Origin of the sequence: Nocardia sp. CS682, from assembly GCF_004634405.1 — a bacterium.
Classification (GTDB): Bacteria; Actinomycetota; Actinomycetes; order Mycobacteriales; family Mycobacteriaceae; genus Nocardia; species Nocardia ninae.
In genome coordinates this window covers 4348505-4460814 of the sequence record NZ_CP029710.1, presented here as the reverse complement: position 1 = coordinate 4460814, position 112310 = coordinate 4348505, and the positions used below count along the sequence as shown (strand labels likewise).

The following is a 112310-nucleotide window of genomic DNA, read 5'->3' as shown; positions in this document are numbered from 1 at the left end:
CGCAGGCCGGCGAACCGCACGTCGGTGCGTAGATTCCCGGCGAAGGCCAGCAGCTGCTGCGACTCCACCTGCAGTGTCTCGTTGTTCAGGTTGACCACGGTGACGTGCTGGCCGTTCACGGCGAAGAAGACCCGGCCGTTGCCGGAGCACTCCATCAGCGCGAGTTTCTCGCCGGTGGCGCGGCGCTTGAGCCCGGCGAGCACGCCGTCGCCGCCGCCGAAACCGGCCGCCTTGAACTGCACGTTGCCTTCGTAGGCGATCATCGACCCGGATATCGCCCGTAGGCTCGTCCCGGCGAGGTGCGCCTCGATCACCTTCTTGGATTGTTCGAACAGTTGCGCCATGAGGGTGTTTTTGCTCGCTGTCTCGTTACGGGAACATGGAAAAACCCCACATTCCAACTGCGTGTCGACACATTAGCCGATGCCCCGGCAACTGTCGGGGTCAACGAGGGTGTTTACCGGAACCGTTGCCCGCGCCTTTCTCGTAGAGTGGCATTCGAACGCACCGACAAGCGAAGGGTCTAACTTGTCCGCAACACTCGCCAAGGGCCAAAACGGTCCGCTGGCCACGAACGACGTGGTGATCTCCATCCAGCTCACGGCGCCGGCGGATCTTTCCGCACTATTGGTCACCGAGCAGGGCAAGGTCCGCTCCGACGCGGACTTCGTCTTCTTCAACCAGCCGAGCGGACCCGGGGTCAACCTGCAGCCCGCACCCGCCGGGCAGCCCGCCTCGCTTGCCGTGTCGCTGAACTCGGTCCCCGCCGATATCGCGCAGATTCGCGCTGTGATCACGCTGGACGACGCGAACAGCAACTTCGGGCAATTCCCCGCGCCGACCGCGATCGTGTCCGACGCGACGGGTAATCGGTTGTACGAGTACCAGATCGAGGGCTTGAGCACCGAGTCGATCGTCATCGCGCTCGAGCTCTACCGCCGCCAGGGCAGCTGGAAGGTGCGCGCCGTCGGGCAGGGCTACGCGGGCGGTTTCGCCGCGCTGGTCACCGACCACGGCGTGACGGTCGACGATTCGTCGTCCCAGCAGCAGGCCGCGCCCGCACCGCAGGCCGCGCCGCCACCGCCACCGCCGCCGCCCGCCTACCCGACGCAGCCGCCGCCGACCACACCGGCGTACCCGGCCCAGGATCCGCAGTACGCGCCGACCGGTGGTTACCCGCCGCCCGGCCCCGGCTATCCGCCGCCCGGTCCCGGTTACCCGCCGCCGGGCCAGGGTTACCCGCCGCCGCCCGGACCGGGCGCCGCACCCGGCCAAGGCGCGTATCCGCCACCCGGACAGCCGGTTCCGCCGCAGCAGCCGCCCGCCGAGGTGAGCCTGAGCAAGGACCGCCCGGTCAGCCTGGTGAAGGGCCAGCGCGTCACGCTCCGCAAGGAGGGCGGCGCCGCGCTGACCTTCGTCAAGATGGGTCTGGGCTGGGATCCGGTCAAGAGCCGCGGCATGTTCGGCAACCGCACCGTCGATGTGGACCTCGACGCGTCGGTGGTCATGTTCGCCGACACGAACCCGGTGGACGTCGCCTATTACGGCCAGCTGACCTCCAAGGACGGCTCGATCCGGCACCAGGGCGACAACCTCACCGGCGAGGGCGAGGGCGACGACGAGGTGATCCTGGTCGATCTCACCCGCATCCCGGCGCACGTGTCCACGCTGGTGTTCATCGTGACCTCCTACAAGGGGCACACCTTCGAACAGGTGCAGAATGCGTTCTGCCGCTTGGTCGACGGCACCACCAATGCCGAATTGGCCAGGTACACCCTGGCCGGCGGCATGCCCTTCACCGCGATGGCGATGTCGAAGGTCTTCCGGGTCGGCAACGATTGGAAGATGCAGGCGCTCGGCGAAGGCTTCGCGGCCAAGCATCCCGGTGAGGCAGTACCCCATCTCGGCCGGTTCCTGCAGCACGGTTGATCGGGGCCGGCGCGAACAGCAAGGCAGACAAGGTGATTCAACTGAAGGCCGGTCAGAACACGCCACTGACCGGCAATGTCGTCCGATTCCGGGCGAAAGCCGATGCGGCACTGGATGTTTCGGCGCTGGTGGTGGCGGAGAACCTCAAGGTCTTCGCCCCCGAGGATTTCGTGTTCTACAACCAGCCGACCGCCGCGGGGGTGCGGCTGGACGCGGACGAAGTGACCATCACGCTGCCCGAGGTGCGCGGTGACGCCAAGGCGGTGCTGCTGGTGGTCAGCGCCGACCCGGCCGTGCCCGCCAGTCCGGGCGGGCTCGGCACGGTGACCGCGACGCTGTCCGAGAACGACCGAACCACAGCGGAATTCGTGATCACGCCATCGGCAGGGGAGGCGGCACTGATCTGCCTGGAGGTGTACCGCCGCGGCACCGATTGGCGGCTGCGCGCCGTCGGGCAGGGCTACTCCGGTGGCCTCGGTGTGCTGCTGACCGCGCACGGCGTCGAGGTCGAGGACGACCCGGCCGATCCCGCCGCGCAGACCGGCTCAGCGGCACAGGTCGGTGCGGTGCCCCAGCCGACCGCGGCCCACCAGACCGGGCCGGGCGTACACACCATGGCTGGTCCGATGGCCAGCGAAGCCCGCTCCGCGGCGGCGGCGCCACTGGAGGTCGGGCACGGCCTGGAACGCCTGTGGATGATCTTCGAGGATGCCGCTCGTTCGGCCGCCGCGCTGCTGTCCGCGCGTGACTACGCGGCCAAGCGGCTGGACCAGGAACTGTCGGTCGCGGTCGCGGATCCCGAGACCAGGAACACCCCGGTCGCCGACGCCGCGCGCCGGGCGGCACAGCAACGCAACGACGAACTGATCGCCACCGCCGAGAGCAACCATCAGCGCGACAGCGCGCAGCTCGTGCGCGAGCTCGCCGACGCCGATCTGATGCTGCCGCCCGCGCTGGCGTCCTGGGACTCGCCGGTCTGGGAGAAACCGGTCACGCCGAGCGACGGCATCCGGCTCGGCGAGCTGTACGCGCGCGAACGCGGGACGCTGCGGGTGCCGTATTGCGTTCCGGTGCCGTTGAATCGGCCGCTGTGGATCGACACCGAGTCCACCCGCGCGGTCGCGCCGGTGGTGAGCGCGCTGCTCGCGCGGCTGCTCACCGCGGCGCCCGGGCGGCGAACGCTGGTCGACATCATCGATCTGACCGGTGCGTTCAGCGGTTTCACCGACCTGCTCGCGCCGGTGCTCAACGGGCCGTCGATCACCGACCACAGCGAGATCTCGGCGCGGCTGCAGGAGCTGGTCCAGGCCGCCGAGCTGGCCGAGCTGGCGTTCACCAGCGGCATGGGCAGTCCGCCCGAGGAACACCGAATCCTGATCGCGGCCGACTTCCCGCACGGTTACCAGAGTTCGGACGCGCAGCGCATCGGTTCGCTGATGGTGCGCGGCGAGCTGATCGGGCTGTCGATCGTGATCATCGGCAGCGACGAATCCGAGTCGAGCGACACCACCGTGGCGATGCTGTCACAGTCGTGCAGGCACCTGCCGACGATCGCAGGCGCACCGCTGTTCGATCCGTGGACCGGCAGCCCCTGGCAGCTGGACCTGGACACGCTGCCCGAGGATCCGGTGCTGCTGGCGCGTTACCTGCGCACCCACTGAGCCGAGTCGCCGACCTGCGAGTGCCACTCGCGGGTCGGCGCCACCCGGGGCCGCAGCAGCTCGGGCAGCCAGGGCAGCAACGGATCCGGCGCGCGGTCGACGATGCCGCCGATCGGGTCGTCGACATAATCGCGGCGCACCAGGTCCTCTTCGGGCCGGTAGATCTGCCGAACGATCAAGGCGCACAAGCCGAGTACCGCGAGATCGCGCACGACGACCGTGCCGGTGAACCACTGCTCCGGCAGGCCCTTCTTGTCCAGGCCGAGGTAGTAGAACATGCGCGGCGCCCAGACCAGCGCGTCGATCGTCATCCAGGCCAACAGGATTCGCCGATGCGGCAGCGCCAGCACGGCCAGCGGCACCAGCCACAGCGAATACTGCGGGCTCCACACCTTGTTCGTCACCAGGAACGCGGCAACCACCAGGAAGCACAGCTGAGCGAGCCGGGGGCGTTGCGGCGCGGTCAGTGCGATGTAGCCGATCGCCACGCACGCGGCGACGAACGCCAGCAGGGACACCGCGTTCAGGATGACCGGCGGTTCGCCGTGGCTGAGCGTGCCGTCGAAGCCGCTCCAGCCGGTGAACGAGGTGATCACGTTGTAGATCGAGTCCGGGTCGGCGTGCCGGGTGGTGTTGAGCCGGAAGAACTCCCGCCAGCCGTTCGGGTACAGCGCGGCGATGGGCAGGTTCACCACCACCCAGGTGCCGAGCGCGGCGGCGACCGCGACGGCCGCGGCGCCGAGCGGCCGCAGGCTGAACAGGTGGATGCGATACGGGGTTTCGCGCACCCAGTCCTGCGCCGCCGACCAGCTGTCGATATCGCGGAAGCGCAGCCCGAGCTGAGTGCTGGGCAGCCGCTGCATCGGGTCGGCGCGCAGGCACAGCACCACGATCGGGCCGAGCAGCAGCAGCGGATACAGCTTGGCGGCGCCACCGAGACCCAGCAGCAGGCCCGCGAGGGCCGGGCGTCTGCGCGCCCAGGCCAGCAGGCCGGTCGCGGCGAAAGCCGTTGCCAGGGCATCGAAATTGGTGAAGATGTGCACGATCACCAGCGGCGAGCAGGCGATCAGCGCGGCATCCCACACCCGGCGCCCGGCCAGCTGCGCGCTCGCCCACACGGTGATCAGCCAGGCCAGCGCGAGGCCGAAGGCGACGACATTGAAGTAGATGACCACCTGGAGCGCGCCGGGCAGCGGCGCGGCATCCCAGGCCTTGGCGATCCGCATCGAAAGGTATTGGTACAGACCGGACAACACCGGATACTCCATGTACCGGGTTTCCTGGCCGCCGTCCGGGGTCTTCTCGGTCCAGTCCTTCTTGTACGGGAAGGCGCCCTCGTTCAACCGCTCCGCGCCGTACAGCGGGACGGTGTCCGAGTAGCACATCGCCACGTACTGGCGTCCGTTGTTCCAATCGAGGGTCAGCGATCCCTCGCCGGCGCCGGTCTGCTGGATGCAGCCCGCCTTGCTGAACCAGCCGAACGCCAGGAACACCACCGTGAAGGCCAGCAGCACCCGCATCGGCGTCCAGAACCGGGCCCGCCCGATCAGCGCGTGCTCACCGACCGGCCCGCCGACGACGGTCGACAGCTGTGCGGTGAGCGAGTCGTTGCGACTGGGCCGATCCCGGGCGTCCGCGGACCGCAGATCCGGCGCGAGCGGGCCGGGCGCGACGTAGTACGCGCCACCGGAAGGTGCCCCATCGGCCCGCGGCACGCTCCCGTTCGTCCGCTGGTCCACCAATTCCTGATCGGTCACGGCCCCCGACGCTACCTTGAGTTCGACTATTGCTTCGGATCGAGTCGTCCCCACTCAGCAGGCTGGTGGGGCGCCTCGCAGTGTGGAACCTGCGGCACCACGGCGTATTCCGCCGGGTGCCGCAGGTTCGCCACTACCGGCTGCGGGTGGTGGGTGGTGCCCCGGTGCTTTCGTTCTGCCCGTTGCCTGCCCGCGGCGAACCGGTCGCGGTCGGCGACGAGCCGTCGGTGGGTGCCACCGGCTGCCCGGGCAGCGGCCCCGGACCTTCCTCGCGTTGCGGCTGTTGCTGCTGCTGCGGGCGCTGTTGCGGCTGTTGCTGCGGCTGCGCGCCGGGCAGGCCCGGGATGACGATGCCGGGCAGGATCTCGATCGGGCCCGAGGGGATCTGGATCGGCGGCAGGAACGGGACCTCGGTGGTCGGCGGCGGCGTGTACGGCGCCGACCATTCCGGCACGCCCGCTTGACCCTTGATGGGCGCCGGCTTGGGGAAGGTCTCGTTCTTGGTGCCTTCCAGCGCACCGTCCATGGTGGCCTTCCAGATGTCGGACGGCAGGCCGGAACCGTAGATCATGCCGCCCTGGTAGTTGCGCAGCGCCGTGCTGTCGACGGCACCCACCCACACCGCGGTGGACAGCGACGGCGTGTAGCCGACCATCCAGGCGTCCTTGTTCTCGCCGGTGTCACCGAGCTGGGCGGTGCCGGTCTTGCTGGCCGACTCGCGTCCGCCGGCCAGGTTGTGGTTGCGCGACCATGCCGCGATCGGCTTCATCGCCGCCGTCACGTTGTCGGCCACCGCCGCCTCGACCCGCTTCTCGCCGGGCACCTCGCCGCGATCGAGCAGCACGGTGCCGTCGGCGGTGACGACCTTCTGTACGAAGTGCGGCTTGTGGTAGACCCCCGAGGCCGCCAAAGTCGCGTAGGCGGAAGCCATGTCGAGTGCGCGGGCGTCGTACTGGCCGAGCACGATGCCGTTGTTCGGGCCGCTGCCGTCCGGCTCGGTGAGCGAGGGGCCGACGCCGGGAATGGTCTCCGGGATGCCGAGCTTGTGCGCCATGTCGGCGATCTTCCTCGGCCCGTTGCCCATGTCGATCTGCATCCGGTAGAAGCTGGTGTTCAGCGAGCGCTTCAACGCCTCGGCGATGGTGCACATGCCGCAGCCCTCACCCTCGACGTTGGTGATCTTGATGCCGTTGACGGTGATCGGCGAGCTGTCGTACATCTGCGAGAGCGGCACGCCCTGTTCGAGATTCGCCGCGAGGCCGAACACCTTGAACGACGAGCCCGGCTGCAGGCCCGCGTTGGCGTAGTCCCAGCCCTTACCGTCGTCCCCGCCGTAGTAGGCCCGCACCGCACCGGTCTTCGGATCCACCGAGACGACCGCGGCACGCAGCTTCTCCGGCTCGCCCTGCAGCTTCTTCTGCGCCGCGTCCACGGCCGCCTGCTGCGCCTTCGGATCGATCGTGGTGGTGATCGACAGACCCGCGGTGTTGAGCTGCTGCTCGCTGATGCCCTCGGCGGACAACTCCTTGAGCACCTGCTGCTTGATCAGGCCCTCCGGGCCCGAGTCCAGGGTCTTGTCCTCGGTGTTCGACACCGGGGCCACGCGGGGGTACTGCATGCTCTGCCGCTCGGCCGCGGGCAGGTTGCCGCCGGAGACCATCCCGTCGAGCACGTAGTTCCAGCGGGTCTTCGCGCCCTCGGGGTTCTTCTCCGGGTCGAGGCCGGACGGCTGCTGGATGGTGGCGGCGAGCACCGCGCCCTCGGCGGCGGTCAGCTCCGTCACCGGCTTCTCGAAGTACGCCTTGGCGGCGGCGTCGATACCGTAGGCGCCGCGACCGAAGTAGATGGTGTTCAGGTAGGCCGCGAGGATCTCGTCCTTGCTCCACTGCCGCGCCATCTTGGCGGAGATGACCAGCTCACGCATCTTTCGGGTGAGCGAGCGTTCGTCACCGACCAGCGCGTTCTTCACATACTGCTGGGTGATCGTGGAACCACCACCGGCGCTCTCCTTGCCGAGCACGTTGTCCCGGGCGGCGCGCGCGAAGCCGGAGATCGAGAAGCCGGGGTTGGAGTAGAAGTCCCGGTCCTCGGCGGCGATCACCGCGTTGCGGACGTGCGCCGGGATCTGCTCGATCGTCACATCGGTCCGGTTGCCTTCCGGCGGAACACGTCTGCTGATCACCGTTTCGCCGTCGGCGGCGAAGATGGTCGCCACCTGATTGGTTTTGAGGTCGCCGGGCTGGGGTACCGAAACGGTGGTGTAGGCGATCAGGAACACGCCGCTGGGTATCAGGATGGCCATGGCCATCATCACGTAGATGACCCGGCGCACGATCCGCCACGGCGACTTCTTCTTCTGGCCGGGCCTGCGCTTACCCGATCCGCCGGAGCCGTCGCCGCCGCTGCCGCCGTTGCGGCGCGGGGGTGGGCCGGACGGCGGTCCGCCCGCGGTCTGCCTGCGTTCACCGGTGCCGGTGTCGCCGACGCGGCGAGCCCGTTCGGCCGTCGGGCGCGGGCCGGTGGCCGGGCCACCGCGCCTGGTCCGGTCGGCGGCCGCGCCGGGCAGCGAGTCGCGGTCGATCTTCTGGGTCGCCTGTGCGCCGGGCGGCGGGGCCGGGTTCGGCCGTCCCTGCGGCGGCCGCTGCTGCGGCGGGGGCGGGCCGGGACGACGCTGCGGTTGCGGTCCACGCAGTTCCCCGGGGTAGGGGGCGGGACGCTGCCCGGGCGGCGGACCGGGCCGGGCGCCGGGCGGCGGCGGGCCGGGGCGTGGGTTCTGATACGGATTGGGACCTGGGTGTGAACTCCGTGGAGGACGGCCGCCGTGCGGTTCATCGCCGTAAGGGGAAGTCTCGTAGGGCGAATTCACTGACAAGATCTCCATAACTCGTAACGGTGCGGGTGGCTCGGGGCGGTCGCGTCGACCGCGGCGGACACGTGGTGGCTCCGCGAGTCACCCGACGGGCAGATGACCAGGCATTTCATTCGGCTGCGGTGCGCCGGGTCCCGGTGCGACGCCGCGTTGGCGCCGGCGTGGTCCCGAGGACGTAGGACTGCACCAGATGATTCCAGCTGCAGCTGCGGCATACCTCGACGACGTGAACCGAGAACTCCTCACGAGTCTCGGCCAGGCGAGTCAGCTCCTCGGGGGTCCGAGCCGATCCCGCCACCGGTCCGAGACCGTCGCCGTAGACCCAAGATACAAGCGTGAGCTGTTCTTTCCGGCAGATCGGGCATGTGACCTCGCTCCCCCGGCCGTGGAACTTCGCCGCACGCAGCAGGTAGGGATTCGCATCACATACCTCGGCGACATCGACGCGGCCCGCATACACGTCAGCCAGCAACGACCGACGCCGGAGGGCGTAGTCGACCACTTGCCGCTGGATTCGCACGAGAACCAGAGTAGCGGTGTTGCCGAGGGGCCGCCCCGGCTCAGGGGTATGAGAAACCCGGTAGATCCCCGTTTATATCGCCCACGACTGTGCAGCGTTATATCGCTCCGATATAGTTTGGAGTCGCATCCATCGGTTAGGTCTGTACATAGTCAGGGAGGTGAAGCCCGGTGCTCGAGTTGGCAATCCTCGGGCTGCTCCTCGAATCGCCCATGCACGGTTACGAGCTGCGCAAGCGGCTCACCGGCCTGCTCGGCGCGTTTCGGGCCTTCTCCTACGGGTCGCTCTATCCCACGCTGCGCCGTATGCAGTCGGACGGACTGATCGCCGAGGAGATCCCAGCGGGTGTGGTCACGCGTCGTGCCCGCCGCGTCTACCAACTGACTCCGGCGGGCCGCGAGCGGTTCAGCGAACTGCTCGCCGACACCGGACCGCAGAACTACACCGACGACGGCTTCGGCGTTCACCTCGCCTTCTTCAGCCGCACCCCCGCGACAGCGCGGATGCGGATTCTGGAGGGCAGGCGGCGTCAGGTCGAGGAGCGCCGAGAAGGACTCCGGGAGGCGATCAAGAAGGCCAGCGGGTCGCTCGATCGCTACACCCGGCAGCTCCACCAGCTCGGACTCGAATCAAGCGAGCGCGAAGTGCGCTGGCTCAACGAGTTGATTGCGGCGGAGCAATCGACGAAGGCGGCACCACAGAAAGAGGGAAATATCGGCCATGAGTGATGACAAGAAGGCTGACAACGCCACAGAAGTTCGCGTCGCCATCGTAGGTGTGGGCAACTGCGCTTCCTCGCTGGTCCAGGGTGTGCAGTACTACAAGGACGCGGACGAGACCGCGACCGTGCCCGGCCTCATGCACGTCAAATTCGGCAAGTACCACGTCCGCGACGTGAAGTTCGTCGCCGCGTTCGACGTCGACGCGAAGAAGGTCGGTTTCGACCTCGCCGAGGCGATCTTCGCCAGCGAGAACAACACCATCAAGATCTCCGACGTGCCGCCGAGCGACGTTGTCGTGCAACGCGGTCCGACCCTCGACGGCATCGGCAAGTACTACGCCGAGACGATCGACCTCTCCGAGGCCGAGCCGGTCGACGTGGTGAAGGTGCTCAAGGACAACAAGGTCGACGTCTTGGTTTCCTACCTGCCGGTGGGTTCGGAAGAGGCCGACAAGTTCTACGCCCAGTGCGCCATCGACGCGAATGTCGCCTTCGTCAACGCGCTGCCGGTGTTCATCGCCTCCGACCCGGTGTGGGCCGAGAAGTTCACCAAGGCGGGCGTGCCCATCGTCGGTGACGACATCAAGAGCCAGGTCGGCGCGACCATCACCCACCGCGTCATGGCCAAGCTGTTCGAGGACCGCGGCGTGCAGCTGGACCGCACCATGCAGCTCAACGTCGGCGGCAACATGGACTTCAAGAACATGCTGGAGCGTGAGCGGCTGGAGTCGAAGAAGATCTCCAAGACCCAGGCCGTCACCAGCAACCTGAAGAAGGAAATGGGCGCCAAGGACGTGCACATCGGCCCGTCCGATCACGTCGGCTGGCTCGACGACCGCAAGTGGGCCTACGTCCGGCTCGAAGGCCGCGCCTTCGGCGACGTGCCACTGAGCCTGGAGTACAAGCTCGAGGTGTGGGACTCGCCGAACTCGGCGGGCATCATCATCGACGCGGTGCGCGCGGCGAAGATCGCCAAGGACCGCGGCATCGGCGGACCGGTCATCCCGGCGTCGGCCTACCTGATGAAGTCCCCGCCGAAGCAGCTCGCCGACGACGTCGCCCGCGAACAGCTGGAAGCCTTCATCATCGAGGCGTGAGTTATCGGCCGCGCGGAGGTAAAGCTCCGAGCGGCGAGGCACCGTAACGAAACGAGCCGGGCCGCACGAATTTTCGTGGGCCCGGCTCGGTGTGTTCGGTGGCTCAGTCCAGGGAGACGTAGACCTCTACCGAGGTCGGGCCGGTGTAGCGCTCGATCTCGGCGGTGTGTGAGCGGGTGATGGTTCCCGCGCTTTCGGCCTTGCGGACCTGGGCCCAGGCGGTGCGCAGGAGGTCGTAGGGCTTGTCGGAGACGACGAACTTGGCGTAGCGGCCGTGTGGGACACGGGTGAGTACGTCGCCCGCGTCCATCTCGTCCATCGAGGCCACCTCGTAGCCGAGCACGGCGACGGCGTGGTCGTTCTGGCCGATGTAGGCGGCCACCCTCGGCACGCTCTTCTCGCGCGCCAGGTAGCGGTCCCAGGTGAAGTTCACCAGGTCGAGGTCGCGCGCGGTCACCTCACGCCCGGCCAGCGGGACGGTCAGTCCGGCGACCAGGCTCTCGTCCAACGTGACAATCTCGAAGTCCACAGTCCTGTTCCTACCCGTCGACTTGATCGTCTGCCAGCGCTACGAAGACTTCGGCCGTGCGCGCGTCGGGATAGTGCTCCCAATCGCCGGTGTAGGCGCGCACGAAACGGCCCGCGGCCTCGGCGTCCCACACTGAACGCCAGATGTGCACGATGGTGTCGCCGAGGTTGTCACCGCTGGCGATGAATCGGGCGAATCGGCCTGCGGGCACCCTGGCCAGCACGTCACCGGGCAATAAGTCGTCGAGGCTGCGGCAGCGGTAGCCGACGATGTGCGTCAGATACGAATTGATTTCCGGCGCGTGGTCCACGTACGCGGTCGTCGGCGGCCCGGGCAGCTGGCGAGCCAGGTTGCGTTTCCACGCCTCTTCGACTTTCGCGCGGCGCGGTCCTTCGACCGCGAGCGCCGGGCTGCGAAGTACTGTTCCCGCCACCAGCGTCTCGGGTTGGTCAACGACATTGAAATCCACCGGCGTAGCCCCTATGTCTCGTCTGTCTCCAATTGGCGGCGTCGTCGCTCGAGCGCATATCCTTCCGCATCGATCCCGCGGCATCGGCGTCGGCCTTGTCCGACACACTCGCTGTTCGCTCTCACTCTGGCAAACGATGCTGCCATGTCATGCGTTCCCCTGGGTGCAAGAAGGTCACAGCATCATCGCTATCGCGGTACCGGAATGGTCAGACCGGGAAATATCTCTACTTCCTTGGGTCCTTCCGGTGCGGGCGGGATGATCACGATCGGTTCCCGCGGCGGACCCTGCGGCGGATTCAGGATGTCGTAGTTGCCGCCCGACGGTTTGTTCGCGCCCGGCGGCGCGGCCGTCGCCGCGCCGTTGGTGGCCGGGAACTGTTCGATCGGGGTGCCGGCGAGCGCGCCGTCCATCACCTGCTTCCAGATGTCGGCGGGCAGGCCGGAGCCGTAGATGTCGGTGCCGCGCGCGGTGTGGATCGGCTGCGACTGTTCGGTGCCGATCCACACCGCCGTGGACAGCGACGGGGTGAAGCCGATCATCCAGGCGTCCTTGTTCAGCTTGGACTCGCCGAGCTGGGTGGTACCGGTCTTCGCTGCGGACGGGCGGCCACCGGCGAGGGCGTGGCCGTTGGAGTACGCGGCGATCGGCGTCATCGCCTGGGCGGTGTTGTCGGCGATGGTGCGCGGGATGCGTTGCTGACCCTCGGGCAACTGCTTGCCGACCTGTTGTTCGGGCGCGCCGCGGTCGAGCAGCACGCGCCCGTCACCGGTCACCACCCGCTGCACGAAATACGGCTGGTGATACACACCGGACGCGCCGATCGTGCCGTACGCGGAGGCCATGTCGATCGGGCGAACGAGATACTGCCCCAGCACGATTCCGTTCAGCGGCCGACCGCCGTCCTCGGTGAGGGTCTTGCCCGCCACGCCGGGGATCTGTTCCGGAATGCCCGCCGCGTGTGCCGCGTCGGCGATGGCCTTGGGCCCGTCGAACATCGACATGGTCATCCGGTAGAAGCTGGTGTTGAGCGAGCGCTTCAGCGCCTCGGCCATGGTGCAGCGCCCGCAGGTTTCACCGTCCACGTTGGTGATCTTGGTGCCCCGGTCGGTGACCGGTGAGCTGTCCAGCATGCGGTGCAACGGAATGCTCTGCTGCTGGGCGGCGATCACCGCGAACGGCTTGAACGCCGACCCGGTCTGCAACGGCGCCTGGGCGTAGTCGTAGCCGATGCCGTCGTCGCCGCCGAAGTAGGCGCGCACCGCGCCGGAGCGGGGGTCGATCGAGACGACCGCGGCGCGCAGTTCCGGCGGCTGGCCGCTGAGCCGGTTGTGCACCGCGTCCAGCACCGCCTGCTGGGCTTTCATGTCGATGGTCGTGGTGATCTGCAGCGCGCCGGTGTTCAGCTCGTGCTCGCTGATGCCGGAGGAACGCAGCTCGCGCACCACCTGGGTGCGGATCAGGCCCTCGGGCCCGCGGGCCACGTTGTCGTCGGGGATCTCGCTGAGCGGGATGATCGACGGGAAGGTGGTCGCGTCCCGGTCGCCCGGTGCCAGGACGCCCATCTCGACCATGCCGTCGAGCACGTACTTCCACCGCGCCGTCAGATCCGGCAGGTGCGTCTCCGGGTCGAGAATGGACGGGGTGCGGACCAGCGCGGCGAGCACCGCGCCCTCGGCCAGGGTCAGCTGGTTCACCGGTTTGTTGAAGTAGGCCTTGGTCGCCGCGGCGATGCCGTAGGAACCGCGACCGTAGTAGATGGTGTTGAGGTAGGCGGCGAGGATGTCGTCCTTGCTCCACTGCCGCGCCATCTTGGCCGCGATGACCAGCTCGCGCATCTTCCTGGTGAGCGTGCGCTCGGAACCGAGGAAGGCGTTCTTCACGTACTGCTGGGTGATGGTGGAGCCGCCGCCGGCGTTGTCGCGGCCGAGCATGTTGTCCCGGGCGGCGCGCAGGAAGCCGGAGGTCGAGTAGCCGGGGTTGCTGTAGAAGTTGCGGTCCTCGGCGGAGAGCATCGCGTTGCGGACCGGCTCGGGCACCTCGGCCAGCGGGACCGGCGTGCGATTGCCGTTGGGCGGCACCACCTTGGCGATCACCGTGCTGCCGTCGGCGGCGAGCACGGTGGCGATCTGATTGGTCTGCACCGAGCCGGGTTCGGGGATTTCGGCGCTCCAGTAGACGAGCACGAACAGCAGCGTCGGTACCGCGCCGAAGATGATGAACAGCGCGAGCACCAGTCGACGGAAGCGTTCGGCTCGGGTGCGCGGCGGATGGTCCGGGTCGGGCGTGGGTGACGGTCGGGGTGCCTTGGGTTTCGCCGCGCGTCGCTTGTCGCGCTCGGTCGTGCCGCCCAGCTCGTTGAAGCCCGCGATCGAGGCGTAGGGCGCGGGCTCCGGTGCATCTTTTCGCCGTTTGCGAAACGAACTCACGACGCTGCCTCGCCGGCGGACGCGCTGCGTCCCCGGTGCTGGTTCACGACGCTGCCTCGCCGGTGCTCGGCCCCGACGCGCCCGCGGACGCGCGGTGTCCCTGGCTCACTCGCTGGCGCTCGTTCACGATCATCTCCTCCCGGAGCGTCGGCCGAAACTCACCTGCACGAACAACGATCGGAAATGGGCCCCCACGAGCCCGACTTTACTCGCGCCGTGGGTGACCCGCGATGCTATCACCGGGCCGTCGGGGCAAGGCCGGATTCCGGTGATAGCTCGAAAAATGCGCGCCGAGCGGGTGTTCTAGCTCTTGACGCCGCCCGCGGTGAGGCCGGAGATGATGCGGCGCTGGAACAGCAGCACCATGATGACCAGCGGGATCGACACCATGACGCCCGCGGCCATGATCGCGGCGTACGGCTCGACCAGCGGGTTGTTGCCGGAGAAGCGAGCGACCGCGACGGTGACCGGCTCGGTGCTGCCGCTGGAAAGCAGTCGGGCCAGCAGGTATTCGTTCACCGCGGCGATGAAGGCCAGGATTGCGGTGGTGAATACCGCGGGTGCCGCCAGCGGCAGCATGACCAGCCGGAACGCCTGCAGCTTGGTGGCGCCGTCGATCCGTGCCGCCTCTTCGAGTTCCCACGGCAGCTCGGCGAAGAACGACGCCAGGATGTACACGGTCATCGGCAGCACGAACGAGATGTTCGGGATGATCATCGCCTGGTACTTGCCGATCCAGCCGAGGTTGGTGAACAGCTGGAACAGCGGGGTGACCAGCACGACCACCGGGAACATCGAGGCGCTCAAGATCAGCCCGGACACCACGTACTTGCCGCGGAAGGTCAGCCGCGCCAGCGCATAGGCGGCGAGCACGCCGAGGACCAGCGCGATCACCGTGGTGATGGAACCGATGATGACGCTGTTGCCCAGCGCCCTGCCGAAGTTGTTGCCGCGGCTGGTGTCGAACGCGTTGCGGAAGTTCTCCAGCGTGAGGTGCGTCGGCCACGGGGTGCTGTCGAAGGTGTAGGCGGGATCGCGGAACGCGGTGACGGTCATCCAGTAGAACGGCCCGAGTCCCCAGATCAGCACGATCGCCACGCCCGCGTAGAGCCGCACCGACTTGAGCCGCTGCGTCCACGAAACCGAAGGCGCGGCAGGCTTTTCCGCAGTCCGAACCGACATCAGTGCGCCTCCCGCTGTTCTTCCTGGGTCCGGACGGCGTTGGCGCCGAGGACCTTCACCAGCACGAAGGCCACCGCGAAGATCATCAGGAAGGTGATCGTCGACAACGCGGCCGCGCTGTTGGGACCCTGCCGGACCTGATCGACCACCAGGATCGACACCACCTGGGTGGACGGGTTACCGAGGGTCATGATCGCGGGCAGGTCGTACATGCGCAGCGCGTCCATCGTCCGGAACAGCACCGCGACCAGCAGCGCGGGCTTGAGCAGCGGCAGCGTGATCTGGGTGAACCGCTGCCAGGCGGTGGCGCCGTCGACCCTGGCCGCCTCGTAGACGTCGGCCGGGATCACCTGCAGGCCGGCCAGCAGCAGCAGCGCCATGAACGGCGTCGTCTTCCACACGTCGGCGGCGATCACCGCGAACCGCGCGGGCCACGCATCGGAGGTCCACAGGATGTTCGTGCCGAGTACCCGGTTCACCACCCCGTCGTACTGGAACATGAACTCCCACAGCCGCGCGGTGACCGCCGTGGGGATCGCCCACGGAATCAGCACCGCGGCGCGCAGCAGCGCCCGCCCCTTGAACGTCTTGCCCATCACCATGGCGAAGCCGAGCCCGAGCGTGGCCTCCAGCGTCACCGTGACCACGGTGAAGAACAGCGTGACCAGGATGGCCGACCAGAACTGCGAACCGAGGTTGCCGGTCGGGCAGCTGACCATCTCGCCGCCCGCCTGGCATTGCTGCAGCAGCCAGTGCGTGTAGTTCGCGAAGCCTGCGCTGCCGCCCTCGACGAACATGCCCGTCGCCGGGTCGAGACCCGAATCCTTCTGGAACGACATCCACAAAGCCCGGATGACCGGGTAGCCGATGACCACGGCCAGCGCCAGCATCACCGGCGCGACGAACATCCAGGCTTTGCCGGAGCGCCGCATTTCCAATGCCAGGGTCTCGCCGAGGCCACGCTTGCGTGGCAGGAATTCCTCACTCGGCACAGTGCTGGCCGCTCCCGAAGGATCCGACACCGTTTCTCTCTCCTACGGGTCTCGTCGGGTCCGCTGCGCTATCCGCTCTACGATCCCGCGGTCTCGATGCCCTTCTGCATCCCGATGATCGCGTCATCGATGGTCTTGGTCTGCTTCAGCGCAGCATAAGCGTTGTCCTGGATGGCTTTCGACACCGCCGGGTAGAACGGGGTGACCGGCCGCGGCACCGCGCTGGCGATGGAATCCTTGAGCGCGGGCAGGTACGGCATCTTCGCGATCAGCGCCGGGTCGTCGTACATCGAGGCGCGCACCGAGGGCAGCGCGCCCGAGGCGACGATGTGCTGGGCGTCCTCGCTGATCAGGAAGCGCAGGAAGTCCAGCGCCGTGGCCTTGTTCTTGGAGTACGCGCTGATCGCCGCGTTGTAGCCACCGAGGGTGGACGCGCCGACACCGTTCTCGCCGGGCAGCGGGGCGACGCCGAACTTGTCCTTCACCGAGGAGGCGTCGCCGCCGACGTCACCGTAGGTGGACGGCCACGACCGCAGGAACATCAGCTTGCCCTGGGCGAAGGCGTTGCTGCTCTCCGGCTCCTTGAAGGTGATCGCCTCCGGCGGGATGTCGCCGTTCTTGTAGGCGTCGACCAGGACCTTCAGCCCGGCCCGGGACTGCGCGCTGTTCACCGTCGGGGTCTTGCCGTCGGCGCCGACGAAGCTACCGCCGTAGGCGTTGATCACCTCGGCGGTGTTCACCGTCAGGCCCTCGTACGGCGCGAACTGACCGGCGTAGCAGCCGATGTTCTGCTCCTTGGCGATCGGGCACTGGTCCAGCAGTTCTTTCCACGTCTTGGGCGGGTTGGGCACCAGGTCCTTGCGGTAGAACAGCAGGCCGCCGTTGGTGTTCCGGGGCGCCGCGTACAGCGTGTTGTTGTAGGTGGCGCTGGCGACCGGCGGGGAGAGCAGCGCGGAGGTGTCGATGGCGAAGGAATCCTTCAGCGGCTGGATCCAGCCCTTCGCAGCGAACTGGGCGGTCCACGGCACGTCGAGCGCGACCACGTCGTAGTCGGACTGCTTGGAGCGCATGTGCTCGACCAGATCGTCGAACTGCTGCGAGGCGTCGTTCGACTGCTCCTTGAACGTCACCTGCTCGTCCGGGTGCGAAGCGTTCCAGCGCTCGATGAGCTGCTTGACCGCACCGGTCTCGGTGGTGTCCTTGCCCTCGACGTAGGTGATCGGCCCGCGCCCGGTGAGGTTCTGGCTCGTCGGACTGCCCCCGCTGTCACTGGAGCAGGCGCTGGTGAACGTCGCCGTCAGCAGCGCGACCGAGACAGCCGCGAGCGCGGCCTTCGGTACGAGCGACGTACGTAGGGACGACACCTTTTTCACAGCCATCGTGGACACTCCAGATCGATCGTGAGCATTAGCACACCCTGCCGGTTGCACAACGCAAGATACATGGTGTGGCAGTGACTCGCGGGATTGTGGCGGGAAGTGCTCGCTACTCTGGCGTGTGATGACATCGCCGAACCCGGTTCCCGAGCGGATGCTGACACGCATCGGTGGGCTGCTGCGCCAGGCCGAATCCACCGACAACGAGCACGAGGCGGAGGCGTTCCTGGCCGCCGCGCAACGACTGGCGACCCGGTCGTCGATCGATCTGACGGTGGCTCGTGCGCACGTCGCGGGGCGTGAGCGCCGGGCGACGCCGATCCAGCGGATCATTCCGATCGGCGAACCGGGCAAGCGCGGGCTGCGCACCTACGTCCAATTGTTCGTCGCCATCGCCCACGCCAACGATGTGCGCTGTGATGTCGCTCGCACCTCGACTCAGGTGTACGCCTACGGTTTCGACTCCGATATCGATACCTGCGAGGCGTTGTACGCGAGTTTGCTCGTGCAGATGGTGCGGGCGTCCGACCAATACATCAAGTCCGGGCAGTACCGCTCGGCCACGGTGGAGAAGGTGGTCACCGAAAAGCGCTGGGGGCGCAAGGTGCAACGCAAGGTACAGGCGCCGGTTGCGGGGGTGACGGCCCGGCTGAACTTCCAGATGGCGTTCGCGGCGCGGATCGGGCAGCGGCTGGCCGCGGTGAAGGCGGAGGTCGAGGCCGAGGCGGTCCCGGCGGACAATACCGCGACGGGCACGGCGCTCGCGTTGCGCAACAAGGAGATCGAGCTCACCGACTTCTATGCCAGCACCTCGGAGGCGCGCGGGACCTGGCGCGGTCCGCAGGCCTCGGCCGGGCATTCGGCGGCGGCCCGGCGGGCGGGTGATCGCGCGGGTAAGGCGGCTCGGATCGGTACCTCGCCGGAGCTCGGGGCGGCGCGCGGGCAGTTGACGACGCGCCGGTCGCGCGGTTCGACCAATGGATCGGCGTGAGTTTCGGGTACTTCGGGCCCGGTAGGCCGCTTCGCGACGGGGGTGGCGTGAGTTTCGCGTGCTCATTGCTCGGCGCGTGTCTTTGTGCGTTCACCCAGTGGATCGGTGACTCGGGTCGCATCGGCGCGTGCGGGGGACGATGCTGGTGAGCGTGCGAGATACTCAGCGCGCCAAGGTGTACGACGCCGAGCAGCTGGTGCGCGGCATGTTCGATCGGGCCGACGAGCACGGCAGCCGGACCGTCGAGTTGTACGGGTCGCATCTCACGCTGCCGATCGAGCGGCGCTTCGCCTCGGTGGCCTCCGTGCAGAGTTACGCCGACAAGGTTCTCGCCCTCAATTGGGTTCGGGCTCAGTGGGATCGGGCGGGCACGGCGGTGCGGGTCCGGTCTCGTGCCGGTGCGACCGCCGCGCACTACGAGGCCGCTGAGGCCGTGCTCGCCGTACCGCTGCACAGCGGCGGCCGGGCTTGGGCGTTGCGAGAGTTGGTGGTCCTGCACGAATTAGCGCACCATCTCGAATCCGCGCCCGGCTCGGTGGCCCCGCACGGCCCCGAATTCTGCGCCCGCTACCTCGAATTGGTCGACGGCATCATCGGGCCGGAAGCGGCGCTGGTGCTGCGCGCGACCATGCTGGGTTGCGGTGTGCGGCTCGGGTAGTCCCGGCTTGCGCGGACACTTTCGGCAAGTCAGGGCGCTTTTCGCTGCGGCAAACGCGAAAACTGTCCGCTCAGACCGCTTCCGGCGGTGACTCGACCAGTCGCAGCACCCGCTCTAGCCGCTGCTGCCACCATGCGGTGCGGTCCGGGTCTTGCTGCCGGTACTGCTCGACGAGGGCCGGATCGGGCTGGGGCGGGGTCGTCGGCACCGGCAGATAACCGTCGACCCGACGCAGGGAATCGCTGACCACGTCGCCGGTGAGCAGCGACAATGTGCCCAGACCGCAGGCGAATTCGAGTTCGGGGAGGGCACCGGCGAGGGCGAGTTGAGCGGCGAGGCCGACGCTGGTTTCCAGTGCGGAGGAGACCACACAGGGCAGACCGGCGGCTTCGGCCACCCGCAATGCGCGGCGGACCCCGCCCAGCGGTGTGCATTTGAGGACCGCGATGTCGGCGGCGCCCGCGACGGCGACTTTCAGCGGGTCCTCGGCGCGGCGGATGGATTCGTCGGCGGCGATGCGGACGTCCACCCGGCGGCGGACCGCGGCCAGTTCCTCGATGGTCCGGCAGGGCTGTTCGACATACTCCAAACCGCCTGCGGCCTTATCGATTCGGGCGATGTGCGCGACTGCGGTATCGACGTCCCAGACGGCGTTCGCGTCCACCCGGACGGCACCATCCGGACCGAGCGCGTCGCGCACCGCCTCGACCCTGGCCAGGTCTTCGGCGAGCGAATCGGCGTGGTCGGCGACCTTCACCTTCGCCGTGCCGCAGCCCGACCCCGCGACGATCGCGTGCGCGCGCTCCGGATCGACCGCGGGGACCGTGCAGTTGATCGGAATCCGGTCGCGCACCGGTACCGGCCAGCCCACCGTCACCTGCTCGAGCGCGGTGGCCAGCCACCCGGCCGCTTCCCGGTCGTCGTACTCGGTGAACGGGCAGAAGTCGCCCCACCCGAGTGGACCCCGGATCAGCATGCCCTCGCGCACGGTGATGCCACGGAAACGGGTGCGCATCGGGATCGCGTAGACGATGCTGTCGGCGGCGTAGTCGGTCATCGTTGCCAGCTTAACGGGCACCGTTGCGGCAGGACCTGGCTCGTCTGCCGGGCCGTTTCCGCTGTTCGCCGCAGATTTCCCTCATGCGGACTGAGTAGTTTTGCGGTACTCGACGCGCCGGTCGGCCGCGATGCTGAGTGCATGACCTACTACGGCACCACTCCCTACGGGCCGGCTCAGCCGCACACCCGGCCGCAGACGCGGGCCTGGGATCTGGCGCTGGCGCTCACCCTCTACGCCGGTGCGGCAGCGCTGGGTCTCGTCGCCGCCTACTTCACCGTCTTCTTCGCGTTCGTCACCGACTCGTGCGGCCCGAACAATTGCCGCGACGGCTACCTGGGTGCCGCCTTCCTCGTCTCCTGGGGCGGCACCGCGCTCGCCCTGCTCGGCGCGCTGATCATGATCATCGTGGCCGCGGTCAAGCGCTGGTACATGTGGTACTGGCCGGTGCTCGCCGCGCTGCTGATCGTCGCCTCGTTTCTCGGCGGGGTTGCGCTGGCCTCGCAGGTGACCGCCGGCCGCTGAGTGTCCGTCGGAGGTGAATGCAGTCCTGCGCCGCGCACGAATTGTCCCGCTGGGTATGGAATCGCCGATGTCGGCGCACTGAGTGAGCGAATTCGTGCGGTCGCGACCTGCTGTGCACGAGTTGTGGCGCTGCGCGTGGATCTCCTGGCAATTCACGTGGCGGACGAGTTCGTGAGTGGGTGCTAGACCGATCCTGCCGCACGGGGATTGTGCTGCTGGGCACCGAATCGTCGTCAGCGAATTCGGGGCCGGAACATTGCACGCGTCATGATGCGGCGCTCGCCTGCGCGGGTCATCCTGGGACCATGGCGAGGGAACCACGAGACGGGGTGCCGGACCTCGTGCGCGCGGTGGCCGGTTCGCTGGTCGCCGTCGGATCTGCCTGGGTGGTGGCGTCTTTCGTGCCGTTGTACGAGGTGGTTGCCCGCGACGACGAGGACGGGCGGGCGTGGCGATATCTCGCGGTGGCGCAGGTGGTCGGGTGGGGCGGCATTGTGGCGTCGGTGCTGTGGGCGGTCGTGCTGATGGTGCGGAAGGTGCGTGACCGCAGGCCGATCGGCTGGACGCCGCTGATCGCGGTGCCGTTGATCATCGAATCCTGGGTGGCCGGATTCCTGATCGCACTGGTGCTCGTCTCGATCTGACGCGGCGCCCACCGCACGATGGGCGCCGCGTCCGATCGGGTCAGAGGCGTTCGAGAATCATCGCGTTCGACAAACCGCCTGCCTCGCACATGGTTTGCAGCCCGTAGCGGGCACCGCGGTCCTGCATGGCGTGCACCAGGGTGGTGGCCAGCCGCGAGCCCGAGGCGCCGAGCGGGTGACCGATGGCGATGGCGCCACCGTTGACGTTCACCTTGCCGAGGTCGGCGCCGGTCTCCTCGGCCCAGGCGAGCACCACCGGCGAGAAGGCCTCGTTGACCTCGAACAGGTCGATGTCGGCGAGCTGGAGTCCAGCGCGCTGCAACACCTTTCGGGTCGCCGGGATCACCGCGGTGAGCATCAGCAGCGGGTCGTCGCCGACGACGGCGAAGCTGTGCAGCCGAGCCAGCGGCTTCAGTCCGAGCTCCTTCGCGCGCTCGCCGGTCATGATCAGCACCGCGGCGCTGCCATCGCTGACCTGGCTCGCGCTGGCCGCGGTGATCTCCCAGCCGATCTGCGGGAACCGGGCGGCCATCGCCTCGTCGTAGTAGGCGGGGCGCAGCTTGGCGAGGGTGTCCAAGGTGCTGCCGACCCGGATGCCCTCGTCGGTGGTCAGCCCGTTGATCGGCGCGAGTTCGCCGGCGAACAGGCCGTTTTTCGTTGCCAGCGCCGCCTTTTCGTGGCTGCCGAGCGCGAACTCGTCGAGCTGGCTGCGGGTCAAGCCCCACTTCGCGGCGATCAGTTCCGCGCTGATTCCTTGCGGCACCAAGCCTTCCGGATAACGCGCGGCGAAGCCGGCACCGGAGAAGTCCTCTGAGCCGAACAGGTTGGCGCCCATGGGAATTCGGCCCATCGATTCGACCCCGGCGGCCACGACGATGTCGTAGGCTCCCGAGATCACGCCCTGTGCGGCGAAGTGGATCGCCTGCTGGCTGCTGCCGCATTGCCGGTCCACCGTTGTCGCGGGGACGGATTCGGGGTACCCGGCGGCCAACGCCGCGCGCCGGGTCATGTTCGCGCCCTGCTCGCCGACCTGGGTGACGATGCCGGCGATCACGTCGTCGATGAGCGCCGGATCGATGCCGCTGCGCGTCACCACTTCGCGCAGGCTGTGTGCGAGCAGGTCCACCGCGTTGACGTCGTGCAGTGCGCCGTTCGGCTTGCCCTTGCCGATCGGGGTGCGGACCGCTTCGACAATTACCGCGTCTCTCATCGTGTTTCCTCTCGGACCGAGAGCCCGGCGGCCTTGCCTGGCTCTATCAACACATAGTCAGGTTACACCTGGCAATAGTTGAGACAAGTCAGCTGGGCTATGATGTCCGTCATGGCAGCAGTGATGGAAGGACCCCTGGCCGATCTGAGCTCGTGGCAGCCCACGGAGTGCTCGATCGCCAAGGCGATCGAGCTGGTGGGCACCCGCTCGGCCATCCTCATCCTGCGCGAGGCCTACTACGGCACCACCCGCTTCGACGGCTTCGCCCAGCGCGTCGGCATCACCGACGCCGCAGCCGCCACCCAACTCCGCAGGCTCACCGAAGCGGGCCTGCTCGCCAAGCAGCCCTACCAGGAAGAGGGCAAACGCACCCGCCACGAATACGTCCTGACCCCCAAGGGCCGCGATTTGCTTCCGGCCGTCCTCGCCCTCATGCAGTGGGGCGACACCTACCTCCAACCCGGCCCGCCCCCACTCCTGCTGGTCGAAGAAGCCACCGGCGCTCCCGTCCGCGTCCAAGTCCGCAGCGACACCGGCCGGGAAATAGCCCTCGACGATCTGGCCGTCCGCCTCAACCCCGACTACCTCGACACCATTCGCCCCCGCAAACGCGGCAAGCGCTGACCGCACCCTCGCTGCACCGCAACGCCATTCACCTGTTCCTCGCCGATGTCGAGCGCGCGGCGTTGCTGAGCAGTTCGCTTGCCGGAATAGCGCGCCTTTATGCACGGTGACCAGCCCGAACGCCGTGTCAGCGGGCGTGTCAGGTCGGCGTCAGTGCGGTGTCAGCCGGGTTGGCGACAGTAGTCCTCATGAACAGCACAGCAGCTACCACCACCTCGACCGATTCGACCTGGACCGGCATGGTTCCGGTCGACGACACCGCCTTGGCCGTCACCGACACCGGCGGGACCGGCCAGCCGATCGTCTACCTGAACGGCGCCTACGCCGACCAGAAGCACTGGCGGCGGGTCATCGCCGAACTCGGCCCCGGCTTCCGGCACATCACCTTCGACGAGCGCGCCCGCGGCAAATCGCAGCAATCGGCCGACTATTCCTTCGAGGCCTCGTTGCGCGATATCGATGCCGTGCTCGCGGCACGCGGCGTGCACCGGGCGATTCTCGTTGGCTGGTCTTACGGCGGGATCCTCGCGTGGCACTGGGCCGACCGCAATCCCGATCGCGTCGTCGGCGCGGTGATCGTGGATTCCGCGCCGTACGGCTTGACCGGCGAGGCGGGCCGGGAGCGGATCCGAAAGTTGTTCCACCGGATGCGTTTTCTGCTTCCGCTGGCCCGCCCCTTCGGCATGGCCGCCCGCATGAGCGCGGCTCAGCACGCCGAGGTCGGCATTGATGCCAACGAGTACGCCGCCGCCAGCGTCCCGATCCTCAGCCGCCTGACCCGCCCCGTTCGGTTCGTCCTGGCGACCGGTGACAGCCTCGGCAGCGAGAAAGGTGAGATGGAAAAGGTGCGGGCCGCACTGGATCCGGTGCTGGCCGCCAACCCGAATGTCACCGTGAGCGCGAAGGTCCCCAGCAACCATTCGCACATCCTGCGCAAGGACTTCCGCGCCGTCGCCGCTGCGGTCCGCGAGACGGCGGCCGGCTAGGTCGGCGGGGCGGGGCGGAGCTCGCCGGGGTGGCTCTGGACGTGCAGTTCGTGCCAGTGGCCGGGGGCGTAGTAGCGGACGCCGTGCGACGTACTGTCTACCACCAGGACCCCGCCGTGGAACCAGAATCGGTCCTCGTCGCCGTACTCGAGGGCGCGCTGTTCGGTGTCGCGGGTGTACACGGTGAAAGCCATGCGTACCACGCTATCGGTCGGCATCGAACCCGGTGGGCCGAAGCAGTTTTCGCTGGGCGCGCGCTCTGCCGGATGCCGACCGTGTCGGAAGCGGCTCCGCTGCGGGAGCCGCTTCCGGCCTCACTGCCGTTGGTGGAACGCTCAGTTGAGGCGGCGACCGTCCTCGGCGGAGAAGAAGTAGGTGTGCTGCGGGTCGGTGGACAGGCGGACGCGGGTGCCCTTTGCGGGCGGGTTACGCCAATCCGCCCGCGCCACAATGGTTTCCCCGCTGGCATTGCCCTCGGAGGTGGTGCGGCCGTAGATGTAGGCGTCGGAGCCGAGTTCCTCGACCACGTCGACCTCCATCTCGATGCCGGAACCGGCGCCGTTGCCGAGCTCGAAGTGCTCGGGGCGGATGCCGACCGACACCGAGCCCTCGGCCGCGTCGATCACCGAGCGCGGCAGCGGCAGCACGTGGCCGCCGAGCGACACGCGTCCATCGGACACCGGCAGGGTGAACAGGTTCATCGCGGGCGAGCCCATGAAGCCGGCCACGAACACGTTGACCGGGTCCTGGTAGAGATCGCGCGGGGTCGCACACTGTTGCAGCAGACCGTCTTTGAGCACCGCGACGCGATCGCCCATGGTCATCGCCTCGACCTGGTCGTGCGTGACGTACACGGTGGTGGTGCCGAGCCTGCGCTGCAACTGCGCGATCTGGGTGCGGGTCTGCACCCGCAGTTTGGCGTCCAGGTTGGACAGCGGCTCGTCCATCAGGAACACCTGCGGCTGGCGCACGATCGCGCGACCCATCGCGACGCGCTGACGCTGACCGCCCGACAGTGCCTTCGGCTTACGGTCCAGGTACGGCTCCAGGTCGAGCAGCTTGGCCGCCTCCTGTACCCGCTTCTGCGTCTCGGCCTTGGCGACCTTGGCCAGCTTCAGTGCGAAGCCCATGTTCTCGGCGACGGTCATGTGCGGGTAGAGCGCGTAGTTCTGGAACACCATCGCGATATCGCGTTCCTTGGGCTCGGCGTGCGTCACGTCGTTGGCGCCGATCAGGATGCGCCCGTCGCTGACGTCCTCCAGGCCGGCGAGCATGCGCAGCGAGGTCGACTTGCCGCAGCCCGAAGGGCCGACCAGGACAAGGAATTCGCCGTCTTCGATCTCCAGATTCAACTGGTCGACAGCGGGTTTGGTGGATCCCGGGTAGAGCCGGGTAGCGCGGTCGAAGGTCACCGTGGCCATGACAAAATCACATCCCATCACCGGCAGGAACGTGCCGGACGATCCGAGTAAGGGTTGACCGGCGACATTACTATGTCTGCTCGATTTCCGCTCGAAATGCTCGAGTTCGCGCGACACGGGTACGGCGCGCCAGGTCGGTTGCGGATCGTATTGCCAAGTGTCCAGGGCGCTTACCGCAGGCGCCGGTAGCCTCGACAGGGGACCGACCCGAAGCAACGAGGAGGCTTTCATGAGCGAGCGTAGCGAGGTGGCGGCATGACCCGCGCGGTGCGTATCGGTGTCCAGATCCAGCCCCAGCACGCCCCGGACTACGGGCTGATCCGCGACGCAGTCCTGCGCGCCGAGGACGCGGGCGTCGACATCGTCTTCAACTGGGACCACTTCTACCCACTCAGCGGCGACCCCGACGGCGCGCATTTCGAATGCTGGACCATGCTCGGCGCGTGGGCCGAGCAGACCGAGCGGGTGGAGCTCGGCGCCCTGGTCACCGGCGGCGGTTACCGCAACCCGGACCTGCTCGCCGACATGGCGCGCACGGTGGACCACATCAGCGACGGCCGCCTCATCCTCGGCATCGGCGCGGGCTGGTTCGAGAAGGACTACGCCGAGTACGGCTACGAGTTCGGCACCGCGGGCACCCGGCTCGCCCTGCTGAAGGAGCACATGGCCCGGATCAGTGCTCGCCTGAAGAAGCTGAACCCGCAGCCGACCCGCGAGATCCCGATCCTGATCGGCGGTGGTGGCGAGAAGAAGACCCTGCGCCTGGTCGCCGAGTACGCCGACGTGTGGCACAGCTTCGCCGACCTCGACTCGCTCGCGCACAAGAACAAGGTGCTCGCCGACCACTGCGCGGCCGTCGGCACCGACCAGTCGAAGATCGAACGTTCGGTGCAGTGGCCCGGGGCCAAGGAGGCTCAGGCCTTCGTCGACGCGGGCGTTTCGCTGTTCACCATCGGTGTCAGTGGTCCGAAGTACGACCTCAGTGAGGTGGAGCTGGCGATCCGCTGGCGCGACGAGGTGAATCCCGAGCAGGTGAGCGGACTCGCCTGAGGTTCGACTCGCGGTCGACCACGCCGAGCCGACGGCGCTCGGCGTGGTCCCGATCACCGACTCACCAGGTATCCGACGAGGCGGTCGGTGCCCGATCCGGATTGCCCGGCGGCCGGCACCCCTCGAACGCCGAATTCGGATCACAGTGATCCGAACTCTGTCGTTCCTGGTCCGACTTGTCCCAGTCCAGCTGGCACCTCGTCCACGATGGGGTAGCTGCGGGTTAGCACTCGGACGCCGCTAGGGTTCTTCATCATGGCTGGTCTGCCCGCTGTGCGGTCTCGTGCGTTGATCGCCGTGATATTGCTTTCCGTCGGTCTCGCGGCCACGGCGTGCGGTTCCGGCTCCGACGATGTGCCCACCGCACGCAATCTGTGTTCACCGCCGGGGCTGAGTGCGGCCGCGGCCGCGCCGACGAACCTGGCGTCCGCGCAAGCCGCGGGCGCGGACAAATACACCACCGCGACCACCGCGCCGCTGACCTCGATCGATACCTCGAAGCTCGGCCTGATCGCGCCGGGCAAGCTCAGCGTCGGCACGCTCTCGGACGCGCCGCCGAGCATCTGCGTGAACGGCCAGGGCTCGTTCACCGGTTTCGACAATGAACTGCTGAAGGCGATCGGCGCGAAACTCGGTCTGCAGGTGGAGTTCTCGGGCACCGACTTCTCCGGCCTGCTCGCCCAGGTCGCGGGCGGACGTTTCGACGTCGCCTCGTCGAACATCACCACCACCGACGCCCGCCGTCAGCTGGTCGGCTTCACCAACGGCTACGACTTCGGCTACTTCTCCCTCGTCACCCCGGTCGGCAGTGCCGTCAAAGGCTTCTCGGACCTCAACCGCGGCACCCGGATCGCGGTGGTGCAGGGCACGGTGCAGGACGAGTTCGTGGTGAACCAGCTGGGCCTGGACCCGGTGAAGTTCCCGGACTACAACACCGCCTACGCCAACCTGAAGTCCGGCCAGGTCGACGCCTGGGTGGCGCCGTCGGCGCAGGCCGAGGGCGCGATCCGGCCGGGTGACGGAACGACGGTGTCGCAGAACACCTTCAGCCTCGACAACTTCGTCGGCTACGCGGTCGCCAAGACCAACCAGCCGCTGATCGACGCGCTCAACAGCGGCCTCGACGCCGTCATCGCGGACGGCACCTACGCCAAGCTCTACCAGGACTGGGTGCCCAGGCAGCTGCCGCCGGGCTGGAAGCCGGGCTCCAAGGCGGCGCCGCTGCCGCAACTGCCGGACTTCGCCGCCCTTGCCGCGGAACGCGCACCGGATGCGGCCGCGCAGAACGCGCCGAAATCCACGCTGCAGCAGTTGAAGGACACCTTCTTCGATTGGTCGTTGTACCGCCAGGCCTTCCCCGATCTGTTCAAGACCGGCCTGCCGAATACCCTGATCCTCGCCGTGGTTTCGGGTGTGCTCGGCACCGTGCTCGGCATGCTGCTCGCGGTCGCGGGCATCGCCCGGACCCGCTGGCTGCGCTGGCCCGCGCGGATCTACACCGACATCTTCCGCGGCCTGCCCGCGGTGGTGATCATCCTGTTGATCGGCCTCGGCGTCGGCCCGGTGGCGCGCAATCTGACCGGCAACAATCCCTATTGGCTCGGCGCGGTTGCGCTGGCATTGCTGGCCTCGGCGTATATCGGCGAGATCTTCCGGTCGGGTATCCAGTCGGTGGAAGCCGGTCAGCTGGAGGCCGCCCGCGCCATCGGTTTCGGCTACCGGCAGGCAATGACCCTGGTGGTGATCCCGCAGGGCGTCCGGCGCGTGCTGCCCGCGCTGATGAACCAGTTCATCGCGTTGGTCAAGGACTCGTCGCTGATCTACTTCCTCGGACTGCTCGCCACCCAGCGCGAACTGTTCGCGGTCGGGCGCGACCTCAACGCGCAGACCGGAAACCTGTCCCCGCTGGTGGCCGCCGGCCTGGTCTACCTGCTGCTGACCATCCCGCTCACCCACCTGGTGAACTACATCGACCGCCGCATGCGCACCGGACGGCCGGACCGGCCGATCGACCCGGTCCAGGCCGCCACGATCACGGAAGGGCGGGGATAACGATGAGTGCTTCCCTCACCGGCACCGGACTGCACCTCACCCTCGGGCACAACCACGTACTGCGCGGCATCGACATCCACGTCGACGCGGGCAAGACCACCACGGTCATCGGCCCGTCCGGCTCCGGCAAGTCGACGCTGCTGCGCGTGCTGAACCGGCTCTACGAGCCGGACCAGGGCGACGTGCTGCTCGACGGCAAATCCGTGCTCACCGAGGACCCGGACAAGCTGCGCCAGCGCATCGGCATGGTGTTCCAGCACTTCAACCTGTTTCCGCACAAGAGCGTGGCCGACAACGTCTCGCTCGGCCCGCGCAAGCTGCGCGGACTGTCCAAGGACGAGGCGCGCGCGGTCGCGGTGGAGCAGCTGGAGATCGTCGGGCTGTCCGACAAGCTCGACACCCGGCCCGCGAACCTGTCCGGCGGACAGCAGCAGCGGGTCGCCATCGCCCGGGCCCTGGCCATGAAGCCGGAGGTCATGTTCTTCGACGAGGCCACCTCGGCGCTGGACCCGGAGCTGGTCAAGGGCGTCCTCGCCCTCATGGCCGACCTAGCCTCGGGCGGCATGTCGATGATCGTGGTCACCCACGAGATGGGCTTTGCCCGCACGGTGTCCGACAGCGTCGTCTTCATGGACGAAGGGCAGGTCGTGGAGACCGGCACGCCCGACGCGCTGTTCGACAACGCCGAGACTCCGCGCCTGCAAAGGTTCCTGTCCCAGGTGCTGTAGCGCACCCCTGGCTAACTGCATTGATGCGCATCTGCTAATGTGTCTTCGCTCACATATCCATCTGTCCATGTCCGGAAAGAGGGAGATCTGATGACAACGGCACACCTGCAGCACACCGCGCACGACCACGCCCACGGCCCCAACTGCGGGCACACGGTGATCGAGCACGGCGACCACGTCGACTACGCCCACGACGGCCACCTGCACCGTGAACACGACGGCCACTACGACGAGTGCGAGCCGCAGGGCCACACCGAACACGCCGACCACACGCACCAGCACGGCGACGGCTGCGGCCACGACACCGTCCAGCACGGCGACCACGTCGACTACATCCACGACGGCCACCGCCACGCCGCACACGACGGACACTACGACGAGCACTGAGGCTGCCCCGCCTCGCTCATCCGCCTCTCCGCGTATTCAGGCCAGGCTCAGGCGCGGCGATCGGGGCGTTGGCGGCCGGCGGGGGGAGTGGGTGGGCAGGTCAGCCCGTGCCCGGTGAGTTAACTCATGTGCTTGCGAGATCAGTCGGTTCGCCCGGTGACCGGATGGTCGATCACGGGGAAAGACCGGGGGCTCTAGAGTCATCCCCGTGATCGAGGCGATAGAGATTCCCACTGCTGCCGGGACGTTCGATGCGCTGTCGAGTGGGGGAGCCGGTGGGCGGGAAGTGCTGCTGCTGCACGGGTTTCCGGAGGCGGCGATCGAGTGGGAGTTCCAGCTCCATGCGCTCGGTGGCGGTGGGTGCCATGTGGTGGCGCCTGATCAGCGGGGGTACTCACCGGGTGTGCGGCCGGACCAGGTGGCCGACTATCGACTCGAGGAATTGGTCGGCGATGTGATCGCGATCGCCGACGAATTGGGTTGGCAGCGGTTCGATCTGGTCGGGCACGACTGGGGGGCTTATGTCGGGTGGGCGGCAGCGGCGGATATCCCGGAACGGATCCGCAGTTTCACCGCGGTGTCGCTGCCGCATCCCGCCGCCTTCCTGCGGGCAATGACCGAGGACGAGGATCAAGCACAACGGTCGCAATACTTTTCGCTACTCCGGAAACCGCGGGTGGCGGAGCGGGTGCTACTCATGGACGACGGGGCGGGACTGCGGAAGATCTTCGAATGGAAGATCGCCGAGGAACGGATCGACGACTACGTGCACCGGCTCACGCAGCCGGAAGCGCTGACGGCGGCGCTGAATTGGTATCGCGCAATGCATCTGTCCGGACCGACCGGCCCGGTATCGGTGCCGACGCTCTACGTCTGGAGCACCGACGACAGCACCGTCGGCTCCACCGCGGCCCTGGCCACCGAGAAGTACGTGACCGGCCCGTATCGATTCGAAATACTCGAGGAAGTGTCGCACTGGATCCCCGAACAGGCGCCCGAGGAATTGACCCGCCTGATCATGCAACACCTTCTCGCACACCGCACCTGACACCCGGCCGTCACATTTTCCGGACACGCCATTCGTTCCGGTGATCTCGGTATGGCAAACCACCGGAGGCGAACCCATGGACTTCAAGGAAATCAACCGCGCCACCATTGCCCAATTCCGGGCGGGCGGCGAGATCGAGGGCATGCAGCGGGACAAACTCTTGCTGCTCACCACCACCGGTCGTGCCACCGGCCAGGCCCACACCACCCCGATGATGTTTCATCCCGACGGCGACCGGCTGCTCGTCATCGCCTCGAACCTGGGCGCGTTTGAACATCCGGACTGGTACCGGAACCTGGTGGCGGACCCGGAGGTGACGGTCGAAATCGGCGACGAAACCTACACCGCGCTCGCCGCCCCGTTCGAGGGCGAAGAATACGACCGCGTGTGGACGATGCTGAAGCAGGCCTATCCGTTTTTCGCCGAGCACGAAACCAAAACCGACCGCGCCATTCCGGTCGTCGCGCTAACAAGACGGTGACGCCCCGATCCAAAAGGGCGCGCGGCTCCGAATGCGGAGCATGCCCAACACGAACACACGCAATCTGCACGAGTTGTCCGCGGACATCGCCGCCGTCGTCCGGGACGTGGTGGCCACCGGCGCGGACGCGGTGATCACCGACGACGGAACCGAAGTGGCGGTCATCATGTCGATGGCCGATTACGACCGCCTGCACCTGTACGCCGAGCTGGCGGACGCGGCCCGGCCCGGTTACGCGGGCGCGACCGAGTTCCGGGCCATGTCCATCTCGGAGATGCTCGACGTCCTCGGCGTGCACCCGACGGTGGACCGTGGGCTGCGTGGCTGACGCACGTGCACAGCGTCATTCATGTGCACAGCGTCGCGAACGCCGACCACAGCAGCGGCGAGTGCTCGATGGTGCGTTCGGTGCGCCAGGCCTGCAGTCGCTCGCGCTGCCAGTGCGCGAGCGCGGTCACCGGGTCCGGTTGTTCGTGCGCCGCGTCGATGGCGCAGATGGCGTCTTGCAGCGGGCGGGCGTGCGCGGGCGCGCCCGCGATGCGATGGAAGGCGAGATCGGTGGGCAGCGGCCAGCGACTGGCCGTCACCAGCTCGGCACCGTTGTTGATCATGGCGGCGGTCAGCCCGAGCGCCTCGGTGAAGCGCATGTCCCCGCCGCTCTCGCAGGCGATCAACGCCACCCGGCTGGGGATGGGCCAAAGGTCGCGGCCGTCAGTGGGTTCCGCGGCGAGGGCGTGGGTGCCGAGCAGGAAGTCCTTGGCGGACAACGGCCGATGGGTGCGGTTCGGCACGGCGAAGCCGAGAGTGTCGGCGGTGCACGGCAGATGGAGTTCGGCGTCCTCGCTCTGCCCGGATTCCGGCGGTGCGGCGGTGACGTGGCCGACGTAGATCAGGCGGCTCGCGCCGTCGCGTAGGGCTTTGCTCAGCCAGCTGCGGTCGACATCGGTCCGGCGGAAAACCTCCGTCGGGTCGACTACCGCGGGCAGCAAGCGGTCCTGTGCGGCGTACGCGGCAATCCGTTGGGTAAGAGGGGCTTCCGGCGCCATGCGGCCGAGCACCGAGCCGAGCGTCGAATCGGCCCGGAAGCCGGGAATCCGCGGGTCCAGGAGGGCGACTACGGGTGCGTGCCGCGTCTCGGTCCACCTGCGCGACAGGCGTTCCGGCGCGTGCACGATGCTGGCCGGTGCCAGCAGGCTCACGTCGGCGATATCGATCAGCCGGACCTGTGGGCCGGGGGCGATGAGCTCCCACGGCACCTGAGCCACCCGCGGCGACGGTTGCAGGCGAATGTGCGGACGGACCCCGCGCTGATACAACTCGTACAGCTGGGCGGCCAGGCCCTGCGGCAGCAATGCCCGGGAAAGTGCCTGGGCAACAAGGTACTCGGTGTCGTGGGCGGCGAACGCCCCGGTGGTCAGCGAGCGTTCGAGACCGCCCGGCTCGGCGGGGTGCGGTAAGGCATCGGCCAGTCGTCGCACCGCTGCCAGCACCGGCTCGCCCGGCAACATGGCGGCCCCACGTGGCGCGGTGTCCCCGGCCCAGCGCCAGGACATGTACACATCGCCCGCATCCGCCATGCGCACGACGACGGTCGGCTGGTCCGGTGTCATACCGTCAGCACCCGGCTGTCGCGGATCACCCGGCCGTAGCGTTGTTCAGCGGCAGCGATGTAGGGGTCCAGGGCGATCCGGCCCTCCGCAGCCAGCGCGAGCCGCGGCGGCGGCGAAACCGGAAGGCCCGCGCTCGCCGCGACTTCGGCCAGCGCGGCACCCAGCTGTAGTGCGGTCGTACCGGCTTGTCCGGCGGGATCGGCGGGGGGATCGAGCAGTTCGAGCGGCAGCCGGACGGCACGACCGCCCTCGGATCTATCGAGATTCACGGTGGTACCTGCGCATTGTGTTTCGATCAGGTCGGCGAGGAGCAGCCCGTTGCCCGAGAGATAGGCGAAGCGGAAGGCCAATCGCATGGCGGGGTCGGCGATCTGGCGGTTCCACTGGTCGCGCTGGTTGCCGTTGGGCAGGGTGTAGCGCACGGCATCGATGGCCAGCGCGGCCGGAATGGCGAGGTCGACCGCCTGGGCGAGCAACTCGGGTGCGGGCGCGTCCGAGGCGGCGACGGCGCCTTCGAGCAGCGTCGCATGCCAGAAATCCAGCTGGGCGCAGTGCAGGCCGAGACCACGTTCGGCATACGCGCCGAACGCCTCGGCCAGCAAGGCCTCGCACTCGGCGAACCGGCCGGTTTTGAACGCCACGGTGGACAGGCGCATGCGCAGGTCGGCGGCGTCGAGCACCGCGCCGGACTCGACGAAGTAGGCCAGACTGCGGCGGTACAGCTCCTGCGCCTGGTCGAGATCCGCGCGGCCCTCGGCGAGGAAAGCCAAGGTCTTGAGCCCGATTCCGGCGCGGTAGCCGAGCCCGGCCTGTTCGAAGTACCGCTGGCTGGCGCGCAGCGGTGCTTGCGCCTCGTCGAAACGCTCGACACGGACGAGCATGGTGGCGAGGTTCTGCTGGGTCTCGGCGACGGCATTGCGGTCACCCGCCGCCTCGAACGCGGCGAGGGCCTGCTTGGCGAAGTCGACGGCCAGGTCACGACGGCCCGTCTCGAAATATGTTGCGGCCAGGTTCATCAGCGGATGTCCAGCCAGCTGCGGCGCGAAACGCCTGGCCGCGTCCAGGGATTCGGTGGCCAGTTCGGCGGCGTGGGCCCAGTGCTGGCGGTGCAGGGCCACGGCGGTCAGGGACAACAGGCAGGAGACGCGCAGGACGCCCTGATCGGTGGTGTCGGCGAGCAATTCGCGCGCCTGCTCCAATGCCGCTTGGGCTTCGTCGAGTTCGCCTAGATGCTGCAACGCCTGCGACATGTTGACCAAGGCGGTGGGTCGCAACCGTGGCGCGTCCGCAGGCATCGCAGCGAGCGCTTCGCGGTACAGACTCAGCGATCTGGCGTGGTCACCGAGCTCGTCCGCCATGCTCGCCGCGTTGACGATGGCGCCGAGGCGGACGTCGCCGGTGGTGGTCCGCGCGGCGTCCTCGAAAATTCGCAGAGCCCCGGCTGTGTCGCCGCGGCTGTATGCCTCGGCGCCCGCGACCAGGAGCTCGCGGCCGTCGGCGGGTGTTGCTTCGGTCATGTCAGAAATCCGAATCAGATTCGGCCGCGGCGATTTCGGCCAACAGGGGCGTATCGATGGGATTGTCGGCCGGGTCGGTCGCGCGACTCAGCCGCGTCAGGGCGAGGTCGCGCACGCGACGGCGCGTTTCTGGGCTGCCCGGCTCGGCGCCGCCGACACCGGGCACGTATACCTCCACGGTCACAGCGGGTTCCGCGCCTTCCGGTGCTGGCACCTCGGCGGCCCACGTGTCCCCGGCGAGTGTCAGTGGCGCCACGGCGGTGCCCGAGGACGTGTGTACCAGCGCGTGCGGATGCAGGTGTGACGGCACGTCGCCACGCGCTGCGGCGACCACCCGCACCAGGACGGTCGTAGTTCCCGCCCCGCGCAACACTTCCCACGACACGGCTTGCTCCGACGCGTCGAGTAGTCCGGGTGGACAGCGGTGCCAGTCCCACCCGCCGCTCCCTCTGGCGAGTATCAGCGCTCCGCTCGGCACAGTGGCTGCCGGACCTGCCGCGAGAGCGTAATCCTCTGCCCGGCCGCGGGTATCAGCCAATTCGTCGGCCGCTTCGATGTACTCGTCCGCACCGGCGACGATCAGCTCGCATGCCTCCGACAGCGTCGCGATCTCCGCGCGCAGCAACCGCCCGTCCAGCGGGGCGATGCCGTCGATGATCGATGCGGGCCACCACCGCGCCGCCCAGTGCGCGTACCCGAGTCGCCACGCGTCGGTCACCAGCTCCGGTATTCCCGGCGCGGCAACCAGCTCACCGGTCTCTCCGGCGTCGACCGCCAGCGCGACCTGCTCACCGAAGACGGCCCACAGCCACTCTTGCGCGAGCTTCACATCATCGAGCACCGCGGCCGGAAGTGCCTGCCCGGCAAGCAGACTCCAGGTCAGGTGCCCGCCCGCCGCCTCGAGTACCAGCACGTCGATGGCCGCCGCCTCGTCGAGAACGGTCGGCGCCCCTTCGGGTCCGATGATCCACAGCCCGTCGGCCGCCTGCCGAACCTGCACCGTGCCGGTCATCAGCTCGCCCTCGATTCTGTCGAATCCGATTCGGCCGCGATGGCGCTCAGCGCCTGCTTGACGCGCGTCCGATGGTCGAGGATGACCGAGCGTGCCACGCCGTCGAGCAGATCCCACAGCTCGTCCGGGTCGTACACCGCGAACTCGCGGACATCGCGCCCATGCAGGCGAACCCACAGTCGCCGCAGGTACGGACGCTGCGGTGTGCACAACTCGGCGGCGATCGCGGCGAGCGGCCCGGTCGGCGGCGACTCGGTGCCGACCCGCACGACCAGCCGCCGTGCCTGTAGGACGTAGGCCTCACGCTGCCACCGGCCGTTGATGACCCGGTGCGCCGTGGTCTGCATCGAATCCTGCACTGCCACAAGGGCGATGCCGACATGTGAAGGCCGGCTACCGGAAGTGGGCTCGATCGGCGCGAGCCCGTTCGCCAGTGCGACCCCGACCGTAGCGGCCACCCGCAGCGTCTCGTCCAACAGGGCCCATGGCGCACAACTCCTGGCGATCTCGGCGGCCACCAACTCCGGAACGGTCGGCAGCTCGGCGCGTTCGCTGGAAGCCTGTAGTGCCGTGAATACCCGTTCGTAGACGGTGCGATCGAACGGCAGACTCAGGGTGGAGGTCGAGGCGGACGCACCGACCGCCGGGGACTGCGGCACGACATGCACGGTCAGCCCCAATTCGGCTGCTGAGTAGCCGGATTCGTTGCGCCACAGCCGTATTCCGGTATGAGTTCCGGCATGCCCGGCGACCAGCCGTTCCCACGCCGACTGCCCGTTGTCGCGCTGCTGCCCGAGTCGCGCTGCGGCGCAGGCGTCGAGCAATACGGCGCAGGCCGCGGTGTGGTCGCCGCCTGCCGGACCCGCCACCGGCCGTCGGCGCCAAGCGACCTCGATCAGCCCGGCCAGCTCCGGAGTCCGTTCGGCGACATACTCTTTCAACGCCTGGGTGGTGCGTCCCGCCGTGTACTCGTGCACGTCGCGCAGTGTCGCTTCGGCTACCGCTTTGTCCCGCTCCGTATCCGGCATGCCCCGGGTCGTCGCCAACTCGAAACAGCGCTGGAAGTACAGATCCTGCGGGTTGCCCTCGGTGATCCGCAGGGCCCGCCGTACCTGCTTGAGCAGCGTGAACCAGGCCGCCGTCGCGTGCAGCACGTCCGCCGCGGCGTGCACCCTGGCGGCGAGCAGCACCGCGCCGTCGGCCGTGACGATGGGCCCGGCGCAGGCGGGATGCTGCACCGGCCGGATCACCAGCGGATCGAGGATCAGCTTCACCGTGCGGCGCAACGGCCCGCCGTGCGGACCGCTGAGCGGTTCGACGCCGTCGAGCTTGCGCCACACCTCGTCGAGCACCATGGCGCGCGGTCGTCGCATTCGACCAGGTTAACGGACTTATGTCCGATTCGACCCCGGCAAAACCTGGGATCGGTAGGCCGCGAACCGTTCCTACCTTTCTCGTATCGGCCCAGACACCCGGGGCCGAACGAACTCAGGAGAAACCATGAACACCAAGTCCGTCACCGCAGCCCTCGTCGCTTCCGCCGCCGCTGCCGCCCTCTTCGTCACCGGTTGCAGCGACAACGCGAGCAGCACCCCGGCCAAGTCCTCGGCTGCCCCCGCCCCGCAGGCCGCTCCGGCGCCGTCGGGCAAGTCCGTCGCCTCGGTCGACGGCAAGGCGTTCGACGCGACGTTCACCACCACCTGCGCCAAGCAGGGCGACACCCTGGCCCTCGCGCTGACCGACGCCGCCAACGCCGCCTACGGCAACCTTTCGGTCAGCGCCACCGTCACCGGCGCCGACACCGTGCAGGCGGTCGGCATCGCGGGTAGCAAGGGCGGCGACGCGGGCCAGCCGTACGCGATCGGCTACGGCAACGGGATGCCGGGCGGTTCGGCCAAGCTCACCAAGGACGGCAACACCTACAAGGTGACCGGCGAGGGCGTCAGCGCCGATCTGGCCAACCCGCTGGCAGGCCCGAAGACGTCGAAGTTCGACATCACCTTCGCCTGCTCGTCCGTCGTCGGCGGCTGATCACAGCGCTTGTGAGCGCGAATGCCCGAGGCCGCTCAGAGCGCTTGCGAGCGCGAATGTGCGAGGCCGCATCCGTCCCCCGGCCCGCTCGAGTTCTGCTCGAGCGGGCCGACATCGGCACCGAACTTTTCGAATCAGCAAGGAACATCATGAAAAACATCCGCTGGATCACCGTCGCACTCGCCGCCGTGGCCGTCGGCTACTACCTCCTGCACGGACTCACCTACACCAGTTCGTCGGCCTATGAGCCGGCGGGCATGGGATGGCTCGGCTGGCAGATGGTGCTGCCGATCCTGGCCCTGACCTTCGTCCCCATGGTCTTCGCCTTCACCGGCGACGGCATCATGGCGGCCTTCACCGGTCGCAACAGCGCCGAATTCCGCGACGGCCTGGTCGGGCTCGGCACCATCACCTCGTTCGCGCAGACCGGCGTGACCGTCAACGACCAGCCGCAGGTGCGCATCCAGTTCAGCGTCGAGGGCATCGACGGAAAGACCTTCACCGCCACGGCGAAAATGATTGTGCCGCTGACGGAGTTGGCGCTGCTGCAGCCGGGAGTGGTGCTGCCGGTGCGCTACCTGCCTGGCCGGACCGACAAGGTCGAGGTGGATATGTCCGGCGATGCGTCCATGGCGCAGCAGGCGATGAACGAGTCGATGATCCGCAAAGGCATCACCACCCGGCACAAACTCGACATCGCCGAGCGCGGCATCGCCACCCAGGCGGTGGTGCAGTCGCTGTCGGTCACCGGCGAGATCCGGGACGGGCACTCGAAGATCGCGTTGGGACTGGTAGTCACCCGGCCGGACGGGTCGACCTTCGGCACCCGTGTGGAGAAGTTCCTCGCACCGAGCAGTGTCGGGCAGGTGCAGGTGGGCCGCATCCTGCGGGTGCACTACCTGCCGGAGAACGAGCAAGAGGTCGTCATCGCCCTTGCGGTGAATGCCTAGCCCCGCACCGAATGCCGCGTTGTTTCGAGATTCTCGAACGACGCGGCATTCGCGTGTGCGGTGTGGTTGCCAGCACAACTGAGGGTTCCCTAATTGGTCAGCTGTTCACCTTTACGTCGTTTCCGGATTGTCCGGGTCGTTTACGGTTCGGCCCGTGAGCCTGATCCCCCTCGCCCTCTTCGTGAAGCACGACGGGCAATCCGCACGAGCTTCGGTGACCTGCGAATACAAATGCGCGAACGCCTGCTTCCACGAGGTGCCCAACACCTCAGGTGGTGCGTACTTCGGCGACATCGTCAGTTCCCTGAATCGGCGCGGACTGATCAAGGGCGGCGCGGCGGCCGTGCTCGCCGTCGGCGCGGGCAGTGTGCTCGCTGCTTGCGGGAATGATGTCGACAAAGCGGGTTCGGCGTCGCCGTCGCCGAGCGGTCCGCCCGGCACCGGTACCGAGTTCGCGGCGGTCGCGCCGAACAAAGAGGACGCCATCGTGATCCCGGACGGCTATGACCAGTCCGTCGTGATCCGCTGGGGTGACCCGATCTTCGCCGATGCGCCCGCCTTCGACTTCGACAAGCAGTCGGCCGCCGCGCAGGCCAAGCAGTTCGGGTACAACAACGACTTCGCCGCGCTGCTCCCGATCGAGGGGCAGCCCAACGCCTTCCTGCTCGTGGTCAACCACGAATACACCACCGGCCCGCACATGTTCCGCGGCTACGACAAGGAAGCACCGACCGACGAGCAGATCGCGATCACCCAGGCGGCGCACGGCCTGAGCGTCGTCGAGGTGCGCGGCGAGCCGGGTACGGGCAAGCTGGTGCCCGCCTTCGGCAAGTACAACCGCAGGATCACCGCGACCACCGAGTTCCAGCTCACCGGGCCTGCCGCGGGCAGCGACCTGGTCAAGACCGCCGCGGATCCGACCGGCACCAAGGTGCTCGGCACCATCGCCAACTGCGCGGGTGGCGTAACGCCCTGGGGCACCGTGCTCTCCGGTGAAGAGAACTTCAACGGCTACTTCGCCAACGGCGACAAGGCCACCGAAGCCACCGCCGCGGCCCGGCTCAAGCGGTACGGCTTCACCGCGGGCAAGACGCCCAACGGCTGGGAGCGCACCGACAAGCGCTTCGACGTCGCGCAGGAACCGAACGAGGCCAATCGATTCGGCTATGTCGTCGAGATCGACCCGTGGGATCCCACCTCGACGCCGATCAAGCACACCGCGATGGGCAGGCTCAAGCACGAGGGCGCCAGCATCTACGTCACCGAGAGCGGTGACGTCGTCTCCTACACCGGCGACGACGAAAAGTTCGACTACATGTACAAATTCGTGTCCACGCGCAAGGTGCAGTCGGGCAGCGGTGCATCGAGCATGCGGCACAACCTGACCATCCTGGACGCGGGCACGCTGTACGTGGCGAAGCTGACCGGCGACCACGCCGACAAGATCGACGGCACCGGCGCCAAGCCCTCGGACAAGGGTTTCACCGGTACGGGCCAATGGATTCCGCTGCTGGAGACCGGCGCGGACGGCAAGGGTAAGTCGCTGGTCGAGGGCATGAGCGCCGAAGAGGTCGCGGTGTTCACCCGGCTGTCCGCGGACAAGGTCGGCGCCACCAAGATGGACCGCCCGGAGGACTTCGAGGCCAATCCGTACACCGGCAAGGTGTATGTGGCGCTGACCAACAACGACAACCGCGGCAAGGACGGCAAGCAGGGGCCGGACGAGGCGAATCCGCGCAACCTGAACAAGAACGGCCAGGTCCTCGAGATCGACGACGACCACACCGGCACGAAGTTCACCTGGTCGCTGCTGCTGGTCTGTGGCGACCCGAACGCCGCCGACACCTACTTCGCCGGCTTCGACAAGTCCAAGGTCAGCCCGATCTCCTGCCCGGACAACCTGGCCTTCGACCCCTACGGCAACCTGTGGATCTCCACCGACGGCAATGCCCTCAAGTCCAACGACGGCCTGTTCTCGGTGGTGCTCGACGGCCCGAATCGTGGTGCCACCAAACAGTTCCTGACCGTGCCGCGCGGCGCCGAGACGTGTGGCCCGGTGGTCACCGAGTCGCGCGTCCTGGTGTGCGTGCAGCATCCCGGTGAGGCCGACGACGCCACGCCGGAGAACCCGTTGTCGCACTGGCCCGATGGCGGCACCGCACAGCCACGCGCGTCGGTCGCGGTCGTCTGGAAGAAGAACGGCGGCCGGATCGGCGCGTAACCTCCGGCCTTCCCCGCGAAGCCGCCACTGAACCTACCTGCAGGAGTGGCGGTTTCGTGGTTTCGGCGTCGCTACATGTTGGCGAAGCGCGCGAAATCGCCTTGCGCGCCGCTGTATACGTTCAAGTCGGTGCGGCCGGTGATGCCGTCGATGCCGCCGCTGTCGGTGGTCTGCCAGAACGTCCAGGTCGGCCAGCCGCCCGGCACCTCGGGTGCCTCGTTGCCGCGATAGTCGGCGATCCACAGCGGGTACCGGGTGAACTCGTTGGTGTCGGCCATCGCCGTGCGCCAGAAGTTCGGATAGGTGTAGACGATCGGGGTCCGTCCGGTCAGCGCCTGCACCGTGTTCAGATAGCGGCGGGTCCAGTCGATCAACGCGGCGGGGGCCAGCCCGCCGGTGGTCTCCAGATCGAGGACCGGCGGCAGGTCCAGTGCGCCGTTCTGGCCGAGCACCACCGTGGCGTAGAGCGCGGCCTGCGGTTCCGGCGGCAGGTTCGGCCTGGCGTAGTGGTAGGTCCCGCGCGCGACGCCCGCGGCCCGCATCAGCAGGCTGTCCGGCACGAAGTAGGGGTTGATGTAGCTCACGCCCTCGGTGGCCTTGACCATGGCGAAGTCGTGCCCGGCCCGTTTCACCGCGAACCAGTCGATCAGCCTGCCGTCGATGTGCTGCCAGGACGAGACGTCCGGACCGGTCGGCGCGGCCGCCGCGGTCCCGGACAAGGTAGCCGTGAGGATGCCGGATAGCGCGATGAGGGACAGGGCCGTGCCGCGACGACGGATGGTCGAGCTCCAACGAGGGGTGTCCATGGCGTTCGACGATAGCTATTTGATCTACTTGTGACCAGTGTTACGGAAGAGGTAGTTGCGCAACGTTTACCTGGGCGCCGTGCTGATCGCCCGCAAATCCCTGGTTTCCGGCTCAACCGAGCCAGTCGAGCACCGAAGCGGCCGTCCACGACTGCTGCATGCTGCCGAGCGGTTCGCCGGTGAACGGCTCGTAGTACTCGGCGAAACTGCCGTCGCTGGCTTGGCGCAGACCCTCGGCGCGCAGCATGAACGAGCGCTCGGCCCACCCGCGCCGGGCGAACACCCAGGAGAACAGCCAGCTCATCACCGGCCACACCGGACCACGCCAGTACTCGCGCGAGCGGAAGTCGCGCGACACCGGCGAGGTCGACGGCGGCAGCGCGTAGCGCAGATCCGGATGCCCGCAGAAGCGCGGCCCCTCGAACGTGCGCAGCAGGGCGCGTTCGGTGTCGCGCGGCAGCCCGCCGCACAGCAGCGGCGCGAACATCGACAGCGTCTCGGTGCCGATCCAGCGCTGCAACCGCACGTCGAAATCCCTGGCCGCGCCGGTGCGGGCATCGGTGGTCGCGACCACGCCGGCCCGGAAGCGGTCGGCCCACGCGTACAACTCGCGCACGTCGGCGTGCGGCTGCTTGTACTCCTCACCGATATTGGCGAGCACCTCACAGGCCAGCGCGAAGATCCCGGTGACGAACACATCCTCGACCGCGAAACTCATCGTGGAGGACAGCTGGTAATCGTCGTAACCCGCCCGGCGCATCTGCTCGACCAGCCACAGGTAGCGGTCGTATTCGCGGTCGCTCGGCCGCTGCGTCGGATCGGCGACCACCAGCACGTCCTGCCGGTGGTACGGCGGCAGGTCGCCGGGGACCACGTTGTCGTAGGCCCGGTCCCAGCGCGGCGAGTTGTCCATGCCGGATTCCCAGCCGTGATACAGCGTGATCCGCCCGATGTCCTTGGGGTCGCGGGCGTGCGCCAGCCAGCGATGCCAGCGCACCAGGTCCGGCCAGCGGCGGTTGAGGAACTCCTCGGCGACCGCCCGCGTGCTGCGGCCGTGCCGCCTGGAGTGGTCGAGGATGCGTTGCACCGCGATGGCGTGCACCGGCGGCTGGGTGATGCCCGAGGTGTCCGGGCCGTCGGGGGCGTTGGCGGCCAGCTTGCGGCACTCCCACCGGGACGGGCCAGGGAAGTAGCCGTCGACGCCGTTGGCGAAGACGATGTGCGGGATCATGCCGTTCTTCCACTGCGCCGAGAGCAGGGTGTCCAGCTCGATGACCGCGCGTTCCACGCTCAGCGGTGCCAGCCCGACCGCGACGAAGGCGGCGTCCCAGCTCCACATGTGCGGATAAAGCCGCGGCGCCGCGCTGGTCATGGTGCCCAGGTCGTTGCCGCGCAGCAGGTAGGCGGCGCGGGCCGCGAGCTGTGTCGGGGTGAAACCCGGGTGTGCCATCCCCCTATTCTGCGGTGCCACCCGTAAGTACGCCCGTTCGGCGGTGTCCGACTCTGCCTGGTCCCACCCGTCGGCGGGCGGCTCGTGCTCGGCGGTTCTCACGCTCGAATGCCCCGTCCGTAATTCGCTGCTCGAGATTCGACTGTCGCTGTATGCGTGCATCGCTGCGCTTTGCCGAGCTATTACGGTGGGGCGCATGACCTATGCCGTGACCAGCTCTCCGAAGCCCACCGCGCTGATCACCGGCGCCAGCCGTGGCCTCGGCGCCGCGATCGCCCGCGAGCTCGCGCCGTCGCACGAGCTGCTGCTCGGCGCCAGGTCCGCCGACGCGCTGCGCGACATCCTGAAAGAGATACCCGACGCGACCGGCTGGCCGGTCGAGCTGACCGACTACGCGGCGGTGGCGACGGCGGCCGCGCCGATCCGGCGGCTGGACGTGCTCGTGCACAACGCCGGTATTCAAGATCTGGGCACCATCGCCGAATCCACCGTCGATCAGTGGCGAAACACCTTGGAGGCCAACCTGATCGCGGTGGTCGAGCTGACCAGGGTGCTGCTGCCCGCGCTACGCGCGGCGGACGGCCATGTGCTGCTGATCAATTCGGGCGCCGGGCTGCGCGCGAACGCGGGCTGGGCCTCCTATGCCGCGAGCAAGTTCGGGCTGCGCGCCTTCGCCGACGCGCTGCGGCTGGAGGAGCCGTCGCTGCGGGTGACCTCGATTCATCCCGGCCGCATCGACACCGACATGCAGCGCGAGATCATCGCGCACGAGGGCCGCGAGTACCGGCCGGAGCAGTTCCTGCGCGCGGAGACGGTCGCAGGTGCGGTGCGCAATGCGGTCGAGACATCGCGGGACGGGCACCCGACGGAGATCGTGCTGCGGCCCGCGTCCAGCTAGCCAGGGCCGCTCGTCACCCGCGCGAAGCCACGGACGGAACTTCGCTGGTAGACGGGGCCTCGTCGGATGACGAGGCCCCGTCCGCTGCCTACGCGACGATGTTGATCAGACGGCCGGGGACGACGATCAACTTGCGCGGGGCGGCACCGTTCAACAGCGCGGCGATCTTATCGTCGGCCAGCGCGGCCGCTTCGATGGCCGCGTTGTCCGCATCGGCGGGCACCTGAATTCGGCTGCGCACCTTGCCGTTCACCTGAATCGGGTACTCGACCGACTCGTCGACGAGCAGCGCCGGATCGGCCACCGGGAACGGCCCGTGTGCCAGGGATGTGGTGTGCCCCAGTCGATCCCACAGTTCCTCGGCGATGTGCGGTGACAGCGGCGCGAGCATCAGCACCAGCGACTCCACCACCGTGCGCGGCGCGCCCTCGGGGTAGGTCTTGGTGAGGTGGTTGGTCAGCTCGATCAGCTTGGCGCCCGCGGTGTTGTCGCGCAGCGCGGCATAGTCCTCGTCGACGCCGGCGATCGTCTTGTGCAGCAGCCGCAGGGTTTCCGCCGACGGTGCGGTCTCGGCGACGCGCACCCCGCCGGTCTCCTCGTCCACCACCAGCCGCCATACCCGCTGCAGGAACCGGTGCGCGCCGACGACATCCTTGGTCGCCCACGGCCGCGAGCTGTCCAGCGGACCCATCGACATCTCGTAGAAGCGGAAGGTGTCCGCGCCGTAGAGGTCGTACATCTCGTCCGGCGAGACCGCGTTCTTCAGCGACTTGCCGATCTTGCCGTACTCCTGGAACACCTCGATCTCGGTGCCGGTCGGATCGGTCCAGTAGAACTTGCCGTCCCGCTCGACGATCTCGGCGGCGGGCACGTACGCGCCGCGCTCGTCGGTGTAGGCGTAGGCCTGGATATAGCCCTGGTTGAACAGCTTCCGGTACGGCTCGCTGCCGCTGACGTCGCCCAGATCGAACAGCACCTTCTGCCAGAACCGCGCGTACAGCAGATGCAGCACCGCGTGCTCCATGCCGCCGATGTACAGGTCGACGCCGCCGGGATCGTCCGGCCCGTGCTCGGCCGGGCGCGGGCCCAGCCAGTACTGCTCGTTCTCCTTGGCGCAGAACGCCTCCGAGTTGGTCGGGTCGGCGTAGCGCAGCTGGTACCAGGAGCTGCCCGCCCAGTTCGGCATGACGTTGGTGTCGCGGCGGTACTTCTTGAGTCCGTCGCCAAGGTCCAGCTCGACGTTGACCCACTCGGTGGCCTTGGCCAGCGGCGGGGACGGCTCGGAGTCGGCGTCGTCCGGGTCGAAGGTGACCGGCGCGAAATCGTCCAGCTCCGGAAGCTGTACCGGCAGCATCGATTCCGGCAACGCGTGCGGCCGGTCGTCCTCGTCGAAGACGATCGGGAACGGCTCGCCCCAGTAGCGCTGCCGTGCGAACAACCAGTCGCGCAGCTTGTACTGGATGGTGCCGTTGCCGTGCCCCTCGGTCTCCAGCCTGGCGATGATGGTCGCCTTGGCGTCCTCGACGGACAGACCGTCGAGATAGCCGGAGTTCACCAGCTCGCCGTCGCCGGAGTAGGCGGCCTCGGTGATATCGCCGCCGGTGATCACCTGCACGATCGGCAGGCCCAGCGCGGTGGCGAACTCCCAGTCGCGCTGGTCGTGACCGGGCACGGCCATGATCGCGCCGGTGCCGTAACCGCTCAGCACGTAGTCGGCGACGAAGACCGGAACGGCCGCGCCGTTGGCCGGGTTGGTGGCATGGACGCCCAGGAAGACTCCGGTCTTCTCCTTGTTCTCCTGACGTTCCAGATCCGACTTGGCGATGATCGACTTGCGGTAGGCCGCAACGGCTTCCGCGGGGTTCGCGGCGTTGCCGTTGGTCCAGCGCGGATCGGTGCCCGCGGGCCACTCCGTCGCCGTCAGCTTGTCGACCAGCTCGTGTTCCGGTGCCAGCACGACGTAGGTCGCGCCGAACAGGGTGTCGGGGCGGGTGGTGAAGACCTCGATCTGTTCGCCCGCTACGTCGAACTTCACCTGCGCGCCGCGCGAACGCCCGATCCAGTTGCGCTGCATCGTTTTCACCTGATCCGACCAGTCCAGGTGGTCCAGGTCGTCGATCAGCCGGTCGGCATAGGCGGTGATCCGCATCATCCACTGCCACAGGCGCTTACGGAACACCGGGAAGTTGCCGCGCTCGCTGCGTCCGTCGGCGGTGACCTCCTCGTTGGACAGCACCGTGCCCAGACCGGGGCACCAGTTGACCATCGAATCGGTCAGGTACACCAGGCGGTAGGAGTCCAGCAGCGCCCCGCGCTCGGCGGAGCTCAGCTCGGCCCAGGACTTCCCGTCCGGGACCGGCCGTGCGCCGCTGGCGAACTGGTCGGCCAGTTCCGCGATCGGGCGCGCCCGGTTCAACTCCTGGTCGTACCAGGAGTTGTAGATGCGCAGGAAGATCCACTGGGTCCAGCGGTAGTACTCCGGATCGGTCGTCGCGAACGAGCGCCTGCTGTCGTGGCCCAGACCGAGCCTGCCCAGCTGGCGCTGCATGTTGGCGATATTCGACTCGGTGGTCACCCGTGGGTGCGCGCCGGTCTGCACCGCGTACTGCTCGGCGGGCAGGCCGAAGGCGTCGAAGCCGAGGGCGTGCAGCACATTGCGGCCGTGCATCCGGTGGTAGCGCGCGAAGACGTCGGTGGCGATGTAGCCGAGTGGATGCCCGACGTGCAGCCCCGCACCCGAGGGGTACGGGAACATGTCCTGGATGAACAGCTTGTCGGCCGGGGTGTCACCCGCGAGTGGGCCGACCGGGTTCGGCGCGTGGAAGGTGCCACGCTCCGCCCAAGTCCGCTGCCACCGCTGTTCGATGCGGCCGGCAAGCTCGGCGTTGTACCGATGCTCGGGTACATCGCTATCGGTTGCACGAGTGTCCTGCACGGTCCTGCCTTCTTGTGATCGCCGATCCCCGACAAACTTCGTCTATCAGGGTAGAACGTGCGGACCGCAGTACTGAAAATCGGGCTGTGCGGACTCCTTCGGCGCGTCCGCTTCCGCGCCGGGAACGAAGTTACCCGCCCGTCGGTATGCGACTGCGCCGCACCGCCTTCGCGTTACTCGCGAGTTGTCGTTCCCAGCTGAGCGGACCCAACAATGCGTTTGGTTGCTACGTCGGCAACCTGCTGCGACGCGGTGTGGAAAGCGCTCGTCCGGGTGGTGGACTCCTGAGTGCTAGTCGGTTGCGGGGGAGCGCCCGGCGGGCTGACAGCACCGATGCGCTAGCCTGCATGGGTGTTCGTCGTCGCTCTCGTCCTGTTCGTGCTGGCCCTCGTGGCCGTCACAACCGGCGCACTCGGGCTGATCGGCAGGCTGCCGCGCAACCGCTTCGTCGGGGTGCACACCGAGGCCGCGCTGTCCGACGACGAGACCTTCCGTATCGCGAATCGTGTCGCCGCCCCCACCTCGCTGGCGGCCGGGGCGCTGCTGTTCGCCGGTGGTCTCGTCGCGCTGGCCGCGAGCGGCCTGGTCGCTCTGCTCGTCGGCGCGGGTGCGGCCATCGTCGCCCTGTTCACCCTCGGCGCGGGTGCCAACGCCGCGGCCTCGACGGCCGCCGCCATCGCCCCGCCCGCCGAAGTCGGCGGCTGCGGCAGTGCGTGCGGCGCTTGTTCGCTGCGCGATGCCTGCCAGCCCGCGACCTGACCGCTACTCGGCGCAGTCCGGTGCGGGCACGCTGCGGGACAGCGGACTCCCGACCGGGTTGAGGTAGAGCACGCAAAGTTTGACGGCGACCGACCCGCGATTGCGTGCGACGTGGGGATAATTCGGTCCGCTCGGTTCGCGGAAGACTCGGCCGCGGCGATAGGTCACCGGCGCGCAGTCCGCACCGGGATGATCGAGCACGCCCTTGGTGACCAGCACGAACAAGGTGCCGTCGTGGTAATGCCAGCCGCTGCTGCCGCCCGGCTCGATGATCGTCTGGCGCAGCACGAGCTCGCGCCTGCCGAGGGTGCGGCGGAACAACACGCGGCTCGCGGTGCCCCGTGCGGGTGCGGCGTTCACCTGGTACTCGCGTCGCGTCACCCCACCATCGAATCATCCCCAGCTATCCACAGGGCTGTGACGACGGGTGTGAAAGATCGGCTGAGTTACGTTTCGGGTCCAACCCTGTCGGCATCGTTACCGGCGGTCCATACTTGGGACGTTGCAGTACCTGCGTGATTTTCGGGGTAGAGATGACTGTGTTGGACCTGATGGCCGCGGGCGATACCTGGGGGATATCCGGACCGGATTTCATGGCGTTGTACTGGCCGTGCGTGGCCATCGCGGTGCTGCTCGGGTTGTGGATGCGGCTGCGGGTGACCCGCGGCGCCGTCGACACCCGCGGTATCGAGCGACCGGGCACGGAGCTGTCACTGCCCGAGGTCGCCATGCTGTTCGACGACCGCCGGGCGGTGCTGACCGCGCTGGCCCGGCTGCGCAGCCACGACCTCATCGACTCCGCCGCGGCGCCGGCGCGGCCGCTGAACGCCGAGGACCGCAGGCAACTGGATCCGTTCACCCGGTCGATCTACGAACGGATCGCCGCCGGGGCCAAGCCGACGGTCGCCGCGCTGACCGCAGGCTCGGCGGCGGCACTCGGTCCGCTGCGCGACTCGATGATCAAGCGCGGCTACTTTCCCGACGCGGCCTACCGGCGCAGTCTGCGGGACGCCGGGCTGCCGGTGCTGATCGTCGGAGCGGTCGGCGTGGTGCGGTTGGTCGCAGGGATGCTGAACGACAACCCGGTCGCGTTCCTCGTGCTCGCCCTGATCGTGCAGGCGTTCTGCTACTTCTTCCTGGTTGCCACACCGCGGCTGACGCCGCTCGGCAGGCTGGCCCGCAAGAACGCGACCAGCAGCAACGCGCATCTGCGGCCGTCCAATTCGCCTGCCTACGCCACCTACGGCGCCGAAAGCGCCGCACTCGCCGCGGCGATCTTCGGCGGCGCCGCACTGCTGTCGCTGGACCCCGGTCTCGCGAGCGCCGTCGAGCCACCGAGCTCGTCGAGCGGCGACGGCGGTAGCAGCGGTGGTGACGGAGGTGGCGGAGGCGGCGGCTGCGGGGGTGGCGGTGGCTGTGGCGGCTGACCACGGCACCGGCCGGAGCCGCGGATGAGTGGACCCCTGCCGGACGGCGCGCTCGGGATCGGCTGGCGGCCGGAGATCTGTGGCGTGATCGCGGAACTGGATGGACTCGGGTTCGCCGAGGTGATCGCGGAGTCGCTGCCGGTCCGTCGGCGGCTGCTCGGCCGGTCGGAGCTCACGATTCCCGGCGAACTGACGATCTTGCGCGCGGGCGGGACCGCGATTGTGCCGCACGGTATTTCGTTGTCGCTCGGTGGCGCCGAACCGGTGCACGAGCACCGGATCGAGCATCTCGCCGCGTGCGCTGAAGCGCTCGGTGCGCCGCTGGTGAGCGAGCATGTCGCTTTCGTGCGCGCGGGTGGTGTCGAAGCAGGGCATCTGCTTCCGGTGCCCCGTTCCAAGTCGGCGCTGGATGTGTTGGCGCGCAACATCTCCCGCGTCCAGGCGGTGCTCGATGTGCCGCTGGCGGTGGAGAACATCGCGGCACTGTTCGACTGGCCCGACGACGAATACACCGAGTCGGAGTTCCTCGCCGAGCTCGTCGACCGGACCGGCGTGTATCTGCTGCTCGACATCGCGAACGTTTATGCGAACGCCCGCAACCGCGCTCGCGATCCCCTTGCCGAATTGCTGCGGCTGCCAACGGATCGCGTCGCCTACTGTCACGTCGCGGGTGGGCACGAAGCCGACGGCCGCTACCACGACACGCACACCGATCCGATCCCCGCCGAAGTCCTCGCTCTCGTAAATGCTTTCACCGATATTCACCCGGTGCCGCTGATGCTGGAACGCGACGGCAACTATCCGCCCGCCGCCGAGCTCCTCGACGAACTCGATGCGATCGCCGCGGCCGCGCACCGACCGTTGATCACCGGGCGCGCACGTTTGGCGCGCACATGAATCCGCCGGAAGTCGATACCGATCTGCTCGCCGAGCGGCAGGCGGCGTTGGTTCGGGCCCTGGTGGCCGGAAGCCCGGTGCCGGACGGTTTCGATACCGAGGCCGTCGCCGCGACGGCGCGGGCGTTGCTGCGCAAACGCGCCAGCGAGGTCGCACGTCGCTTCCCATTGCTGGTACATGCCTGCGGTGCGGACTTCACCACGCGCTTCATCGCTTGGGCCGGGGACAAGCCCAAAACGTCGACCGCCTCGGACGCAACGGCTTTCGCCGAGTTCGCGGGCGTCGCGGGCTCCACATCCTCTCGCGTCCGAAAGTTGTTGGTCCGCAGAGGCTGACAGCGGGTACAGCCGCGTACCAGGCTTGCGCACCACGCGCCTTCGCGCGTTGGAAATTCGGGCCTATGCGCTGCGGCTTGTTGCCATAACGCAGAGATCCAGCGATTCCCCCGGTGTCAGCACAGTGGTGTGGACACCGAGATCGGCCGCGGCGCCACGGAACGCGGTCAGCGAGTCGTCGACCTCCACGTAGTACGGCGGCCGGTCCAGACCGAAGTGGATCGGGACGACGGTGCGTGCGCCGAGTAGGTGCCCCGCCAGGACGGCTTGCTCCGGCGTGAGCACCGCGGGCAACGGACTGGCCGGTTGCAAGTGTGGAAAGTCCACTGCCGCACCGTTTATCGGTAGGAACGCGACATCGAACGGGCCGCAGCGGCGGGCGATGAGCCACCACATGCCGTGGAAGAGGGTGTCGCCGCCGTGGAAGATCCGGTGGCCGCCGGCGCCGACGACCCAGTTCACCTGTGGGTCGCCGAGTCCGTCGACGGCGGGTACCGCGGTCACCTCGAACGGGCCGATGGTGGTGGTCGCCCACTCCGTCATCACCCTGGTCGGCAGATCGTGTGCGGCGAAACCCTTTTCGGCCGCGGCGGTCCACGCGAGATCGTCGCCGGTGCCCACCATCGGCTCGGGGCGCAGCACGATGCCGTCGGCCGCCAGGATGCGCGACAGCCCGGAGGGATCGGCGTGATCGAGGTGCAGGTGGGTGACCAGTGCGGCGTTCGCGGGCCGCGGGGTGGTCAACGCGCCGTCCGGCAGTGCACCCCGCAGCAACTCGCTGTCCTGGACGGCGTCGATCACCAGTGTGGCGCCGTCGAATTCGACTTCCACGCCTGCCCAGCCCAGTCGGCGGATCTTCATCGTCTTTCCTTCGTTCGTACGGCTTTCGGCAAGTGTACGGACGAACGTTCGTATATTTCCAGTATGCCCAGACATCCCATGGTGTGACGAAATACGTACTTCTCGGTTCGATCAGGGCACAGTCGCGGCGTTAGCGTGTGTTGTGCGATTCCTCAGCAAGTTCTATATCGACGGTTTCATCCTGTCGATCCTCGCTACGGTTGCCCTGGCCAGCGTTTTTCCCGCTCGGGGTACCGCTGCCGACGTAGTCGGCGTGCTGACGAAGATTGCCATCGCATTGCTCTTCCTGCTGTACGGCACTCGGCTTTCGCCGAAGGAGGCGCTGGCGGGGCTGACCCACTGGCGGCTGCACGTCGTCGTGCTGGCCAGCACCTTCGTGCTCTTCCCGCTGCTCGGGCTGGCGGCGCACCTGCTGGTGCCCGGCGTGCTGACCGACGACCTGTACACCGGGCTGCTGTTCCTGTGCCTGGTGCCGTCCACCGTGCAGTCCTCGATCGCATTCACCTCGATCGCGAAGGGCAATGTGCCCGGCGCGATCGTGAGCGCGACGGCGTCGAACCTGCTGGGTGTCTTCGTGACTCCGTTGCTGGTGATCCTGTTGATGAACACCACGGGCCAGGCCAGCGTCGATTTCTCCTCGATCGGCGACATCGTGCTGCAACTGCTGGTGCCGTTCTTCATCGGCCAGCTGATCCGGCCCAAGGTGCACCGCTGGCTCAGCCGGTACGCCGAGCCGACGAAGCTGGTGGACCGCGGCTCGATCCTGCTCGTCGTCTACAGCGCGTTCAGCGCGGGCATGGTGGAGGGCATCTGGCACATGCTCTCGCCGTGGCGGATCCTCGCGCTGGCCGGGGTGTGCTGCGTGCTGCTCGCGCTCGTCATCGCGGTGACCATGCTGATCGGCCGGGTCTTCGGCTTCTCGCGCGCGGACCGGATCGTGATCGTGTTCTGCGGCTCCAAGAAGAGCCTCGCCACCGGATTGCCCATGGCGACGGTGCTTTTCGCGAGCCAGCCGGTCGGGCTGATCGTGCTGCCGCTGATGATGTTCCATCAGATCCAGCTGATCACCTGCGCCGCGTTGGCCCAGCGCTGGGCCAAGCAGGCCGAGGAACCCGACGCGGCAGTGGCCCACTGACGCGCGGCTACTTGCGTAGCGTCTCGAGCGCCCGCAGCACGGCGTGTGCCGCTACCGGATCGCCGACCGCAATGCGGGCGCTCCCATCCGGATACGCCTTGGCGGCGATGCCCGCCCGCCGCAGCGCGGTGGCCACGCCGGGCCCCGGCAGGTACAGGAAGTTCGCGTGACTGCGCGGCACCGCGATCCCGCAGCGCCGTAGCGCGTCGCGCAGTGCGTCCCGCTCGGTGGTGATCCGCATGGTCCGCGCGGCGAGCTCGGGCTCGGCCGCGTAGGACGCGGACACCGCCGCCACCGCCGCCGCGCTCATCCCGAACGGCAACTGCAGCCTGCGCACCCGGGCCACCAGCTCGCGCCTGCCGAAGGCATAGCCGATACGCAGTCCGGCTAACCCGTACGCCTTCGAGAAGGTGCGCAGCACAAGGAGATTGGGGTGGCGGCGCAGGAGCGCGAGCGGGTCCATGTACTCGGCGGCACCGAGGAACTCGACGTAGGCCTCGTCCAGGATCACCGGCACCCGAGCGGGCACCTCGCCCAAAAACGCGGTCAGTTCACGCGCGGAGACCACCGTGCCCGTGGGGTTGTGCGGACGGCACACCGCCACCAGCCCGGTCCGTTTATCGATGGCCCTGGCCATCGCGGGCAGATCCTGCTCGCCCGCCGAGTCCAACGGCACCGCGACCGTCTCCAGGCCCGTCATCTCGGCTATGATCGGGTAACCGTCGAACGTCGGTGTCGCGTAGACCATTCCGGCACCGGTGGTGGTCAACGACTGCATGATCTGCAGTGCCACCCCGGTCGCACCCGAGCCGACCACGACCTGATCCGAATGCAGACCCAGATGTCGCGCGATCACCGTCGGCAGCTCCCGCGGTAAGAACTCCGGATACCGATTGGCTCGGGCCAGTGCACTGTTCACCGCACGTAGCACCGAGGGCAACGGCGGAAACGGGTTCTCGCTCAGTGTCAGGTCGAACTCGGCCGCCGCCGAAGAGCTGCCGCGCTGCCGCGACGGCGTCGTCTCCTCGACGAGGTGCATGCTCATCGCGCCGCACCCCACCGGATGGCCGCGGCGCCCGCGAAGTCGCCCGCGTGCGCGAACGCCGACATCAGCACCACCGACCCGTTGCGCAGCCTGCCCGCCCGGTTCTCGATGTCCAGTGTCACCGGAATGCCTGCGGCGAACAGGTTTCCGCACCGGTCGAAGCTGTCCGGATGCCGTTCGGCGGGCAGCTCGAGCGCGTCGTGCCAGTTGCGCAGGAACAACCGGTTCGGCTGATTGGTGACGAAGGTGTCGATGTCGCGGCCCTTCACCCCGATCCGGTCGCACACCGCCAGCGCCACTTCCGGCACCAGCCGGTTGCCGCGCGCGAACACCTTGGTGATCTTGGATTCGGTGAAACTGACGCAGCCCTGGCCCTCGCCCGGCTCCCAGTACTTGCGGTCGCCGTTGGTGGAAAACTCCATGTCCCCGGCGAATTCGGGGTAGGTGCGGCACTCGATGTCCAGGATCGGCGCGCTGTCGTCCTTGACCAGCAGACCTACCCCGCAGCCGTCGCCGGGCACCGGCGCCTGGGCCAGCTTGCGGATATCGGGCTGGGTGAACACCGGTCCCGCGCAGTTCTGCGTCGCCGCGATCAGTGCGGTCCGGGCGCTGGTGGTCTGCAACACCATTCGGGCCATCGACATCATGTGCACGAAGGCGGCACAGCCGCCGTTGTGCACGTCGTAGACGAAGTCGGGGCGGGCGCCGAGCCGCCTGGCGACCTCCGGCCCGCATCCCATCACCGGGTTGGTCGGCAGCTGAGTGTGCGTGATCAGTACGTCGATGTCCGAGATGAACTGCGCGCCATGGCGTTCGATCAGCGGCGCGACGGCGCGCTCGACCATGTCCACTGCTGTCTCGTCCCGGTCGACGTGGTGGCGGGCCTTGGGCGAGCGGAACATCACGTTCTTGGCCATCCGGTCCGAGCGGGAGAACTGGGTGAAGTATTCGGTGCCGACCGGTTCGCCCGGCAGGTAGCTGGCCACGTCGACCAGGCTGATCGAGGGCAGTCCCGGGGCGTCCGGGTTGGTGGGGATCATGCGAATCTCACTTCATCCAGTCGGGTTTGATGGGCAGGCCGTGCGCGGCCCGGTACTCGCAGATCGCCTTGAGGTTGTCCATCTCCAGCTGATGGCCCGCGGAGAACATCTCCCAGAAGTCGCCGACCCAGACCGGCCGCTTCGACGGCGCGGTCTCCGGGTAGGGGTTCTCGTCGTAGAACGGGTGCTTGCAATTGACCCACAGCACCACCGAACCCGGCTTGTTGAACACCGCCTGCGCGTCGACGACCCGCAGCAGGTAGATCATCCACAGGTGTTGTGACTGGTCCCAGGCGCAGTGATAGTCGACGGTCATCGCTTCGGGATGCGCCACGGTCCTGGTGAAGATCTTGGTCTCGTCGCCGAGCCGGTCGTAGGCCAGCCACAGACCCGGCTCCTCGGTGGGGACGAACCCGCGCAGGCTGTAGGTCCACTCCTCCAGCGAGCGGGTATCGGCGAGGTACTCGTACACCTCGCGCGGCGGCGCGGCGATATAGGCCTGCACCGGACAGTATTCGCCGAAGATCTGGTCGTGCGGGTACACCGACCGCAGCATGTCCATGATGATCGGCGTGGTCGCGTCCTTGTCGGAGTTCTCGATACGCAGGACACCGGGCGGTGCGTCGTCGGCCGGGATATCGCTGAGTGCGGGCAGAGCACTTGTCGGCTCACCCGTCGCCCGGCCACCACCCCTCATGGAATCGCTACGCGATGTCGTCATCATTTACTCCTGAATTTGTTCGATGGCGGTCAAGAACGGCAGAAACGGCGGAATCTCATCCGGGTCCACATCGATCGAGAGAAACGACGGCCCAGGGGTTTGCAGGCACTGCGGCAGCGCCGCGGCCAATTCGGCGGTGCTGCGCACCGAGCGGGTGGTCAGGCCGGGGAACATGGCGTCGACACCCGCCCCGAGGTGTGTGGTCTGAAATCTGTTGAAGGAGTAGCGGTCTCGGTAGTAAAGTCGCTCCCTGGCCACGCACATGGCATGGGCGTTGTTGTTGAGCACGATGAAGGTGATCGGTAGCTCGTGTTCGATCGCGGTGTGAATCTCCATGCCGTGCATGAAGAACGCGCCGTCGCCTGCCACCACTACGGTGCGGTGCCCGGCGCCGCGGGCGAACGCGGAGCCGATGCCCGCGCCGAACGCGTAACCCATGCCGCCCATCCCGAGCGCGACGACGAACCGGCCGCCGCGCGGCACCCGCAGGTGATGCACCACGGCCGCACCGGTATTGCCGGCGTCGGCGAATACATCGGTGCCGTCGGGCAGCGCCGCCTCGATCGTCTCCACCAGCTGCCGATAGCGCAGCCCGGGGCCGGTCGAATCCGGAACACGCAACGGGGTGAGCGGAGTAGCCCGGCGCTGGTCGAATGTCGATGGCGCAGCGGCGAATTCGTCGGCGAGCTCGCTCAACGTGCGGGCCAGGTCGGTGCTCGTGGCATGGACGGCGGGCAGATAGGGCGGCGTCACCCCGATGCTCGCCACGGGGCCGCCAGTGCGCAATTCGTCCAGTCCGGTGCGGGTGGTGATCGGCATCGGCGTGCCGACGAGCAGGCACAATGCCGCGGACCGGATCGCCGCGCCGAGTTCCGGATGCCCCATGCTGCCCGCGACGCCGCAGAATCCGGGGTCGTGGTTGTCGTAGGTGTCCTTGGCATCCGGGGCGACACCCACCGCGGCGTCCAAGACGGCGGCCAGGCGGGCCAGTTCGCCCCGCGCATCATCGCGGGCGACCTGGTCGCCCGCGATGATCACGACCTTTCCGGTCCGCCGCGCCGTCGTCAGCGCGGTGCGCAAACGAACCAGCCCGGCGTCGTCGCGCCGATACACCTTGGTGGGCAACCGGATCGGCGAGTCCGCACCCATGTTCGCCTGCTGCATCTCCTTGGGCAGCAGCAACACGGCGGGGCCGCCGCGCCGGGCGGCGCCGACCGCCCTGGCCAGCTGATCGGGCAGCTCGGCGACGGTCTCGACGCGGGCGCAGTACCGGCTGATCTCGCCGAACATCTTGGCGGCGTCGATGGTGTCCGCCTGTCCACTGGTGTCCTGAAAGGCTCCGTTGCCCGCGTGCGCCGTCGGCGGCTGGCCGACCAGCGCGAGCACCGGCACCCGGGAGGCGAATGATTCGGCAAGTCCGGCAACGAGATTCATCGCGCCACCGCCGGAGGTCGCGGCGACGACACCGAGTCCGCCGGTCGATCGGGCGTAACCGTCGGCCATGGTCGCCGCGGAGAACTCGTGTTTGGCGATCACCCCGGTGACGTCGTACGGCGCGTCGAAGATCGCGTCGTACAGGTCCTCGATATTCGCACCGTCCACCCCGAAGAGGTGCCGGACGCCCAGGGCCGAAACCGCCTGCACCAGATAATCGACGACTCTGGTCTGCATCGGCACTCCTTCCCGCGGCGTCCACCTGTGCATCGGGCACACGCGAGATCACTTTCTGCGTACAGGAGTGATACGAGCCGGGACGCTGGGCGGTTCAACGCTTGACTGCCGGGGAGTGGCAAGGGCGTGTCGGCCCGAGGTGACCCGCCTCGGCGAGGCTCCTCGAACGGGCAAATCCCCGGCCCTACCGGGAGCACTTGCGTGTACGTATACATCTACGTATAGTTGGGTCATGCCCAACAAGACGATCTACGTTGCCGATGACGATCTGCCGCTGTTCCAGCGGGCCCAGGAGCTGGTTGGCGGCAATCTCTCCGGGGCGGTGACCACGGCGCTGCGCCGGTTCATCGAATTGGAAGAGGGTCGACAAGAAGGGTACGACGAGGTCATCGTCCGGGTCGGCCACAACGGCGTCCGGCAGGTCCGGTTCTCCGGGGCGCTGATCTTCGAGACGAACGAGGTGACCGACACCCGGATGGAGCACATCCGGGTGTTCCACAGTCGCAAAGGCAAATTCGTACTGCACGCGCACTACTCCAACTGGGACGAGTATCCGCAATCCGAGAACTGGATCAAGGATTTGACGAACTGGCGGCGCATGCTCGGCGTCGGCGAACAGGACTGGGGTGATTTCATCCTGGAGATCGTGGATTCGGTCGAAGAATTGAAAGACAAGCTGCCGGACAAGGTGTACGAGCGGGTGTTCGATATCGCGAAACGCCCGCAGATCGAGGATCTCGACATCTAGTCGACGAGCCGCCGCACAACTGAACAGCAACCGCTCGAGCCGCACCGGGACACCGGGTGCGGTGTAACTCAGTCATGCATGCATGCGCATCCGCTAATTCATTTTCTGAAAGGACCGCCATGGTCAACGGCCATCGCGCACCCGCCATCTCGGCACTGGGCCTGCGCAAATCATTCGGCGAGCACGTGGTGCTCGACGGCATCGATATCACCGTCCCCGAGGGCACGGTCTACTCGCTGCTCGGCCCGAACGGCGCGGGCAAGACCACCACCGTGCAGATCTTGAGCACCCTCATCCACGCAGACGGCGGCGAAACCCGGGTCGGCGGCCACGATGTCGAGTCCGAACGCGACGCGGTGCGCAAGGCGATCGGCGTCACGGGCCAATTCTCGGCGGTCGACGAGTTACTCACCGGCCGGGAGAACCTGATCCTGATGGGCGACCTGCAGCATCTGCCGCGGCGCGAAAGCAAAAGGCTGGCAGCGGATCTGCTGGCGCGCTTCGACCTGGTCGAGGCAGGCGACAAGCCCGCGTCCACCTACTCCGGCGGCATGACCCGGCGGCTGGATCTGGCGATGACCCTGGTCGGCGATCCGCGCATCATCTTCCTCGACGAGCCGACCACCGGTCTGGATCCGCGCAGTCGCCGGGTCATCTGGGATCTCATCCGCGGGTTGGTCGACGACTACAACGTCACCGTCTTTCTCACCACGCAGTATCTGGAGGAGGCCGACCAGTTGGCCGACCGCATCGCGGTGCTCGACCACGGCCGGATCGTCGCGGAAGGCACTGCGGCGGAACTGAAGCGGTTGGTGCCGGGTGGGCATATCCGCTTGCAGTTCGCCGACCGCACCGCCTTGTTCGCCGCGTCCGCCGCGCTGGGTGTCGCCGTGCGGTTGGTCGATGACGATGACGCCGACGACGCCGACCTGACCCTCGCGGTGCCGAGCGACGGCAGCGTGAAATCCCTACGGGCCCTGCTGGATCGACTCGACTACGAACAGATCGAGGTCGAGGGTCTCGCCGTGCACACGCCCAACCTCGACGATGTCTTCCTCACCCTCACCGGCCAGCCGACCTCCGAAAAGGAAACCGTCGCATGAGTACCATGTCCTACGCCCTCACCGACTCCGCAACGATGTTGCGGCGCAATCTGACTCACGCGAAGCGCTATCCGAGCATGAGCATCGGCGTCGTCGTGATGCCGACCGTCCTGCTGCTGGTCTTCAAGTTCGTCTTCGGCGGCGCGCTCGAAAAGTCTTCCGGCGGAAACTATATCGACTACCTCGCGCCCGGCATGCTGCTGATGGTCCCGGCCTACATCACGGCGTCGGTGGCGGTGTCCATCGCCTCCGATACGTCCAAGGGCATCGTCAACCGGTTCCGCACCATGGGCATCACGCAGTCGTCGATGCTGACCGGTCATGTGCTCGGTGCGCTGCTGCAAGCACTGGGCGGCATCGTGTTGATGGCCGCGGTCTCGCTGCTCATCGGGTGGCGCCCCGACGCCAACGTGGCAGAATGGATCGCCGCGTTCGGTCTGCTCAGCTTCACCATCGTCGGATTGAACTGGCTCGCAGTGGCCTTGGGTCTGTTGTCGTCGAACCCGGAGGGCGCGAGCAACGTCGTCTTCCCGATCATCATGCTGCCGTTCCTGGGCAGCGGCCTGGTCGCCACCGACACCATGCCCGTCGGGCTGCGCCAGTTCGCCGAGTATCAGCCGTTCACGCCGATCACCGAGACCGTGCGCGGCCTGCTGATGGGCAGCGAGATCGGTACCAACGGCATCCTCGCGCTCGCCTGGTGCGCCGGTCTCACCGCCGTCGGATTCTTCTGGGCCAACTCGATTTTCCGCCGCCAGACCCAGTGAGCACGACCGCACGATGAGGGGTACCGATCCCCCCGCCATATCCGGCGGGGGGATCGTTCCGTTTGTCAGATCGTGCCGGACAGCAGCGTTTTGCCGGTGGACGCCGACCGGATCTCCACGGCGCGGATCTGGTCCGGCGCCTTGTCGATGGTTCGATCGATGGTCAGCTCGGTGCCCGGACCGGCCGGCCACTGATCGAGTTCGGTCTGGCTGCCGTCGGTGCCGAGCACGAACAGCTTCAACGTCCAGTTGTACTGCTGGTTACTCGGTCCGTAACTGCAGCTCATCACGATCCGCGTCCGGTTGTCGGCCCGTACGACCTTGAAACTCGCCGTCACCGGACTCGGCTCGAGCGCCTGCATACTGCGTTCGGCGACAACCTGTTCGGTGCTCGGCGTGTCCGACGACGTGACGGTGGCGACCACCGGCACCGCGATGGCCACCGCGGCGGCCGCGGCCGCGACGGCGGCACCGACGGACACCCACCGGCTGCGGCGCCTGCGCTGTTCGGCCGCGGCGGCGAGCCTCGGCAGCAACTGCGGCACCGGAGGGCCTGCCTCTGGCACCGGCGAGCCGGCATCCGGCGCAACGGCTTCGGGCGGCTCGAGCATGGCCAGCGCGGTCGCCGGATCGACCATGGCGAGCATGCCGGGCATCCCGGCCAGCTCGGCGACGGCGGCCTGGCAGGCGGGGCAGCCGGCCAAATGCTCCTCGTATTCCCGGCGTTCGGTCCGGGTCAGGGAGCCGAGCACGTAAGGCGCGTCCCACGTGGTGTAGTCGTCCGCGAGTTCGTTCATTGGTTCGTCACCCCCATCTCCTGTAATGCCAGCCGTAGCGCCCGCATGCCATAGTGCATTCGCGATTTCACCGTGCCCGGCGGAATGTCGAGTTCCGCGGCGATCTGATGTGTGGAAAGGCCCCGATAGTAGGCCCGCACGATCACCTCGCGGTGGTCGGGGCTGAGCCTGCCCAACGCGTCCGCGACCACCCAGCCGTCAAGCGCGCGGTCGGCCTGGTCGGGTGTGGCCTGCTCGGGCGGTGCGTCGGTGCGGAACTCGCGCCGGTTGCGGGCGCTGCGATGTTCATCCACGGCGAGATTGCGGGCCACGGTGAACAGCCACGCGCGCGCCGAGGTGTCGGACTGATCCAACACGTTCGGGCGTTGCCACGCCCGCAGCAACGTCTCCTGCACGATGTCCTCGGCTCGGCCGGAATCGCGCACCAAACCGAGCGTGTACCGCCACAGCGCGGCCGCGTGTTCGTCGTACAGGACCCGCAACAACTCCGTACGGTTGTCGGGCATTGCTCACCTCCCGCTCATCCCACGAATCAGCAGGGATGAACGGTTCAATCGGAGCGCACATCTCAATTTCGTTCGAGTTCGATCGGGTGGGTGGCCAGTAGCGAAAGGGGAAGGGGCTGGCGGCGCAGGACGTGCGCCCACAGGTCCGCGCGGCCGGTGCTGATCGGGTCGGAGGGCAACGCGGACAGCACGATCCAGTCGTCGTTCTCCAGCTCGCCCTCGAGCTGCCCGAAGGTCCAGCCCGCGTATCCCGCGAACACCCGGATGCCCTCGACCAGCCTGCCGATCTCCTCCGGATCCGCGTCCAGGTCGACGAGCACCACCCGGCCGTCGATCCGGCGCAGGCCGGGGACGCCGTCGATGGTCGCGCCGACGCGCACCGTGCCCAGGCACAGTGCCGCGTCCCGTTTGACCGGGCCGCCGATGAACAGGGTGCGCGGCGCGGCCGCCACCTCCGTCCAGCGGGGGAGCACGTCGTGCACGGCCGTATCGCTCGGCCGGTTCAGCACGACGCCGAGGCTGCCCGCCTCGTTGTGCTCGATGATGTAGACAACGGTGCGCCGAAAGGTGGGCTCGGCCAGCTCGGTCGCCGACACCAGCAGCGTGCCGGCGCGCACCACCTGCTCGCCGTGCCGGAAATCGCGCCGCTTACGGTCGCCGTGCCCGCCGCGAGTTTTCCGATCATCCGGGTCGTCTGCGCGTGCCACTCGGACATCATCGCAGTTGTTTCGGGGATATGCGCTTCCGCAGACGAGTTAGTTGCCCGGAATTTTGCGTCGGGGGCCGGTGTCGGGCGGGTTCGGGCGTCGTAGAGTCCGTGTCATGGAACCGCCCGAGGTGCGCCTCGAGAACAGCGACACCGTGTACGACTTCTATCTCGACCATCGCCAGAATCGGCTGAAAGCCTGGGGTGCGTACGCCATTCTGGCCCGTCGCTACTATCCCCGCGTCGCGTACGCCGAGGGTGCGCGCGCCGGTTTGCGGGCCGCGATTCGGCAGGGCAGGCCGCTGTTGATCTCGATCAATCATCTTTCCGAGAACGATCCGTATACGGTCGCGGCGGCGGCGTGGCGCAGTGCGTTGCGACCGGTGATCGGGCGGGTGCGGGTGCTGGCCAAGGACGAGCTGTTCGAGGAGCCCGAGCAGCGCCGCAAGATCGACATGATGGGCGGGATACCGGTGTTCCGCGGCAAGGACCACGGGATCCGGGCGGTCAATGCGGCTGGTCAGCGAATGATGGATATCTGCGCGCAGCGGATAGCGCGCGGTGACGGCGTCGCGGTGTTCCCGGAGGGCACCTGCAACGAGGTCGACCCCACCCAGGTGCAGCCGGTCGGTAGCGGTATCGGGCACATCGCGTTTCGCGCGATGAAGCTCGGCGTCGAGCCGGTGCTGGTGTCCATGGGCCTGAGTTACGGGCCGCGCCTGGACCCCACCGTGCAGCCGAACAAGGAGGAGGCCAAGTCGGCCAGCTTCTATTTCGGGAAGCCGATCACCGAATTGCCGAACAAGCCCGGCGATATCGCGCGACTGGTGCGCGCCGATCTGCAACAGGCGCTCGACGGGGCGGTCGCCGCTTACTGAGGCAGGTTCAAGCTGTCGCGCGCCCAATGCGGCACCATCACCAGGTATTCGGGCCTGGTCTCGATGAAGTGGTGCACCATCGGACACATGGGGAGTGCGCCCAGTTTGTCCTGGGCGGTGCTGTTCAACGCCGCCTCGACCAGTACGCGACCGTAGCCCTGGCCCTCGTAGCGGGGGTAGATCTCGGTGTGCACGAACGCGCGTTCGGCTTGGGTGTCTTGGTATTCGACGTACCCGGCGTTCGCGTCGTCGACATAGAGCTCGAAGCGTTCCAGCGCGGTGTTGATACGGACCTCCGTCGACATGGCTCGACGCTACTCCCGTGCGACGTCATCCGCGCATTCCGCAACGCCTACCGCCCGGTCCGCTCGGTTCCCGTGCGGTCCGCCGACGGGTAGCGGCTCAGCCGCCCATCGCCGCGCGTGACCGGCGGAATCGGTCGCTCGACTTGTCTCCGCGCTCTCGGCCTGCGCAGAATGCTCATGATCGGGGTCGCGCGCGCGTGCGTGGCGGCGGCCCGTGGAGGTACGAAACATGATGAAGGTTCGGCTGTTCTCCGGTGCCGCGGCTGCCATGGCCGCGTGCCTGCTCGGTGGATCGATCATGTCCGGTCCGGCCGCGGCCGCGCCGGCTCCGTCCTTCGGCGACTGCCCGGCGGGCTCCGTGGCCGCGGGCCACGGCGTGCGGTGCGCCGTCGTCGAGGTGCCGATGAACTACGCGGAACCGGACGGGCCGACGATCCAGGTGACCGTCAGCCGGATTGCGGCGACCGGTGAACGGCGCGGTGTCGTCTTCGCCAATCCGGGTGGGCCCGGCGCGGACGGGCTGGACTTCTGGGGCCAGCGGACCGACGTGTTTCCCGCCGAGCTGACCGCCCACTACGACCGGATCGCGGTGCAGCCGCGCGGATTGCGCTGGGCCACCCCGCTGGACTGCGCCACCGGGGACGACGGGCCGGTGTCGCTCGGCGGCGGCGACCGCAACGCCATCAAAAAGGCCTGCGACGCCGCGCTGCCCGGCTACCTCGACACCATCACCACCGAGAACACCGCCCGCGATATGGACGCGGTGCGTGCGGCACTCGGCCTGGAGCGGATCAGCTACCTCGGCACTTCCTACGGCACCTACCTCGGCGCGGTGTATGCCTCGTTGTTCCCCGACCGGGTCGAGCGAATGGTGTTGGACTCCAACGTCAATCCCGACTGGGTGTGGACCGAGGAGTTCGCCCAGCAGCAGATCGCGGGCAAGCAGCGGCTCGACGATCTGTTCACCTGGATCGCCGAGCACAGCTCCGAATATCACCTCGGCGACACCGCTTTGCAGGTTTATCAGAACTGGGTACGACTCGCCGTCGACCAGGGCGGCGGCTGGTACGCCAACCTGACTCCGCCCCCGGCCAGCCTCGCCGACCTGCCCGGCTCGTTGCCCGAACCGCTGGCCGAGATCGCCCGCGACGGCTACAACGGGGGTTTGGAACAGACCGGCAAACTGCAGAACCTGTTGCGCACCTTGATCTCTCGCGGCGCCACCACGCAGGGGCCGCTGCTCGGCGCCACCTCGGTCGCCACCTATACCCGCACCTACTGGCCTACCTTCGCCCGCGCGATGGCCGACGCGCTCGCCAACCCGGCGAACGTGCAACGCCTGCGCACCATCGAAGGCGCCACCTCCACCGACACCACCGGGCGCTCCGTCTTCGCCGCGATCACCTGCAATGAGAACGCCATCCCCGGCCGCCTGGACGTCATCGGATCGGCGATTGCCACCATCGCCTCCGGCGGCAATGCGATGGATGCCAGGGCCGACCTGGTTCGCTCCGGAATGGCCTGCGGGACATGGAAACCCGTAGTCACACCGATCAAGATCAGCGGTGCCGGCCTCGGCACGCCGCCACTGGTCTTGCAGAGCAAGCACGACGCGCTCACCAAATACGAAGGCGGACCGGCTATGTCGCGGGCGCTGAACGGGTCGCTCATCACCGTCGAGGGTGGGGATCACGGGAACTTCGGCCGCGGCAACCCCGTCGTCGACGAGGCGGTGATGACCTATCTGCGCACCGGGCAGGTGACGATCACGCACGCGGCGGAAGCACCGCTGCCCGTGCGCTGACGCGTTCGGTGCGACCGTGCGTCAGACGATCTCACCGGTCTGCAGCGCGGCGAGGATGTTGAGCATCATCGAGAGCGGGCCGTACAGTGCCGCCGCCAACGGATCACCGCCGTTCTGACCAGCCAGAACCCAATCGAAACTGAACGAGCTCATAGCATTCCTCCATGTGTCGGCTTCGGGTCGCAAACGCCAAGCACCATATATTCGTGGCGGACTACGGCGCGGATGGGCGCCGTCTCGACAGGGGCACGCAGTGCGAATGTCTGGCCGAGTGGACGATAACTTCGTGGGAGCGTTGCCTGTCCGGTTCGGGCGGATCACACTGCGAAACATGACCACGTGGACACCGCTGCACGGGCATCCGTACCAGCCGATTCCCTACCACCCCAACCGGATTCCCGTCGCGGAAGCACTCGCCAAGTCGGCCGAGTTCCGTCGGCGGATGGACGAGCGTCGCACCGTGCGGATGTTCTCGACCGATCCGGTGCCGGAGCAATTGGTGCTCGACGCCATCGCGGTGGCCAACACCGCGCCGTCGGGCGCCCATCAACAACCGTGGACCTTCGTCCTGGTCGAAGATCCCGAGGTGCGCGCCAGGATTCGGGAGGCGGCCGAGGCGGAGGAACGCATCTCCTACAACGGCCGCCTCGGCGAGGAATGGCTGTCCGCGCTGCGCCCCCTCGGCACCGACGAGCACAAACCGCACCTCACCGAGGCCCCGTACCTGCTCGTCGTCTTCCAGCAGCGTTTCGGCCTTCGCCCCGACGGCACCACCTACAAGCACTACTACGGCGACGAATCGGTAGGCATCGCGGTCGGCATGCTCCTCACCGCCCTGCACATCGCCGGTCTGGCCGCCCTCACCCACACGCCGAGCCCGATGAAGTTCCTCTCCGAAGTCCTCAACCGCCCCCGCAACGAAAAAGCCTTCGCCGTCATCCCCATCGGCTACCCCGCCGACCACGCCGTAGTCCCCGACCTCACCCGCAAAACCATGGACCAGGTCCTCATCCGAATCTGAACGCCGCCAGGGTCACCCGGCGCGGCGAAACCCCAGGATGGGGTAGTGCGGATCGCTGCCGCCTGCTCTGCCCTGGCCGTGGCCGATGAAGGACGCCGCCGCGGCCAAGTGGAGCTGGTGGCGGGCGCCGAGCGCGGTGAGTTGTGCACAGGTATCGGTGTGCGGTCGGTCTGCCGGAACGGCGTTGTCTGCCAGGCGGGCGGCCGCGACCTTGTCCACAGTGGTGAGGAAGAGCCCGCCGGGCCGCAGGACTCTGGCCACTTCTGCGAGTACCGGTTCGGCGTCAGTGAGCAAGTGCAGCAACCACACTGCGGTCACCGAGTCGACGGAGTCGTCCGGCAGTGGGAGCACGGTGGCGTCGGCTCGCGCAACTCTGCCCGGCAATCGTCGGACCGCGTGCCGCAGCATGCCGTCCGAAAGATCTATGCCGACCACTCGATGCCCGAGCGCCGCGAGTTCGGCGGCCACGATTCCGGTACCGACGGCAAGGTCGAGTACCAGGCTGCGCGGCGGCAGCACGCTGCTGAGTGCGGCGGCCGCAGCCGTCGCCCTGGGCACTCCGCCTCGGGTCCGGTCGTAGTGGGCCGCTTCATTGTCGTAGTCGAGCACCCCACCATCATGCGTAATGCGCTGTGCGATGGGCGGATCCGGTGTATCGGTGCGCATACCCCTGACTGTTCGTACGCCCATCATGGGAAGTGTCGGGTAGTTCGGCAGTTTGACCCGCCGGTAATAGCAATTTGATACATGTCGTCGGCCTTCCCGTCGATAGCCTGCTCCGCATGTCATTGAACGGGTCGCCCCCGCATGTCATCCGAGCGGTTGTCTTCGACTGGCGAGGCACGCTTGTTTCGGAACTTACGCCGCAAGGTTGGGCTCGCGAGGCACTGCAGCGGGCAGGTCGTGAATCCCACGCCGATGCCGTGAACAAGGTGTTGCTGGACATCAAAATGGCTGCGGGCCAACCGAATCGGTTGCAGTCGCCGCAGGGCAATATCAGCTACGAAGCTCATCGGGACACCTATTATTCGGTGTTCACCGATGCGAAACTGCCCAGCGAAGTCGCCAACGCACTATTCGAGGTCGATTCCGACGCGAGCCTCAACAAGTTTGCCGTCGATGCCGCCGCCACCCTCATCGCACTCAAGCAAAGCGGATATCAGATCTGCGTTCTCAGCAACATTCACTTCGACATCCGACCCGTCTTCAAAGACGCGAACCTGCTCGACCTGATCGACACCTTCGTCCTGTCCAGTGAGGAAGGTGTGCAGAAACCGGATCCCGCGATATTCGAGCGGGCACTCGAAAAACTCGGTACCTGTGCCGCGGAAACGCTGATGGTCGGCGACCGCCCATCCCGAGACGGCGTGGCCGTCGAGATCGGCATGCCGACCCTGCTCGTCCCGGCCTTGACCGACCCGCAGCAGCGACGGCTGCATCTCGTCACGAGCGCGGTCGGTGTCGACCTCGGAATGCTCCCAGTGGTGCAGAACGACGCGATGCCGGACGCTCGCACGGAAATTCCCAATAGCCGGCGGCAGGGAGCACTGATGTAAACGTCGCAACCGCTGCGAAGGCCGAGTCCGTTCCACGGGGCGGACTCGGCACGGTCAGGCAAGGCGCATCGCACGTTCGATCGCTCCGAGCCCGGCATCGACCGCGCTCGGCTGCGCCCGCCTGCTCAGTTCGTCGACCAGATCACGCACCGTCGGATGGTTGTAGACATACTGTGGCGCCAGGCTTATCGCACGCTCCAACTGCTCGACGGCGGCGGCATCGTGTTTGAGTCTGCCCTGCGCGCGGGCGACTTCGATGCGGTGTCGAGTGTGACGCTCCTTGGACATCAGCCCCGCCAGATTGATGCTTGTGTGGTGCTTCAGGGCGATGTCGGGTCGATCGAGTGCGACGGCGATCTCGGTCGCGTGAATTCCGCAGTTGGTCGGTCCGAAGACTGTTTGAAAGTCGTTGCGGTCCATGCCTAGTCGAGCAGCAGCAGCCTCGGCTTCGGCCAGGTATGCCCACGCGGTGCTGCCGTCGTGCAGGCGGGCCGAGGCGACCGCGCACCGTAGGTGTAACGCACCCCAGAGCGAAAGTACCTGTGGCGTAGGCGATGTCATGAGGTCTTGCAGTTCGGTCAGCGCGGCCTCGGCGACCGTGAGTGCCTCGTCCAGCGTGTCCGTGTGCAGCAGCACCCCGCAGCGATCCCACGCCGAGCAGGCACTCATCAGCGGGTCGCCGAGCCTGGCCGCGGCAGTGGCGGCGTTCTCCACGGCGGTCCAGGCCAGATCGTGGTAGCCGAGCTGGTTGAGGACGGTGCGGGCGACATGCGAGGTCTCGATGATGAGGCCGTCGATCACGTCCCGCTCGGTTCCCGAGGCCAGTAAGGCGCCGGTGTTCAGCGCTTCGGTGAGGTCAGGCAACTGGCGCATCACCTCGAACAGGTTCGCGGCCTGCCGTCGCCTGGTGATCCGGTCGACATCGTCGCGCAGGTCGGTGAGCAGCGGCTGTGGTGTCACGGCCCGCAGGCCGGCGTGCCCGGACAGGCTGAGGCTGGTGCGCCGCAACGCCGCCCGCAGTGCGGGTACTGCGCGGTGCCCGGTGTCCTGAGTGAGCTCGCACGGCTGACCGAGCAGCCACGCCACGTCGACCTCGAGGACGTCGGCCAACCGGTCGATCACCGAGTGCTTGTCCAGCTTGATCCGGCCTGCCTCGATGCCGCGCATCCACGACTCGGACCGATCGACGTGCGCGGCGAGCGTTGCCTGGCTCATCTTCTTGGTCCGCCGGGAGCGCCGGATCCGCGAGCCGATAGTTGATGCGGCGGTGTTACTTGATGCCACTTACCGAGTGTATTGCAGATTCTTCCTGCGAAACCGTCAACTATTTGACGGTCTTCCGGTCGAGGAGTTGTCAGGCTATAAGCAACCGACGTAACGACTTCGGCGACGAGGTATCGAAATGATCATGGCCGCTACCGCCGCACGCGGACCACCATGGATCACCGAAAAATTATCCGAATCAACCTTGCATATGTAAACAACGGACTGCACATGACAATAGGCAAACCACCTGCCGAAGACGGGGATTCACGCTTACCGCCGAACAATCTCGGCCCGAGGATCACTCCGATACTGGCATTGACACTGAGCACGGCGCTCACCGCGATCGCCGGGCTCCTCACCGACTGGCATACGGCCTCGCTGGTCTTTCTCTCCGCTACAGCGCTTTTCAGTACCGCTCAGCGGGAGCCGTGATCGAATAGCCAGGGATCGATCAGCCCGAATCCACAGTGCGGTGATGCCGACCAGCTCGGCATCACCGCACTCGGAGAACCGATGAGGCGTGCCTAGTGGAGTACCGGCGGCAGGTCGGGCGCCTCGGCGACCAGGTCCTCGGGTGCGGACAGCCGCCATGCCTCGAAGACGAGTTCGGCCAGCTCGTCGGCGGCGATACCGGACAGGTGCACGACGACCCAGCCGAAACCGCCTGCCGTGAACTGTTCCTCGAACACCTCGGGCCGCTCGGATACCAACGCCTTCTGCTCGGAGAGGGTTTGCTTCAAGCCGACCGTCTGGGTGCGTGGCCAGTAATAGCCGAACAGCTTGCCGCGCACCTTGTACGAGGTGTACTTCTCGCCTTTCGTGGGTTGCACGTCGGCGAGGGTGCCCACAATCCGGAAGAACTCGTCACTCTGCACAGCCACCGTGGACTCCTCGAAAAGTCAGAATCCGAAATATACCTGTGCCAATTCATTCCGCCGCATCGGTGGGCCGCCGCCGGGGTCGGGCTCAGCGGGTGACGGTGGCCGAGGTGAGCACGACCTGCTGGACGGGGACGTCCTGCGCGCCCGTCTTGACCTTGCCGATCTGGTCGACGACGTCTTGGCCGCGGGTGACCTTGCCGAATACCGCGTAACCCCAGCCGTCCTGGCCCGGGTAGTCGAGGAACGCGTTGTCGTTGGTGTTGATGAAGAACTGGGCCGACGCCGACTGCGGGTCGGACGTGCGGGCCATCGCCACGCTGTAGGTGACGTTCTTCAGCCCGTTCTTCGCCTCGTTCTCGACCTTGTTGGGCGCGGGCTTCTCGCGCATGGTGGTGTCGATGCCACCGCCCTGGATCATGAAACCGTCGATCACCCGGTGGAAAATCGTGCCGTCGTAGTGGCCACTGTTGACGTAGGTCAGGAAATTACGCACGGTCTTGGGTGCCTTCGCTTCATCGAGTTCGAGCTCGATGTCACCCATGGAGGTTTGCAGCAGGACCTTGATCATGATTTCCCCAATTTGTGCGACAGGCTCAGTCCCGCAGTCGCCCTGACGGACTCGTGCTCCAACCGAGCTGGACACGGACCAATGCATCTTACCGGTGCGTGGCCAGGAGGAATCGGGTTCGGCGGGACTGCCCGCTACACAGTCGGTTCGGGCAGCTCCGCACCGGTCTCCAGCAAGGACTTGAGCCCGGACAAGATGCTCGGCCAACCGCCGCTGATCGATTCCAGCAGAGCACTTCCGGGCTGGAAGCCGTCGTGCACCACGGTCAGTTTCACCACCTCGTCCCCGGCGGGCTCGAGTTCGAAGGTCACCTTCGAGCGCGCCTCGTCGGCCAGGGCGGCCACCTCACTCGCCTGCATGCCGAAGGTTTCCGCGAACGCGGAGTCGAAGGTGTGCCAGGTGTAGGCCAGCTTGGTGTACGGGTCGGCTTCCAGCACAACCTGTTCCGGATCCTTGCTGGTCCAATTCTTCTGGTGCCACACCATTTCGGAGCCGGGCTGCCAGTCGGTGTCGAAGGTCGCGCCCCAGTAGCGATCGGTGAACGCCGGGTCGGTGAGCGCGTGCCACAGCGTTTCCGGGGTGGTCTTGATGTAGGTCGTGTAGACGAATGCGTTGTCGCTCATGGGTTTTGCCTCCAGTGCCTTCTTGAGATCGGCCAGCGCGTGCACGCGGGCACGGTGGTAATTGGTGATCCAGCGGTCGGTGATGGCGTTGATGGGTTCGGCGTTGAGGTAGTGCAGTTTTTCGCGGCCGCTGCGACGGGTGCTGATCAAGTTGGCCGCCTCCAGTACGGCCAGGTGTTTGCTGACCGACTGGCGCGCCATCGCGAGCCCGGCGCACAATTCGCGCAGGGTTTGCCCGTTGCGCGCATTGAGGCTGTCGAGCAGTCGCCGACGATGGGGATCGGCCAGTGCCTTGAATACCTCGTCCATGCCACCTTCCAGATATAAGCAGCCGTTCGGCTGCATGTTCAGAGATTAGGCAGCCGAAAGGCTGCATGTCAAGAATGGCCCCGAGAAGTAATGCATTGTCGCGGCGAAATGTAGTAGATATGCTACGAGTCGACGGTAACCCGCAACGGGGAGAGAACCATGACAGTGGGTCAGGGCGTCGCAATCGACGTCGAGAAACTGCGGATGCGCTACGGCAGCACCGATGTCTTGCACGACGTGACATTCCAAGCCAGGCACGGCGAGGTGCTGGTGCTGCTCGGCCCGAACGGTGCGGGTAAGACGACCACCATCGAGATCCTCGAGGGCTTCCGCATGCGGTCGGCCGGCCGCGCCGAAGTGCTCGGCACCGATCCGGCGCACGGCGATGAGGCCTGGCGGGCGCGCATCGGCGTCGTCCTGCAATCATGGCGCGATCACGGCAAGTGGCGGGTGCGTGAACTGCTCGACTACCTGGGTGCCTTCTATGCGCCGTACGGCACCGACAGCATCCAACGGCCCTGGGACACAGACGAACTCATCAAGGCGGTGGGCCTCTCCGGCCAGGCGTCGAGCAAAATCAAAGACCTGTCCGGCGGCCAGCGCCGCAGGATCGACGTGGCGATCGGCATTGTGGGCCGCCCCGAAGTGCTGTTCCTGGACGAGCCGACCGCGGGTTTCGACCCGGAAGCCCGGCGTGAGTTCCACGATCTGGTCCATCGCCTCGCCGACGACCAGCAGACCACCATCCTGCTCACCACCCATGATCTCGACGAGGCCGAGAAGCTGGCCGATCGGATCCTGATCCTGGCCGGCGGGCGGATCATCGCCGACGGTTCGGCCGACGAGCTGTCGCGCCGGATATCCGGTGCAGCAGAGGTGAGTTGGACCAACGGCGGGCAACGATTCGTGCACTCCACCACCGAGTCCACCGAGTTCGTACACGAACTGTTCAAGCAGCACGGCGAGGCCATCGGTGATCTGGAGGTTCGCCGTGCCTCACTGGAGGACACCTATATGACGCTGGTGCGCCGGTTCGAATCCGGGCAGGTCGAGTCCGAGGTTCACACGATCGAGGAGGTAGGGCGATGAATCCGACGGCGATTGCGGTTCGGCAGGGCTGGACGCGCGGCATGATCGAGCTGAAACAAGGACTCACCAACGGCCAAGACCTGTTCGGGATCCTGTTCTGGCCCGTCGCCATGCTGGTGGTGCTGTTCTTCATGCGCAACGCGTCGTTCGAAGGGAGCGGCGTGCTGCTCGGCTCGCTCGCGTTGCCCAGCACGATCGGCATGCTGGTCGCGGTCAACGGCATGATCGGCATGGGTCAGCAGCTCACCCTCGACCGGGAAGACGGCACGCTGCTGCGGGCCAAGGCGACCCCGAACGGCATGGTCGGCTACCTGATCGGCAAAATCATCCAGGTGTCCGGCTGGGTGCTTATTCCGTCTGCGCTGCTGCTGGTCGGCGGCATGGTTATCGTCGACGGACTCGCGCTCGGCCAGGTCGAGTCGTGGGCGACGTTGACCTGGGTGATGGTGCTCGGCCTGCTCGCCACGCTGCCGATCGGTGCCGTCTTCGGCTCGGTGTTCGCCGACCCGCGCAACTTCGCGTTGATGACCTTCCCGATCATGGCGCTCGTCGCGGTGTCCGGCATCTTCTACCCGATCACCTCGATGCCCGGCTGGGTGCAGGGCGCGGCCCAGGTGTTCCCGGTGTACTGGCTCGGGCTCGGCATGCGCTCGGCGCTGCTGCCGGACGAGGCGGTCGCCATCGAACTCGGACAGTCCTGGCGGCACCTGGAAACCGTTGGCGTGCTCGGTATCTGGGCGATCGCGGGTTTGCTCGTCGCGCCGGTGGTGCTGCGCAGGATGGCCCGCCGCGAGTCCGGCTCCAGCGTGGCCGTCCGACGGGAGAAAGCGATGCAGCGTGCCTACTGAGGTCATCTACAACCGCATCGCGATGTTGCGCGCGGAGCGCGGCATCTCGCGCCGCGAGTTGGCGGAGGCGCTCGGCGTGCATTATCAAACGATCGGCTACCTGGAACGCGGCGAGTACAGCCCGAGCTTGCATCTGGCCCTGCGGATCGCGGCCTATTTCGAGGTGACCGTGGAGGTCGTCTTCTCCACCAGCCCCTTCCCGCGCCTCGGGTCCCGCGTCGAGACAGCTTGACCGGCAAGCCGACTCGACGCTCGGACCGGCGGCACTACGCGTGGTCGCCGCGGAGCACGGCGAACGTCGGGACGAGCTCGCCGCGCCGCCCGCTTTCGGCAATCGCCCTGTGCCAGTAGCCCTGAACGGTCCGGGCCAGGGCGGTATCGACGCCGACGGCCTCGCTGGTCTCGAGCACGTGCCGCGCCCCCGCCGCCATCATCGGTAGATTCGCGACATCGCCCAGCCCGCCGGCCTGCGCCGACGCGGCCAGACCCGCGTACACATCGTCGACCCGGCCCAGTGAACGTTGGGCATAAGGCAGGAAGCGATCGATCGGCTCGCCGGAGCGGTCGATCATCGCCAGCGCCTGTTCGACGCCGAGCAGCAACGGATTGAAGATGGCAAGGACCGCTTGGTAATAGAGCTGGGCCAGGCCTGCGTCCTCGCCGAGATACTCCGGTGCGTTGAGCACGCGCAACAGGTCCCGATGGGCTTCGAACACCGCACGGCGACCGGCATAGAACACGTAGGACTCAGGGTTGGTGAGACCGTCGCTCTGCGCCATCACGCCGCCGGCGAGGAAGTCGCCGCCGTGCGAGCGCACCCACGCCGCGGCCTCGCGGGTGTTGGCGGGGGAATCCGACGACAGGTTGGCAATCACCTTGCCCGCCAAGCGATCCGATGCACTACCGAGTGCGTCGTACATCGCCGCGTAGTGCGTGAGGCTGACCACGATCAGGTCGTTGGCGTCGAGTACCTCGCGTATCGTCGCGGCCCGCCGGGCGCCGAGTTCGACCATGGCATCGGCTTTTTCGGCACTGCGGTTCCACGCCGTCACCGCGACACCGGCGGCCAGGAAGGCCCGGACCACCGCCTGACCCATCGACCCCAAACCGACGACGGAGACGGAGCCGATGGGCTTGCGCTCAGGCATGTCGATTAGACCTCGTCCCCGCGGAGCAGTGCGTAGGTCGAGACGGCCTCGCCCTTCTCCTCGCTGGCGGCAACGGCCTTGCGCCAGAACGACTGTGCGGTGTGCGAGAACGTCGCGTCGACGCCGACCTCCTCGCTGGCGTCGATGATGTGCTGTGCGCCTGCGTCCATCATCTTCAGGCTCGCCAGGGTGGCCCAGCCGCCGTTCTGGTTGGCCACCGAGAACTCCTCCATGAAATAGGGGAAGGCGGCGGCGGAGCGGACGGCGAACGGGACGAACTGGGCGATGCTGTGGCCGGAGCGGTCGATCATCGCGGTCGCCTGGTCGAAGGCGAGCAGCCACGGATGGAAGATGGTCAGCAGTGCCTGGTAGAAGATCTGCGCGAGACCGTCGTCCGCGCCGAGGTACTCCTGCGGGCTCAGCGGGCGCAGCAGCTCGGCGTGCGCGTCGAAGACCTCCCGCGGGCCGCTGTAGAAGATGTACGAGGCGGGATGGGCGATGTTGTCACCCGCCGACATGACGCCGCCGGACAGGAACTGCGCGCCGTGCGCGCGGACCCACTCCGCACCCTTGCGCGCCTTTTCCGGCGAATCGGAGGACAGGTTGGCGATCACCTTGCCCGCCAGGTGATCGGTGGCCTGGCCGAGTACGTCGTACATGGCGGCGTAGTGGGTGAGGCTCAGCACGGTCACCTCGTTGGCGTCCAGCGCGGCGGCGACGGTCGCGGCCGGCTTGGCGCCGAGTTCGACCATCGCGTCGACCTTGTCGGTGCTGCGGTTCCACACGGTCACCTCGACGCCGGCGTCCAGGAAGGCCCGGACCATCGACTGGCCCATCGGCCCGAGGCCGACGACGGAGACGGAACGGGGGCTGGTCTGTTCGGACATTGTGTGTCCCTTCGCTTCTGGTTCGGATGGTGTCGGCGCCGGGATCAATACTCGTTGCCGCAGGTAGAGTCGGGAAGACCGAACGTTCAGGTGGGGTTGCTTACCTAGAGGTTCGAAATACGGTCAGAAGGAGTGCGGTGGACATGAGCAGTGACGCGGATCACGACGTGTGTGGCATGTCCGTGGCGATCGATGTCGTCGGCGGCAAATGGAAACTGCACCTGATGTGGGCGCTGAACGAGCGCCCGCAACGATTCGGCGAGATCCGCCGCCTGCTGGCCGGCGTCAGCGAGAAGGTGCTCGCGGAAAACCTGCGCCACCTCGAGGCGAGCGGTGTCGTGCACCGGGAGGTCTACCCGGAGGTTCCGCCCCGCGTCGAATACTCCCTCACTCCGCTCGGCGCGGAACTCGCCGTAGCACTGCGCCCCCTCGAAGAGTGGGGCGACAAGCACCGCCACGAGCTCCTCGGCAACCTGCTGGCTTCGGCGAGCTAGCACGGCGCTGGCGGGCCGGCTGGGCTAACGGGCCTCGGTAATCGCTTGCGGCGCTCGTCTCATCGAGACAGGTGCTGCTCTGCTATCTGCGCGCCGACTTGCTGCACAAGGTGGCTCGCGTGCGCGATCGAGCGGGCCGGGTCCGGCTCTGCATCGGTGAGGGCGTAGCAGGCGGTGAAGCCCGCCGCGCGGATCTCCTGTGCGGCAAGAAGATTGCGGCCCGCGACGGCGATGACGGGAACCCCGGCCTTGCGTGCGGATGCGCAGACGCCGATGGGGGCCTTGCCGTGCAGGCTCTGCGCATCGAGCGAGCCCTCGCCGGTGATGACGAGGTCGGCACCGTCGAGTAGTGCGGGAAAGTCCAGCAGTTCGAGGATCACCTCGATGCCGCTGCGCATATGCGCGCCGAGGACGGCGAGTGCGCCGAAACCTGTTCCGCCCGCGGCACCGGCGCCGGGATGAGCCGCGAAGGAGGGGCCTGCGAGGCGTGCCCAGGTCGTGAGTGCCTCTTCGAGAAGGCCGAAATCGGCTGGATCAGTGCCTTTCTGGGGCGCGTATACCGCGACGGCACCCTTCGGACCGAGCAGTGGATTGTCCACATCGCAGGCCAGCGTGAAAGTGCTGGCGGCGATTCCAGGATGGAGCCCGGAAAGGTCCAACTGTGCGGCGTGGGTCAAAGCCGCACCACCCTGGGCTAATTCGTGATCGTCGGCGTCCAGGACGCGGCCGCCGAGCGCCTGCACCATGCCCGCACCGCCGTCGGTGGAAGCGCTGCCGCCCAGACCCAGCACGATATGGGTGGCACCGTTGTCGAGCGCGTGTGCGATGACCACCCCCAATCCGAAGGTGCTCGCGCCGAGCGGATCCGGCTGTCCCGCAGGAAGTTTCGCGAGACCGACCACCGCGGCCAACTCGATGACGGCTGTCTCCGCCTGCACCGCGTACGACGTGCTGCCCGGTACACCGGTAGGACCGGGTGCGGACAACTCGACCCGCGTCCACCCGCTCGCCACGAACGCGTCGACGGTTCCGTCCCCGCCGTCGGCGACCGGCACCTGCCGGACCTGCACCGCCGGCGCGACTCCCGCGATGCCCGTCGCGAGCGCGGCCGCCACCTGCGGCGCGGTCAGCGACCCCTTGAACTTGTCCGGGGCGAGCACCACCCGGCGAACGGTCTCGCGCGTCATCCCCACATTGTCGGGTGCCCGCCGGAAATCCGCGCGACTGCTCCGGCGCAATGTGCAGTGAACTGCGGATCCAAGAAAGAGAGCCGTGCTGTCGCCCCGCGCGGGCACACGTAGTGGGTGCGCAATCTGCGTGTGGCCGGTGGCGGCGAGCTGCGGCTCGGTCGCAGCGCGGCGATCAGGCAGAGCGAACCAGGAATTCGATCGCCGCGGCATACCCCTGAATTCCCATTCCGGCGACCACCGCGGTCGCGATCGGGGAGATATAGGAGTGATGCCGGAACTCCTCGCGGGCGTGCACATTGCTGATATGCACCTCCACGATGGGGAGTTCCGGGATCACCAGCGCGTCCCGCAGCGCCACCGAGGTGTGGGTGAGCCCGCCGGGATTGATCACGATGCCCGACTCGACGCCGCGCGCTCGGTGGATCCGGTCGATCAGCGCGCCTTCGGAGTTGGATTGGAAGGCGGCGATCTCACGGCCGTAGCGCTGCGCGGTCTGCCTGCAGAGTTCGACGACGTCGTCGAGCGTCGCCGACCCGTAGACCTCCGGCTGGCGAGTGCCGAGCATGTTCAGGTTCGGGCCGTTGAGGACCAGGATCGGACCGAGTGCGGACATGCCCGCAACATTAGTCGTAGGCCTGGTGTCGAAGCCTTACCCGGCGCGTCCGGGGGCTTACAGTCCCTGCGGTCCTTCTGAACGCAGGTCGTCCACTTTGCGCATGGCGTCGCGCAGTTCCGCCAGCCAGGATTCCGCGTGCTGGCCGGCCAGTTTCACCGTCCAGGCCAGTGCGTCCGCCCGTGAGCGCGCCACGCCCGAGTCGACGAGCGTGTCGAGTACTTTGCGTTCGGGCTGACGCAGCCGGGTCATGACGGGGACCGCCAAGTGGGTGAACATGATCCGTTCCCCGTCCACCGACACGCCCCACGCGACGCTGCGGCCGTAGCGGCGCTGGGCCTCGTCGGCGATCTGCATGCGGGCCGGGCGGGTGGACTCGCGGAAGCGCGAGACAGCGCCCTCCTTGGTCGCCCGCGGCACTTCCTCGGTCGCCGCCTCCGCGGTGCCTGCCGCGTCGACGGGAGTCTTCTCGGGCTGGGGGATCGGCAGTTCGCCGATGACGACGATCTCGTCCCGGTCGATCTCGATGACGGGGGGACCGGCGAACCAGTCCTCGGGCAACCTGCCCGCGAACCAGTCCGGCACGTCCGCGGGATCCGGTAGGTCGGCCTGCTGCCAGCCGCCCGGTCGTCCGAAGCCCCGTCCCCGGTGTTGATGCCTCATGAGGGGATCACCTACTTACCCTTCAGTGTTTCTTACAGTGATTACAAGATTACGTCGCAATCCGCGCCAATGGTTCCGCTCTGTGCGAACAGAGTTCGCCGGTGGTTAACGGGGGTGATTCGCGGTTCGTAGACGCTCGCTCTGGGTACTCATTGATCCGAAACGCCGAGTAGGGCAGTAAGTGCACAACTTTGCGTGGGGCCCCGGTACGGTAGCGGCGCCGGTTGTCGCCGTAGCACTGGACAACGATCAGGATCGGTCCCCCGAGACGGGAGATTTCGGGCACAATCGAGATGCTGAGCATGGGTAACGTCCTTGTGGCGGAGGCACCGCAGACAGGTCTTTTTCAGGTACGGTGGTCTTGTTACTGGAGTGACAAGAGTGAAGAGTGGGCGACATGGATGTCTGGGGATCCCGCCGCTTTCGCGTCCGGGGCGCTATGGCACTCGCGGGGGTGGCGGCGCTCGCGATCGCGATGGGATCGTGCGGTGTAAGTGAGGGTAAGAACGAGGCGGAGGCTGTCGTCGAGCGCTTCACCGAACTGCTCGACAAGCAGGACTACACCAAGGCTTCCGAGCTCACGTCGTACCCGTCGGCGGCTTCGGCAACGCTGAAGCAAATGTTTGCTGGGCTGCAGCCGGGCAAGGTGGATTACAAGAAGACCCAATTCATCGGCCTCGACTCCGAAGCGGCGATCTTCAGCATGGACGCCGCCTGGACCTTCGGCGACCGCAAAAACTGGAACTACAGCCTGCAGGGCAATGTCCGCAAGCTCGCCATCGGCTGGCGCATCTCCTGGGATCCGGCCGTCGTGATGCCCCAGCTCGACCACAATCGCACCGTGCGCCTGGTGCGCACCGAGCCGTCCCCGGCGCCGAAGGTCAACGACATCGCGGGACAGCCGCTGATGACCGAGCAGATCATCAACGTGATCAAACTCGACCCCGCGAAGATGCCCGACCCGGTCGGCTCGACCAACGCACTGGCCAAGGCCATCGAGCCGGTCGCACCGCTGATCACCGGACCCTCGCTGATGCAGCAGGTGGCGACCTCGCAGGGCAAGCCGGTGGTCGCGGTGAACCTGCGCGAGCCCGACTTCGCCATTCTGGAGAAGGACATGGCGCCGATCCCCGGCGTGGTGATGGAGAAGCAGCCGCGGCTCATCTCCGCCGACCGCCGGGTCTGGTCGCCCATGCTCGACGCCTTGCGCAAGGTGCAGCAGGAAAGCCAGGAGCAGCACTCCGGCTGGGGTGTGCAGGTTTTCGAACAGGACGGTCGCTTCGTCGGCCAGCTCGCCGGTGTGCAGGGCCCGCCGGGCCCGGACATCGCGGGCACCATGGACCAGCGCCTGCAGCGCGCCGCCGAGGACGCGGTCGTCAGCTCCGCCACCCCGGCCGCGATCGTGGCGATCCAGCCTTCCAGCGGCGCGGTGGTCGCCGTCGCGCAGAACTCGCAGGCCAGCGAGCACGGCCCGGTGGCTTTCACCGGGCTCTATCCGGTCGGCGGCAATATCGAGCTGTTCCGCAATATCGCGGCCGTCACCAAAGGCAAGGCCCCGCAAGAGATTCCGGTGCAGGAGGCGGCCGAGGCGGCAACGGCGCTCGGCGTCGGCATCGACTTCAAGGTGCCCGGACTCGACGAGGTGACCGGACGACTGGCCGTCGCGGGCCGCAGCGCCGAGCAGGTCCGCCAGGGCGGCGGCTCGGACGCCGTGCTGGCCAGCCCGTTCGGCATGGCGATCGCCGCGGCTGCGATCGCGCGCGGCGAGGTGCCGCGGCCGATGATCGAGGTGGCCCGGCCGAGCACCACCGACGCGCAGCTCGCGCCGCTGTCCAGGGAGGTCACCGACCGGCTGCACAGCATGCTGCGCGACTCGACCAACGCCCCCGAGTTCGCGAGCCTGCGAATGTACCGCGATGTCAACGGGTTCAGCGCGACCGCGGGACGGGACGGCTGGCTGATCGCGATCATGGGCGACCTGGCCTTCGCCATCCACATCAACGACGTGGACAGCGGGGACGCCACCGCGCGGATGGCGGTCCGGATGCTGCAGTCGCTGGCCGCGCCGGAGACTTAATTCAACGCGGTGATGGCCGCGCGCCAGCCGAGCAGGAACAACGCAAGCACCACACCCGCCACCAGGATGAAGCTGAACGCGGTGCCCTGACCGCTGACCACGCGCAGCAGCATGCCGCCGCCCAGGGTGCCGAGCCAGACCAGAATCCCGGTGGGCCACAAGGCGGTTCCGTCGAACCGGGCGTCGCGCCCTGCGTCACCGAACATCCGGCTCGCCGCGGCGACCGCCACGGTCCAGCCGATCGCCAGGCCGATGGCGAACGGCCACAGCGTGCGAAGTAGTCCGGTGAGCACGGCCTCGTCGTGACTACGCCTGCCGATCGCACAGAACAGGATCACCAGCAGCGCATCTACTACCAACGGCACCAGTTTCTTCACGCGGGCAAGCGTAGTTGGCCGGTCCTGGTCAAATGTGAAGCGCCTGCGGGGCTGCGTGTTTCCGGCTGGTGCCGGGTGTTTCCACCTCAGAACCGACGCTGGGAGAATTCCTTCTCGTACTCGGCGTCATCGTCCTGCGGGGTGCGGAACAGGAACAGGAACACAATCCAGCCGACGATCGCGACCAGGATGAAGCTCACCAACCGGTAGACGAACGCCGCCGCGACCGCCTGCGCGGCGGGCAGTCCGGCGGCCGCCGTGAGGCCGTAGATGAGTGTCGCGTCGACGTAGACGATCCCGCCGGGCGCGAACGGAATCGACCCGACCGCCTTGCCAACGGCGAACGCCAGCAGCAGCCCGGCCAGCCGGGGGTCCGCGCCGACGGCATAGCAGGCGGCGCCGAGACAGGCCACGTCGGCGAACCGGTGCACCAGCGCCCACAGCCCGACCAGGGAACCGTCGCGCTTGCCGAGATCCACCGACTCCAGCTGCGCCAGCACGTCGCCGACCTTGCCCGCGCCCTGGTCGGCCGGCCGCTTGCGCAGCCGATTGACCAGGCCGAGCGCCTTACGCAGCAGCGACTCCAGCGACCCTGGATTGCGCGAGACATAGTTGCCGACCCACACCACCGCGACCACCGCGGCCAGCGACAGGATCAGTTTGAACGGCCCGATGCTGCCGCCGGACAGGAACGTGCCACCCACCCCGAGCAAGGCGAGGCCCGCCGCGGCGACCACCCCCGAGAACACCAACTGCCAGGACGCGACGATCGGGCTCGCGCCGAACCGCCTGGTCTGGCGGTAGGTGAAGGCGGTGGAGAACACCTGGCCTGCGGGCAGTGTGACCGACATAGCGGTGGCGCCGTAGACGACCGCGACAGATTTACGCTGACTTACCTCGACACCCCCGGCGTGCAGCAGCTGTTTCTGCACCCGCCCGAATCCGCTCATCGACAAGGCCTGCAACCAAATACAGGCGGCGACCCACCCCCAGTGAATGTCGCTGAGTTTGCGCCACGATTCGTGCAGTCGCGGCCATAGATAGATGCCCTCGGCGATCAATAAGGCCAGCAGGGCGACCCCGAGCACCCATTTGACCCACCAGAATTTGCCACGGCGGCCATCGGTCGTGGGAGGCGGCGCAGGATCTCCTGCCGGTTCCCCATTGGCCGTCACCAGGTCAGCCTAACGAACGTGCTGTTTCGGCGTCGGTAGGTTTCGGCGCGTCGAGCTCTGCTTTGGGGTAGGCGAGCAGCGTTTTTCGGCGCCGCCCGCGCAGCTGTACCTCGTCGCCGGTTTCCCACTTGTCCTGCTCGCTTTCCTCGGCGAAATACAGCGCGCTGCCGGAGGCCAAGGTGCGGCCGGGCTGGTCTTTGGCGAGCTCGGTCAGCCGGGACGCCTCATTGACCGGATCGCCGATCACCGTGTATTCGAAACGATTCGCGGCCCCGATATTTCCGGCGACGGCCAATCCCGCCGAGACGCCGATACCGATGTCGAGGCCGGGCACTTCGCGCAGCACCGCGCGCAGCTCGCGGGCCGCGGCCAGCGCGGCGGTCGGCGCGTCCGGCCGGTCCAGCGGGGCGCCGAAGATGGCCAGCGCCGCGTCGCCGACGAACTTGTTCACAAAACCGTTGTGCCGGTCGATGACATCGACCACGATCCGGAAGAACTCGTTGAGCAGGCTCACCACCTCGGTCGGCGGGCGCTCGGCGGCGGTCGCGGTGGAGCCGACCATGTCGACGAACAGCACGGCGACGAACCGGGTCTCACCGCCGAGCTCGGTGCCGTAGTCGAGCGCGCGCTGGGCGACCTCCTCGCCGACGTGCTGACCGAACAGTTCCTGCAGCTGGCGGCGCTTGGCGGCCTCTTCCATCATCCGGTTGAAGCCGACCTGCAGCAGCCCGATCTCGCTGCCGTCGAACACCTCGACCTGGACGTCGCGCGCGCCCTCCTGCACCCGGTCGATGGCCTGGCTGAGCTGGCGCACCGGGTCGGAGATGCTGGAGCCGGTGAGCATGGACAGTGCCAGGGCCTGCAGGATCACCACGCCGCAGAGCAGCAGGATGGAGATGGCCAGCGACTGGGCGGAGAATTTCACGTCCGAGGAGATCTGCGTGATACACAGCAGCACGATGGCGATAGTGGGGGCGAAAGTGCCCATCCCCCAGGTCATTGCCATCCGAGTGCCGACGCCCGGGGTCAAGGTGTGGTCGAAGGTGCCTGCGGTCAATGCCGCGGCGGCGACCGGGCGAAGGATGCGTTCGCCGAGCATGTAGGTGAAGCCGAATACGATGGTCGCGGCCATACACAGGGTGACGATGACGGCGCCGGCCAGCTTGGGTTCTTCGGAGATGATCAGCAGGGCGAGGATCGCTCCGCCGATCAGCCACAACGCCAGGTGCAAGATGGCCTGCCGCAGCGGGGCGTGCAGCGCGGCCATCTGCTCTTGTCGGCTCGGTGGTCCGCCGCGCATCTGCCAGCGCATCACCGGGCGCAGCATCAGCGCGGACGCAACCATGCTCAGCAGGCCGCCGGTGACGAACACCAGGGCGGGCACGAGCAGACCGGTGCTCCTGGCACCGTCGGGCGCGCCCTCGGGGACCGGCAGCCCGTATTGGATGAAGGCCCACACCAGCACCGCACCGAAGGCATTGGCCAGCAGCATCGATGTCAGGTACAGCGGCCAGCGCGTTCGCATGGTCTGTTTGACCGCTTCCAAGGGCGCTGACACAACCAACAATCTAGCGTTTCGATCATGTGAGGTTCCCCGCGGCGCTGTCCGGCGGCCTGGCATTCGTCCGGCCCGGCGCACGCTGAGGACGGACAATGGGCCGCTGCGCTGGTTATGCTCGGCCAGGTGACGGACCCCAAGGCAAGCCCGAAGCGGAAAGCCGCCCTGACCCGGCCCGCCGCGGACTCGGTACACCCGATCGTGCGGGTGTCGGCGGAGTGGGGCTGGCGGTTGCTGGTCCTGTTCGCGGTGGTGCTTGCGTTCGCGGCGATCGTGCAGAAGCTGGCGACGGTGGTCATTCCGCTCGCCATCGCGTTGCTCGCGGCCGCGCTGCTGGCGCCGCTGGTGGACTGGCTGCAGCGGCTCGGGGTGCCGCGTTCGGTGGGTGTGTTCGTCGCATTGGTCGGGTCGCTCGGCCTGGTGGCGGGCGTGATGACCTTCGTCGTCGAGCAGTTCGTGGCCGGCGTGCCGCAGCTGTCGGACGAGTTCACCAACAGCATTCACAAGATCCAGGATTGGCTGATCACCGGGCCGCCGCATCTGAGCAACGATCAGATCCGCAATGTCGGCGACCAGATCATCAAGACGATCCAGTCCAATCAGGACCGGCTCACCAGCGGGGCGCTGACCACCGCGACGGTGATCGCCGAGCTGCTCACCGGCCTGTTCCTGACCCTGTTCATCCTCATCTTCTTCCTCTACGGCGGCGATCAGATCTGGCAGTTCGTCACCAAGCTCGTGCCGACCCCGCAGCGTGAGCGGGTGCGCACGGCCGGACAGCTCGGGTTCGGCACGCTGGTCGGGTTCGTGCGCGCCACCGTGGCCGTCGCGGCGGTGGATGCCATCGGCATCGGCACCGGGCTCGGCATTCTCGGTGTGCCGCTGGCACTTCCGCTGGCCTCGCTGGTGTTCATCGGCGCGTTCATCCCCATCATCGGCGCGTTCGTGGCCGGGTTCGTCGCGGTATTCATCGCGCTGGTGACCAAGGGGCTGATCACGTCGCTGATCGTGCTCGGCATCATCATCGCGGTGATGCAGCTGGAAGGACATGTGCTGCAACCATTGCTGCTCGGCCGGGCGGTCAGCATCCATCCGCTGGCGGTGGTGCTCGCCATCACCGCGGGCGTGGTGCTCGGCGGGATAGCGGGCGGTCTGCTCGCGGTGCCGCTGGTGGCGGTGATGAATACCGCTATCCGGTCGCTGCTTTCGGACAGTCCGGAGGAGATGTTCGGGGAACTACAGACCGGCGAGGACTTATACGACGCCGAACCGGACGAGCCAGAGCCTGGACGATTCGATGTGGCGGCGACCCTGGTGAAGGAAGAAGCGAAAGAATCCGGGATCGTCTATCCGGAACCCGATGAGCGCGCGCCGAAGGACTGAGTTCGATGGTGCGCCGAGGGGCTGAGCCGCACTCGTCCGACGTGGCGACGACCCCGCTGTGGCGGGCCGCGCAGGCGTTGCGGCTGGTGACGCTGCTCTACGCGGTGCTGCAGCAGTTCGCGTCGGCGCCCTACTACCAGAATCAGCGGTTGAGCTGGGTGCTCATCGCCTTGATGGCGGTCTGGTCCGGTGCGTCGGCGATCATGTTGTCGCAGTGGCGTTTTCCCGAGGTACGGCGGGTCCGCGTCTGGGTGGTGTTCGGTGACCACGTGGTGGTGATCGCGTTGATGGCCGCGACCCGTCTGGTCGCCGACTACGACTGGTACCACGGCCATCAGACGCTGCCGACCACGCTGTGGGCCACCAATGCGGTGATCGGCGCGGCGATCCTGCGCGGACCGTTCGCGGGGGTGCTGTCCGGTGCGCTGATCGCCTCGGTCGCGCTGACCGTGCGCGACCAGTGGGGGCAGGACGTGTGGACCGATGCGACGGTGCCGGTGCTCGTCTCGGTCGGCCTGGCGCTTGGTTTGGCGGCCAACACCGCCCGCCGCGCCCAGGACCAGCTCGAACGCGCGGTCCGGCTCACTGCGGCCACCGAAGAGCGGGAACGGCTTTCGCGTGAGGTGCACGACGGGGTGCTGCAGGTGCTCAGCTATATCAAGCGACGCGGCACCGAGATAGGTGGTCCCACCGAGGAATTGGCTCAGCGCGCCGCCGAACAGGAAGTGGCGCTGCGGGTTCTGATCACCGAAACGGCCGATCGGGGGGATTCCGGCGGCGCCGAGGTCGATCTGCGTCCGTTGCTGACCGTGCACGCGACGCCGTCGGTGTTCGTCTCGACGCCCGGCCATCCGGTGCTGGTCGGGCGGTGGGCCGGGACCGAGATCGCGGCGGCCGTCGCGACGGCGCTGTCCAACGTCGCGCTGCACGCCGGGCCCGAAGCGAAAGCCTATGTGCTGCTGGAAGACACAGGCGACGAGCTGGTGATCAGTGTGCGCGACGACGGGGTCGGCATCCCGCCGGGCCGGCTGGCCGAGGCGGAAGCCGAAGGGCGGCTCGGGGTTTCGCGGTCCATCGTGGGCCGGATCGGCGCACTGGGCGGGACCGCCGATCTGCTCACCGAGATCGACGGCGGGGTCGGCTTCGGCACCGAGTGGGAATTCCGGGTGCCGCGGACATGAGGTTCGACGAGACAGGAGGTGCGCCGTGACCGACGATGCTGCGGCCGAGGCGATTTCGGTGATGGTGGTGGACGACCACCCGATGTGGCGCGACGGCGTCTCCCGCGATCTCGCCGAGGCTGGCTTCGCGGTGGCCGCCACCGCGGACGGGGTCGGCACCGCGACCAGGCGGGCGGCGGCGGTGCGGCCCGCGGTGGTGCTGATGGACATGCAGTTGCCCGACGGGAACGGCGCGCAGGCCACCGCCGAGGTGCTGCGCGTCTCGCCGGACAGCCGGGTGCTCGTGCTCTCGGCCTCGGCCGAACGCGACGACGTGCTCGACGCGATCAAGGCTGGGGCCTCGGGCTACCTGGTGAAGAGTGCGTCGGTGGCGGAGCTGATCGAGGCCGTGCGCGCGACGGCGGCAGGCCAGCCGGTGTTCACACCTGGACTGGCGGGCCTGGTCCTCGGTGAATACCGGCGCATGGCCACCACCCCGGCCGAGCCCGACGAACCGCACCGCCCGGCCCTGACGGAGCGGGAGACCGAGGTGCTGCGGATGGTCGCGAAGGGCTTGTCCGCCAAGCAGATCGCGTCGCGGCTGGGCCTGAGCCATCGGACCGTGGAGAACCACGTCCAGGCGACGCTGCGCAAACTCCAGCTGGCCAATCGGGTCGAGCTGACCCGCTACGCGATCGAACAGGGTCTCGACGAGTAGAACGCGCTCGAAGTAGTACCCGGGCATCCGGGATTGCCCTGATACATGTCGGGGCTCGAATCGGTAATCTCGAATCATGGGCGGACCCGAATCGGTATCCAATGGCGTCGGCTCCGGAGACGCGATAGGCGACCGGGATCTACGCGTGTCCGACGCCGAGCGCGAGCACGTCGGTCAGCTGCTGCAGCGCGCCGTCGGGCTCGGCATGCTCTCGCTCGGCGAGTTCACCGAGCGGATGGACACGGCGCTGGCCGCCAAGACCCGCGGCGAACTGAACTCCGTGCTGATCGACCTGCCCGGCGTCCGGCTGGTCGGCCGGCCCAGCGCGCCACCGTCGACCTTCGTGAATACCGCCCCGTCGTTCGTCAAGCACCCGCCGGTACCGCCACCGCTGAGTGCGAACACCGTGCCGGGTGGCGTGATTCGGTCTCGCCTGTCCGGGGTGAGCAGGCGCGGTCCCTGGCATGTCGCGCCGTCGCTGCACCTCAACAGCTTGCTGTCCGGCGTGACGCTGGACTTCACCGAGGCGATCATGTCCACCCAGGTGGTGGAGCTGAACGTCGACGACTACTGCAGCTCGCTTACGCTGATCGTGCCCACCGAGGCCACCGTCGACCTCAACGAGGTCGACCTGATCGGGTCCAGCGTGAGCAACAAGGTCCGCACCGGACCCCCACTCGGCCCACTGCACCTGGTGGTGCGCGGCAGGGTCCGATTCGGCTCGGTCACAGCGAAGCACCCCTTCATGGCGCACTGGCGTCGCATGATGGGGCACTGACCGGATGCGCATCGGGGAACTGGCCAAGCGCACCGGTGTCAGCGAACGGTCGCTGCGCTACTACGAGGAACAACTGCTGCTGGCGTCCGAGCGCACGCCCGGCGGGCACCGGGAATACTCCGAGCGAGCGGTGGACCGGGTCATCCACATCCAGGAACTGTTCGCGGCCGGGCTGAACAGCAAGACCATCGGTCAGCTCCTGCCATGCATGCGCGATGCGGACGGTGGGCCGAACGAATCCGCGACCCCGGAGCTGGTCGCCCAGTTGACGATCCAACGGCAGCGGATCGACCGCACCATCGACGACCTCGTCCGCTCACGCGAGATCCTGGACGAGGTGATCGACCGCGCCGCAGCGCCATTCGCGGCAGGTTAGCTTCACCGTCGACCAGGTGGTGCCCCTGATGCGGCGGGAGAGGTTCGCATGCGCCGCGGGCGCCATTCATGGCAGGTCGGACTCGCCGTCGTCAGGTGTTGACGCCGATGCGGCGGGCGAAGGCGCGCAAGGGGACTCGACGGTCGTGGTCCAGCAGCTCGGAGACGATGTGGCGGGGCAGGGACTGGTATTTGAGCCAGTCGGGGCCGCCGACCCGTTCGGCGGTGAGCAGCGTGTCGAGTGCGCGCCGGTGCTGGCCGGTCCGGGTCAGGGCGACGGCGGTGTCGGTGAGATGGCGAGCGCGGCAGGCCTGCGGGAGCCCGCTGTTGGCGGGCATGGCCTTCGCGGCGGCCAATGCCTCGGAGTACCGCTCGGCGGAGACGTTGACGTCGACCGTCTGCATGACGACTTGGGAAGGGCCGAAATAGGTTTCGTAGTCGCGCCGGTCCGTGCCGATCCGCAGTGCGACCTCGTTCGCCGCCTCGACCAGTGACAATGCCTCTGGCACCGCCTGCGCTCGGCCCGCGGCGGTCGCGCCGAGCAGCACCAGCGAGCCGTACGCGGACAGGTGCGCCGGGGTGACCTCGCCGGTCGGCTCCAGCCCGGTCGCCGCCCGCAACGCCACCCGGCGCGATTCGTCGTAGCGGCCCTGCACGAGCAGCTGCCAGGCGACCGAGCCGCGGATGGTGCCCAGCAGCAGCGGGTCGTTGCCCGCCTCGGCCGCGGCGAGCGCGTGCCGGATAGCCAGGAACGCCGGATCGGTCTGGCCGAGGTGCACCAGGGTGCAGCCGGTGACCCAATACATCCGGGCCAGCAACTCATTGGCGACCGCGACCGAGCCGTTGCGCGCGGCGTGCACGGTGGCGCGCAACTGGGTGAGGCCCGACGGGAGGATCGAGGTGAGCAGTTCGTAGCGGCCCACCCAGTAGGCGCCCCAGGCGTAATCGACCGCGCGGCGGCCGTCGTCCAGGCTGATCGCCGCCTCGTCGTTCGTCTCACCGAGCAGGTCGTCGACCGGCGTCAATGCGCGCCGGATGGCGACGATGCCCGCATCGGGATCACTGGAAGGCACGCCCGCGCGTTTACCGATCAGGTCGGCGATGTCCACATCCAGCGCGCGAGCCAGTTTCTGCAGGCTGGCAATCGAGGCGGTCTGGCGGCCGCCCTGCTCGAGTTTGCGCACCAGGTCGACGCTGACCCCGGCCGTATCCGCGAGTTGGCGCTGGGTGAGCGCCTTGCCGCGGAACATTCGGATGCGCACGCCGATCGACGAATCGTCCATGTACCCAATTCCCTTTGTTACATCTGGGTTTCAGGGTACGACGCTAAGTCATCACAATCGACCGAAGTGGGACATTGCGTACGACTCGTTGACCGCTGGATGGAATACCGTTGCCTTTCTGCAACTTTGATAGCAAAGGGCGGCGACCATGAATATGTTCGAGCGCTGTCGGACTCCCCTCGAAATCGCACACGAACTCAGGAATCTGTACGGCCTCCCGGTCCAACTGCTGGCCGGCCGCCCGATGGTCACCACCGGCTCCGTCTTAGCCGCCATCGTGACGCCACCCGAGCTGGGCCGCAACATCCTGGCCACCCTCGACCGCACCCACCCCGCCCCCGTGATCGCCGACCCCGGCGCCCGCACCTGGACCTTCCTTGTCGCCCCGCCGACTCCCTCCCGCCCCGTCGAGATCCCGGTCCGCCGCCGCCTGGCCGCCCACCAGGTCACCATCGTCCCCGGCGGCCACCACGTCCCCCTCCCCACCACCGACTCCCCCCACGGCCGGCACTGGGCAGCCGAACCGCCCCCCGGCCCCCTCCACCTCCCCCCACGCACCACCGTCCTCACCGCCATCCACCAAATAACCACCCTCCAAACCACCACCTGACCCGGACACCTTTGTCGGCGGGGTCGGTCGGCGATACCAGTGCTCTGGCGGCTCGGCCTCGCCTGTGTCACTCAGTAGCACAAGGTGCTATCGGCGGTATAGCCTGGAGGTATGTCGCTTCAGCCCGAGATTACGCAGCGGGACCTGCGGAACAAGTCCAAGGAAATCATGGACGCCGTCGAGCACGGCAGGTCCTTCACCGTCACCCGAGACGGTCACCGGATCGGCGAATTGATCCCCTTGCGTCGCAAGCGGAGGTTCGTCAGCCGAGACGACTTCGCGGCAATGTCGCGGAATGCCCCAGATATTGATCTAGATGCGTTCCGGGCCGACCAGGACGCGGCCATCGAGATCGAGGCGAGTAGTCCGTATGACCGATGAGGTTCCCGACTTCGGACTGCTCGATACCAATATTTTGATCCTTCGTCGGCGCATCGAACCCTCGCTGCTTCCTGCGAGCATGGCTATCAGCGCCATCACGCTGGCGGAGTTGTCGTCGGGGCCGCATGAAGTGCGCCGTAACGACGAGCAGGCTGAGTATGACGAGCATGAGGAACGGGCACGACGGCTCGATGTCTTGCAGCGGGCTGAAAGTGAGTTCGATCCGATCCCGTTCGACGTTGAAGCTGCGCGAGTGTACGGACGTATCTCGGCAGCGGTCGTCGCCGCAGGGCGCAAGCCGCGAAGGCGCATCGCGGACCTGATGATTGCTTCCACAGCGGTGGTCGAAGATTTGCCGTTATTCACAACCAACCCAGACGACTATCGAGGTTTGGAGAAGCTCCTACAGGTCGTTCCGGTACCGCGACCGTAGGGGTAGGACCGCAGTTGCCGATCGGGATAGGTGCCGGTCGAAGTCGGGTAGATATCTGGTGGGTATCGGGGGTTTCTACTCATGTTCGTTGGTGGTGCGGGGATCAGCATTGGGGTATGACCACATCTATCGATCCGGCGCTGATTTCGCGCATCTCGGGGGAGTTTTCTGCGCTGGGGGCGCAGATGGGTGTGCTCGGGCGGGACCTGGAGTTGTTGCGGACTCAGGTTGTCGGGGGTTCGGCTGGGGCACAGCAAGTTTCGGCAGAGGGGGTGGCGGAGGCCGGTGCAGGGGACCAAGGTCTCGCGGCGCCGAAGTCGGCTGCGGGGGACCAGGGTCCTGCTGCGACGGGGCCGGGTGCTTCGGCGGGTGCCGGCGATCCGGCTGCTGCTCCGGGACCGGGTGCGCCGGGTTCGGCTGCGCCGACGGAGTCGACCTGGCCTATGCATCCGATCCCGCCCGGTGCGGTTCCGCCGGGCTCGATGGTGCCGCCGGCCTATGTGCCGCGGTTCGCTCCGGCTCCGGCCGGGGCGGTATCCGGCGGGGCGGGGCCGCAGGGCCGGATGATGCCGCCGAATGCTGCGGCGCAGGCTCAGCTGCCGGGAGCGTGGGGGCCGATGCCGCCGCGCGGGCCGGTACCGCCGATGGGCGCGCCGATGCCGCCGGGCATGCGGCCGCCGCCGCCGCGTAGCGGTCCGCGGGTTCCGCACACGCCATGGTGGCAGCGGGATGGGGTGATCAGTCGGCTGCTTGCGGTGGCGGGTGTCGCTGTCACGTTGATCGGCGTGGTGATGCTGTTGGTGCTGGCCGCGCAGGCGGGGTTCTTCGGGCCGGTGCCGAGGGTTGTTGCGGGCGCGGTGTTCTCGGTGGCGCTGGTGGCTGCGGGGATGCGGGTGTTCGGGCGGGTCGGTGGCCGGGTCGGCGGGATCGCGCTGGCGGCCACCGGTATTGCGGGCGCGTATCTGGATGTGGTGGCGGTGACGGCGATCTACCACTGGCTGCATCCGGTGATCGGGTTCGCGGTGGCGTTCGGTGTCGCTGCCGTCGGTGTGGCAGTGGCGATGCGGTGGCAGTCGCAGCCGTTGGCGGTGCTGGTGGTGGTCGGTGCGGCGGTGCTGTCACCGATCTTGACGACGGAACCGGCCTTGCTGGCGTTCCTGATCGTGTTGCAGTTCGCCTGTGTGCCGGTGCAATTGGTGCGGGACTGGCCGTATCTGCATGTGGTCCGCACACTGCCCGCGGCGCTGGCTACCTTCCTGTTCGTCGCGGGTGCGATTCTCGGCGGTCCGGCGGAAGGGGAGCGGCCGCTGCTGCTGCTCGCCGCCGTGGCGGTAGCGCTGGTGGGCTTGGTCGGGACCATCGTGGTGGTGCGTCGCAAGCCCACCGACCTCACCGCCTCGCTGATTTTCGCGGTGGCAACGGTGCCGATGCTGGTCGTGCCGGGAATGTACGAGGCCGAACGGCCTGTCGCGGCAACGATCGCGGGCGTCTTCGCGGCGGTACTCCTCGCCGTGGCAGCAACCACACTGGTTCCGAAAGTAGCTGCGGTGGCGAAGATTCCGGGTCATACCGCGCTGGTAGCCGCGGTAGCCGGATCGATCGCGTTGCTGGAGACGTGCGTCTCGGTGACCGATCCACGGACCCTGCCGACCGCATGGTTCCTGGTGGCGTTGGCCTTCCTCGGCTTGGCCGGGCAACGGCGTTCCGGTGTCACCGCCGGCATCGGCGCCGCCTTCGCGACACTGGGCGCTTTCGCCTTCCTTAACGCAGCCGGTCCGGAAATCCTTGCCTCCCAGCATCGTTCGGAAGCAAATCTGAGCATCTCGACGGTGATCGGTGCGGTACTCGCCCTCGCGGTGGTCGCCGTGGCTGTCTGGTGTGCCCGCAAACTGCCGGGCTTGCAGGGCACCGCTGAATTGCAGTGGATCGCCGCGAGCATCGCCGGGCTGTATTCGGTAACCGCCGCGACCGTCTCGATCGGCGTCGCGACCGGCGCGGACGACGGCTTCCTCATCGGCCACAGCGCCGCGACCATCCTGTGGATGGCCGCCGCCACCGCCGCGCTGTTCTATGGTCTGCGCAATATCGGCAAGGCCACCGCGGTCGCCAAACTCGCTCTCGGCTCCGGCTTGCTGGTCACCGCAGCGGCTTTGGCCAAACTGTTCCTGTTCGATCTGGCCACGCTCGACGGTCTGCTTCGCGTCGCCGCCTTCCTGGCGGTCGGCGTCCTGCTCCTCGTCGTGGGCACCAGGTATGCGCGCGCGTTCGCCGAGGCAGGTGCGAGCTCGCGCGAAACCGGAGAGGCGCCGACGCCCTGATCCGCGCCGGAGCCCGTCCGCCGCTGCGACCGATTACTCCCGGTCGCGGCGGCGGAGCAGTTCGTTGACGCTGACGGTGCGCCCGTCGCCGCCGCTGTGCCGACCTTCTTCCGGCTTGCCGGAGCGACGCGACGAGCGAAGTTCGGCCATCCAGTTCTCGATGCTGTTGCGGTTCGGGTCACCGGCATCGGTGATCTCGGCCGGTTCCTCCGGCGGGGCGGCGCGGTGAGTGGGCCGCTCCGCAGGCGGATCCTGGCGCGGCGCAACGAACTCCGAGTACGCCGCCGGTGCCGGACCGGCGGGGGAAACCGAAGGCGTCGGCTGTGTCGGTTCGAACTTGGCCTCGGGACGCCTGGCGGGGTCGGGCGAGACCGGCGGAGTCGCAGGCGGCTCGAAAGACGGTGCGGCAGCGGGCGGTTCGAAGGACGCGGGCGGCTCGAAACCCGACCCGGACGGCGGCTCGAACGAGCTCGCCGCAGGAGACTCGAACGCCGAGAACGACGCACCCGAGGCCCCGTCGGACCGAGCGCCACCATCACGAGCGCCGCCATCGAAGGGCGGGCCAGGTCGCGGCCCGGTGGGATCATGCGGAACGGCGGGGAAAGGTAAGTGCCGCTGCCCATTCGGATCCGCCGGAGCCTGCCGCGGCATGCTCGGGTCCGACACGAACCCGGCCGGCGATCCGGGCCGCTGACGCGTCGGGTCGAGCGGCGCGGGCGCGGGCGTCGCCGGCGGCTTGGGCGCGGCGGGCGGAATCTTGTCGAGCCTGCGCGTCGGCGCCTCGGCTTCGATCTCCTCCACCGTGCGCGGCCGACGCGGCTTGCGCGGCCGATTGCCCTCGTTGATGGCCGGGATCTGCATGGTGACGGGATCGGTGATGGGGGTCGTCTTGACCAGGTCGACGACCTCGCCGCCGCCGGGCCGCTCGTCATCGAGGATGGGCTCGCCGAGCCCGATCTTCTGCTGGATCTTCTTCATCCAGGCCGGCGCCCACCAGCAGTCGTCACCGAGCAGCTTCATGGTCGCGGGGACCAGCAGCATGCGCAGAATGGTGGCGTCGATGAACAGCGCGGCGATCATGCCGTACGCGAGGTACTGCATCATCACCAGATCGGAGAACGCGAACGCGCCGGTGACCACGAGCAGGATGAGCGCGGCCGCGGTGATGATGCGACCGGTCTGCGCGGTGCCGATGCGCACCGCCTCGGTGGTGGACGCACCTTGCGTGCGCGCCTCGACCATCCGGGAGAGCAGGAAGACCTCGTAGTCGGTGGACAGACCGTAGATCACCGCGATGATCAGCACCAGCACCGGCGACATGATCGGCTGCGGGGTGAAGTTGAGCAGGCCGGCGCCGTGCCCGTCGACGAAGATCCAGGTCAGAATGCCGAGCGTGGAACCCAAGCCGAGCGCGCTCATCAGCGCGGCCTTGATCGGCAGCACCAGCGAGCCGAAGGTCAGGAACATCAGCAGCGTGGTGACGAGCAGGACCAGCCCGATCATCAACGGCATTCGATCCAGCAGCGCGTCGATGCTGTCCTTCTGGATCACCGGTTGCCCGCCGACGTACATTTCCACGCCGTCGGGGACGTCGATCGAGCGCAGATAGTCGATGGTCGGGTCGGCGTCCTCGGAGTCGGCGAGGGTCGCACTGGTGCGATAGACCTGGTTGTCGGTGTTCGAGCGCGACGGCACATCGAAGGTGCCTGCGAGCCCGGGCGCCTGCTTGGCCTGCGCCCAGACCTTGCCGACGTCGTTGCTGTTCGCCGACACGAACACGAGTTGGATCGGATCGGATTTACGCAACGGGAAGATCGAGTCGAATTTCGCCTGCGCGAGCCGCGTCGAATTGTCCGGCGGCAGATACCGCTCGTTGATGCCGCCGAAGGCCAGATTCTTGACCGGAATGATCAACAGCAGCAACAGGATGCAGATCGGAATCGCGATCTTGAGCGGATGCTGCATCACCCAGCGGGTGGACTTGCCCCAGAAACCGTTCTCGACCTCGTCGGCGGTCTTGGTCTTACGGAACTTCTTGAGCCCGAACATATCCACCCGCGGCCCGAGCACGCCGAGCATCGCGGGCAGGATGGTGATCGAGGTCAGCGCCGCCAGCGAGACCGTGGCAATGGAGCCGTAGGCAATCGATTTCAGGAAGCCCTGCGGGAACAGCAGCATGCCGCCGAGGCTGGCGATGATCATCGTGGCGGAGAACACGACGGTGCGGCCCGCGGTCATCACCGACCGGCGCACCGCGGCGGGGGTGCTGTAGCCCTCGGCCAGTTCCTCACGGAATCTGCTGACGATGAACAGGCCGTAGTCGATCGCCAAACCCAGGCCGATCATCGAGACCACCGGCGCGACGAACGAGTTGACCTCGGTGAATCTGGTGATGAAAAGCACGATGCCCTGCGCACCGATCACCGTGAGACCACCGACGATCAGCGGCAGCCCGGCGGCGACCAGACCACCGAAGATGAAGAACAGCAACACCGCGACGGCGGGGATGGCCAGGATCTCCATCCGGTGCTGATCCTCGGCCATGGTGTCGTTCAGCGTGCCCGCCACCGCTTGCAGACCGGCCACCTGCACGTCCACACCCGGAATGGTGAAAACGTTCTTCACCTTCCGGAAGTTGTTCAACATCTCGGTGTCGTTGTCGCCCTTGATGGCGATCGAGGCGAAGGTGTACTTCTTGTCCTTCGAACCGAAGGTCAGCGGCGAGGCCTGGCCGGTCTCGGTCGGCCAGTAGGCGCCGTTGATCTTGCTGATCTCCGGGTATTCGCGCGGCAGGCTGTTCAGACTGTCGACGATCTTCTGCTTGAACTCCGGATCATCGATCGTCTTGCCCTCGGGCGCGGTGTACAGCACGATGACGTCGCTGTTGTGGTCGCGGCCGAACGCCGCGTCGGCGATCTGCGCGCCCCGCGAGGACTCCGAGGTCGGATCATCCCACCCGCTGGAGCTGAGATGGTCTCCCAAACCGAGGCCGTATCCGCCCAGCGCCAACAGCGCGGCCGCGACGATACCGATGACGCCGAAGCGCAGCTTGTAGACCAGATCGCCCCAGCGTGTGAACACTTAAGCGACTCCTTGCGCTGGGCGAGAGGTGAGCAGCGCCGACAGCGGCCGGAACGGCTGCAGCCAAGCGCCCTCGTCGGGCAGCGAGTCGAGGCTGACCCTGGGCAGCGGTTCACGGAACACGCCCGGGATGTCCTCGAGATCGATGAATTCGAGGGTATCCGAAGTGACGGCCCAACTCGCGTGCTCGCGGAAGCCGAGTACCTGACAAGGGATTCCGCTGGCGGCGAGTTCCTCGAGCGGCTCCCGAAACGCCTGGCCGTCGGCGGAGGCGACCATGATGCCTGCCAGCCCGGCACCGCGGCTGCGCATTTCGATGTGCGCGAGCATGTCGGCGTCGACGTCGGAGTCCTCGTCGATCTTGGGCTTGGCGAAGACCGCGTAACCGACATTGCGCAGCGCCTCGACCCACGGCCGCACCACGTCGGCCGTGCCCGGCGCGATATTGGTGAAAACGGTGGCTTCCGGCTCGACCCGGTGCACAGTGCCGACCGACAATTCGGCCGTGCGCGCCAGCAGCCAGCGGCCGAGCGCGTCGAATCTGGGGCGATAGGCCGCGGTCGGCCGCCCGCCGAGGATGGCGCCGAGACCCATGTCGAGATTCGGGGCGTCCCACACCAACAGGACCCGGCGCACGTCCGGCGTTACGCCGCCCAGACCTTCCGATCCGGTGCCCTGCACCTCCCCGGCAACATCAACCACCTCGTGGGCCATCTCAGAGACGCTCATTATTCAATCTTCCCCCATATGAGCTCTGTAATGGCGCTACCGGCACGATGTGCCTTGCCTTCGAATTTCGTGACAGGCCTTTCGAAACCGATCGGAGCGGTGTCCCGATGCTCCGCACTTACCCCACCGGCAGCTTCATTCATGCCCTTGAGCAGCGGTTCTTCCGCGCCAACCGCAGCAATGTGTTCGGCATAGTCGGCGTGATCGGTAGCGACATGCAACACACCGCCGGGTTTTAGTCGATCGGCGATCAATGCGAATGTCGCGGGCTGCAGCAGGCGCCGTTTGTGATGACGCGCCTTGGGCCACGGGTCGGGAAAGAAGACTCGGACGCCGGTCAGCGATCCGGCAGCAATCATATTTTCCAGCACATCGACGGCGTCGCCGCGCAGCAATCGGATGTTGTCGATCTTTTCCCGCTCGATGCGCTGCACCAGCTGGGCGAGGCCGGGCCGGTACACCTCGATGCCGATCAGATTCAGGTGCGGTTCGGCCTGGGCCATCGCCGCGGTGGCGGTGCCGGTACCGCAGCCGATTTCGATGACGAGCGGTGCTTCGCGGCCGAACCAGGCGGTGGCGTCCAGCGGTTCGTCGGCGACCTCGCGGCCGATCGTCGGCCACATCCTGGCCCACGATTGCTGCTGTGTCGCGGTCAGCGCGCCTCGGCGCGACCGGAAGCTGGTGACGCGGGGGTACAGGCGAGAGCCCGGGTTCTTCCTGGGCGCACGGTCGATCGGGGCCGAACCTGTGGACGGCGGGCCCGGAACTGACTCGGCAGTATGGTTCGCGGCGTCGTTCACGGCGTCCATTGTCCAGCATCGAAGGAGTGGGACGGCAATCGACTGTGCGCTTGCCGTCCAGCGGGAGGTCAGGCGGCGCGTGCGCGGGCGATCGTGGCCATCGGCGCGCTCTCCTGTCGCAGCGGGCGGCCGAGTGCGACCTTGGCCGCGGTCACCATCATCTCGTACAGGCCGCGGGCGCCGGTCAGCGACGCGGCGACCGACCAGACGGTGCTGTCACCCTCGTCGCTCACCGGTTGCCCGGCCAGCCGGTCTGCCAGCCATTCGAGACTGAGCGGAGTGGACAGCGGCAGCAGCGAGAAATGCTCGCTGAGCCGGTCACGCACGTAGCTCACCGCCGCGCCGCCGCGCCGGTAGCGCTCGACCTGGCCGTCGATGCCGTCCATGTGGATCACCTGGTCGTGTACCGGCTGCACCACGAGCAACGGGCAGGTCGGCGTCGAATTGCCCAGGCGCAGATCGTCGAACATGGCCTGGAACTCCGGCGTCGCGATCAGCTCGTCGAGCGGACGGCTCAGGTAGTCGTCCATGCGCTTGTTGGCGAGGCCGAAGATGGCGCCGAACGGCGTCGCCGACTCCGCACGAGCCACGAAACGGCGACCATCGAGGGTGAGCTCGTTCTGCAGCATCGCGCCGAGCACCGGATACAGCCTGCGCAGCGCCGCGATCACGATCGCGGGCAGCCCGGCGTAGCTGGAACCGTTCAGCCGGGCGAAGACCTGCCCCGGATCGCCGACGGGTGCGCCGAGCACCGCGCCGACGATGTCGAGTTCGGGGGCGTAGGTCGGCGCCATCTCCACCATCCAGGCACTGGCCATGCCGCCGCCGGAGTAACCCCACACCGCGACCGGCGTGTGCGTGCCGAGGCCGAGCGGGGCGAACCGCTGCGCCGCGCGCACGCCGTCGAGCGAGCGATAGCCGGGTTCGCGTGGCGCGCCGAAATTTCCGCGCGGGCCCTCGTGATCGGCGATGCTGACGGCCCAGCCGCGGCGCAGCGCGTTCGCGACGAGCAGCCACTCGAACTGGGTGACCGAGCCGAGTGCGCGGGCGCCGTAGCGCAATGCGTAAGAGGGGGAACATTTCTCGGTGACCGCGTCCATCGCGGTCTGAAAGGCCAACAGCGGCCTGTCTTCTTGTGGATCGGCGTCCAACGGCAGCAGCACCGTGGTGATCGCCGCCTCCGGCGTGCCGTGCATATCGCAACTGCGGTAGAGCAATTGCCAGGCCGAGACCTGCTGCGGCACAACACCGAACAGGGCGAGCTCGATCTTGCGGCTGCGCAGGATGGTGCCCGGCGGCTTGGCCGCGAAACCCTTCGGCGGGCGGTGGAACGGATCGTTACTCGGCAGCAGCGGCTTCCGGTCCGCTAGGGCGGGCTCCGTATCGGCAGTGCCGATGACATCTGCTGTCATCGCGACCTCCTCGTCGGTGAGGTCGGTTGTCGCTTGTCGAAAAGCGAAGTTGTGCACCAACACTGGCGCCGACCACGTCCAAGCAGGGTAAATGACCGGTGGCGGGTCTGGGAAGCCCGGTCCGGTCCGCCCCGCCGCACTAGACTGCGCGGTATGGGCAGACCGTCAGTGTTCATCACCGGAGCAGCGGCCGGAATCGGCCGCGCGACGGCCCTGCTTTTCGCTGCGCAGGGGTATCGGGTCGGCGCCTACGATATCGACGAGGTCGGGCTGGGCAGACTCGCGGCCGACATCGCAGGCACAGGTGGCAGCGTGCACACCGGCGTTCTGGATGTGATGAACGCCACGCAATGGACGGAGCGGCTCGCCGAATTCCACGCCTCCGCCGGGCAGCTGGACATTCTGATCAATAACGCGGGCATTCTGCGCGCGGGTCCGTTCGAAGGCCTCGAACTGGCCACCCATCAGGCCATCATCGACGTCAACCTCGGCGGCGTGCTCATCGGCACGCACACGGCGTTCGGCTATCTGCGGGATACGCCGGGCGCGCAGGTGGTGAATCTGTGCTCGGCCTCGGCGATCTACGGCCAGCCCGAACTCGCCAGCTATGGCGCGAGCAAGGCGGCGGTCAAAAGCCTCACCGAGGCCTTGGATCTGGAATGGGAGCGGCACGACATCCGGGTGATCGCGATCTGGCCGCTGTTCGTGGACACCGCGATGGTGGATGGCGTGGAAACCGGGACGACCAAGTCGCTCGGCGTCCGGCTCACCGCCGAGGACGTCGCGGCGGGCATCTGGGAGGCCACCCGTAAGCGCAGCCGACTGCCCCGGGTGCACTACGAGATCGGCACGCAGGCAAAGGTCCTGGCTGCCGCCGCGAAATACGCGCCGAACTGGGCGGTGCGCACCGTGAACAAATACTTCAGCGGCACCTGAGCGGTCGTCCCCGCCAACCTCTGCGTCTTCTGCAAGAATTGCGCACCGTAGAGGGGGTACGACATGCCGACAGCCACCGAGTCCGACGGGCCGTTGCGAGAACGCGGGGTACCCGCACGCGAACACGACCAGCTCGACCGGCTGCTCGCCGAGCTGCGGTTCGGGACGGGGCGGGACAAGCAGATCGGCTATGCCGCGAGCGCCGCGGTCAGTGCCTGGCGCACACCGCCGCGCATTCAGGTGCTCGGCCGTTCGCACGCGGGTCGCACCACGGTGTTGCACGCACTCGCGCTGATGTCCGCCGTCGAGTCCGGCCCGGTCGACGAGCCGGACATGCCCGATCCGGTGCTCGATGCCGATATTGCCGTCTACGTGCTGTCCGCCGCACCCTCGCCCGCGGATCGTCGCGTGCTGGCCACGCTGCCGCCCGAGCGCACCATCGTGGTGCTGAACAAGGCCGACGCGATCGGCACGCGCTGGGCGGACGCGGTCGCCGCCGCCGAGCAGTACGGCAGGGAGCTCGGTCTCGCGGTGCTGCCGGTGGTCGCCTCGCTGGCCATGCGCACCAGGGCGGGCGCGATGTCCGAGGCCGACCTGACCACATTTCGCAGGCTGGCCGCGAATGCCGATGCCGCACTGACGCTTTCACCGGACCTGTTCGTCGCGCCCGGTCCGGACGTGGCCGAACGCGAGCAGCTCCTGCAACGCTGGGATCTGTACGGGGTGACCTGTGCGCTCGCCGCGCTCGGCCACGACCCGGAGCTCGCCCCGCAGACGCTGCTGCAAATCCTGCACGCCGCAAGCGGAATCGACGCGGTGCACCAGCTGCTGCACCGCCGGTACGAGCAGGTCTCCGCGCTGCGCGGCGGTGAACTCCTCGACGAACTGTCCCGGCTAGCTGCCCAAGCAGTGCCGACGGAAGGCAGCACTGCCCGAGACATCTTGGAGGCGTATCTCTTCGGTGACGACGCACGTTGGCTCGGCCTGTGCGCCGGTCTGGCTCATCCCTCGGTCGCGCACCTCGCGGCGGGTTATCGCGCCCCGGCCCCCGCGGACGCCGACGACGCCATGGCCCGTGCCGCCCGCTGGCGCGCCGTCGTCTCCAGCGATATGCCACCCGCCGCCCGCCGTGCCGCCCTGCGCGTGCACAACGGCTACATCCGACTATGGGAACGGATGAGCAGTGCCGGACTCTGAACCGCCCGGTGGTGCCGATCCGCGAGCCGTCGCAGGAATTACCGGCTCGGCCCCCGATCGACCATCTCAGTCTGTTGCTGCCGAGCGGCCCGCCGTGCCCACGCGTCCGTCCACCGTGCCGGACGGTGGTGATCGACCGCTCGACTTGCCTGCCGACGCACCCGCATCGGCTGTCGCCGCCGCGCGGCCTGCTGCGGCCGAGCGACCGCCCGGCCCACCGGCGGAGGTGGAAGCTGTTGTTGCGCGGTGGAATCCGCAGGGCATTGCGCTACTGCGCGCGGTGCGCGGAACCGGTGCGGCGGGTGCCGTGACTTTGATCGGGCCTGCCGACGCCAACACCACGCTGCTCCGCACCGAACTGGCTCGGTTCGAGCCGCGCATCGAACTGACCGACCCGGTGACCGACGCGAGCACGGCGGTGGAGACCACCTCACCGTCGGGGACCGCGCCGTCGCCGGTCGCGTTGATCCTGCTGGACGCCGGGACCACCCTGGGTGCCGACATCCTGCGCATCGTGCACCGCCTCCGCTCGGACGGCACGCGAATCCTGCTCGCCATGAACGCCATTCACGCCTACCAGGATTGGCGCTCGGTCCGGGCGCGCGATCTGGAACTGCTGGCCGCGCAGGGGGTCGCCGACCTGGACATTGTGCCGGTCTCCGCGCGGCTCGCGGCGGCGGCGCGCACCGCGGGCGACGCGGGGCTGCTGGATCGGTCCGGCCTCGGCGCCCTGCACGCGGCCTTGGCCGCGGCGGCGACCGGCGCGGAAGCCGAGGGTGGCGGTCGGCTCGCGGCGGTGACCGCACGCGTGCTCGCCGATACCAGGCAGCGGGTCGTCGAGCAGGTGACGGCGCTACAGTCCGGCGCCGAGGCGGCCAGGCTGCGCGAGGAGCGGGCGATCATGCTCGCCGGCCGCGACGGCGGCCGGGCCACCGCCATGTCCACGCTGCGCGGCCAACTGCACCTGGCTCGGGTCGACCTGATGACGGAGGTGGGTGCCCGGATCCGGGCGCTGCACACCGCGACCCGCGCCGACCTCGACCGCATGCGCCGCAGCGAGCTCGGCGGCTACCCCGAGCGGTTGCAGCACGCCACCACCGAATTGACCGGCGCGCTGGACCTCGCCATCGACCAGCGCCTCGCCGAACTCACCGCGCACATCGACAGCAGCGTCGGGCCGGGACTGCTCGGTGCCGCGCCTGCGCAGACCATGCCGTCGCGTCGTCGCGACCCCGCGCCGCGGGTCGGCCCAGACCCCGATCCGCGGCACCGTGGTGTCGAAGATCACCTCGTGATCGCGCTCGGCGCGTCGGCGGGTGTCGGCCTCGGCAGGTTGTTGGTTTCGCCACTTTCGCTGGTCCCGGCGCTGGATTTCGCGAGCGTGCCGGTGACCCTGCTGCTCGGTGCCGGCGTGGCGGGCTGGGTGGTGCGGGCGCGCGGGCAGCTGGCCGACCGCGCGCACGTCCGGCAGTGGGTCTCCGACGCGCTCATCAATGTAAAAGCCCAGCTCGAGCAGCGGATAGCGACCGCGCTCGTGGAAACCGAGACGGTGCTGGCCGACCGGGTGGTGCAGCTGAGCGCCACCCGGATGGTGGAGACCGATCGGCGCGTCGCCGAACTAGAAGCGCGTTTACGGCGCATGGTTGCCGAACAACCCGGCCAACTCGCGGCGTGCGAACGCGATATCGCGATCCTCGATCGTTGGATCGCGGCGGGTTGATTAACTCTTAAGAATGGGTACATAGTGACGAACCCGATTCCGTTCCCGTCGTCACATCGCGTTAACCTCTAATCAGGAACTTGGGCGTCCGCTAAGTCCTCGTCCGCCGTCCAGCCGGGGCGCGCTTTCGACTGGTCGTAGCGGGTGCCTTCCCGCCAATGGTGGCGCTCGGTGTATTCGCGCTGGTCAACAGGGCCTTTGTGGCCAGGCGGCGATGCATCGTAGGGACCGCCCATCTCAGGAGAGTTTTCATGACCTCAGCGACCATTCCTGGTCTTCGTGGATCCGACGGCAAGCCGCCGACCGAGCACAGCGAACTACTCGCCTGGGTACAGGAAGTCGCAGAACTCACTCAGCCAGAGCGAGTGGTCTGGGCCGACGGTTCCGACGAAGAATGGGATCGTTTGACCACTCAGCTCGTCGAGGCGGGCACCTTCAAGCAGCTCGATCCGAAGAAGAAGCCGAATTCCTTCCTCGCGCTCTCCGATCCGTCGGACGTGGCGCGGGTCGAGTCGCGCACCTACATCTGTTCCAAGAGCGAAGCCGACGCCGGACCGACCAACAACTGGGTCGACCCCGCCGAGATGCGCGCCACCATGACCGAGCTGTACCGCGGCTCGATGAAGGGCCGCACCCTATATGTGGTGCCGTTCTGCATGGGCCCGCTCGGTGCCGAGGACCCCAAGCTGGGTGTGGAGATCACCGACTCCGAATACGTCGTCGTCTCGATGCGCGTGATGACCAGGATGGGCAAGGCCGCGCTGGAGAAGCTCGGCACCGACCGTCCGTTCGTGAAGGCGCTGCACTCCGTCGGCGCTCCGCTGGCCGAGGGCCAGGCCGACGTGCCGTGGCCGTGCAACGACACCAAATACATCACCCACTTCCCGGAGGATCGCGAGATCTGGAGCTACGGCTCCGGCTACGGCGGCAACGCGCTGCTCGGCAAGAAGTGCTACTCGCTGCGCATCGCCTCGGCGATGGCGCACGACGAGGGCTGGCTGGCCGAGCACATGCTGATCCTCAAGCTGATCTCCCCGGAGAACAAGGCCTACTACATCGCCGCCGCCTTCCCGAGCGCCTGCGGCAAGACCAACCTCGCAATGATCCAGCCCACCGTGCCCGGCTGGCGCGCCGAAACCCTCGGCGACGACATCGCCTGGATGCGCTTCGGCAAGGACGGCCGCCTCTACGCGGTGAACCCGGAGTACGGCTTCTTCGGCGTCGCGCCGGGCACCAACCGCAGCTCCAACCCGAACGCCATGGCCACCATGGAGGCGGGTAACACCGTCTACACCAACGTCGCGCTGACCGACAACAACGACGTGTGGTGGGAAGGTCTGGAGGGCGAGCCCGATCACCTGATCGACTGGAAGGGCAACGACTGGTACCTCCGGGAGACCGAAACTCTTGCCGCCCACCCGAACTCGCGCTACTGCACGCCGATGTCGCAGTGCCCGATCCTGGCGCCCGAGTGGGACGACCCGCAGGGCGTGCCGATCTCGGCGATCCTGTTCGGCGGCCGGCGCAAGACCACGGTCCCGCTGGTCACCGAGTCCTTCGACTGGCAGCACGGCGTTTTCATGGGCGCCACCCTGTCGTCGGAGCAGACCGCCGCGGCCGAGGGCAAGGTCGGCACCGTCCGCCGCGATCCGATGGCGATGATCCCGTTCATGGGCTACCACGTCGGTGACTACCTGAACCACTGGATCAACCTCGGCAAGAACGCCGACGCGAACAAGCTGCCGAAGATCTTCTACGTCAACTGGTTCCGTCGCGGCGCCGACGGCCGCTTCCTGTGGCCCGGCTTCGGCGAGAACTCTCGCGTGCTGGAGTGGATCGTCGGCCGCGTCGACGGCACGGCCGAAGCCGAGGCCACCGCCATCGGCCACGTCCCCGTCGCCGCCCACCTCGACCTCGACGGCCTGAAGGTCGACCCCGACGACGTCGACGAGGCCCTCAAGGTCGACGCCGACGAGTGGCGCAAAGAAATCCCGCTCATCGAGGAATGGTTCGAATTCGTCGGCGACAAGCTCCCCTCCGGAGTTCGCGACGAGTTCGAGGCATTGAAGGAACGCCTCGGCTGATCCCCCAACGCCAACCGCCCGCACCATTTCGATGGTGCGGGCGGTTTCGTTTCACAGCGTTGCGTCAGCAGCGACCATCGCTATCCAAGTACTTCAAGTACTTGACGTACTCATGTGGGTCGGCGACCATGGTGGTACCGATTGAAAGGTGCCCGATGTCTGCGATCCACTACGACAGCTACACCGAAGCCCGCGCACATTTGAAGGATTTGCTGGATGCCGCCGGCCAGGGGCGGGTGGCGACCGTCCGTCGTGATGCGGAGTACGCCGCTGTCGTAGATGCGGAGCGGCTGCGCTACGCACTCGCCAAGCTGTGTCCGGCCACGGCCGAGGTGGTGGCCGAAGACGGTGGGTGGTCGGTGTTCCTGCCGGGCTTGCCCATCGCCGCTGACGGCGCCACGTTCGACGAGGCTGTCGACGAGATGATCGTCGCGCTGCGGGAATACGCTGACGACTGGCAGAGCAGGCTCCGGAACGCGCCCAACCACCGGGAAAACTGGGGCTTGGTGCAGCTGATTGCCCTCAGTGATGATGTCCAGCTTCGTGATTGGCTGGTCGGAGTGACCAGATGACGTGGCCGCAGCCGACCCGCGAACGGCATGAGCAGTTCTGCAAGGTCGAGGGCTGGGCGCGGGTTCGAGATGCTCGCGGCCGGACCGGAACTCACCATGTCACGTATGAATTCGGGCTACTCGACGGCCGGATTCTGCGAACCCGAATCTCGCATCCGGTGAATCGAACCACCTACGGTGCCACTTTGTGGGCACATATCCTGCGCGACCAGTTGGCAGTAGGCGAGGAGTCATTCTGGCAGTGCGTGCTGGACGGCACGCTGCCCGAACGCGGCGTTCCCGAGGCGCCGAGGGAATCGCTGCCCGCTGATCTGGTGCATCTGCTCATCAGCCGTGCGGGGCTGACGGATAGCGAGATTGCGGCGATGACCAAGGCCGAGGCGGTCGCCTGCCTGCAACGGTTCTGGACCGAAGGCACCTGATCCTCGTCCGGATCCGTTTGGAAACTCACTACTCGGAGGTTCGCCCGCCGAATAGCCGAAACATATTCGCGTGGTGCGGATTACGGTCTGTTGGTAATTGACCGCGCACCGAACAGGGAATCGGCCAGTGTGTGCTTGCGACAAACTTGGGTACTGAATAGGTGTCGAGTGGCACATGGTGGAGAGGGCTCCTCGGCGTTTGCCGACACCATGTGCCACTCGTCGTTTGTCTGGATGGGTGGGGATTCTTTTGCAGGGGAGGGTTATTCGGGGAAGGGGGAGTAGCGGGTGAGTTGGCGTAGGGCGGTGCGGGTGTTGAGCCAGTGGGTGCGGCCGTGCGGCATTGCCGCGGCTTCGTTGGTGAGGGCGGTGACCATGTGCTTGCTGAAGTTGTGGCGGGGGTGGCGGTGCAGGAGTTCGTCGACCCAGGCGGGGTCGAGGTCGGCCAGGCGGCTGCCGATTACGTCTACGGAGGCGCCTGCGTAGATGAATCTTCCTGGGTCGCTCAGGTTTTTGCCGTCGCCGGGGGTGATATGGGTGGCGATGGCGGTGCCGATGGCGTGGAGTTGGGCGGGGGTGGCGCCGGCCTCGGCGGCGAAGGCGACGGCGCGTTCGGCGCCGGTGACGGCGAAACAGCGGTTGGGCGTGGGGTGTTCGAGTTGGAGGTCGTGCAGAAGGCAGGAGACGTAGACCAACTCGTCGTCGTAGCGGGCGCCGTCGAGGTCGGCGAGGACTCGGCCGAAGTAGTAGGTGCGGTAGGAATGGCCGAGCACATGCGGAGAGAGCGATTCGTGCGCTTCGGCTTCCGCGGCACGGGCGAGAGCCGAATCGGGGAGGTGGAGGCCGCCGAAGTCGAGGCGACCCGCGCCGCGACGGCCGAGGGCGAGGCGGGCACGGTCGGCGAGGAGGGCAGGCAGTGCTCGGGTGACGGTGGCCATGAGTTGTCTGCGTTGTTTGCCGGACAACGCACCACCTGTTCGAGTAGCCCATTCCCCATCGATGCTGGTCGGCGTGGCCATCCGGGTTCCCCTCTCGCTCGTGAGTCGAATTCAGTGAAGCGTGGGTGAGCAGGGCATGGCGAGTGGCAGGGATGACACTAATGCTCGGATTTATGCCAAACTGGCCGGGTGAAACAGGTCGTCGCGCTCGTCTTGGACGGTGTCATGACCTACGACCTCGCGTGCGCCGTACAGGTTTTCCGGCACGGACCAGGGAAGTTCGGCGAGCCGGCGGGGTTCCGGATGGAGACCTGTGGGTTGCGGCCCGGTCCGGTGTGGACGCCGAACGGGTTCGATCTGCGCGTCGAGCATGGGCTGGAGGCGTTGGCGACCGCCGACATCGTGGTGGTGCCGGGGATTGGACTGCCCACGCTGCCGCCGCCGGAGGAGGCGCTCGCGGCACTGCGTGCCGCGGCGGCGCGGGGCGCGACCATGGTGAGCATCTGCGTCGGCGCTTTCGTGCTCGCGCGGGCAGGGCTGCTGGACGGCCGACCCGCCACGACACACTGGGCTTACTGCGACGAATTCGCCGATCTTTTTCCCGCCGTCAAGCTGGATCCGGCCGCGCTGTATGTGGACGACGGCGACGTGCTCACCTCCGCAGGCCTGTCGGCAGGACTGGATTTGTGCCTGCACATCGCGCGCCGGGAACTCGGCGCGAGCCCGGCGGCGGAGTTGGCACGGTGGAATGTGACGCCACCGCATCGCGCGGGCGGCCAGGCGCAATACATCCCGGACGCCCTGGCGGACAACGGTTTCCACGGCGGCCTGGCTGCGACAATGGCTTGGGCGGCGCGGAACCCGGCTGCGGCGCCGGATGTTTCGGCGTTGGCCGCGCACGCGCTGATGAGCGAGCGCACCTTCATCCGTCGCTTCAAAGCGGAGGTCGGCACCACGCCGCGGCGCTGGCTCGACGTACAACACACCGTGCGGGCTCGCGAACTGCTCGAAACCACCGACCTGCCAGTCGAAGTGGTCGCCGCACAGTCCGGCTTCGGCAGTGTGACCGCCCTGCGCACCCATCTCCGGGCGGCGACCGGCACGACCCCGGCGGATTACCGTCGGTCATTACGACAGTGATCGGTTGGTGCGCCACCCCGAGATGGAAACGCCAGGCGACGTGGCGGCACAGTAGTTTTCACGACGAGCGCCGTGAATCATGCCGCCGCGCAACCTGTCGCAACTGCGGCAGTGGCCCACCGCCGTCAGCATGACGGATCATCAGTCGTCGGTATGGCGTGTTTCCCGCCGCAGGGACCCGAAGTTGTGGTGCTATTGGTAATGGTCGGTGCGCACAGGTCACGAGCACCCAACGTTTGCGGCAGCTCGATATGGGGTAGTTGCCCGGTGTGCGAAGTTTGCGCACAAGTGGCTTATGCTTGCCGTGTTCTTGGTCTCATAACCTACCAGTCCGATTGCTAACTGTTAACTGATCGACTGAACTACTTCCCTATCGACATCGGTTTTCCGCGATGCTCGCGGCGAACGATGGGATCGACGCGCGAGAGGTGGTTGGAGCATGACCGATCTGGAGACCGGGGCGTCCATCGCCCCCTTGGTTGCCGGCTTCGAACTGGCGACCGCTAGCACGCCGCTACGCCGCGCTGCCGGGCGTTTGCAGGCGGTCCTGCCCCCGGGCTGGCGCGTCGAGATCGTCGACGCGCCGAGCCTCACGGGCCGCCACAGCGAGCCCGTCCTGCGGGTGGTCATGCCGACCGACTGATCAGCCCGTCCAGCCCATGGGCATGAGCAGCGACTTCTGTTCGCAGAATGCGTCCAGACCCTCCGGGCCGTTCTCGCGCCCGAGCCCGGAGGCTTTGTAGCCGCCGAACGGTGCGCTCGGATCGAACGCGTACCAGTTGATCGCGAACGTCCCGGTGCGCACCCGCGCGGCGAGCTCGGCACCGTGCTCGACGTCCGCGGTCCACACCGATCCGGCCAGGCCGTACACCGAGTCGTTGGCGATGGCGACGGCTTCGTCCTCGGTCTCGTAGGGGATCACCGAGAGCACCGGGCCGAAGATCTCCTCCTGGGCGATGGTCGACTTGTTGTCCACGTCGGCGAAGATGGTCGGCTCGACGAACCAGCCGCGATCCAGCCCCTCGGGCCGCCCGCCACCGAGCACGAGCCGCGCACCCTCGGCCTTGCCCTTGGCGATGTAGCCCTCGACCCGCTCGCGCTGACGCTCCGAGATCAGCGGGCCCAGCTGCACGGTCGGATCGTTGGGGTCGCCGACCTTCATGGTCTTCACGTGCTCGACCAGTGCCTCGAGGATCTCGTCATACCTGCTGCGCGGGGCCAGAATTCGGGTCTGCGCGACGCAACCCTGTCCGCTGTTCATCAGACCGGAGAAGGCGAGCACCGGGATGCCCGCGATATCCATGTCCGGCAACAGGATTGCCGCGGACTTGCCGCCGAGCTCGAGCGAGACGCTCTTGAGCTGACCGGTGGCGATCGCGCCGATCTTCTTGCCCACCGCCGTGCTGCCGGTGAAGGTGACCTTGTCGACACCGGGGTGCGAGACCAGATACTCGGCCGCCTCGGCCTCGGCGGGCAGCACTGAGAGCACGCCCTCGGGCAAACCCGCCTCGGTAAAGATGTCGGCCAGCATATTCGCCGTGATCGGCGTCAGCGGTGCGGGTTTGAGCACGACCGTACAGCCCGCCAGCAACGACGGCGCAAGTTTGTTGGCCGCGAGAAACAGCGGCACGTTCCACGCCGTGACGGCCGCGACGACACCGCGCGGCTCCCGGCTGACGCGCGAGGTGCCGAACATGCCGGTGCGGGTCTCGGTCCACGGGAACGACTTCGCGAGCCCGGCGTAGGCGTCGAGCGCGGCGACCGCTGGAATCTGGTTGAGCGTCATCGCGATCATCTGCGGCGCGCCCATCTCGGCGGTGAGCGCGGCCATCAGATCGGCCGAGCGTTCCTCGATCAGTCGCGCGACGCGGGTGAGCACCTGGGCCCGCTCTTCGGGCGGGGTGGACGGCCATGGGCCGTGATCGAAGGCGTGCCGGGCCGCGGCGACGGCGGCGTCGACGTCGGCGCGGGCCACCGCGGGGACGCTGCCCACCGGCTCGACCGTGGCCGGCGAGATGACCTGAACGCGCTCGGTGGTGGCTGGCGCGGTCCAGCGGCCGCCGATGAACAAGCTGTCGTAATGCATGAGAACACGTTACAGTTTTGCCACTGCGTTGTCTGTAACATGTTTCAGTTCTGCGTCCACGCAGTCTCGCTGAGCAGGACCAATCCCAACCCGTCGGTTCGCTTTTCGTAGAACGCACTATTGCGTTCTGTTGCTGGAAAGAGGATGCTGATAGCTACTGATCAGCTCGCTCGATTCCTGAACCGATACCACATTGGGGAGCCTGAGTCATGGCGGTGCAAGTGGTCGACCGGTCGCTGATGACCAGCGATCAAACCGAGCATCAAGCGAAGAGTGTTGGTGCGGGAGGATGGGTCGTCTCCTTCCTACCGGGCCGGACGCTGACCATCGAGCAAGCGACCGCGGCCATGCAGGCCGCCGAGGCCGTCGCCGTTGTCGGAGCATTAGCTGATCAGGTCGGCTTGACCACGCTGGAGACCGTGGGGCTGGCCATCCAGGAATCCCCGTGGACGCGGCCCGCGCACGAGCCGTGCGGCAGGCGTGGCTGGCGGCGGGGCTGGCTCGAGCACTAGAGCTACTTCTTGGTTGCTACCACGACCAAATTGCTCACCAACAACTCGCGCACCATCGGGATACGGACCAGCCACCACGCCCAGCGCGGGTGATATCGCGGAAAGATCGTCTGTACGTCGGCGGAAGTGTTTGCCGCCCAACGCAATCCGTCCGACGCGCGCACCGCGAACAGCGAAGTGCCGAATCGGTTCTTGGGTTCCTTGCCTTGCTTGCGGCGATACCGCCGCGCGGCGTACTCGCCGCCGAGGTAATGCCACGGACCCGTCTCGTGGCCGCCGAACGGGCCGTGCCAGACCGTGTACGACAACACGATCAGCCCGCCCGGCCGGGTCACCCGCACCATCTCGTCCGCCATCAGCCACGGGTCGGCTACATGTTCGGCGACATTCGACGAGAAACAGATATCCACCGCGTCGTCGCGGAACGGCAGCGCCATCCCCGAGCCGCGCACCGCGCCCGCCACCGACAAGCCGGCCGCGTGCATCTCCGAGGGATCCGGCTCGACCGGGATATACCGGGCACCCGTCTTGACGAACTCGTCGGCGAAATAGCCCGGCCCGCCCCCGACATCCAGGATCGTCGCCCCCGCCAGATCCGCATCCGTGAGATCTGTGTAGAAATCGCCGAGCATCGCCGCGCTGTCCTCGGCCAAACCACCGTAGAACACCGCCGGATCGGTCTGTTCGAACCGGAAGCTACCGAGCAACCGCAACGACCGGCGCAACGTCGCCCGGCGCGCGAACCGGGGAGCGCGCGCTCGCGCACCGTCGGCGGGCGTCTTTTCGGCTTTCAACACGGCGCCGAGTCTCGCATAACAGGGGTGAACCACTGTCGAACCGGCCCCGGCGGACACTTTTCGCGCCCACTTGCGTGATGTGCTGGGGCGGCGCTCGAAAGTGTCCGTTCAGGCCGGGGGCCAGGGGTAACGGGGACGATGCGGGCACGTTTGCAGGCAATGTGCCTGCGGACCGCTCGGTGATCAGCTGCTGTCGCGGAGCTCGGGTTAGGGTGTAGCGCGATATCCGATGTTCCCGACCGGGACCACCTGACCGAGAGAAGCTCGACCGTGCGCGAAGTCCTCCTGCTGTGCTGGCGTGACACCGGGCACCCGCAGGGCGGCGGCAGCGAGCGATACCTCGAACAGGTCGGCGCGCAGCTCGCCGCGCGCGGGGTCAAGGTCACCCTGCGCACCGCCCGCTACCCGGGGGCGCCGAAACGCGAGCGCGTCGACGGCATCGACATCAGTCGCGCGGGCGGGCGCTTCTCCGTCTATCCACGGGCACTGGCCGCCATGGCACTCGGCCGGTTGGGCCTCGGACCGTTGCGCGGACTGCGGCCCGACGCGGTCATCGACACCCAGAACGGCATCCCGTTCTTCGCCACCGCCGCCACCAAGGCGCCGTCCGTGGTCCTCGTGCACCACGGGCACCGGGAACAGTGGCCCGTCGCCGGACGGCTGGTCGGCCGGATCGGCTGGTGGATCGAGTCGCGGCTCTCACCGCGGGTGCACCGGCGCAACCAATACCTGACCGTCTCGCTGCCCTCGGCCGAAGAACTGGCCACCCTCGGCGTCGAACAGTCGCGGATCGCGGTGGTGCGCAACGGCGCCGAACCGGTGCCCGCCGACGCGCCGACCGGCGCCACCGAAACCCGCACCGCGAACCCGCGGATCGTGGTGCTGTCGCGCCTGGTGCCGCACAAGCAGATCGAGGACGCGCTCGCCGTGGTCGCGCGACTACGCACCCGCATCCCCGGCCTGCACCTCGACGTGATCGGCGACGGCTGGTGGGCGGACAACCTGAAGGCCGACGCACACGACCTCGCCATCGCCGACGCCGTCACCTTTCACGGCCACGTGGACGAGCGCCGTAAACACGAACTGCTTTCCCGTGCTTGGGTGCACGTGCTGCCCTCCCGTAAGGAAGGGTGGGGGCTCGCGGTCATCGAGGCCGCCCAGCACGGCGTGCCGACCATCGGCTACCGCAGCTCGCGCGGACTCACCGACTCCATCGTCGACGGCGTCACCGGCGTCCTGGTCGATGACGTCGCCCAATTGGCCGACGCGGTAGGCGAATTGCTCGACGAGCACGCCGCGCGCACCGTCATGGGGGAGAAGGCGCGCTCGCGGGCGCGTGAATTCTCTTGGGAGCAAACCGGAAACGGTGTGTACGACGTGCTGGCTGCGGTGGCGCGTGGGGAGCACACCTCTGGATTGATTGCCCCGCGCTCCGAAGACTGAACAGCCGTGCGTTCGCGGTCCGCCGCCATGTCCGCCGCGCCGTCGCCGTTTCGACGGCAGGATATCGCCGAAAGGCACGTGCAGGCTTGATCAGCGTTTGCGATGAGCAGGACGCGCCACCGTTGCGATGAGCGCGCCGCCGACCAGCAGCATCACCCAAACCGCGTGCGCCGCAATGACAAGGGTCCGATGCGTCGCTGAACCGGTGCGCTGGTGGCTGGTGCCGGGTACCCGGTACAGCGCGAGGTCGGCATCGCTGAACACCGGATCCAGCTGTGCCAGTGTTGTTTTCGAATCGCCGAGCGGGCCGGGGGTGCCGTGCTCGACGAGC

General features: G+C 67.6%; 111 protein-coding genes (2 of these 111 running past the window's edge). 57 read left to right on the top strand and 54 right to left on the bottom strand.

Annotation, left to right across the window (positions count from 1 at the left end; genetic code table 11):
• Positions 1-344, bottom strand: partial view of an AIM24 family protein gene (locus DMB37_RS20160; protein WP_107653378.1) — the 5' portion only. It extends 280 nt beyond the left edge of the window; the window shows 344 of its 624 coding nt (coding positions 1-344); its start codon is at positions 342-344; its stop codon lies off the left edge, out of view.
• Positions 345-528: 184 nt separating this feature from the next.
• Between DMB37_RS20160 and DMB37_RS20155 the strand changes: the two genes are divergently transcribed.
• Positions 529-1929: a TerD family protein gene (locus DMB37_RS20155; protein ID WP_135234042.1), complete on the top strand. Its 1401-nt coding sequence runs from the start codon at positions 529-531 to the stop codon at positions 1927-1929.
• Positions 1930-1961: 32 nt separating this feature from the next.
• Positions 1962-3590: a TerD family protein gene (locus DMB37_RS20150; protein WP_135234041.1), complete on the top strand. Its 1629-nt coding sequence runs from the start codon at positions 1962-1964 to the stop codon at positions 3588-3590.
• On the opposite strand, the gene DMB37_RS20145 is transcribed toward DMB37_RS20150, so the two are convergent.
• The 3 genes from DMB37_RS20145 to DMB37_RS20135 form a co-directional block, all read right to left on the bottom strand.
• Entirely contained in the window at positions 3572-5347 is a 1776-nt protein-coding gene (locus tag DMB37_RS20145; protein WP_135234040.1) for a glycosyltransferase family 87 protein, read from the bottom strand. The genes DMB37_RS20150 and DMB37_RS20145 overlap by 19 nt on opposite strands.
• 133 nt (positions 5348-5480) lie before the next feature.
• A complete protein-coding gene (locus tag DMB37_RS20140; RefSeq protein ID WP_370465391.1) occupies positions 5481-8228 on the bottom strand; it encodes a transglycosylase domain-containing protein in 2748 nt (915 codons plus the stop codon).
• 97 nt (positions 8229-8325) lie between these two features.
• Entirely contained in the window at positions 8326-8736 is a 411-nt protein-coding gene (locus tag DMB37_RS20135; RefSeq protein WP_159080092.1) for a DUF5318 domain-containing protein, read from the bottom strand.
• Positions 8737-8906: 170 nt separating this feature from the next.
• On the opposite strand from DMB37_RS20135, the gene DMB37_RS20130 reads away from it, so the two are divergent.
• Both DMB37_RS20130 and DMB37_RS20125 read left to right on the top strand, forming a co-directional pair.
• On the top strand, positions 8907-9464 hold the full coding sequence (locus DMB37_RS20130; protein WP_107653374.1) for a PadR family transcriptional regulator: 558 nt from the start codon (positions 8907-8909) through the stop codon (positions 9462-9464).
• Entirely contained in the window at positions 9457-10554 is a 1098-nt protein-coding gene (locus tag DMB37_RS20125; RefSeq protein ID WP_107653373.1) for an inositol-3-phosphate synthase, read from the top strand. Before DMB37_RS20130 ends, DMB37_RS20125 begins: the two co-directional genes overlap by 8 nt.
• Positions 10555-10657: 103 nt before the next feature.
• On the opposite strand, the gene DMB37_RS20120 is transcribed toward DMB37_RS20125, so the two are convergent.
• The 6 genes from DMB37_RS20120 to DMB37_RS20095 all read right to left on the bottom strand — a co-directional run bounded on the left by DMB37_RS20120 (position 10658) and on the right by DMB37_RS20095 (position 17534).
• Positions 10658-11083, bottom strand: a complete 426-nt coding sequence (locus DMB37_RS20120; protein WP_135234039.1) for a GyrI-like domain-containing protein — start codon at positions 11081-11083, stop codon at positions 10658-10660.
• 10 nt (positions 11084-11093) lie between these two features.
• Complete coding sequence (locus tag DMB37_RS20115) at positions 11094-11552, bottom strand: GyrI-like domain-containing protein (protein ID WP_107653371.1); 459 nt, start codon at positions 11550-11552, stop codon at positions 11094-11096.
• Positions 11553-11740: 188 nt separating this feature from the next.
• On the bottom strand, positions 11741-13981 hold the full coding sequence (locus DMB37_RS20110; protein WP_240772466.1) for a transglycosylase domain-containing protein: 2241 nt from the start codon (positions 13979-13981) through the stop codon (positions 11741-11743).
• 303 nt (positions 13982-14284) lie between these two features.
• A complete protein-coding gene (locus DMB37_RS20105; protein WP_135234038.1) occupies positions 14285-15163 on the bottom strand; it encodes a carbohydrate ABC transporter permease in 879 nt (292 codons plus the stop codon).
• Positions 15163-16185, bottom strand: coding sequence for a carbohydrate ABC transporter permease (locus DMB37_RS20100; protein WP_206055287.1), 1023 nt, complete (start codon positions 16183-16185; stop codon positions 15163-15165). Before DMB37_RS20100 ends, DMB37_RS20105 begins: the two co-directional genes overlap by 1 nt.
• Before the next feature lie 47 nt (positions 16186-16232).
• Complete coding sequence (locus DMB37_RS20095) at positions 16233-17534, bottom strand: ABC transporter substrate-binding protein (RefSeq protein ID WP_135234037.1); 1302 nt, start codon at positions 17532-17534, stop codon at positions 16233-16235.
• 121 nt (positions 17535-17655) lie between these two features.
• On the opposite strand from DMB37_RS20095, the gene DMB37_RS20090 reads away from it, so the two are divergent.
• Together DMB37_RS20090 and DMB37_RS20085 are read left to right on the top strand one after the other, a co-directional pair.
• A complete protein-coding gene (locus tag DMB37_RS20090; protein ID WP_240772465.1) occupies positions 17656-18522 on the top strand; it encodes a DUF2786 domain-containing protein in 867 nt (288 codons plus the stop codon).
• Between the two features lie 142 nt (positions 18523-18664).
• Entirely contained in the window at positions 18665-19180 is a 516-nt protein-coding gene (locus DMB37_RS20085; RefSeq protein ID WP_135237695.1) for a TIGR04338 family metallohydrolase, read from the top strand.
• 70 nt (positions 19181-19250) lie between these two features.
• Here DMB37_RS20085 and DMB37_RS20080 read toward each other — a convergent pair whose 3' ends face one another.
• Positions 19251-20237 (bottom strand): o-succinylbenzoate synthase, encoded by a 987-nt coding sequence (locus tag DMB37_RS20080; protein WP_135234036.1) that lies wholly within the window; start codon positions 20235-20237, stop codon positions 19251-19253.
• A 141-nt stretch (positions 20238-20378) separates the two neighbouring features.
• On the opposite strand from DMB37_RS20080, the gene DMB37_RS20075 reads away from it, so the two are divergent.
• Positions 20379-20762 carry a hypothetical protein gene (locus DMB37_RS20075; protein WP_135234035.1) on the top strand — a complete coding sequence of 128 codons (384 nt, stop codon included), beginning with the start codon at positions 20379-20381 and terminating at the stop codon, positions 20760-20762.
• A 305-nt stretch (positions 20763-21067) separates the two neighbouring features.
• Entirely contained in the window at positions 21068-21406 is a 339-nt protein-coding gene (locus DMB37_RS20070; RefSeq protein ID WP_135234034.1) for a hypothetical protein, read from the top strand.
• A 40-nt stretch (positions 21407-21446) separates the two neighbouring features.
• Here DMB37_RS20070 and DMB37_RS20065 read toward each other — a convergent pair whose 3' ends face one another.
• On the bottom strand, positions 21447-22616 hold the full coding sequence (locus tag DMB37_RS20065; protein ID WP_135234033.1) for a thiolase family protein: 1170 nt from the start codon (positions 22614-22616) through the stop codon (positions 21447-21449).
• 99 nt (positions 22617-22715) lie between these two features.
• Here DMB37_RS20065 and DMB37_RS20060 point away from each other — a divergent pair, with 99 nt between their 5' ends.
• A complete protein-coding gene (locus DMB37_RS20060; RefSeq protein ID WP_135234032.1) occupies positions 22716-23240 on the top strand; it encodes a helix-turn-helix domain-containing protein in 525 nt (174 codons plus the stop codon).
• 188 nt (positions 23241-23428) lie between these two features.
• The gene (locus DMB37_RS20055; protein ID WP_135234031.1) at positions 23429-24226 is read left to right on the top strand and encodes an alpha/beta fold hydrolase; all 798 of its coding nucleotides are present in this window, start codon (positions 23429-23431) and stop codon (positions 24224-24226) included.
• Here DMB37_RS20055 and DMB37_RS20050 read toward each other — a convergent pair.
• On the bottom strand, positions 24223-24420 hold the full coding sequence (locus tag DMB37_RS20050; protein ID WP_135234030.1) for a hypothetical protein: 198 nt from the start codon (positions 24418-24420) through the stop codon (positions 24223-24225). The two genes, DMB37_RS20055 and DMB37_RS20050, sit on opposite strands and share 4 nt — an antisense overlap.
• A gap of 141 nt (positions 24421-24561) precedes the next feature.
• On the bottom strand, positions 24562-25647 hold the full coding sequence (locus tag DMB37_RS20045) for an ABC transporter ATP-binding protein (protein WP_107653361.1): 1086 nt from the start codon (positions 25645-25647) through the stop codon (positions 24562-24564).
• Between the two features lie 255 nt (positions 25648-25902).
• Between DMB37_RS20045 and DMB37_RS20040 the strand changes: the two genes are divergently transcribed.
• The 7 genes from DMB37_RS20040 (at position 25903) to DMB37_RS20010 (ending at position 31721) form a co-directional block, all read left to right on the top strand.
• Positions 25903-26697, top strand: a complete 795-nt coding sequence (locus DMB37_RS20040) for an LLM class F420-dependent oxidoreductase (protein WP_135234029.1) — start codon at positions 25903-25905, stop codon at positions 26695-26697.
• Positions 26698-26952: 255 nt separating this feature from the next.
• Positions 26953-28749 (top strand): ABC transporter substrate-binding protein/permease, encoded by a 1797-nt coding sequence (locus tag DMB37_RS20035; protein ID WP_135234028.1) that lies wholly within the window; start codon positions 26953-26955, stop codon positions 28747-28749.
• Positions 28750-28751: 2 nt separating this feature from the next.
• Entirely contained in the window at positions 28752-29477 is a 726-nt protein-coding gene (locus DMB37_RS20030; RefSeq protein ID WP_135234027.1) for an amino acid ABC transporter ATP-binding protein, read from the top strand.
• A gap of 90 nt (positions 29478-29567) precedes the next feature.
• Positions 29568-29864: a hypothetical protein gene (locus DMB37_RS20025; RefSeq protein ID WP_135234026.1), complete on the top strand. Its 297-nt coding sequence runs from the start codon at positions 29568-29570 to the stop codon at positions 29862-29864.
• 208 nt (positions 29865-30072) lie between these two features.
• Positions 30073-30912: an alpha/beta fold hydrolase gene (locus DMB37_RS20020; RefSeq protein WP_167768890.1), complete on the top strand. Its 840-nt coding sequence runs from the start codon at positions 30073-30075 to the stop codon at positions 30910-30912.
• A gap of 40 nt (positions 30913-30952) precedes the next feature.
• Complete coding sequence (locus DMB37_RS20015) at positions 30953-31393, top strand: nitroreductase family deazaflavin-dependent oxidoreductase (protein WP_240772463.1); 441 nt, start codon at positions 30953-30955, stop codon at positions 31391-31393.
• A 40-nt stretch (positions 31394-31433) separates the two neighbouring features.
• Complete coding sequence (locus DMB37_RS20010; protein ID WP_135234025.1) at positions 31434-31721, top strand: type II toxin-antitoxin system Phd/YefM family antitoxin; 288 nt, start codon at positions 31434-31436, stop codon at positions 31719-31721.
• Positions 31722-31740: 19 nt separating this feature from the next.
• Here DMB37_RS20010 and DMB37_RS20005 read toward each other — a convergent pair whose 3' ends face one another.
• The 4 genes from DMB37_RS20005 to DMB37_RS19990 are packed head-to-tail and all read right to left on the bottom strand — an operon-like array spanning position 31741 to position 36887.
• A complete protein-coding gene (locus tag DMB37_RS20005; RefSeq protein WP_135234024.1) occupies positions 31741-33003 on the bottom strand; it encodes a CHAT domain-containing protein in 1263 nt (420 codons plus the stop codon).
• The gene (locus tag DMB37_RS20000) at positions 33000-34520 is read right to left on the bottom strand and encodes a lipopolysaccharide assembly protein LapB (protein ID WP_135234023.1); all 1521 of its coding nucleotides are present in this window, start codon (positions 34518-34520) and stop codon (positions 33000-33002) included. Before DMB37_RS20000 ends, DMB37_RS20005 begins: the two co-directional genes overlap by 4 nt.
• A gap of 1 nt (position 34521) precedes the next feature.
• Positions 34522-35532, bottom strand: a complete 1011-nt coding sequence (locus tag DMB37_RS19995) for a hypothetical protein (RefSeq protein WP_240772462.1) — start codon at positions 35530-35532, stop codon at positions 34522-34524.
• Positions 35532-36887 carry a hypothetical protein gene (locus DMB37_RS19990; protein WP_135237691.1) on the bottom strand — a complete coding sequence of 452 codons (1356 nt, stop codon included), beginning with the start codon at positions 36885-36887 and terminating at the stop codon, positions 35532-35534. The genes DMB37_RS19995 and DMB37_RS19990 overlap by 1 nt, the downstream gene beginning before the upstream one ends.
• A gap of 145 nt (positions 36888-37032) precedes the next feature.
• Here DMB37_RS19990 and DMB37_RS19985 point away from each other — a divergent pair, with 145 nt between their 5' ends.
• From DMB37_RS19985 to DMB37_RS19975, 3 genes are all read left to right on the top strand, one after another.
• Complete coding sequence (locus tag DMB37_RS19985; protein WP_135234022.1) at positions 37033-37563, top strand: lipoprotein LpqH; 531 nt, start codon at positions 37033-37035, stop codon at positions 37561-37563.
• Between the two features lie 149 nt (positions 37564-37712).
• The gene (locus DMB37_RS19980; protein ID WP_135234021.1) at positions 37713-38513 is read left to right on the top strand and encodes a hypothetical protein; all 801 of its coding nucleotides are present in this window, start codon (positions 37713-37715) and stop codon (positions 38511-38513) included.
• A gap of 154 nt (positions 38514-38667) precedes the next feature.
• Positions 38668-40734, top strand: coding sequence for a PhoX family phosphatase (locus DMB37_RS19975; protein WP_135234020.1), 2067 nt, complete (start codon positions 38668-38670; stop codon positions 40732-40734).
• Between the two features lie 71 nt (positions 40735-40805).
• Here DMB37_RS19975 and DMB37_RS19970 read toward each other — a convergent pair whose 3' ends face one another.
• Together DMB37_RS19970 and DMB37_RS19965 are read right to left on the bottom strand one after the other, a co-directional pair.
• Positions 40806-41540, bottom strand: coding sequence for a glycoside hydrolase family 25 protein (locus DMB37_RS19970; protein ID WP_135234019.1), 735 nt, complete (start codon positions 41538-41540; stop codon positions 40806-40808).
• Between the two features lie 112 nt (positions 41541-41652).
• Positions 41653-42990 (bottom strand): glycogen debranching protein, encoded by a 1338-nt coding sequence (locus DMB37_RS19965; protein ID WP_135234018.1) that lies wholly within the window; start codon positions 42988-42990, stop codon positions 41653-41655.
• A 196-nt stretch (positions 42991-43186) separates the two neighbouring features.
• Here DMB37_RS19965 and DMB37_RS19960 point away from each other — a divergent pair, with 196 nt between their 5' ends.
• Positions 43187-43888, top strand: coding sequence for an SDR family oxidoreductase (locus DMB37_RS19960; RefSeq protein WP_135234017.1), 702 nt, complete (start codon positions 43187-43189; stop codon positions 43886-43888).
• An 88-nt stretch (positions 43889-43976) separates the two neighbouring features.
• Here DMB37_RS19960 and leuS read toward each other — a convergent pair whose 3' ends face one another.
• A complete protein-coding gene (leuS, locus tag DMB37_RS19955) occupies positions 43977-46823 on the bottom strand; it encodes a leucine--tRNA ligase (RefSeq protein WP_135234016.1) in 2847 nt (948 codons plus the stop codon).
• Between the two features lie 351 nt (positions 46824-47174).
• Between leuS and DMB37_RS19950 the strand changes: the two genes are divergently transcribed.
• Positions 47175-47582: an SdpI family protein gene (locus DMB37_RS19950; RefSeq protein ID WP_135234015.1), complete on the top strand. Its 408-nt coding sequence runs from the start codon at positions 47175-47177 to the stop codon at positions 47580-47582.
• 3 nt (positions 47583-47585) lie between these two features.
• On the opposite strand, the gene DMB37_RS19945 is transcribed toward DMB37_RS19950, so the two are convergent.
• Positions 47586-47963 carry a cupin domain-containing protein gene (locus DMB37_RS19945; RefSeq protein ID WP_135234014.1) on the bottom strand — a complete coding sequence of 126 codons (378 nt, stop codon included), beginning with the start codon at positions 47961-47963 and terminating at the stop codon, positions 47586-47588.
• A gap of 152 nt (positions 47964-48115) precedes the next feature.
• Between DMB37_RS19945 and DMB37_RS19940 the strand changes: the two genes are divergently transcribed.
• The 3 genes from DMB37_RS19940 to DMB37_RS19930 are packed head-to-tail and all read left to right on the top strand — an operon-like array spanning position 48116 to position 50241.
• On the top strand, positions 48116-49009 hold the full coding sequence (locus tag DMB37_RS19940) for a TIGR04222 domain-containing membrane protein (RefSeq protein WP_206055286.1): 894 nt from the start codon (positions 48116-48118) through the stop codon (positions 49007-49009).
• A 24-nt stretch (positions 49010-49033) separates the two neighbouring features.
• A complete protein-coding gene (locus DMB37_RS19935; protein WP_135234013.1) occupies positions 49034-49906 on the top strand; it encodes a DUF692 domain-containing protein in 873 nt (290 codons plus the stop codon).
• Positions 49903-50241, top strand: a complete 339-nt coding sequence (locus DMB37_RS19930; protein ID WP_135234012.1) for a hypothetical protein — start codon at positions 49903-49905, stop codon at positions 50239-50241. Before DMB37_RS19935 ends, DMB37_RS19930 begins: the two co-directional genes overlap by 4 nt.
• A gap of 63 nt (positions 50242-50304) precedes the next feature.
• Here DMB37_RS19930 and DMB37_RS19925 read toward each other — a convergent pair whose 3' ends face one another.
• A complete protein-coding gene (locus DMB37_RS19925) occupies positions 50305-51102 on the bottom strand; it encodes an MBL fold metallo-hydrolase (RefSeq protein ID WP_206055285.1) in 798 nt (265 codons plus the stop codon).
• A gap of 142 nt (positions 51103-51244) precedes the next feature.
• Between DMB37_RS19925 and DMB37_RS19920 the strand changes: the two genes are divergently transcribed.
• Positions 51245-52237, top strand: a complete 993-nt coding sequence (locus DMB37_RS19920; protein WP_135234011.1) for a bile acid:sodium symporter family protein — start codon at positions 51245-51247, stop codon at positions 52235-52237.
• A 7-nt stretch (positions 52238-52244) separates the two neighbouring features.
• Here DMB37_RS19920 and DMB37_RS19915 read toward each other — a convergent pair whose 3' ends face one another.
• From DMB37_RS19915 to DMB37_RS19900, 4 genes are read right to left on the bottom strand one after another with little or no spacing between them, the layout of a single operon-like run.
• On the bottom strand, positions 52245-53282 hold the full coding sequence (locus DMB37_RS19915; protein ID WP_135234010.1) for an aminotransferase class I/II-fold pyridoxal phosphate-dependent enzyme: 1038 nt from the start codon (positions 53280-53282) through the stop codon (positions 52245-52247).
• On the bottom strand, positions 53279-54322 hold the full coding sequence (locus DMB37_RS19910; RefSeq protein WP_206055284.1) for a 3-oxoacyl-ACP synthase III family protein: 1044 nt from the start codon (positions 54320-54322) through the stop codon (positions 53279-53281). The genes DMB37_RS19915 and DMB37_RS19910 overlap by 4 nt, the downstream gene beginning before the upstream one ends.
• Positions 54323-54329: 7 nt before the next feature.
• Positions 54330-55043, bottom strand: coding sequence for an SRPBCC family protein (locus tag DMB37_RS19905; RefSeq protein WP_370465390.1), 714 nt, complete (start codon positions 55041-55043; stop codon positions 54330-54332).
• A 3-nt stretch (positions 55044-55046) separates the two neighbouring features.
• Entirely contained in the window at positions 55047-56714 is a 1668-nt protein-coding gene (locus tag DMB37_RS19900; RefSeq protein WP_135234009.1) for a thiamine pyrophosphate-binding protein, read from the bottom strand.
• A 232-nt stretch (positions 56715-56946) separates the two neighbouring features.
• On the opposite strand from DMB37_RS19900, the gene DMB37_RS19895 reads away from it, so the two are divergent.
• The 3 genes from DMB37_RS19895 to DMB37_RS19885 all read left to right on the top strand — a co-directional run bounded on the left by DMB37_RS19895 (position 56947) and on the right by DMB37_RS19885 (position 59332).
• Positions 56947-57462, top strand: coding sequence for an EXLDI protein (locus tag DMB37_RS19895; RefSeq protein ID WP_135234008.1), 516 nt, complete (start codon positions 56947-56949; stop codon positions 57460-57462).
• A gap of 119 nt (positions 57463-57581) precedes the next feature.
• Positions 57582-58565: an ATP-binding cassette domain-containing protein gene (locus tag DMB37_RS19890; protein ID WP_135234007.1), complete on the top strand. Its 984-nt coding sequence runs from the start codon at positions 57582-57584 to the stop codon at positions 58563-58565.
• Positions 58562-59332, top strand: a complete 771-nt coding sequence (locus tag DMB37_RS19885) for an ABC transporter permease (RefSeq protein WP_135234006.1) — start codon at positions 58562-58564, stop codon at positions 59330-59332. Before DMB37_RS19890 ends, DMB37_RS19885 begins: the two co-directional genes overlap by 4 nt.
• A 65-nt stretch (positions 59333-59397) precedes the next feature.
• Here DMB37_RS19885 and DMB37_RS19880 read toward each other — a convergent pair whose 3' ends face one another.
• From DMB37_RS19880 to DMB37_RS19870, 3 genes are all read right to left on the bottom strand, one after another.
• Entirely contained in the window at positions 59398-60129 is a 732-nt protein-coding gene (locus DMB37_RS19880) for an anti-sigma factor (RefSeq protein ID WP_135234005.1), read from the bottom strand.
• Positions 60126-60635, bottom strand: a complete 510-nt coding sequence (locus DMB37_RS19875) for a sigma-70 family RNA polymerase sigma factor (RefSeq protein WP_135234004.1) — start codon at positions 60633-60635, stop codon at positions 60126-60128. Before DMB37_RS19875 ends, DMB37_RS19880 begins: the two co-directional genes overlap by 4 nt.
• A 62-nt stretch (positions 60636-60697) precedes the next feature.
• Complete coding sequence (locus DMB37_RS19870) at positions 60698-61342, bottom strand: YqgE/AlgH family protein (protein ID WP_107653328.1); 645 nt, start codon at positions 61340-61342, stop codon at positions 60698-60700.
• A 115-nt stretch (positions 61343-61457) separates the two neighbouring features.
• On the opposite strand from DMB37_RS19870, the gene DMB37_RS19865 reads away from it, so the two are divergent.
• On the top strand, positions 61458-62219 hold the full coding sequence (locus DMB37_RS19865) for a 1-acyl-sn-glycerol-3-phosphate acyltransferase (RefSeq protein ID WP_135234003.1): 762 nt from the start codon (positions 61458-61460) through the stop codon (positions 62217-62219).
• Here the strand turns inward: DMB37_RS19865 and DMB37_RS19860 are convergent.
• Positions 62213-62524, bottom strand: a complete 312-nt coding sequence (locus tag DMB37_RS19860; RefSeq protein ID WP_107653326.1) for a GNAT family N-acetyltransferase — start codon at positions 62522-62524, stop codon at positions 62213-62215. The genes DMB37_RS19865 and DMB37_RS19860 overlap by 7 nt on opposite strands.
• A 229-nt stretch (positions 62525-62753) precedes the next feature.
• On the opposite strand from DMB37_RS19860, the gene DMB37_RS19855 reads away from it, so the two are divergent.
• The gene (locus DMB37_RS19855; protein WP_135234002.1) at positions 62754-64328 is read left to right on the top strand and encodes an alpha/beta hydrolase; all 1575 of its coding nucleotides are present in this window, start codon (positions 62754-62756) and stop codon (positions 64326-64328) included.
• A 21-nt stretch (positions 64329-64349) separates the two neighbouring features.
• Here the strand turns inward: DMB37_RS19855 and DMB37_RS41720 are convergent, their stop codons facing one another.
• Positions 64350-64481, bottom strand: coding sequence for a hypothetical protein (locus DMB37_RS41720; protein WP_255508389.1), 132 nt, complete (start codon positions 64479-64481; stop codon positions 64350-64352).
• 178 nt (positions 64482-64659) lie between these two features.
• Between DMB37_RS41720 and DMB37_RS19850 the strand changes: the two genes are divergently transcribed.
• The gene (locus tag DMB37_RS19850; protein ID WP_135234001.1) at positions 64660-65349 is read left to right on the top strand and encodes a nitroreductase family protein; all 690 of its coding nucleotides are present in this window, start codon (positions 64660-64662) and stop codon (positions 65347-65349) included.
• A gap of 12 nt (positions 65350-65361) precedes the next feature.
• Here DMB37_RS19850 and DMB37_RS19845 read toward each other — a convergent pair whose 3' ends face one another.
• Positions 65362-66015, bottom strand: a complete 654-nt coding sequence (locus DMB37_RS19845) for a class I SAM-dependent methyltransferase (protein ID WP_206055283.1) — start codon at positions 66013-66015, stop codon at positions 65362-65364.
• A gap of 116 nt (positions 66016-66131) precedes the next feature.
• Here DMB37_RS19845 and DMB37_RS19840 point away from each other — a divergent pair, with 116 nt between their 5' ends.
• Positions 66132-66905: an HAD family hydrolase gene (locus DMB37_RS19840; RefSeq protein ID WP_206055282.1), complete on the top strand. Its 774-nt coding sequence runs from the start codon at positions 66132-66134 to the stop codon at positions 66903-66905.
• Positions 66906-66959: 54 nt separating this feature from the next.
• Here DMB37_RS19840 and DMB37_RS19835 read toward each other — a convergent pair whose 3' ends face one another.
• From DMB37_RS19835 to DMB37_RS19820, 4 genes are all read right to left on the bottom strand, one after another.
• On the bottom strand, positions 66960-68189 hold the full coding sequence (locus DMB37_RS19835) for a helix-turn-helix transcriptional regulator (protein WP_135234000.1): 1230 nt from the start codon (positions 68187-68189) through the stop codon (positions 66960-66962).
• Between the two features lie 506 nt (positions 68190-68695).
• On the bottom strand, positions 68696-69052 hold the full coding sequence (locus DMB37_RS19830) for an MmcQ/YjbR family DNA-binding protein (protein ID WP_135233999.1): 357 nt from the start codon (positions 69050-69052) through the stop codon (positions 68696-68698).
• An 85-nt stretch (positions 69053-69137) separates the two neighbouring features.
• Positions 69138-69620: a peptidylprolyl isomerase gene (locus tag DMB37_RS19825; protein WP_186818764.1), complete on the bottom strand. Its 483-nt coding sequence runs from the start codon at positions 69618-69620 to the stop codon at positions 69138-69140.
• Between the two features lie 134 nt (positions 69621-69754).
• The gene (locus tag DMB37_RS19820) at positions 69755-70552 is read right to left on the bottom strand and encodes a metalloregulator ArsR/SmtB family transcription factor (RefSeq protein ID WP_135237684.1); all 798 of its coding nucleotides are present in this window, start codon (positions 70550-70552) and stop codon (positions 69755-69757) included.
• Positions 70553-70711: 159 nt separating this feature from the next.
• On the opposite strand from DMB37_RS19820, the gene DMB37_RS19815 reads away from it, so the two are divergent.
• Genes DMB37_RS19815 through DMB37_RS19805 form a run of 3 tightly spaced genes read left to right on the top strand, consistent with a single transcriptional unit; the run spans position 70712 to position 72721 of the window.
• Complete coding sequence (locus DMB37_RS19815; RefSeq protein ID WP_135233998.1) at positions 70712-71641, top strand: ABC transporter ATP-binding protein; 930 nt, start codon at positions 70712-70714, stop codon at positions 71639-71641.
• A complete protein-coding gene (locus DMB37_RS19810; protein WP_135233997.1) occupies positions 71638-72489 on the top strand; it encodes an ABC transporter permease in 852 nt (283 codons plus the stop codon). Before DMB37_RS19815 ends, DMB37_RS19810 begins: the two co-directional genes overlap by 4 nt.
• A complete protein-coding gene (locus DMB37_RS19805) occupies positions 72479-72721 on the top strand; it encodes a helix-turn-helix transcriptional regulator (RefSeq protein ID WP_107653318.1) in 243 nt (80 codons plus the stop codon). Before DMB37_RS19810 ends, DMB37_RS19805 begins: the two co-directional genes overlap by 11 nt.
• Positions 72722-72755: 34 nt before the next feature.
• On the opposite strand, the gene DMB37_RS19800 is transcribed toward DMB37_RS19805, so the two are convergent.
• Complete coding sequence (locus DMB37_RS19800; RefSeq protein ID WP_135233996.1) at positions 72756-73637, bottom strand: NAD(P)-dependent oxidoreductase; 882 nt, start codon at positions 73635-73637, stop codon at positions 72756-72758.
• A gap of 5 nt (positions 73638-73642) precedes the next feature.
• Positions 73643-74524 (bottom strand): NAD(P)-dependent oxidoreductase, encoded by an 882-nt coding sequence (locus DMB37_RS19795; RefSeq protein WP_135233995.1) that lies wholly within the window; start codon positions 74522-74524, stop codon positions 73643-73645.
• Between the two features lie 143 nt (positions 74525-74667).
• On the opposite strand from DMB37_RS19795, the gene DMB37_RS19790 reads away from it, so the two are divergent.
• Positions 74668-75018: a winged helix-turn-helix transcriptional regulator gene (locus tag DMB37_RS19790; protein ID WP_370465389.1), complete on the top strand. Its 351-nt coding sequence runs from the start codon at positions 74668-74670 to the stop codon at positions 75016-75018.
• Between the two features lie 59 nt (positions 75019-75077).
• Here the strand turns inward: DMB37_RS19790 and DMB37_RS19785 are convergent, their stop codons facing one another.
• The 3 genes from DMB37_RS19785 to DMB37_RS19775 all read right to left on the bottom strand — a co-directional run bounded on the left by DMB37_RS19785 (position 75078) and on the right by DMB37_RS19775 (position 77484).
• The gene (locus DMB37_RS19785; protein WP_135233993.1) at positions 75078-76205 is read right to left on the bottom strand and encodes a glycerate kinase; all 1128 of its coding nucleotides are present in this window, start codon (positions 76203-76205) and stop codon (positions 75078-75080) included.
• Positions 76206-76380: 175 nt separating this feature from the next.
• A complete protein-coding gene (gene aroQ / locus DMB37_RS19780) occupies positions 76381-76821 on the bottom strand; it encodes a type II 3-dehydroquinate dehydratase (RefSeq protein ID WP_135233992.1) in 441 nt (146 codons plus the stop codon).
• Between the two features lie 57 nt (positions 76822-76878).
• Positions 76879-77484, bottom strand: coding sequence for a hypothetical protein (locus DMB37_RS19775; protein ID WP_135233991.1), 606 nt, complete (start codon positions 77482-77484; stop codon positions 76879-76881).
• Positions 77485-77881: 397 nt separating this feature from the next.
• On the opposite strand from DMB37_RS19775, the gene DMB37_RS19770 reads away from it, so the two are divergent.
• Positions 77882-79561 carry an NTF2-like N-terminal transpeptidase domain-containing protein gene (locus tag DMB37_RS19770; RefSeq protein WP_240772461.1) on the top strand — a complete coding sequence of 560 codons (1680 nt, stop codon included), beginning with the start codon at positions 77882-77884 and terminating at the stop codon, positions 79559-79561.
• Here DMB37_RS19770 and DMB37_RS19765 read toward each other — a convergent pair.
• The 3 genes from DMB37_RS19765 to DMB37_RS19755 all read right to left on the bottom strand — a co-directional run bounded on the left by DMB37_RS19765 (position 79558) and on the right by DMB37_RS19755 (position 82638).
• A complete protein-coding gene (locus DMB37_RS19765) occupies positions 79558-79938 on the bottom strand; it encodes a DUF3054 domain-containing protein (RefSeq protein WP_135233990.1) in 381 nt (126 codons plus the stop codon). The genes DMB37_RS19770 and DMB37_RS19765 overlap by 4 nt on opposite strands.
• A gap of 86 nt (positions 79939-80024) precedes the next feature.
• Complete coding sequence (locus DMB37_RS19760; protein WP_135233989.1) at positions 80025-81113, bottom strand: YbhN family protein; 1089 nt, start codon at positions 81111-81113, stop codon at positions 80025-80027.
• A 4-nt stretch (positions 81114-81117) separates the two neighbouring features.
• Positions 81118-82638, bottom strand: coding sequence for an adenylate/guanylate cyclase domain-containing protein (locus DMB37_RS19755; RefSeq protein WP_206055356.1), 1521 nt, complete (start codon positions 82636-82638; stop codon positions 81118-81120).
• 159 nt (positions 82639-82797) lie between these two features.
• Between DMB37_RS19755 and DMB37_RS19750 the strand changes: the two genes are divergently transcribed.
• The 5 genes from DMB37_RS19750 to DMB37_RS19730 all read left to right on the top strand — a co-directional run bounded on the left by DMB37_RS19750 (position 82798) and on the right by DMB37_RS19730 (position 87086).
• The gene (locus DMB37_RS19750; protein WP_135233988.1) at positions 82798-84054 is read left to right on the top strand and encodes an AI-2E family transporter; all 1257 of its coding nucleotides are present in this window, start codon (positions 82798-82800) and stop codon (positions 84052-84054) included.
• Positions 84055-84059: 5 nt separating this feature from the next.
• A complete protein-coding gene (macS, locus tag DMB37_RS19745) occupies positions 84060-85235 on the top strand; it encodes a MacS family sensor histidine kinase (protein WP_135233987.1) in 1176 nt (391 codons plus the stop codon).
• Positions 85236-85296: 61 nt separating this feature from the next.
• Positions 85297-85932, top strand: a complete 636-nt coding sequence (locus DMB37_RS19740) for a response regulator transcription factor (RefSeq protein WP_135237681.1) — start codon at positions 85297-85299, stop codon at positions 85930-85932.
• Positions 85933-86056: 124 nt separating this feature from the next.
• Positions 86057-86710, top strand: coding sequence for a DUF1707 domain-containing protein (locus DMB37_RS19735; RefSeq protein WP_135237680.1), 654 nt, complete (start codon positions 86057-86059; stop codon positions 86708-86710).
• Positions 86711-86714: 4 nt separating this feature from the next.
• Positions 86715-87086: a MerR family transcriptional regulator gene (locus DMB37_RS19730; RefSeq protein ID WP_135233986.1), complete on the top strand. Its 372-nt coding sequence runs from the start codon at positions 86715-86717 to the stop codon at positions 87084-87086.
• Positions 87087-87177: 91 nt separating this feature from the next.
• On the opposite strand, the gene DMB37_RS19725 is transcribed toward DMB37_RS19730, so the two are convergent.
• Entirely contained in the window at positions 87178-88368 is a 1191-nt protein-coding gene (locus DMB37_RS19725; protein WP_135233985.1) for a helix-turn-helix domain-containing protein, read from the bottom strand.
• Positions 88369-88516: 148 nt separating this feature from the next.
• Here DMB37_RS19725 and DMB37_RS40595 point away from each other — a divergent pair, with 148 nt between their 5' ends.
• The 4 genes from DMB37_RS40595 to DMB37_RS19710 all read left to right on the top strand — a co-directional run bounded on the left by DMB37_RS40595 (position 88517) and on the right by DMB37_RS19710 (position 92110).
• A complete protein-coding gene (locus DMB37_RS40595; RefSeq protein ID WP_167768889.1) occupies positions 88517-88978 on the top strand; it encodes a hypothetical protein in 462 nt (153 codons plus the stop codon).
• 111 nt (positions 88979-89089) lie between these two features.
• Entirely contained in the window at positions 89090-89359 is a 270-nt protein-coding gene (locus tag DMB37_RS19720; protein WP_135233984.1) for a type II toxin-antitoxin system Phd/YefM family antitoxin, read from the top strand.
• A complete protein-coding gene (locus tag DMB37_RS19715; protein ID WP_135233983.1) occupies positions 89349-89792 on the top strand; it encodes a type II toxin-antitoxin system VapC family toxin in 444 nt (147 codons plus the stop codon). Before DMB37_RS19720 ends, DMB37_RS19715 begins: the two co-directional genes overlap by 11 nt.
• Positions 89793-89908: 116 nt before the next feature.
• On the top strand, positions 89909-92110 hold the full coding sequence (locus tag DMB37_RS19710; RefSeq protein WP_240772460.1) for a DUF2339 domain-containing protein: 2202 nt from the start codon (positions 89909-89911) through the stop codon (positions 92108-92110).
• A gap of 33 nt (positions 92111-92143) precedes the next feature.
• On the opposite strand, the gene DMB37_RS19705 is transcribed toward DMB37_RS19710, so the two are convergent.
• The 4 genes from DMB37_RS19705 to DMB37_RS19690 are packed head-to-tail and all read right to left on the bottom strand — an operon-like array spanning position 92144 to position 98132.
• Complete coding sequence (locus tag DMB37_RS19705; protein ID WP_135233982.1) at positions 92144-95191, bottom strand: MMPL family transporter; 3048 nt, start codon at positions 95189-95191, stop codon at positions 92144-92146.
• Positions 95192-95920, bottom strand: coding sequence for an NYN domain-containing protein (locus DMB37_RS19700; RefSeq protein WP_135233981.1), 729 nt, complete (start codon positions 95918-95920; stop codon positions 95192-95194).
• Positions 95920-96729: a tRNA (guanosine(46)-N7)-methyltransferase TrmB gene (trmB, locus tag DMB37_RS19695; RefSeq protein ID WP_135233980.1), complete on the bottom strand. Its 810-nt coding sequence runs from the start codon at positions 96727-96729 to the stop codon at positions 95920-95922. Before trmB ends, DMB37_RS19700 begins: the two co-directional genes overlap by 1 nt.
• A gap of 59 nt (positions 96730-96788) precedes the next feature.
• A complete protein-coding gene (locus DMB37_RS19690) occupies positions 96789-98132 on the bottom strand; it encodes a lipase family protein (protein WP_135233979.1) in 1344 nt (447 codons plus the stop codon).
• A 153-nt stretch (positions 98133-98285) separates the two neighbouring features.
• Here DMB37_RS19690 and DMB37_RS19685 point away from each other — a divergent pair, with 153 nt between their 5' ends.
• The 6 genes from DMB37_RS19685 to DMB37_RS19660 all read left to right on the top strand — a co-directional run bounded on the left by DMB37_RS19685 (position 98286) and on the right by DMB37_RS19660 (position 105063).
• Entirely contained in the window at positions 98286-99068 is a 783-nt protein-coding gene (locus DMB37_RS19685; RefSeq protein WP_135233978.1) for an SDR family oxidoreductase, read from the top strand.
• 63 nt (positions 99069-99131) lie between these two features.
• Complete coding sequence (locus DMB37_RS19680; protein WP_135233977.1) at positions 99132-100265, top strand: hypothetical protein; 1134 nt, start codon at positions 99132-99134, stop codon at positions 100263-100265.
• A gap of 94 nt (positions 100266-100359) precedes the next feature.
• Entirely contained in the window at positions 100360-101985 is a 1626-nt protein-coding gene (locus DMB37_RS19675; RefSeq protein WP_240772459.1) for a hypothetical protein, read from the top strand.
• A gap of 251 nt (positions 101986-102236) precedes the next feature.
• Positions 102237-104069, top strand: coding sequence for a phosphoenolpyruvate carboxykinase (GTP) (locus tag DMB37_RS19670; RefSeq protein ID WP_135233976.1), 1833 nt, complete (start codon positions 102237-102239; stop codon positions 104067-104069).
• Between the two features lie 155 nt (positions 104070-104224).
• On the top strand, positions 104225-104641 hold the full coding sequence (locus DMB37_RS19665) for a prevent-host-death protein (protein WP_135233975.1): 417 nt from the start codon (positions 104225-104227) through the stop codon (positions 104639-104641).
• Positions 104638-105063, top strand: a complete 426-nt coding sequence (locus DMB37_RS19660; RefSeq protein WP_135233974.1) for a cytotoxic translational repressor of toxin-antitoxin stability system — start codon at positions 104638-104640, stop codon at positions 105061-105063. Before DMB37_RS19665 ends, DMB37_RS19660 begins: the two co-directional genes overlap by 4 nt.
• 263 nt (positions 105064-105326) lie before the next feature.
• Here the strand turns inward: DMB37_RS19660 and DMB37_RS19655 are convergent, their stop codons facing one another.
• Positions 105327-106082, bottom strand: a complete 756-nt coding sequence (locus DMB37_RS19655; protein WP_135233973.1) for a phosphohydrolase — start codon at positions 106080-106082, stop codon at positions 105327-105329.
• Between the two features lie 108 nt (positions 106083-106190).
• On the opposite strand from DMB37_RS19655, the gene DMB37_RS19650 reads away from it, so the two are divergent.
• Positions 106191-107141: a GlxA family transcriptional regulator gene (locus DMB37_RS19650; RefSeq protein ID WP_135233972.1), complete on the top strand. Its 951-nt coding sequence runs from the start codon at positions 106191-106193 to the stop codon at positions 107139-107141.
• 439 nt (positions 107142-107580) lie between these two features.
• Complete coding sequence (locus tag DMB37_RS19645; RefSeq protein WP_107653296.1) at positions 107581-107784, top strand: hypothetical protein; 204 nt, start codon at positions 107581-107583, stop codon at positions 107782-107784.
• Here DMB37_RS19645 and DMB37_RS19640 read toward each other — a convergent pair whose 3' ends face one another.
• Positions 107785-109227, bottom strand: a complete 1443-nt coding sequence (locus DMB37_RS19640; protein WP_135233971.1) for an aldehyde dehydrogenase — start codon at positions 109225-109227, stop codon at positions 107785-107787.
• A gap of 209 nt (positions 109228-109436) precedes the next feature.
• Between DMB37_RS19640 and DMB37_RS19635 the strand changes: the two genes are divergently transcribed.
• Entirely contained in the window at positions 109437-109739 is a 303-nt protein-coding gene (locus DMB37_RS19635; RefSeq protein ID WP_135233970.1) for a hypothetical protein, read from the top strand.
• A gap of 2 nt (positions 109740-109741) precedes the next feature.
• On the opposite strand, the gene DMB37_RS19630 is transcribed toward DMB37_RS19635, so the two are convergent.
• Positions 109742-110536 (bottom strand): class I SAM-dependent methyltransferase, encoded by a 795-nt coding sequence (locus DMB37_RS19630; RefSeq protein WP_135233969.1) that lies wholly within the window; start codon positions 110534-110536, stop codon positions 109742-109744.
• A 270-nt stretch (positions 110537-110806) separates the two neighbouring features.
• On the opposite strand from DMB37_RS19630, the gene DMB37_RS19625 reads away from it, so the two are divergent.
• Positions 110807-111979, top strand: coding sequence for a glycosyltransferase family 4 protein (locus DMB37_RS19625; RefSeq protein WP_135233968.1), 1173 nt, complete (start codon positions 110807-110809; stop codon positions 111977-111979).
• Positions 111980-112069: 90 nt separating this feature from the next.
• Here DMB37_RS19625 and DMB37_RS19620 read toward each other — a convergent pair whose 3' ends face one another.
• Positions 112070-112310: the final stretch of a hypothetical protein gene (locus tag DMB37_RS19620; RefSeq protein ID WP_370465388.1), read on the bottom strand. 1796 nt of this gene lie beyond the right edge of the window; 241 of the gene's 2037 nt are visible here — the last part of the coding sequence; its start codon lies beyond the right edge, outside the window — the gene reads right to left on this strand; the stop codon is at positions 112070-112072.

What these genes read in the sequence shown, in the direction of transcription:
- DMB37_RS19890 (WP_135234007.1), top strand. Translation starts at nt 57,582, where the DNA reads ATGGTCAACGGCCATCGCGCACCCGCCATCTCGGCACTGGGCCTGCGC.
- DMB37_RS19965 (WP_135234018.1), bottom strand. Translation starts at nt 42,990, where the DNA reads ATGGCACACCCGGGTTTCACCCCGACACAGCTCGCGGCCCGCGCCGCC.
- DMB37_RS19710 (WP_240772460.1), top strand. Translation starts at nt 89,909, where the DNA reads ATGACCACATCTATCGATCCGGCGCTGATTTCGCGCATCTCGGGGGAG.
- DMB37_RS19895 (WP_135234008.1), top strand. Translation starts at nt 56,947, where the DNA reads ATGCCCAACAAGACGATCTACGTTGCCGATGACGATCTGCCGCTGTTC.
- DMB37_RS19860 (WP_107653326.1), bottom strand. Translation starts at nt 62,524, where the DNA reads ATGTCGACGGAGGTCCGTATCAACACCGCGCTGGAACGCTTCGAGCTC.
- DMB37_RS19900 (WP_135234009.1), bottom strand. Translation starts at nt 56,714, where the DNA reads ATGCAGACCAGAGTCGTCGATTATCTGGTGCAGGCGGTTTCGGCCCTG.
- DMB37_RS19995 (WP_240772462.1), bottom strand. Translation starts at nt 35,532, where the DNA reads ATGACCGGCACGGTGCAGGTTCGGCAGGCGGCCGACGGGCTGTGGATC.
- DMB37_RS19810 (WP_135233997.1), top strand. Translation starts at nt 71,638, where the DNA reads ATGAATCCGACGGCGATTGCGGTTCGGCAGGGCTGGACGCGCGGCATG.
- DMB37_RS20025 (WP_135234026.1), top strand. Translation starts at nt 29,568, where the DNA reads ATGACAACGGCACACCTGCAGCACACCGCGCACGACCACGCCCACGGC.
- DMB37_RS19815 (WP_135233998.1), top strand. Translation starts at nt 70,712, where the DNA reads ATGACAGTGGGTCAGGGCGTCGCAATCGACGTCGAGAAACTGCGGATG.
- DMB37_RS19690 (WP_135233979.1), bottom strand. Translation starts at nt 98,132, where the DNA reads ATGACAGCAGATGTCATCGGCACTGCCGATACGGAGCCCGCCCTAGCG.
- DMB37_RS20060 (WP_135234032.1), top strand. Translation starts at nt 22,716, where the DNA reads ATGATGTCCGTCATGGCAGCAGTGATGGAAGGACCCCTGGCCGATCTG.
- DMB37_RS19740 (WP_135237681.1), top strand. Translation starts at nt 85,297, where the DNA reads ATGGTGGTGGACGACCACCCGATGTGGCGCGACGGCGTCTCCCGCGAT.
- DMB37_RS20090 (WP_240772465.1), top strand. Translation starts at nt 17,656, where the DNA reads ATGACATCGCCGAACCCGGTTCCCGAGCGGATGCTGACACGCATCGGT.
- DMB37_RS41720 (WP_255508389.1), bottom strand. Translation starts at nt 64,481, where the DNA reads ATGAGCTCGTTCAGTTTCGATTGGGTTCTGGCTGGTCAGAACGGCGGT.
- DMB37_RS20070 (WP_135234034.1), top strand. Translation starts at nt 21,068, where the DNA reads ATGGCGAGGGAACCACGAGACGGGGTGCCGGACCTCGTGCGCGCGGTG.
- DMB37_RS19795 (WP_135233995.1), bottom strand. Translation starts at nt 74,524, where the DNA reads ATGTCCGAACAGACCAGCCCCCGTTCCGTCTCCGTCGTCGGCCTCGGG.
- DMB37_RS19910 (WP_206055284.1), bottom strand. Translation starts at nt 54,322, where the DNA reads ATGATCCCCACCAACCCGGACGCCCCGGGACTGCCCTCGATCAGCCTG.
- DMB37_RS20035 (WP_135234028.1), top strand. Translation starts at nt 26,953, where the DNA reads ATGGCTGGTCTGCCCGCTGTGCGGTCTCGTGCGTTGATCGCCGTGATA.
- DMB37_RS20050 (WP_135234030.1), bottom strand. Translation starts at nt 24,420, where the DNA reads ATGGCTTTCACCGTGTACACCCGCGACACCGAACAGCGCGCCCTCGAG.
- DMB37_RS19865 (WP_135234003.1), top strand. Translation starts at nt 61,458, where the DNA reads ATGGAACCGCCCGAGGTGCGCCTCGAGAACAGCGACACCGTGTACGAC.
- DMB37_RS19905 (WP_370465390.1), bottom strand. Translation starts at nt 55,043, where the DNA reads ATGACGACATCGCGTAGCGATTCCATGAGGGGTGGTGGCCGGGCGACG.
- DMB37_RS19970 (WP_135234019.1), bottom strand. Translation starts at nt 41,540, where the DNA reads ATGGACACCCCTCGTTGGAGCTCGACCATCCGTCGTCGCGGCACGGCC.
- DMB37_RS20010 (WP_135234025.1), top strand. Translation starts at nt 31,434, where the DNA reads ATGCCCAACACGAACACACGCAATCTGCACGAGTTGTCCGCGGACATC.
- DMB37_RS20030 (WP_135234027.1), top strand. Translation starts at nt 28,752, where the DNA reads ATGAGTGCTTCCCTCACCGGCACCGGACTGCACCTCACCCTCGGGCAC.
- DMB37_RS19800 (WP_135233996.1), bottom strand. Translation starts at nt 73,637, where the DNA reads ATGCCTGAGCGCAAGCCCATCGGCTCCGTCTCCGTCGTCGGTTTGGGG.
- DMB37_RS19840 (WP_206055282.1), top strand. Translation starts at nt 66,132, where the DNA reads ATGTCATTGAACGGGTCGCCCCCGCATGTCATCCGAGCGGTTGTCTTC.
- DMB37_RS19660 (WP_135233974.1), top strand. Translation starts at nt 104,638, where the DNA reads ATGACGTGGCCGCAGCCGACCCGCGAACGGCATGAGCAGTTCTGCAAG.
- DMB37_RS19915 (WP_135234010.1), bottom strand. Translation starts at nt 53,282, where the DNA reads ATGAGCATGCACCTCGTCGAGGAGACGACGCCGTCGCGGCAGCGCGGC.
- DMB37_RS19680 (WP_135233977.1), top strand. Translation starts at nt 99,132, where the DNA reads ATGCCGACAGCCACCGAGTCCGACGGGCCGTTGCGAGAACGCGGGGTA.
- DMB37_RS19845 (WP_206055283.1), bottom strand. Translation starts at nt 66,015, where the DNA reads ATGCGCACCGATACACCGGATCCGCCCATCGCACAGCGCATTACGCAT.
- DMB37_RS19725 (WP_135233985.1), bottom strand. Translation starts at nt 88,368, where the DNA reads ATGGACGATTCGTCGATCGGCGTGCGCATCCGAATGTTCCGCGGCAAG.
- DMB37_RS20075 (WP_135234035.1), top strand. Translation starts at nt 20,379, where the DNA reads ATGACCTACTACGGCACCACTCCCTACGGGCCGGCTCAGCCGCACACC.
- DMB37_RS19925 (WP_206055285.1), bottom strand. Translation starts at nt 51,102, where the DNA reads ATGAAGATCCGCCGACTGGGCTGGGCAGGCGTGGAAGTCGAATTCGAC.
- DMB37_RS19935 (WP_135234013.1), top strand. Translation starts at nt 49,034, where the DNA reads ATGAGTGGACCCCTGCCGGACGGCGCGCTCGGGATCGGCTGGCGGCCG.
- DMB37_RS19790 (WP_370465389.1), top strand. Translation starts at nt 74,668, where the DNA reads ATGAGCAGTGACGCGGATCACGACGTGTGTGGCATGTCCGTGGCGATC.
- DMB37_RS19825 (WP_186818764.1), bottom strand. Translation starts at nt 69,620, where the DNA reads ATGATCAAGGTCCTGCTGCAAACCTCCATGGGTGACATCGAGCTCGAA.
- DMB37_RS19645 (WP_107653296.1), top strand. Translation starts at nt 107,581, where the DNA reads ATGACCGATCTGGAGACCGGGGCGTCCATCGCCCCCTTGGTTGCCGGC.
- DMB37_RS19640 (WP_135233971.1), bottom strand. Translation starts at nt 109,227, where the DNA reads ATGCATTACGACAGCTTGTTCATCGGCGGCCGCTGGACCGCGCCAGCC.
- DMB37_RS19960 (WP_135234017.1), top strand. Translation starts at nt 43,187, where the DNA reads ATGACCTATGCCGTGACCAGCTCTCCGAAGCCCACCGCGCTGATCACC.
- trmB (WP_135233980.1), bottom strand. Translation starts at nt 96,729, where the DNA reads ATGGACGCCGTGAACGACGCCGCGAACCATACTGCCGAGTCAGTTCCG.
- DMB37_RS19685 (WP_135233978.1), top strand. Translation starts at nt 98,286, where the DNA reads ATGGGCAGACCGTCAGTGTTCATCACCGGAGCAGCGGCCGGAATCGGC.
- DMB37_RS20105 (WP_135234038.1), bottom strand. Translation starts at nt 15,163, where the DNA reads ATGTCGGTTCGGACTGCGGAAAAGCCTGCCGCGCCTTCGGTTTCGTGG.
- DMB37_RS19820 (WP_135237684.1), bottom strand. Translation starts at nt 70,552, where the DNA reads ATGGACGAGGTATTCAAGGCACTGGCCGATCCCCATCGTCGGCGACTG.
- DMB37_RS19875 (WP_135234004.1), bottom strand. Translation starts at nt 60,635, where the DNA reads ATGCCCGACAACCGTACGGAGTTGTTGCGGGTCCTGTACGACGAACAC.
- DMB37_RS19775 (WP_135233991.1), bottom strand. Translation starts at nt 77,484, where the DNA reads ATGAGGCATCAACACCGGGGACGGGGCTTCGGACGACCGGGCGGCTGG.
- DMB37_RS19985 (WP_135234022.1), top strand. Translation starts at nt 37,033, where the DNA reads ATGAACACCAAGTCCGTCACCGCAGCCCTCGTCGCTTCCGCCGCCGCT.
- DMB37_RS20040 (WP_135234029.1), top strand. Translation starts at nt 25,903, where the DNA reads ATGACCCGCGCGGTGCGTATCGGTGTCCAGATCCAGCCCCAGCACGCC.
- aroQ (WP_135233992.1), bottom strand. Translation starts at nt 76,821, where the DNA reads ATGTCCGCACTCGGTCCGATCCTGGTCCTCAACGGCCCGAACCTGAAC.
- DMB37_RS20095 (WP_135234037.1), bottom strand. Translation starts at nt 17,534, where the DNA reads ATGGCTGTGAAAAAGGTGTCGTCCCTACGTACGTCGCTCGTACCGAAG.
- DMB37_RS19715 (WP_135233983.1), top strand. Translation starts at nt 89,349, where the DNA reads ATGACCGATGAGGTTCCCGACTTCGGACTGCTCGATACCAATATTTTG.
- DMB37_RS19730 (WP_135233986.1), top strand. Translation starts at nt 86,715, where the DNA reads ATGCGCATCGGGGAACTGGCCAAGCGCACCGGTGTCAGCGAACGGTCG.
- DMB37_RS19880 (WP_135234005.1), bottom strand. Translation starts at nt 60,129, where the DNA reads ATGAACGAACTCGCGGACGACTACACCACGTGGGACGCGCCTTACGTG.
- DMB37_RS19785 (WP_135233993.1), bottom strand. Translation starts at nt 76,205, where the DNA reads ATGACGCGCGAGACCGTTCGCCGGGTGGTGCTCGCCCCGGACAAGTTC.
- DMB37_RS19670 (WP_135233976.1), top strand. Translation starts at nt 102,237, where the DNA reads ATGACCTCAGCGACCATTCCTGGTCTTCGTGGATCCGACGGCAAGCCG.
- DMB37_RS19700 (WP_135233981.1), bottom strand. Translation starts at nt 95,920, where the DNA reads ATGAGCGTCTCTGAGATGGCCCACGAGGTGGTTGATGTTGCCGGGGAG.
- DMB37_RS19655 (WP_135233973.1), bottom strand. Translation starts at nt 106,082, where the DNA reads ATGGCCACGCCGACCAGCATCGATGGGGAATGGGCTACTCGAACAGGT.
- DMB37_RS19755 (WP_206055356.1), bottom strand. Translation starts at nt 82,638, where the DNA reads ATGCGAACGCGCTGGCCGCTGTACCTGACATCGATGCTGCTGGCCAAT.
- DMB37_RS19770 (WP_240772461.1), top strand. Translation starts at nt 77,882, where the DNA reads ATGGATGTCTGGGGATCCCGCCGCTTTCGCGTCCGGGGCGCTATGGCA.
- DMB37_RS19980 (WP_135234021.1), top strand. Translation starts at nt 37,713, where the DNA reads ATGAAAAACATCCGCTGGATCACCGTCGCACTCGCCGCCGTGGCCGTC.
- DMB37_RS20045 (WP_107653361.1), bottom strand. Translation starts at nt 25,647, where the DNA reads ATGGCCACGGTGACCTTCGACCGCGCTACCCGGCTCTACCCGGGATCC.
- DMB37_RS20000 (WP_135234023.1), bottom strand. Translation starts at nt 34,520, where the DNA reads ATGACCGAAGCAACACCCGCCGACGGCCGCGAGCTCCTGGTCGCGGGC.
- DMB37_RS20005 (WP_135234024.1), bottom strand. Translation starts at nt 33,003, where the DNA reads ATGACACCGGACCAGCCGACCGTCGTCGTGCGCATGGCGGATGCGGGC.
- macS (WP_135233987.1), top strand. Translation starts at nt 84,060, where the DNA reads ATGGTGCGCCGAGGGGCTGAGCCGCACTCGTCCGACGTGGCGACGACC.
- DMB37_RS19885 (WP_135234006.1), top strand. Translation starts at nt 58,562, where the DNA reads ATGAGTACCATGTCCTACGCCCTCACCGACTCCGCAACGATGTTGCGG.
- DMB37_RS19635 (WP_135233970.1), top strand. Translation starts at nt 109,437, where the DNA reads ATGGCGGTGCAAGTGGTCGACCGGTCGCTGATGACCAGCGATCAAACC.
- DMB37_RS19665 (WP_135233975.1), top strand. Translation starts at nt 104,225, where the DNA reads ATGTCTGCGATCCACTACGACAGCTACACCGAAGCCCGCGCACATTTG.
- DMB37_RS19720 (WP_135233984.1), top strand. Translation starts at nt 89,090, where the DNA reads ATGTCGCTTCAGCCCGAGATTACGCAGCGGGACCTGCGGAACAAGTCC.
- DMB37_RS20080 (WP_135234036.1), bottom strand. Translation starts at nt 20,237, where the DNA reads ATGACCGACTACGCCGCCGACAGCATCGTCTACGCGATCCCGATGCGC.
- DMB37_RS20055 (WP_135234031.1), top strand. Translation starts at nt 23,429, where the DNA reads ATGAACAGCACAGCAGCTACCACCACCTCGACCGATTCGACCTGGACC.
- DMB37_RS20125 (WP_107653373.1), top strand. Translation starts at nt 9,457, where the DNA reads ATGAGTGATGACAAGAAGGCTGACAACGCCACAGAAGTTCGCGTCGCC.
- DMB37_RS19930 (WP_135234012.1), top strand. Translation starts at nt 49,903, where the DNA reads ATGAATCCGCCGGAAGTCGATACCGATCTGCTCGCCGAGCGGCAGGCG.
- DMB37_RS40595 (WP_167768889.1), top strand. Translation starts at nt 88,517, where the DNA reads ATGAATATGTTCGAGCGCTGTCGGACTCCCCTCGAAATCGCACACGAA.
- DMB37_RS19855 (WP_135234002.1), top strand. Translation starts at nt 62,754, where the DNA reads ATGATGAAGGTTCGGCTGTTCTCCGGTGCCGCGGCTGCCATGGCCGCG.
- DMB37_RS20140 (WP_370465391.1), bottom strand. Translation starts at nt 8,228, where the DNA reads ATGGAGATCTTGTCAGTGAATTCGCCCTACGAGACTTCCCCTTACGGC.
- DMB37_RS19990 (WP_135237691.1), bottom strand. Translation starts at nt 36,887, where the DNA reads ATGGTGCTCGACGAGGTGTGGCGCAAGCTCGACGGCGTCGAACCGCTC.
- DMB37_RS20065 (WP_135234033.1), bottom strand. Translation starts at nt 22,616, where the DNA reads ATGAGAGACGCGGTAATTGTCGAAGCGGTCCGCACCCCGATCGGCAAG.
- DMB37_RS19940 (WP_206055286.1), top strand. Translation starts at nt 48,116, where the DNA reads ATGACTGTGTTGGACCTGATGGCCGCGGGCGATACCTGGGGGATATCC.
- DMB37_RS19850 (WP_135234001.1), top strand. Translation starts at nt 64,660, where the DNA reads ATGACCACGTGGACACCGCTGCACGGGCATCCGTACCAGCCGATTCCC.